Source organism: Bifidobacterium xylocopae, assembly GCF_003315615.1.
Classification (GTDB): Bacteria; Actinomycetota; Actinomycetes; order Actinomycetales; family Bifidobacteriaceae; genus Bombiscardovia; species Bombiscardovia xylocopae.
In genome coordinates, this window is record NZ_PDCH01000004.1 from 1 (window position 1) to 109,948 (window position 109,948).

Genomic DNA, 109,948 nt, shown 5'->3' on the forward strand with positions numbered 1-109,948 from the left:
CCCACACGAAGGCGCGCCAGGTACTCGCAGACAGCACGCCATCCCCCGCGACACGCCCAAGCCAACCCGACAACCGCACCCCCACAGCCCGCCCACCAACCGACGACTAAGGGAGGAAACAAGACAGGAGCGGGGGGGGGGAGGGGGGGGGGGGAAGGAGGGGGGGGGAGGGGGGGGGGGGGGGGGGGGGGGGGGGGAGGGAGGGGGGGGGGGGGGGGGGGGGGGGGGGGGGGGAAGAGAGAGGGTAGATATCGCTTGGGGACCATGCCCGACCGGAGCATGGTCCCCAAGCGATACTGATGAAAGAATCAGAAGCTGCGTATATCCTACGCTCAGCTGTCCAATCCAATCAGCCCATTCACTCAGCCTTCGGCGCAGCCTCTTCTGCTGAATCCTCAGCCGTATCGCCGTCGGCCGCCGCCTCGCCTTCTTCGGCTTCAGCCGAAACCGGGGTCTCGACGGACTCCTCCTTGGGCACTTCAACGGTCACCACGGAATCCTCCAGGTCATCGATGACCAGCTCAGCGCCCTCCGGCAGTTTGAGATCCTTGGCAAGCACCTTATCGCCATCAGCCAGTCCTTCGACGCTGATGTCGATGCGCTCGGGCAGGTTGGCCACGTCCGCACGGACCTGCAGGTTCTGCATGTCGATGAAGGCAACAGCCGCACCCTTGGTCTCACCAGTGATGAAGACCGGCACATCAACGACGACCTTCTCTCCGGCACGGACCTCATAGAAATCGATGTGCTCGACCTGCCGCTTAACCGGATTGCGCTGCACATCCTTGACGACTGCCATCTTGGTGTCGCCACCGAAAGTGATGGTGAACAGGGCGTTGGCACGCCTTAAAGCCAGGGTCGTCTCCCGCATGGGCAGCTTCACGAAAGCCGGTTCTGCTCCCCCGGCGTAAATCGTGGCAGGAATCTGCTGGGCAACGCGCATGCGGCGCGCCGCACCCTTGCCGAACTGATCGCGTACTTCGCCCTTGAGGGTAATTGTATTGGCCATGTTGTCTCCTTCATCGTCACTAACGGGTGAGCTTGGCGCACCGACGCGCCGAATCCAACACCGCTCAGATGAGCAGGCAACAGATCACGCCTAGTCGATAACGGAGGAAACGTAAGTTTCTTCCCTCGCCAAAGCAACATTCCAACTATAGCACCTCCTCAAGCACCAGGGGGTGTCGGGAAAACCACCCATTTGTTATGGACCATCAGGCAAACGAATCGTCAACCGCTTCCACCTGCCAAAGCCCCTGGCTGAGGAAAGCCAACAGCGCCTCACAATCAGGGAATACAGTCCAGATTGCACGACGCTGTATGGACCTACAGCCTACTGTATGCGACTATGATCAGGCACTTTGGCCGCGTTGCCCCCCGTACTTGAGCTTGGCGAAGGTCCAGGCGTGGACTGTCCGCCGGTAGGAGAAGGAGTAGGAGATGCGGTCTGGGTTGGTTGGCCGGATTGACTGGGCTGCGGCGTCGGACTGGCATCGGTGTTCCCTCTGCCCGTCGACTCAGGCACCTGCGTCGGCCCCTCCGTCGGCGTCTCCTGATGCTGGGGAGTTACCGATGTTCTCGGGGACTGTCCGGTTTTGGGCTCTGGGTCGGTCGAATCAGGCGCCGGTGTCTGCACCGTTTGGCTTGGCCGGACGATGTCGCGCACCACATGGTCGGTACCCTCGCCCTTCGTCACTGCATTGATGACCAGTGCCGAGAGTATGACGGCCACCAAGGCACTGACAACCGAAACGATGATGACCATGCGCTTTTTACGTTGCTGCTGAGATTCACGCAGCAAGTGTCCTGTGGACCGTCCGCCTGTCCTGCCTGTGCTCTCGCCGACCCCTGCAGGGCCGGAACGGGCCGAACGGATCTTTCTCCCTATCCCGTCTGATGCCCCACCCTTCACCGCTGGCATGGTCCTGGTCTTGTCGCCCATATCAAGAGCCGGGATGGCTGCGGTCTCACTCAGCTCCGCGCCGTTGGCATGGCCGGCCCCCACTGCGGTGTGCCCGGAGGCGACAGTTTGGCCCCCGGTTCCTCCGACAAGCATCTTCTGACCATCAGGGGGCGGCAGTACCGTAGTGCCCCCGTCCCCCTCGGCGGCGTCATCGAGATCCGCATCGTCGGTACCGATGGTCTCCTCACGTCCATCCGGCCCGATGACGGTCTTCTGAATCTGGTGGGTCGAAGCATCAAGCACATTCTTGTAGATCTGCGAGGCTACCGCGGATACTATCGAGCCCACGGCCACCCCGATGGCCGATCCCGCTATGCCGATCTTGGCCGAAAGGAAGAAGGAAGTGACAGCCGCCAACGCCCCAGCGAACACCTGCGCCCAGGACAAATCATGGAAGAACTTCTTCACCACCACTCCTTTCACAGTCAGCAGTGCGCAATATCGACCGGACCGTTTCCTGGAACCCGCACCGCACCACGTCAGTCCACCAACAGCGAACTTGGGGAGTTCCATCAAGCCCCCCCCCCCCCGGCCATGGGCGGACCACTCACATCTCAGGATCCGTCAGAGGAATCCTTCCCCGACGCGAAGCAACGACCATCAGTCAGAGAGCAGTTCCTCATCGGGTGTATCCCAATCAGCCTCCCGTGCCACGAGAGGCCCCCTGTTGTATTCCTGCATGCTCCAGCGCAACCCGTTGCCCGTCAAGGGACGCGGAATGAATCGGGCCCAGTGTGCGTTGCGCATGGAACCGAAACTTGCATGGTCCGGCCGGATGCGGCTGATTCCCATCAAGGCCTGCATGGTCTGTGCTATCCACGAGCCATGCGAGAAGATGTATAAATCGGTCTCATCACCTGCTGCGGCCGCCCACTCCTCCAATGCTGCCAGACCTCGCAAACCCACCGCCGACTTGGCTTCAGCACCATGCCTGAGTTCGCCTCCGCCGGCCAGCATCCAGGAACGAAAATCCTCCGGCCAGCGCTCCCTCACCTCGGCGATCGTCAGACCCTCCCATGAGCCGAAGCTGCGCTCCCTGAGCCTTTTGTCCGCATGGATTTTCAGACCTAGCGGCTGCGCGAAGGCCTTCGCTGTCGTATATGCCCTGGACAGATCAGAGGCAACGACCAATTGTCGGCGCTCCCGTCCATCTACATATTCCTCCCGTAAGGCGGCCCCAGTCTGTCTGATCTGCCAGAGGCCGACCCGGTCGAGGGGGATATCAATCTGCCCTTGCATCCGACCTTCGGCGTTATATGATGTCCTGCCATGACGAACCAGAGTGATACTGCCAACATGACGTACGGCATCGCCGTCCCGTCCATCCCCACTCATACCGCCGACTCACTTTCGCTTACGCCATCAGTACCAACCGGTTGCCTGTCTACGGACGAATCCCGCCCCAGACCCAGATCCACTTCCACACAGTCCTTCCATAAGCGTTCCAGGTCGTAGAATTGCCTGGCGCGCTGATGCATGATGTGGATGATGAAGTCAGCGTAATCCAGCAGAATCCACTGGGCTTCCTCCAAACCCTCACGCGACCGGGGTGACAGCCCCAGTTCAGTGTGGAGTCGCCGCTCGATGCCGTCGGCGATGGCGAGCACATGTCGCTCATTGTCCCCGGAAGCCACCATGAACACATCGGTGATGGCCAGTGGTTCGGAGACATCGAAAGCCACGATATCCGTTGCTTTACCCTCGTCGGCGGCCTTGGCCGCCACCCGTACGGCGTCAATCGATTTCTGCAATGCTGGCACTGATCTACCTCTTACCTAGTGCGCAACACCTGTTCGCTGCGCTGTCCAATCATCCTACCCTACCGCTTGCCGTTCACCGCTCCGAGGGCGACTCATCCCCACGTTCCCATGCCGGCCTCCAATGTTCGACCATGTGCTGGGAATTCTCCGAGTAGACCATTGCATCATCAGGCACCTCATGCCGAATCACCGAACCAGCGCCTGTGGTGACATTGTCACCGACACTGACGGGGGCGACGAACAGGTTGCCGGCACCCACGTGGACACCTCCGCCGATTTCGGTACGGTTCTTGTGGACACCATCATAATTTGCCGTAATCGTACCACCGCCGACATTGCTGCCCTGGCCTATGCAGGTATCGCCGATATAGCTCAGATGTGGCACCTTCGACTGTTCACCGATACTCGCCTTTTTCATCTCGACGAATGCCCCGGCCTTGCTGCCTGCAGCCAAATCATTGCCTGGCCGCAGGTATGTCCAAGGGCCGATGTTGACCTCAGCCCCGATCGTGCTTTCTTGCACGCGGGAGCGCTCCACCCTGGCGGCACGGCCGATCCGCGCATCGATCAGCGTCGTATTGGGCCCGATGACTGCCTCCTCGGCGATGCTGGTAGCCCCATGCAGGAAACAGCCCGGCAATATCGTGGCATCCCTCCCGATCATCACGTCATCCTCAATCCAGGTGCTCTCAGGATCCAGGATCGTGACCCCTTGCCGCATCCATCGCTCGCAGACACGACGGTTATGGGCCTTTGCAAGGTGCGCCAGCTGCACCCGATCGTTCACTCCCTCGACGCTGAGCGGGTCAGGCGCCGCATAGGCCCCCACCCGTCCGGCCGAACGTGCGGCTTCCAGGGCATCGGTCAGGTAGAACTCGCCTTGCACATTTCGGTCATTGAGCCCCGCGATCGCACCGTTCAGCACTTCAAGGTCGAATACATAGACGGAGGTATTGACCTCCTTTACCGCCAGCTCGGTGCCGGTAGCATCCTTTTGCTCGACGATGCGCAGGACCTGCCCGTCCTGGTCGCGGATGATGCGCCCATAGCCGGTGGGATCCTTGAGCATGGTGGTCAGGACCGTGGCCCCATCCGCCTGGCTCCTGTGGAAATCCATCAGACCTTTCAGAGTCCGTTCGTCCAGCAATGGCATGTCCGATGCCGTGATGAGGACGGTTCCATGGTGCCCAAGCTTGTCCTTCAACGCATTCAGAGCGCACTGAACAGCGCGCCCGGTTCCTGGTATATCATCCTGGTCGACAATGGTGACCCGCTGGTTGTAGCTACGGGCAGCTTCGGCCACGCGTTCACCCTGGTAACGTACGACCAAGGACAGAATGTCGGGCCCCAGCTTGTCGACCGCGTCCATCACCCGGTTGAGGAAGGTCCTGCCGGCCAGTTCGTGGAGGACCTTCGGCTTGGCCGAGCGCATGCGGGTGCCTTCACCCGCCGCCAGGATGATGGCCGCGGACAGTGCCTCCGCCTTGCTCACAGTTCCACTTCCCCGGTCTCAGCAATCGGAATCAGATCCTGGATGGAGTCCACCACCTGGTCGGGGCGGAAAGGGAAGGTCTCCACCTCCTTGCGATGGGTGATGCCCGTCAGGACAAGGAAGGTGTTGAGACCCGCCTCGACACCGGCGACCACATCGGTGTCCATTCTGTCGCCGATCATCGCCGTGGTCTCGGAGTGGCCCCCTACACGGTTCAAGGCCGTGCGGAACATGATGGGATTGGGCTTACCGACGAAATAGGGTTCGCGATTGGTCGCCCGGGTCACCAGGGCGGCCACGGAACCGGCCGCGGGAAGGATACCGGAATCACTGGGCCCTGTGGCATCCGGGTTCGTGCAGATGAAACGGGCGCCGCCAAGGATCAAGCGGATGGCCGTGGTGATGGATTCAAAGGAGTAGGTACGTGTCTCCCCCAGGATCACGTAATCGGGATCCTGGTCGGAGAGGATGTAACCCGCCTCATGCAGGGCCGTGGTCAGACCGGCCTCCCCAATCACGTAGGCCGAGCCTCCGGGGATGGTCCGGGCGCAGAAATCCGCGGTAGCGAGGGCTGAGGTCCAGATGTTCTCCTCCGGCACGTCGATTCCGGAGCGTCCCAATCGTGCCGACAGGTCACGGGGGGTGTATATGGGGTTGTTGGTGAGCACCAGGAAGCGCCGGTTGTTCTGCTTGAGCGTTTCGATGAATTCGGCCGCCCCCGGCAGGGCCGTGTTCTCGTGGACGAGGACCCCGTCCATGTCGGTGAGCCAGGTTTCGATGGTCTTGACTGCCAAACTGCTTCCTTTCGGTTGGCCGCCGACCTGCCGGGGCCTGCCCCGAGGGGATCGGCGAGCTGCAAGCTCCCCCACCTGGATTCGAACCAAGACTAAGGGTTCCAAAGACCCGTGTGCTGCCATTACACCATGGGGGAAGGGCGGGTGGACCCCGCCGCTGTTCAATTATGCCACATCCCCCCGATGCGCCACGCCCCGAAACGGATGACGCATCGGATGCCTGCGATCAGGCGAACAGGAAACCCTGTCCATGATGGGCGGGATAGGTGTCGAAGAGCCTTGCCACGGACCCGTCCTCGAACACGGCCTTGACGGCGGAAGCGAGCAAGGGGGCAATCGACAGGACGGTCATGCCGTCCCAGCGCTTCTCCTCGGGTATCGGCACGGTGTCGGTCAGAACGATCTCACGGGCGTCGCAGGCCTTGAGCCGCTCCACCGCCGGTCCGGACAGTACGCCATGGGTGGCTACGACCGTGATGGACTTGGCGCCGGCCTCCCTCAGGACCGAGCAGGCCTGCGCAATGGTGCCGCCCGTGTCGATCAGATCGTCGACCAGCACGCAGTCCAGCCCGCGCACATCGCCGACCACCCGGTTGGCCACAGCCTTGTTCGGCTGGGTGATATCGCGGGTCTTGTGGATGAAGGCCAGGGGGACCCCGCCCAGGCGCTGAGCCCACTGCTCGGCCACACGGATACGGCCGGCATCCGGTGAGACGACAGCCGCATTGCCCAGGTCCAACCGGTCACGCACATAGTCAACCAGGACCGGCATGGCGATCAGGTGGTCCACGGGGCCATCGAAGAAGCCTTGGGACTGAGCGGCATGCAGGTCGACGGACATGATGCGGTCCGCGCCAGCGGATTTGAGCAGGTCGAACATGAGCCTGCAGGAGATGGGTTCGCGGCCCAGGTGCTTCTTGTCCTGCCGCGAGTAACCGAGCAGCGGGCAGACCGCTGTGATCGAACGTGCGGAGGCCCTCTTCAGGGCATCAATCATGATCAGCTGTTCCATGATGGACTTGTTGATCGGGTCGGCATGGCTTTGGAGGACGAATACGTCCGCTCCGCGCACCGACTCGGTGTACCGCACGTACATCTCACCGTTGGCGAAATCGTAGGCCGTGGTCTCCAGGACCTCTATACCCAGCTGGTCGGCCACATCGGCGGCCAACTTGGGGTGGGTCCTGCCCGTCACCAGGATGAGGTTCTTACCGGGCCTGCCTTTGAGGATTGTGCTCACCATATCTCCAAACGTTGGTGTCGTTGAAGCAACGCCTCCATCGTAGCCAGCCGCGATGACAGCCGGACGCCGCCGTGTCAGTCGCCGGGGGACGCCTGGGACCTGGGGGCCTGCCCACGGTACAGCCCGTGTTTGTTGATGTATTGGACCACTCCGTCCGGCACCAGGTACCAAACCGGCATGGATCGGGCGGCTCGCCGGCGCACATCGGTCGATGAAATGGACAGGGCGGGGATCTCGATCATGTCGACACGGTGCGCAGGTAGTTCCAGCCCCTTCAGGCTGGAGGAGTAGCCCGGGCGGGAGACCGCCACGAAATGCGCGAGGTCCCACATATGTCCTGCGTCCTTCCAGCGCATGATCTCGGCCACCGCGTCAGCGCCGGAGATGAAGTAGAGTTCGCAGTCCGGACGCATGGCATGGATGTCGCGCAGGGTGTCGATCGTGTAGGTCACACCCGGCCGGTCGATGTCCACCCGCGAGACCGTGAACTTGGGATTCGAAGCAGTGGCGATCACCGTCATCAGGTAGCGGTCCTCAGCGTTGGTTACCTGCTGGTCGAGCTTGAAGACCGGACGGCCGGTGGGCACGAAGACCACTTCATCCAGGTCATAGACCCAGGCAACCTCGGAGGCAGCCACCAAGTGCCCGTTGTGGATGGGGTCGAATGTGCCACCCATGATGCCCAGACGGCGGCTGCGACCGCGACGGTGGCCATGGACGGGGGAAGGTCGGCGGACAGGCCCGCCATATCCGTCCGCGCCCCTGGGCAGGTCGAGGCTGGACATGCTGCGTCCGTGAGGCGGCGGTGCGGCCCCGGCTCCGGATTTCGTATGGTTCATGCCTCGGCCCGCCTCGAATCCCCTCGGTCATCCGGCTCGGCCCCCGGCACATCCTGCTCCCGCAGGTCCCCTGCCAGCCCGGTGCCCACATGCTCACCCACACTCTCCTCGGGATGCTCCTGCATCTGCCTGACCTCCTGGGGCGAGGTCACCTGGTCCGGGTCTATCCTGCTCATGTCCTCGTTCCATTCCTGCTGGACCACCTGGTGGATCTCCTGGTAGGTCGGCAGCGGAAAGTCAGGCTGATAGTGGCGACGCACCTGGGCCACACACTCGGTGAGCGTGACCAGGCATCCCGAGAGCCTGTCGATCTCCCCCTCCCGTTCCAGCCTGCAAAAGCTCGGAATCCGCCCTTCCATCTCGATGATGATCTCCCGAACCTGGTCGAGAGCACCCTCCTCCAGGTCGACTACCTGTTCGTCCGTCTCGTCGGGCCATCCGATCAGAACCGCGTCCGCGTATTCCAGGCAGGCACGCTGATCGGCGGTGGGAATTCCGTCCTCGATCTGCACCAGGTAGACATACCGCAGCTGGCTGAGCCGCTCGGAGGCCACCCGCAGCCAGATTTTCGGGTTGCCGGCCTCCTTTGCCTTCAGATCCTTTATATTCGAATTCACACGCGCACCTGCCCTGTCCCGTAGCCTATCCACTTGGTCGTCGTCAGTTCCCGCAGACCCATCGGGCCCCGGGCATGGAGCTTCTGCGTGGAAATGCCCAATTCGGCTCCCATACCGAATTCGCCACCGTCTGTGAAGCGGGTGGAGGCGTTGACCATGACCACCGCCGAATCGATGCGCGAACTGAAACTAGTGACAGCCGCATAGTCCTGGGCCAGGATGGCTTCTGTATGCCCGGTCGAGTGCGCGTTGATGTGGTCGATGGCCTCCTCAATCGAGTCAACGACCTTGACCCCCATGCGAAGGGCCAGATATTCCCGATCCCAGTCATCAGGGCCGGCGGGCCTCAACAGCTGTTGCGGGAGTACGGAGGCTCCTGGCACCCGTTCCAGCAAATCCCTGGATACCGCGTCCATCCTCAGCTCGACACCGGCCTGGGTCAAGGCCCTGGCGATACGGGGCAGGAAGTCACGGGCCACATCCCGGTGAATGATCAGCTTCTCGGCGGCGTTGCATACGCCCACCCGCTGTGTCTTGGCGTTCATTATGATCGGCACGGCCTGATCCAGGTCCGCCGAGCGGTCGACATAAATGTGAACATTGCCTGCACCGGTCTCGATCGTAGGAACCTTGGCATGTTCGACGATACTGGCAATCAGGGCCCGCCCTCCCCTCGGAACCAGAAGGTCGATATGGCCACGGGCCGACATCAGGGCACGGGCGCCGGCCCGCCCGAAGCGGTCCACGCTGGACACCAGATCGGGCCGGAACCCCTGGCTTTCCAAGCCCCTTCCGAGCAGCTCCACAATGGCCCGGTTGGTGCGCGCCGCCGCATGCCCGCCCCGCAGGAGCACAGCATTGCCTGATTTGATGCACAGGGCGGCCACATCCACACTCACATTGGGCCGGGCCTCGTAAATCACGGCCACCACACCGAGGGGGACCCGAATTTGTTCCAACCGCATGCCGTTGGGCATCTGATGTCCACGGACCACCTGCCCCAGGGGGTCTGGCTGGGCGGCCACCTGCCGAATGGCTTGTGCGGAGGCGGCAACCCGCTCCTGGTCATAACGCAGACGGTCCAAAAGCCCCTGGTCCATGCCCGAGGCAAAAGCCTCGTCGATATCGGCTGCATTGGCCTGCGTGATTTCAACCGCCCCGGCCACAAGGGTGTCGGCCAACACCTCCAGCAGCTCCCTACGGGTCTCGCCATCGGTCTGGGCCAGTTCGGCCTGGGCGGCCGCCGCGCGGTCCGCCAGGGCGCAGACCTGGCCCAGGACAGCTTGGCCTGCCTGTGCGTCCCATCCGGCATCAGTCGAGGATTCCTCAGGATCCATGACCCTCCTTCACCTGCCGTCAGCCCATGCTTGAGGCTGGTTCGTCTATGATTGTAGACCAGCGCCGCCCCGGTCGTCTCGGCTCACGCCCACCTGCCACGGTCTCTGCTATAAGGAAAGGGTCCCCCAAGTGCCGATCCGGATCCATCGGGCTTGGATACATGCTGCTTGCCCGGATCCACGTTGGCTCCCATGACCTCGATACGCGTCCGTACTGAAGTCCCACCAGATCATGTGCATTCAGTCCGACGGCCGAACACGGACCATCGCGAATGGTGACGCTTGGCAGTCGAGCGCATTGCAGGCCCATGCCTGCTGCCTGTCCTCCCCTGTTTGCGCCTATCACACCTCCCTTGGAGAGCCCAGGACACCTGCCGCCTTGGGAAATAGGCAGCCTGCGTCATTGCGTGCCACCTCAAGGACCGGTAAGCGCCCGGTCCTGGAGGGCTTTCAGCCTCCAGCGGAGTCCCCGACCTTGGATACGTCCACCCTGCCAGGCATCCGTCAGCGTCACCCACCCGCCAGCCCATACGTTCCCGCCGTACCCCAGGCCCTATCCAACATCGGCACCGAACTATGACTGGGCACCGTCCTGTCTGCTGGGCCCATATACTTTAGATATACGTATGTGAATCGCTGCCTGGCGGAGATCCGCGAGTACATCGCAGCGGCCGTTCCCCTACCCGCATGAAGGCCCGCGGCGGCCAACTGCACCCGGTTCGGCATACTGCTTTGGACCGATCCAGACGGATGGCCCCGCTTACAGCGATCGATGGCAAGCCCAAGCGGGACAGAAAGAGGAGGGGTTGTGAACGAAGCCACACAGGGCGGAACCAAGACCGTCATCCGTCAGGAACGGCCCAAGCATTTGGTGCGCACCCTGTTGAGGTCCTTGCGAGAGTATAGGAAAGCCAGCTGGCTGGCACCCGGATATGTGTTCGTCGAAAGCGTCCTCGAAATCGTGATACCCACGATCATGGCCGGGCTGATCGACCACGGTGTCTCGGGTCGTTCCATGCCGAACATCACCAAGTTCGGACTGATCCTGGTGGCCTGCTCAGCGCTCTCGCTGTTCTGCGGCTTCATGTCCGGCAAATACGCGGCGATCGCCTCCTCCGGTTTCGCCAAGAACCTGAGGCACGACCTGTTCGACAAGGTGCAGTCCTTTTCGTTCACCAACATCGATCGCTTTTCCACCGGTTCCATCATCACCAGGCTCACCACTGACGTGACCAACCTCCAGTACGCCTACCAGATGGTGATCCGCGTTGGGGTGCGCGCGCCCATCATGGTCATCGTGGCCTGGCTCTTCTCCTTCCGTATATCGCCCTCCATTTCCATGATTTTCCTGGCCGCCATCCCGATTCTGGGGGTCGGGCTGATCGGACTGTCGGTCTGGGTCCACCCCATCTTCGAGCGGATCTTCCACACATACGACCACCTCAACGGTGTGGTCGAGGAGAACCTGCAAGGCATCCGCGTCGTCAAGTCCTACAACAGGGAGGACCACGAGGAAGGCAAGTTCGGCCGCATCTCCATGGCCATCTACCGGGGCTTCATGCGCGCCGAACACATCATGTCATTCACGGTGCCCCTGCTGAACTTCTGCATTTACGCCGCCCTGGTCCTCATCTCCTGGCTGGGCGCCCGGCAGATCGTCGCCTCGGGCAACAACGCCGCCATGGGACTCACGACCGGCGACCTGACCGCCCTGGTCACATACACCATGCAGATCCTGATGGCTATGAACATGGTGGCCATGATCGTAGTGATGGTCATCATCTCGCAGGCCTCGGCCGAGCGCATCTGCCAGGTGCTGGTCGAACGCTCCACGGTGGTGGACCCGGTCCATCCCTTGGACGAAGTGCCCGATGGTTCGATCGAGTTCGACCATGTGGGCTTCCGCTACTCAGACACATCCGAACGGCCTGTCCTGGACGACATCGACCTCGCGATTCCCTCCGGCCAGACCATCGGCATCGTAGGGGGCACCGGTTCCGCCAAGTCCAGTCTTGTCCAACTCATCCCCCGTCTTTACGACGTGACCGAGGGGTCGCTCAAGGTGGGCGGCCACGATGTGCGCGAATACGATCTGGAAGTCCTGCGCGACCAGGTGGCCATGGTCCTTCAGAAAAACGTCCTGTTCTCCGGCACCATCGCCGAGAATCTGCGTTGGGGAAATCCGGAAGCCACGGATGAGCAGCTTCGCCACGCATGCCGGCTGGCACAGGCCGACGGTTTCATCCAGGAGTTACCGGATAAGTACGACACCATGCTCGATGAAGGAGGCTCCAACCTTTCTGGCGGCCAACGCCAGCGCCTGTGCATCGCCCGCGCCCTGCTCAAGTCTCCGAGGATCCTGATCCTGGACGACTCGACCTCCGCCGTGGACACCAAGACCGACCAGTTGATCCGCACGGCTTTCCGGGATGAGATCCCCGACACCACGAAGATCATCATCGCACAGCGGGTCGCCTCCGTTGAGGAGTCCGACCTAATCATCGTGATGGAGGAGGGGCGGATCATCGACCGGGGAACCCATACCGAGCTGCTCGCAAGCTGCCCCGAATACCGATCCATCTACGAATCACAGACCCGCCAGCCGGGCCAGGAGGAGGAGAAGGCATGAGCCAGCCAGCCAACAGCGACCAACGTCCAGGCCGTCCGGCCATGCAGAAAGCCGCGCCTGGCACCACCAAGCGCATCTTCTCCTATATACTGCACTACCAATGGCAGGTGGCGGTCATCGTCGTATGCATCCTCGCCTCAGCTGCGGCCCAGGCCGCTTCGGCACTCTTCCTGCAGACCCTCATCGACCACTACATCCTGCCCCTCGTCGGTGCCCCGAACCCGGACTGGGGGCCTTTGATCCGCATCCTGACGCTGATGGCCTGCCTGTACGCGGTCGGGACCTTCTCCTCCTGGCTCTGGTCCTGGCTGATCATCAAGGTGGAGCAGGGCACGCTCAAGAACATCCGCGACGAGATGTTCGCCCACCAGCAGCACCTGCCCATCGGCTACTTCGATTCCCACGGACACGGCGATACCATGAGCCGCTACACCAACGACACCGACACCCTGCGCCAGGCCATCTCCCAGTCCTTCCCGCAGATGTTCTCATCGGCCGTCGCGGCCCTTGCCGCCCTGGTCTCCATGTTCTGGCTCTCAATCCCCTTCACACTCTTCACCCTGGCCTTCACGGCCCTGCTCATCCTGGTGGTCCGCCGGATCGTGACCCATTCCGGCCTCTACTTCGTCAAGCAGCAGCAGGCGATAGGCCAGGTCAACGCCTTTGTTGAGGAGGCCGTCAATGGGCAGAAGGTCATCAAGGTCTTCAACCATGAGGAGGTCACGGCCGAACAGTTCCGCTCCCGTAACGAGGAGCTTTTCGAAGCCGCGGCCGAGGCCAACACCTATGGCAACATCACCATGCCCGTGGTGGGTAACATGGGCTATTTGCTCTATGTGATTCTTGCCATCCTCGGCGGACTTGCCGGCGTCATGGGCTGGGGCAACGTCGGACTGTCCGGCAGCGGCCCCCTGACCCTGGGCACGATCATATCCCTGCTCACCCTGTCACGCTCCTTCGTTAACCCTATCGGCCAGGTGTCCATGCAGTTCAACATGGTCATGATGGCCCTGGCAGGTGCCTCCCGCATCTTCGCGCTGATGGATGAACCGGTGGAAACGGACGGTGGCAGTGTCCGTTTGGTCTCGGTCGAGCTTGGATCCGACGGACACACCATGAGCGAGGTGGACCATGAGACCGGCCACTGGGCCTGGAAGCGAGCCGAGGACGACGACGGCACACGCTCCATGGCGGCCGCCGCCAAACTTGAAGGTGACGCACGGAAAGTGGCCGAAAAGGCCAGAGAGGTGGCAGTCACATCCCCCGACGGACGATACACCCTGCTCAAGGGAGACGTGCGTTTCACCGATGTCACCTTCGGATACGATCCGGCCGAACCCGTCCTGCACGACATCACCTGGTTCGCCAAGCCCGGGCAGAAGATGGCCCTGGTAGGCGCGACCGGCGCCGGTAAGACCACGATCACCAACCTGATCAACCGTTTCTATGACATCCAGGAAGGACAAATCCTCTACGACGGCATTGATGTCAAGAACATCCGCAAACCCGACCTGCGCCGCTCCCTGGGTATCGTCCTGCAGGATGTGAACCTCTTCACCGGCACGGTGTTAGACAACATCCGTTACGGCCGCCTGGACGCCACGGACGAGGAATGCATGGAGGCCGCCAAACTGACCAACGCCGACTCCTTCATCCGCATGTTGCCCGACGGCTACCGGACAGTGCTGGAAGGCGATGGCTCCGGTCTGTCCCAGGGCCAACGGCAACTGATCTCCATCGCCCGCGCCGCGGTCGCCGACCCGCCGGCCATGATCCTGGACGAGGCGACCTCCTCAATAGATACCCGCACCGAGGAAGTGGTCCAACAGGGTATGGACAACCTGATGAAGGGCCGCACCACCTTCGTGATCGCCCACCGCCTGTCCACGGTGCGCAACGCCGATGTGATCATGGTCCTGGACCACGGCCGCATCATCGAGCGCGGCAACCACGACCAGCTGATCGCCGAAAAGGGAGAATACTACCAGCTCTACACCGGAGCCCTCGAACTGGAGTAACCACCCACGCACGCGTGCTGATTGCACGCGCGGCCCGCCGGGAATGTTCCCGACGGGCCGCGCGCTATGCGATTCGTGCGAATGCTCTGATGAGGTGCCCTGCCGGGCTAAGCCGGCCGACAGACGAATATCCGCCTTGACCACAGTGAGACGAATCAGGCTTGGAAATCTGCCCCCCCCCCCACCTGCCGAACGTCTGCGCCCAACAGCCTGCAGACCAAGACCCGGAGGTCCAACGGAGTTCATAAGCGCCGTTTCAGAGTTCTTTGCTCCCATACATGCGGTCGGAAGCCAGTATAGACAGCGCCACGCAGGCGACGGCGATGGGAACTGCCAACAATACCGTCCGCACTGCGGATGCTGACAGGAAAGCCGTTATCGTGCTCAGCATATGCATCCAATCCACAGGAAGCCTGGAGAGCAATAGGTACAAGACGGCGATACCTACAATCGCGATCGCCATGCCTTTCATCATGGTCATGGTGCTGTACCGGTAGAAGAAAGGCATGGCGATCAGGACCAGCAGCGACACGACCAGCAGTAGCAATCCGTCGAACTGCCACAACCTAGGAGGCACCGGAGAGCCTATCATTTTCAGCACGGGAACCGCCAAGGCCAGCCCCACAGCATCAGCGAGTATGGTGCATCCCGCCATGATATAGCGTCCCACCACCTGCTGCATGCGGGAGATCGGAATCATTCCATCGATACGGCTGTCGCCGTATTGCTCGGTCAGCATGAACGGCCAGACGCAGTAGATGATGGTCAGAGGAGAGAGGCCGCCGCATATGCCACCGAGGATACCGGAAGCGGTTTCCTCGGTTTTGTCGCCGATCAGCCCCATGACCAGGGCCATGAGTGGAGCCAGGTAGACCAGCAACAGATTGCCCCTGAAACGCCCATAGGACATCATTCGCGCATTGTCAAGTCTGACTTGCGAAACCACTCCGTTCATGCTTCCACCTCCGTATCATAATCGGCGGCCGCTGTGACGACTCCCGTGTTGCCCTGGGGGGCCTTGCTCCGTCTGGCCGTCAGCCGCAAAATGTCATCGAATCCAGGGCGCTCCTGGCTGTATCGGTCCGGGTCGGCGAGGGCAGTGGTCGGCCCGTCCTGTCCGGCGGCGAGGAAAGCCCCTACATGCTCAACGGCCACCAGGGCATCGAAACCGGTGGAGAATTCACGCAGCCCGAGAGCCAAAGAGCGTTGCGCCTGGCTTACATCGCCCGGCGCTCCGTGGAGCAGGACGAAGGCGTCCTCGAATTCATCGCGTGGGCCCGTGTAGTAGAGTGAACCGTCATTGATGTAGGTGATGAAGTCTGCGGAGCGTTCCAAGTCTGTGGTTATATGGGTGGAGAACAGCACCGAGTGCCGCCCGTCCGCGATATAATCGGCCAGAAGATTCATCAGTTCATCGCGGGCCAGCACATCCAGCCCCGATGTAGGTTCATCCAGGACCAGCAGCCGGGCATCGTGGCTCAAAGCCACAGCTAGCATCAACTTCATCTGCATTCCCCGGGAGAGTTCCTTGACCTTCTTAGCCGGGTCGAGTCCGAACCGTTGCAGGTAGTCCAGGAAAACCGTCTGGCTCCAATTGGGATAGAGAGGCGCCATGGCCTTGCCGCACCTGTCCACTGTCCACAGGTTGATGAAATAGGAAGTATCGAACACCACGCCCAGCTGGGTCTTGACCGCTTCCTCCTGAAGAAGGTTGTCCATGCCCAGTATCTTGATCGAACCCTGGTCGCGCTTGACCATATTGAGAAGCAGACGGATCAGGGTGGACTTCCCCGCCCCGTTGGGACCAATCAGGCCCATGATATAACCCATGGGCAGGTCGAAGGTCACCCCGTCCAGGCTGAACGTTCGCCCCTGTGATCCGCCCTTGTCCGACGGATAGTGCTTGCCTACGTCGTTGACCCTCAGGGCGTACTGGATACCGCCCCCGCTGTTGTCATTCATGCTTGCTCCTTGCGTGTGGGACCCACCGCTCAGCCGGTGGCGGTCGGATTCGCACCCGCCGCCTGGTCGAGCATGTCATGCAGGGCATCCATGCCGACATCCGCCTGCATGGCTGCGTTCACCGCTCGATCCAGATTGGTTCGCACCTGCTCAAGCAGCTGCTCGTGCATGCGTTCGCTCCCCTGGCTCATCACGAACGTACCCTTGCCCTGGATGTTCTCCAGAAGCCCTTCCTGGGCAAGTTCGTTGTAAGCGCGGGTGACGGTCAGCACGGATATGCGCAGCTCCTTGGCTAGGCTCCTCAGGGAAGGCAGGGCCTGCCCTGCAACGAGCTCACCGGACAGGACCGCGTCGCGAATCTGTTGCTCTATCTGCTGATAGATGGGTTGACCGGAGATGGATGAGATGATCAGTTTCATCCGAACCCCTTTCTTGACTGTTGTGGCAGTCCGTTCGTCACCGGGCGAACCAGGCCAGGCCGGCGAACTGTATATCTGTCATACAGAACTATATAACAGTGCGAGTGACTGTGCAAGTCGGAACCATAACAGTTCACTTACAACCACATCTTGCCCGGCGGTTGTCACGCGGTTCAGAGCACTGCGGGCGCCTGCGCGAAATCGCGGATCGCGCCATCGGCCTGCTCGGCGATGCGTTCCCAGTCGCTCGCGGAGGAATCATCATACATGGCCCAGACCTTCATGCCTGCCCGGCGCGCCGAGCCGACCGCCACCAGCAGATCTTCGAATACCGTGCACCGTCGAGGCTCAACACCCAGCATGCGTGCAGCGTGCAGATAGACAGCCGGCTCCCCTTTGCCCACACTGTCGGCATCATCCACACTGCACACATGGTCGAAGCACTCCGTCATGCCGGCATGCTCCAAGGCCACCTTGCGCAGTCGGGGCGGCAGGCTCGTGGCCACAGCGAGTCGGGCACCACTGGCCCGCAATGCTTCAAGATAGTCCAAGGCATGAGGCTTCGGCTTCACCACCGTCGCATACAGGAGCTGAGCATCGTCGTCCCACTCGTCCACCAGGTCGCCGGGCTCCTCGTCCAGACCGAATCGCTCGATCGTATAACGGGCGATGGCAGCGGTCTGCATAGAGGAAACGGTGTGCGCATAGTCGGCCGGCATCTCGATCCGCCGTCGGTCGAAGAATCGCCGGTCTATCTCCGTCCACACCCCCATCGAATCCAACAGTGTCCCATCCAGGTCGAAGATCGCCCCCTTACCGGCGTTCACACCGCCTGCTGCAGGCTTCTTGGCCGCGTGACCTTTGTAAGACACACACCACTCCCTTCGAAAAACCGACACCGGCACCCACTGGCGCTCCAAGAGCACTACAGACGACTCGCATCCAGGAGTTCACGGGCATGCCGCAGCGAAGTCTCGGATTCACTGCCCGCCAGCATGCGGGCGATCTCCCGTTCGCGCCCCTCACCTGCGACCTCGGACACACTGGTGGTTGTCGACCCGCTGCCGCTCTCCTTGGCTACCACGAACTGGCGGTCGGCCCAGGAGGCCACCTGAGCCAGGTGGGTGACGACGATGACCTGGGCGCTATGAGCCAGACGGGCCAGACGTTTGCCAAGCTCCACCGCAGCCTTGCCACCCACACCCGCATCGACTTCGTCAAAGATGAAGGTGGCCCGCTCTGCCTCTGCACCTGATTGGCTACCAATGCCCCGGCCTTCGGCGGCGACCAGTTCCATGGCCAGCATGAGCCTGCTCAGCTCACCACCCGACGCACTCGACCCCATGGGCAGCTGAGGCGACCCCGGGAATGGTGTGAAGAGGAATGCCACATCGTCCAGGCCGTGGGCATCGAGACCGCCATCTTCGCGCTCGCGCACACGTACCTCCAGTCCGGCGCCACCCATGGCCAGGGCCCCGAGTTCATCGCCGACCCTCCGGCCCAGAGCCTTCCCGGCCGCCTTGCGTTTCTTTGAAAGCGCCTGCGCCGCTTCAAAGGCCGCTGCTTTTGCGCTTTCACACTCCTTTTGCAAGGCCTCGACCTTCTCAGGTGAAGCGTCCATGTCCTCCAGTTGGAATGCCGCCTTCTCCTTCCAGGCAATCACATCCTCTATCGAGGGGCCCCAGCGCCCCTTCAGCTCATCCAGTTCATGGATGCGGGCGTTCAATTTGTCCAGATCACCGTCTTTACCCTCGCCATCCAATTGCCGGCTCAGGGTGAAGACCACATCTGCCAGATCTGCGCTCATCGCCTTGAGACGGGCCACGCTTTCGTCGAAAAGCCCGTCCACACCGGATGAGTTCAAGGCCTGGATGGCCTGGTCGATCAATCCGGCCGCACTTGGCGCCTCAGCCTCCAGATCCAGCTGCGAAGAGTCCAGGGCTGCCAGGGCGCCGGTCACCCCTTCCAAAATCTGTGCGGCATGCTCGATACGGTCCCTCTGCTCCTTGAGCCGGGCATCCTCACCCGGCTGAGGGTCCGCGCGCTCGATGCGGGCGATTGACTCCCGCAGATAATCGGCCTGCTGGATGGCTTCATTCTGTTGGTCCTGAAGCTTTGCAAGCTTCGTCTCCAAGGCTTGCAAACGCTCCCACGCCTGCCTGTAGGACCCACGCTCCTCCTGATCCGCCGCATAGGTATCCAGAAAATCGCGCTGCCGGGCCGGGGAGGCCATCCGCATCTGATCGGACTGCCCGTGAATGGTGACCAGTCGCCCGCTCAGATCAGCAAGGAGGGAGCGCGGCACTGTCCTTCCGTTCGCCAGGGAGCGGGACCGACCATTGGCCGGGACGGATCTAGCCAGGTAGAGTAGTCCGTCCTCCGGCTGCAGTCCTGCCTCTTCCAAGGCAGGCAGCAGATGGGAATCAGCGGACAGGCCAAAGACGCCTTGCGCCCAAGCGGCATCCTGACCCGGTGCCACCCGGGTCGTCTGCGCTTGGGCGCCCGATATGAGGCCTATCGCATTCAATAGCATCGACTTGCCGGCGCCTGTCTCTCCGGTGATGGCGGTCATCCCGGGGGCCGGTTCCAAAATGGCATGACGGATGGGTCCCAGGTCGCGTACTTCAAGTTCCTCCAGCATCAGGGCCGCTCCTTCCTAGCCGGTACTGCGCTTGCGCGACCTTGCTCGCGCCAGCCGACGACAGGCAGGTCGAACTTGCTCACCAAACGTTCGGTGAACGACACACCTGAAAGACGTGCCAAACGCAGCACATCGGACGACTGCCTCACCCGCACCCTGGACCCCCGGGGAACAAGCAGCTGCCGCCTTCCATCACAGCAGATCCAACCGTCGGAAGGCGAGTCGGCCAGCAGGTCGATCGAGAATTCGGAACGTGGGCCAATGATCAGCGGACGCGCGAACAGGGCGTGGGCAGCTATCGGTATCATTTGCAAGGATTGGGCATCCGGCCATACTACAGGACCACCGACCGAGAAGGCATAGGCCGTCGATCCGGTAGGCGTGGCCACAATCTCACCATCGCAGCCGTAGGAGGACATCTCCACGTTGTCCACCCGTACACTGACTTCAATCATCTTGCCCCGGTCGTTGCGTTCCAGGGTCATGTCGTTCAGGGCCCGGTCCTGCAAGGGTTCATCGGCGCCTGGCAACCACAGGTCGACATGCTCGACCATCCGCTCGTCCAAAGAGTAATCATGGTCGGCCACCCGACGCATGGCCTCGCCTATCTGGAAGCTCTCGAATTCCGCCAGGAATCCGACGTGCCCCAGGTTGACGCCCAGCACCGGCACCCCGGAAGCCTTGACAAGCTCGGCGGCGCGCAGGATGGTGCCGTCACCCCCCAGGACGATGACGATCTCGGTATCATCCTCCACCACTTGGTAGGGTTCGCCGAAGGCCGGCGCCTCACTGTTGTCGACAATCGAGACGCTGAAACCCGCCTTGCCCAGCTGTCCCAGGGCCTCAGCCACAATGGGGCTGGAACGCACCCGTTGGTGGGTCACCACCACGGCCTTCCGCCTGCCCATGAATCCTCCTTTCGACCGTACGCTCGCCAATGGTCCACATGATTCCCGACCGCTCAGGCTGCCCTGCGCCCTCCGGACACTTCCATATCCTCCAACGGCAGGAAGCGCGGGGGCCGACGTCCCTGGACGGCATCGACATCCACCAGCACGCATGCCACATCGTCACGCTCCGGAATCTCAAACATCGTCCCCTCCAGGATGCGCTCGATGATCGCGCGCAGACCCCTCGCCCCCACACCGGCCTCACTGGCGCTGGCGGCGATGGCATCCAATGCCCCGTCGGTGAAGGTCAACTCCACACCGTCGTCCATGAACATACGCTGGTACTGCCTGACCACAGCGTTGTCAGGTTCGGTCAGCACACGCCGTAGCTGCGCCGTGTCCAACTGCTCAAGGGTGGAGATGACCGGCAGACGACCGACGAATTCAGGCAGAAGACCAAACGTCTCCAGGTCATCCGCGTTCACCCGTCGCAGCATCTCCTCACGAGTCACCTCGCTGTCCCGGGAGGAAGCGGCGAAACCGGACTCATGTAAGCCTAATCGGCGTTGGACTATGTCCTCCAGCCCCACGAATGCCCCACCGCAGATGAACAGCACGCCGTGCGTATCCAGTTGCACAGTCTCGCGCTCCCGGTGCTTGCGCAATCCGTCAAGCGGCACCGAAGCCACTGTTCCCTCGATGATTTTCAGAAGCGCCTGCTGGACCCCCTCGCCTGAAACGTCCCTGGTGATGGAGGTGCTCTGCCCTGATTTGCGGGCGATCTTGTCTATCTCGTCGATGTAGATGATACCCTGCTGCGCGGCATCCACATCCCCGTCAGCAGCCTGAATCAGCCGTTGCAGAACGGTCTCCACGTCATCGCCGACATAGCCGGCTTCCGTCAGGGTCGTAGCGTCGGTGATGACGAAAGGTACATGCAGCATCCTCGCCAAGGACCGTGCCAGGTAGGTCTTGCCCACACCGGTGGGCCCGAGCAGGAGGATGTTGGACTTGTCGATCTCAACCTGATCGAGGTCGACTCCGTCATCCGCTCCGATCTCGGCCATGGCGTCCTCATCCTGCTGCCCATGCCGCCCTAGGCTCATGCTCGCCAATGACCGTTCCCGCTCCATCCTTACGCGCTTGTAATGGTTGTACACCGCGACCGCGAGCGTACGTTTGGCGGCGTCCTGCCCCACCACATATCGATTCAGGTAGTCGAAAATGCGGCTGGGAACAGGCGGGGCGAGCTCTTCCCTCCCATGCTCGCGGGACCTATCCTCTGAAAGCATCTGGACGCACAGGGCCACGCACTCGTCGCAGATGGCGGAAGAGGGCCCCTTGATCAGCTTACTGACCTGCTGCTCGCTCTTACCGCAGAAATCGCAACGGGAAATCCCCTCGTTGTAGTTGACGACGCGCCCCATCGGCATCCTTCCTCTGAACCGGCACACCCATCTTACGCGACGGTCACCTCGCCCGGCCAGCCACCAGGAGAATGTGGTCGAAGGTCGATAAGGGAAATGATGCCCGTGACGACGAAGCCTTCGGGCCGGGGATGCATCACCCCGGTCCGAAGGCCACCGCCGTGATCAGTACGTCCTTTACTTACGGCTCTCCAGGACCTCGTCGACCATTCCGTACTCCTTGGCCTCCTTGGCCGTGAGAATCGTGTCCACCTCTATGTCCTTGCGGATCTTCTCCACATCCTGCCCGGTGTGCTTGGCCAGTGTGTTCTCCAGCCACTCACGCATGCGGAGCATCTCCTTCGCCTGGATTTCAATCTCCGTGGCTTTACCGAAGTCCTGCTGCATGGCCGGCTGATGAATCAGCACCCGGGCGTTCGGCAGAATCAACCGCTTGCCCTTCGTGCCAGCAGCCAACAGCACCGCCGCAGCGGAAGCGGCTTGGCCCAGGCAGACGGTCTGCACATCCGGCTTGATGTACTGCATGGTGTCGTAAATGGCGGTCATGGCCGTCATCGAACCGCCCGGCGAGTTCACGTAGATAATAACGTCGCGGTTGGGATCCTGGCTCTCCAGGACCAGCAGCTGTGCCATGATGTCATCGGCCGAGGTGTCATCCACCTGCACACCCATGAAGATGATCCGATCGTCGAACAGCCTGGTGTAAGGATCCTGCCTCTTGAAGCCGTAGGGTGTCTTCTCCTCGAACTGGGGGAGCACATAACGGCTCTGCGGGCTCATCGCCGCCATGCCAGCCGGACCCGCCAGGCGTTGGGCCCGGGCTACGAATTGTGCTTCTTCAGATGCCATGTTCACTCCCCCTTGTCGGCGCGCATCGTGCCGTGCGTGGTCACGATCCTGTCGACGAAGCCATACTCCAACGCCTCCTGGGCGTTGAACCAGTGGTCGTATTCGTTGTCCCGGTAGATCTCCTCGAGCGTGTGCCCGGTCTGGTCCGCCGTCAGTTGCGAAAGGGTCCGCTTCATGTCCATGATCAGTTCGGCGTTGATACGCACGTCGGTGGCCGTGCCGCCCACACCGCCCGAAGGCTGGTGCATAAGCACCCGGGCATGGGAGGTGATAAAGCGCTTGCCTTTGGTCCCGGATGTCAGCAGGAACTGGCCCATCGATGCGGCCATACCCACCGCCACGGTCGCCACGTCGGGCTCGATCAGCTGCATGGTGTCATAGATGGCCATGCCGGCGGTGATGGAACCGCCAGGCGAGTTGATATAGAGCCAGATGTCCTTCTTCGGGTCCTCGGCGGCCAGCATCAGCATCTGGGCGCAGATCACGTTCGCGTTCGCGTCCTTGACCTCATCCCCCAGCCAGATGATGCGGTCCTTGAGCAGGCGGTTGAAGATCGGATCTGTCGGCGAAGGCGCCTCCCCCTCCTCCATGACCGGCAGTGTTGCGAGTGTATTGCTCACCGTGTCTCCTTTGATATGCATTCCATGTCTTCGAGATTACCGCCCCGCTGCGACGCATACCATCCGTTGCGCTCCGTGCGCAAAAAGCCGCGCCCTACGCCCAATCGGATCTCCACCCGGTTCGAGCGCAGGACGCGGCATCGGCGAATGCGCCCTACTGCGGCGCCCGCTTCTACTACTTGGCTTCGGCCTCGTCATCCTCGGCATCGGTCTGGTTGATGTGGTCAGCCACGGCCGCAGCGGCAGATGCGGCCTGCACGCTTTCTTCCTCGTCCTCTTCAGCCACCGACTCCTCCTCGCCCAGGAAGCGGGACAGGTCGAGCTCCTTGCCGTCGGAGTCCTTGAATGTCACAGCGCGCATGCCGGCGAGCATGCCCTTGGAACGTCCCACCTCCTGCACGGCGGAGGACAGCTGACCGTTCTGCACGATGGCGTTGATGAAGGCGGAAGGGTCCATACCGTACTGCTGGGCGATGGAGGCCAGGAAGTTGGTCACATCCACCTGGGTGACGGAGACCTGCATCTTCTCGGCCAGGGCATCAAGCACCATCTGGTCGCGCAGCTCCTTCTCCACTTTCTTTTCGGCCTCGGCCTTCTCCTCCTTCGAGGCGGACTTCCCATCCTTGCCGGCGTTCTTGAGCTGGTCGGCGACCATGGACTCCTTGACGCCCTTGGGGACGGGAATCTCCAAACCATCCTCCAGCTTGGCGATGAAGGCATCGCGGGCATCGGTCGCCTGGCGGCCTTCGGCGTCCTGCTCGCTCTGCTTGCGCACGTCGGCCTTAAGCTCATCCAGGGTCTCGAACTCGGAGGCCTCCTTGGCGAACTCATCATCCAGCTCAGGCAGTTCCTCCGCCTTGACCGAATTCACCTTGACCTTGACCTGGGCCTTCTCACCCTGGTGGTCCCCCGCCTCCAGGGTCCCCTCGAAGGTCGTCTCCTCACCGGCCGACAGGCCGTCAAGGGCCTCATCCAGTCCATCGAGCATGGTATTCGAACCCAGCTCGTAGGAGACACCCTGCTGGGAATCCACCGAATCGCCGTCGATGACTGCTTCCAGGTCGATTGACGCGAAGTCGCCCTGCTTGGCCGGCCGGTCAACGGAGACCAGGGTGCCGAAGCGCTGACGCAGCGCGTCAAGACGCTTGGAGACATCCTCATCGGTGACTTCTGGCTTGGCGACCTCGATCTGCATCCCCTCCAGGTCGGGAAGCTCGAACTTGGGGCGAACCTCCACCTCGGCGGTGAACTTGAGCTTGGTGTCGTCCTTGGCGGACTCGGGCAGCTCTTTCACGTCGATCTGGGGCTGCGCCATCGCATGCAGCTCCTTCTCGGCCAAAGCCTTGGAATAAAGCTCCGGAACACCCTGGTTGACGGCTTCACCTGCGACGGTCGCGAAACCGATACGCTGGTCGATGATCGGGCCAGGCACATGCCCCTTGCGGAAGCCAGGCACATTCACCTGCTTGCCGATCTCCTTGCGGGCCTCGTCCAAATAGGGCTTGAACTCGTCCCCATCGACGGTAATGGTGAGCCTGACCTTGGTGGGCTCAAGATTCCTCACGCTGATTTTCACGCTGCGCTCCAATTCATCACAACCGTTTGGTCTGCCGGTAACTGCCAGTTTTCTGCCAATTCAGCAACCTTTACATGATAGCTCGACTTACGGACTCGCCCACCAGTGCAACCTGCCAGGGACGGGCCCCCTCCAGGGACAGGAACTCTGACACATCCCTGCGCTCCGGCTCATCGGTCCAGCACAAGTCTCGCAAATACTGCGGCTTGAGGATGATATCCGAGGGGGTGCGGGTGTCCTGCGCGATCATCGCCACCGCCTTACGTGCCGCACTCAGGCATTGGTAACGGGCGGGATGGCGCTTCCAGACCTTCATCGATCGCGGCCCCTTCCCCTCCTCGCCCTCTTGCCGGGGCTTGGGTGGCCTTGGTAGCTGGTCCTCCCCCTCCTGCAAGGCCTCAAGAATCGTCCTGCTCCACACACTGGGCTTGACCGAACGCTGGATGGGGGCATACCGCTCGAACATCTTGTCCTGCTCCCCCCCGGTGTGCATGCGCACCCGTTCGTTCAGGGATCGGATGGAACGGAATTGCCGGCCGTTGCGTGGCTTGACCATAGCCGCCTCGATGATGGCCGCATCCGACAGGAGGAGGGAAGGTGAGATGTCAAGCTCCCGGGCCAGCTGGTCCCGCCTCGTCCACAGGGCGCGTGCTATGGCCAGCCCCCTGCGGTCCTTGCGCAGGACGTTGATCCGGGAAATGTGCCGCCAGGGCTGTTCGCCATGCTTCTTGCGCTTGGACCCGTCGACCAGGAGCCAGTCGAACTCCTGCCTGGCCCACTCGTCCTTGCCCTGCTCCTTGAGGTCCTTGGCCATGGCCTCCTCGAGCTCGATCAGAAGTTCGACATCCAGCGCTGCATAGTTCCGCCAGTCCCTGGGTAAGGGACGGTAGGACCAGTCCGCGGCGGAATGCTCCTTGGCCAGAGACAGTCCCAGATAGTGTTCGGTGACTGCGGCCAGGCCTACATGCTGCAAACCCAGCATGCGCGCTGCGAGCTCGGTGTCGAACAGGCCCCGTGGCGTCATGCCCAATTCCACGAAACCAGGCAGGTCCTGCCGGCTGTCATGAATGATCCACGGAGCCTGCCCCACGGCATCATCGAAATCCCGCCAGGATCCGCCTGCCTTGGCCAGTGCCACGGGATCGACCAGCGCTATGCCGGCCCCCTGCCGCTTGAACTGGACCAGATAGTCCTCCTGGCCGTAACGGAAGCCTGACGCGCGTTCAGCGTCGGCTGCGAGCGGCCCGTCCGCCTGGGCATATGCCCGGCACATGCGCTTGTAGTTTTCCAAGTCGTCGATGACATCCGGAACCCCTCCGCGGGGCTCGGGCAATAGCTTGGGTTCGCGCTCTGCTGCCAACTTGGGTTCGTGCCTCTCTCCTGTGGGCCTTGGTGTACGCCCAACAAGCTTAGCGCGAAGCCTGAAGTGAGGTGCTTTTACGGGCCTGTGGGTTGGGGGGGGGGGGGTCAGTAGACCACGAAGCCGTGCGCCTCCAGTTGGGCCTTGGCCCGGTCCTGCAAGGCATGCGAAGGTCCCTTCTTATCCTCCAAAGGATATGGGATGCGCAACTCATGCCACTTGGGTCTGCCCAGCTGGTGGAAGGGCAGGATATCGATATGTTCGATCGCGCCTTTGAACTGCTCGCAGACCTTGGCCACGTTTTCGACGTTCTCCTCGGAATCCGTCAGACCCGGGACCAGGACGAAGCGGACCCAGATCTTGGCTCCGGCCGCCTCCAGACGTTTGCCGAACTCGATGGTTGGGGCCAGGGTGCCTCCGGTGACCTCCTTATAGGTCTTCTCATCACCCGATTTGACGTCGAGCAGGCATAGGTCGATGTCCTTGATCATCTCGTCGGTGTAATTGCGGTTCAGAAAACCGGACGTGTCAAGGCAGGTATGGACGCCCATCTCCTTGGCGGCGCGGAAGACACGGGAAACGAACGCCGCCTGCATCATTGACTCGCCGCCGGAAAAGGTGATGCCGCCGCCAGTGGCCTTGAAAAGGTCCTCATAACGGGCCACCTTGTCGATCATCGCCTGCAGGTATACAGGCTGGCCGTCGCGCATCTTCCATGTATCCGGATTCTGGCAGTATTGGCAGCGAAGGGGGCATCCGGACATGAAGACCGTCATCCGGGTGCCGGGCCCATCCACGGAGGTGTTGATGTCCCAGGAGTGGACGAAACCTATGTCACCGGTGCGCAAGGCGTTGATCCTGTCCCTACGGTCAAGTCCGACCGGTGATTCAAAACCCGAAAGGCCTCCCATCAGCGTCTGGGTCTGATAGACTTTCGACTCTTTGAGCATGTGCGGCCTTGTCGTACGAAACTGCGTGCCTTGAGCCATCGGGGGCCTCCTGCTTCTTTACATCCGGCTACCACCGGGATAACTATACAAGATTGGTGACACCTATAAAAGAGGGGTGGGGCTCAAGGCCCCACCCCTGACTGCTTATTGAGCCACAGGCCCAACGCGACGCCGGTTCAACCGGCGCACGACCGGATGTCAGTCGGTCACAGCACCCTGATGGAAGGTGCGCGAGATGACATCCAGCTGCTGCTCACGGGTCAGCTTCACGAAGTTGACCGCATAGCCGGAGACGCGCACTGTCAGATGCGGGTACTTCTCAGGATGCTCAACGGCGTCCTCGAGCTGCTCCTTACGCAGGACATTGATGTTCGCGTGGTACAGACCGTGTCCGTTGCCGGAATCCAGAATGCCGACGAGGTTCTTGATCCGCTCATCCTCGTCGCGGCCCAGACCGTCCGGGGTGATCGTGTTGGTCAGCGAGATGCCGTCCAGCGCGTCGTCATAGTCGATCTTGCCGACCGAGAACATGGAGGGCAGCATACCATGCGAATCCATGCCGTTCTCGGGGTTGGCGCCCGGGGCGTACGGAGTGCCCTTCTTGTGTCCGGAGGGGAAGGACCCGGTGTTCTTGCCATACTCCACATTGGAAGTGATGGTCAGGATGGACTGGGTCGGGACGGCACCGCGGTAGACGGGGAGACGCTTGATCTGGCCCATGACCGTGGAGACCGCCCAGGTGGCCAGGTCGTCGGCGCGATCGTCGTCGTTGCCGTACACCGGGAACTCCCCGACGGTCTTGTAGTTGACGATCAGGTCGTCGTCAGCGCCCTCGACATACTCCGGGGTGCCCTTGGCATCCTTGTTGTAGATCGGGTACACCTTGGCGTACTTGATGGCCGACAGGGAGTCGGCAGCGATTGACAGGCCGGACATGCCACAACCGAGGGTGCGGTAGACCTCCTTGTCGTGCAGGGCCATCTCGATGGACTCATATGCATACTTATCGTGCATGTAGTGGATGATGTTCAGGGCCTCGACATAGGTCTCTGACAACCATTCAAGGGCCTTCTCATAGTTGGCCTTGACCTTCTCGAAGTTGAGAGTGCCGTCAGCCTCGGGCTGGATCGGGTCGATGATGCCCTTGTCGATGACCTGCATGCCGGTCATCTCGTCACGCCCGCCGTTGATCGCGTACAGGAGGGCCTTGGCCGAGTTGACACGGGCACCGAAGAACTGCATCTGCTTGCCGACGCGCATGGGAGACACGCAGCAGGCGATGGCCGCGTCATCGCCCCAGTGGGCACGGATATCCTTGTCGGACTCGTACTGGATGGCCGAGGTGTCGATGGATATGCGGGCGCAGAAGCGCTTGTAGCCTTCGGGCAGCTTCGGATCCCAGAAGATCGTGATGTTCGGCTCGGGACCGGGGCCCAGGTGATCCAGGGTCAGGGTGGCGAGCAGACGGAAGGAGGTCTTGGTGACCATCGGACGGCCGTCGTCGCCGAAGCCAGCGTCTGACCAGGTGGCCCAGTATGGATCACCGGAGAAGATCTGGTCGTAATCGAGCGTACGCAGGAAGCGAACGATGCGCAGCTTCATCACGATGTTGTCGATGATCTCCTGAGCATCGGACTCATCAATCAGGCCTGCGGCCAGGTCGCGCTCGAAGTAGACATCGAAGAAAGCGGACAGGCGGCCAATCGACATGGCGGCGCCGTCCTGGCTCTTGACGGAGGCCAGATAGCCCATGTAGGTCCACTGCACGGCTTCCTTGGCGGTCTGGGCCGGACGGGACAGATCCAAACCGTACTCCTGGCCCAGCTTCAGCAGCTGCTTGAGGGCCTTGATCTGCTCGGAGTGCTCCTCGCGGAAGCGAATCCAATGCTCAATCTCGTCCTCGGTGAAGTCATTGCGGTAAGGAATGGAGTCCTTGTCCGCCTTCTTGCGGGCGATCAACTCGTTCACACCGTACAGGGCGACACGGCGGTAGTCACCGATGATGCGGCCACGGCCGTATGCGTCGGGCAGGCCTGTGAGAATCTTGTTGTGGCGCGCGACCTTGATGCGGCGGGTGTAGACGTCGAACACGCCGTCGTTGTGGGTCTTGCGGTAACGGGTGAAGATCTTCTTGACCTCAGGATCGGGCTCCTTCCCCGCTTCCTTGATGGCCTGCTCGACCATGCGCCAGCCGCCGTTCGGCATCATGGCACGCTTGGTCGGCACGTCGGTCTGCAGGCCGACGATCACGTCGTCCTGGGTCTCACCGGCGGGCTTGCCGTCGATATAGCCAGCGGGGAACGCGTCGATGCCGGCCGGTGTATGGGTGTCCACATCGTAGACGCGCTGCTTGCGCTCCACAGCGAGATAGTTCTCGTCCAGGAACTTCCACAGGGCCTTCGTCTTCTCCGTGGCGGGCTTCAGGAAGGACTCATCACCGGTGTAAGGCGTGTAGTTCTTCTGAATGAAGTCGCGAACGTCGATGTTCTTCTTCCAGTCTTCGCCTTTGAAACCTGCCCAGGCCTTTGCCTGGAGCTCCTCGGGAGAGACGGCCGTCTTTGTATCAACTGCTGTCATTGCAACTCCTTGTTGACGTACCAGCGCGCATCTTCACGCTGCTGCCTTCAATCACCATTATAAGATGACGCCCTGCGTAAGGTCGTCGCCACAGACGTGAGCTTAGTCACACTAAGGCATTTGGCACATCGGCGGTGTTGACAATCTCCTTCGGTCCACCTTCAATCCCTGTGGCCCTCATCCCATCCCGCTTTCCAGCGGCGCTCGTCCTCATCCCATTGCTCATTACGCTTTTTGGCTATTTTCCAAGCCTCCTGAGCCTGTTCACGGCTAGCGTACGGCCCCATACGCTGCTCTAGGGGTGAGACCTTGCCCAGTTCGGCTTCACCGGTTTCGGTATTGAAATACCACTTCTCCTCTTCGTTCATCTTCCCCACTTTTATGCTCCTTTTACGCTCCCGGTCATATTTCCTACGGCGGTCACAACCCGCGGCACTACAGGTCATGCGGTGCTGACCCTACTCGCGGAAGGCGTTGGTCACCGGCAGCCTCCGGTCACGGCCGAAAGCCAGGGCCGTCACCTTGGGCCCCAAGGGGTATTGTCGACGTTTCCACTCAGCCCGGTCCACCAGCCGCATGACCGTATCCACGGTTTCGCGGTCGAACCCGTCCGACATAAGGTCGGCGCGTCCGTGCGCCTTCTCAATATAAGCCTCCAACACCTGGTCCAGTACGGCGTAATCAGGCAATGAGTCCGAATCCTTCTGCCCCTCCCGAAGCTCTGCAGATGGGGCCTTGGTGATGGAAGACACCGGGATGGGCTCGCTCTCACCGGCAGCCTGCGCCTGGGCGTTGCGCCAACGGGCCAACTTCCATACGCGCGTCTTAAGGAGGTCCTTGATCGGCGCGTATCCACCGACAGCATCACCATAGATGGTGGAGTACCCGCATGCAAGTTCGGACTTGTTTCCGGTGGCCAGGGCCAGCAGACCGAGACGGTTGGAGTAAGCCATCACGATCACGCCACGAATGCGTGCCTGCAGGTTCTCGGCCGCGACCCCCTCCAACGCCAGCTGCCCCTGGAAGGCGGCGAAAAGGCCTTCTATGGGCTGCACTTCATAGTGGGCACCCAGGTTTCGAGCCAATTCAGCAGCGTCGTCCTTTGAACCATCCGAGGAGTACATGCTTGGCATGGAAATGCCCCACACATTGCCGCCTCCACAGGCATCGGCTGCCATGGTGGCAACCAGCGCCGAGTCGATTCCGCCCGAAAGCCCCAGGCAGACCCCCCTGAAACCGTTCTTGCGCATATAGTCCCTAAGCCCAAGCACACAGGCCCTATATACCTCTTCATCGGCTTCCAGGTCGGAGGCCAGATGCGAACCCGGCCGAGGCTCCTCCCCCGCCGCCGGTAGCGTCCAATAGCCTAGCTCCTCCTTGAACTGCGGCAAATGCTGCAGTAGCCGCCCATCCGCCCCCATCACGAAGGAGCCGCCGTCGAATATGAGGTCGTCCTGACCGCCCACCTGGTTCACGTATACCACGGGCGCACCGACCTCCCGGGCCCGACGGGCGGCCAACCCCCGGCGCACATGCCCCTTGCCCTCTTCGTAGGGAGAGCCGTTGATGGTCAGCAGGAGGTCCACCTTCCGACTGGCGAGCGCCTCCACCGGTCCACCGTCCTGCCAGATGTCCTCACAAATCGCCAGGCCTATCCGCTGACCGTCAATCGTAAGCACCACCGACCGATCACCTGCCGAGAAGATGCGGAATTCATCGAAGACCCCGTAGTTGGGAAGGAAATGTTTGTCGTAGGCCCCCCAGACCGCGCCTGCATGAAGCACGACCATGCGGTTGCGGGGCAACCCGTTTTCCCGGTCCGTGCCGACGGTGCCGACCACTACGTACAGCCCACCCAGTGCTTCCTGGCTCAGCCGGCCAGCAAGTTCGTTGGCTTTGTCCCATGCGGCCCGACGGAAGGTGGCGCGCAGGGCGAGATCCTCGATCGGATACCCGGTCAGGGTCATTTCGGGGAACACCACCAGCAGCGCCCCGCCCTTGGCCGCCATCCGGCTGAAGTCCATCACCTTGTCGGCATTCCCGTCCAGGTCGCCCACACAGGTGTCAATCTGCGCCAGTGCGATCTTCAGGGGCCGCCGTTCACGCTGAACCCCATACTCCACCTGTTCGAATCCATCAGCTTGTGTCATACCCCCAACCCTACCCGTCAGCCTTCCGGCATTGACTCCCCAAGGGTTTCCTTATCCACCACAAACGACAGGCAAGACCGAAGCCCACGGACCGCTGAGGTCCTCAACTGGTGGGTTGTCCCTCGAGGCATCGCCATTGCGCTACTGTCCCCCGCTGCCGGAAGGCGGCCACTCGCCCGAAGCATGCCACCGCTTTGCGCAATCCCCCTACTTGGCGGAGTCGAACCTTGCGGCTTCGGCGGCGCGGCGAACAGCCACGGATGCCAGGAGGCCGGCCAGGAGGAGAACACAAGCGAAGGCCAGGGCCAATTGGCCGCCCTGGACGAAACCAGAGGTCAGGGCATCGACTACCTGGGGGCCCAGGGGGCCGAGCTTACCGTGGGCACCCTGTGCTCGCATGCCGGAGATCATGTTGCCGGCTGAAGACTTCACGCCAGCCACCAAACCGTCAGACAAGCCCCGTGGCAGACCGGGGATGGCGGAAAGCTTGCCAGGAGTGGTGTAACCGACCGCCACCGAGAGGGCTGTGCCGGCCACTGCCGCGCCGAGGGCTGTGCCCACTTGGCGAATGGTGGACTGGGTGGCCGAGCCTTCGCCCGACTGTGCCACAGGCACGCCGGAGAGGACCAGGCTGGTGAGCTGTGCTGATGCGAAACCGAGACCGAGTCCGTAGATCACAAGGGCGGCCATGAGCAGCCAGATGGGCTTGTTCGGCCCCATGAGGGCTATTGCGGCGACGACACCCACCATTTCCAGGACCAGGCCCAGCTGGACGGTTCCCCCGGGGCCGAGCTTGGCGGAGACGATGCGGGCCAGCCCGCCGGAGACGATGGATCCCAAGGCCAGGACCGCGATGATGGCCCCGGCCTGCATGGTGTCAAGCGAGCGGGCGTTTATCAGATAGAGGGGCAGTATGAAGATGACGACGAACTCGCCGGCGTTGATAATGGCGGCTGTGAAGTTGCCCCAGCCGAAAGTACGTATCCTGAACAGGGTCACATCAAGCATGACCAGACGCCCCGACTGCTTGCGCTTGATTTCCACGAGCGCAAAACAGCCTAGGAGCAACAGGCCAAGGAGCAGACACACAGGGACAAGTGATACAGGCGCGGACGCGGACCATGTGAACGGGCCTGCCTTGAAATCCTTGGATGCGTGCCACCAGCCGTATGTCTCGCCCTCGATCAGCGCGAAGACAACCAGCGCGGAGCCGAAGGCCGACAGGAATATGCCACCTGTGTCGGAGAGCAGCCCCAGTCCGGAGCCTTTACCTGCCTGACTCTTGGTTTCAGGCACGAAGGGGATGGAGGCCAGCAGGACGACGGCGCCCAGGGGCAGGTTGACCAGGAAGATCCAACGCCAGCCTATGGTCTGTGTAAACAGCCCCCCCAGGAGCGGACCGATGGCTGCGGCCGAGGACATGACGGCACCCCAGACGCCGAAGGCCGCGGCCCGGTACCTGCCACGGAAATTGGCGGACACGGACGAGAGGGTGGAAGGCATGACCAGCGCCCCACCGACACCCTGCACCACCCGTGCGCACAGCAGCAGGGCACCCGACTGTGAGGCGGCCGCGAGAAGTGAGCCGAGCATGAAGACGACGGTCCCGACCTGGAGGAGCTTCTTGCGCCCGTACATGTCCCCTAGACGACCGGATGGAAGGAGCAGGGCGGCCAGGATGATGGAATACAGGGCGGTGATCCACTGGGCGTCGGTCAAGTTAATCCCGATGGCATCGATGATGGCCGGAATCGAGACATTGACGATGGATCCGTCCAGGACGATCATGGCCAGGCCCAAGGCGAGCACCCACAGGGCCTTCCACGGCGGCTTGGGGCCCGACGTGGCGTCCGTCGACGGTTCTACCGACGTCTCCGTCCGTTCCGTCTGTTGCAGCCTCATGATGCGCACACCTTTCGTTGCTGTCGTTCCACCCGCTCACCTCGAGCGGCTCAGGACACCCCAGGAACTTTCGCGACAATGCGTCGCGAACTGAGTAGATCATACGCCCGCGTCCCTTCAATAGGCAAATCAACGGCGGCCATACCGGGGTCATCCTAGACTTGAACACGAAAGGATCGGAGCAGGACCCAGGGAAGGGGGCTGCAATGCCCAAGATCGAGGAAGCCACTCTGAGTGAGCACCGCCAACGTCTCCTGGCCCACATCCTGGACGCCGCCGAAGCCATTCTCAAGACAGGCGGGCGGCAGGCACTGACCATGGGTGCGGTCAGCAAACGCGCCGGTATCGCCCGCAACTCGCTCTACCGTTATGCGGCGAACGCGGACCGTCTGGCGGACATGGTGATGGAGCGACGTCTGCCATCCTGGGAGGGTGCGCTGAACAGCGCCCTGGATGGCCTGGTCGATCCCAGGGCCATCATCCTCGCCTGGTCCCGGACCAATATGAACCAGGCCCGTGAGCATGGGCACGGCTGGCTGATGGACCTGTTCGCCGATTCCGGTGATACGCATATGCGCAAACGGTTTTTATACGGTCGCGGCCCGGAGGCCGGAGCGGCCCCAGACCAATCCACCGGCAGCACTTATTCCAGCGCCGAACCCGGAGGCGCCGGAATAGCCAAACTCCACTTCTACCATATGGTCAACGACCCTCTGATCCAGGCTTGGCAGCGGCTGCTGCCCGGGCGGGTGCAGACCGGTGTGGAGCTTACACGCGGCCTCGTGCAGTCGGGTATGCGACTCATCGACGCCCAGGAGGCCTCGGTATCCGCGAAAGCCCCGGACACAAGAGAACGCGACCAGACCATCGAGGAAATCGCGCAGGACGTGCAGGCCTGTGTTCAGGCCGTCGTGCTTGCCCTGACCGAACCCAGGTCCGGCAATATAACGCAAGCCGGGTATGGCCAGGTGGAATAAGCTGCACGCATCCACGGTTGTGCAACAGGCAACAGAGGATAGGAACAACTAATTGAACGGGGCATCTGCATGCGCGTGATCGGCAACATCATCTGGTGGATTCTGGGCGGCCTCCTGCTCGCGGCGGCATGGGCCTTGATCGCAGTCCTGCTTTGCCTGACGGTCATCGGGATACCCTTGGGCATGCAGGCCTTCAAGCTGGCCGGCCTGACACTGGCGCCCTTCGGTAAGACCGTGGCCTACGGAGGCGGTCTTGGCTCCACATTCGCCAACATTATCTGGATACTTCTGGTCGGCTGGTGGATGGCCGTGGGCTATCTGGCGGCAGGCTTGGCGAACATGGTTACGATTATCGGCATTCCCTTCGGCATCCAGTCCATCAAGATGGCCCAGCTGGCCCTGATGCCCTTCGGTTCCCGGGTGGTCAGGCGCCTGCGCTGACCGCCGCTGCCGCCCAGGGCGCCAAAGCCTTGACCAGGGTCTGGCGGAGGTGGGAGAATGGGCGCATGACTACAGTTATCATGCACACATCCGCAGGCGACATCCGCCTTGACCTGTTCGACGACAAGGCCCCGCAGACCGTCCGGAACTTCCTGGACCTGGCCTCCGGCTCGAAGGAATGGAAGGACCCGATCACCGCCGAAAGCCGCAAGGACCCCTTCTACGACGGACTGACCTTCCACCGGATCATCAAGGATTTCATGATCCAAGGAGGCTGCCCGTTGGGCGACGGGACCGGTGGACCCGGGTACGAGTTCGACGACGAGATTGACCCCACTTTGGCATTCGACCAGCCCTATAGGCTGGCCATGGCGAACGCGGGTCTGCGCCGCGACCCGCGGACGGGCAGCACGCATGGCACGAACGGCTCCCAGTTCTTCATCACCACGGTACCCACCCCCTGGCTGGACGGCCATCACACGATCTTCGGACAGGTGTCCGATGATGCCTCCAAGAAGGTCGTGGACGCCTTGGGCGCGACACCCACCGACGGCTCCGACCAGCCTCTGGATCCAGTCATGATCGAGACCGTCGAGATTCTCTAGGCGAGGCACATGGCCAAGGGCGTCCAGAGGGAGAGCCGCTTCGAGAGGGGCACACGTTCCTACACCATGTCCCGGATACGGGGCAAGGACACCTCTATCGAAAGGATAGTGCGCTCCTACCTGTTCGCCCGTGGCTTACGCTTTCGCAAGAACGACAAGCGCTATCCGGGCCACCCGGACCTGGTACTGCCCAAGTGGCGGACGATGGTGTTCGTCAATGGGTGCTTCTGGCATATGCATGAAGACTGCGGGACTTTCTCCATGCCCAAATCGAATCTTGAATTCTGGTCCGCAAAGCTCATGCGCAACCGTGAGCGCGACCAACGTCAGCGCGCCGTGCTGACCGGCCAGGGTTGGAGGGTGCTCACCATATGGGAGTGCGAGCTCAAGCCGGACCGACGGCAGGCCAGCCTGGAAGCGCTGTACGAAACAATCACAGCCGACGGCGGACAGCCGCCGCAGCGTGCATGAGAGCATACGCGGAAAGGAAGATACGATGAGCAGGTTGAACGGCATGGGCGACGAGGCCCACAAGCGCGGACTGAAAGTCAAAGTGGCCATCCTGGGTGCCGGAAGGATCGCACGGCATATGGCGGAAACCCTGGCACGGATGGCCTCCGACGACCGGTACAGGGACCTGGTGGAACCCTGGGCGGTGGCCTCCCGCTCCCAAGGACGTGCCGAAGACTTCGCAAGGAGGCATGGCATTCCCCATGCCTATGGTTCCTACAGGGAGCTTCTGGTAGACCCTGAAGTGGATTTGGTCTATATCGCCACACCCCACTCCCTGCACGCCGAGCAAGCCCAGGCCTGCCTGCAGGCTGGTAAGAACATCCTGGTGGAGAAGTCCTTCACCGCGAATGCCGCCCAGGCCCGTCCAGTGCTGGAACAGGCACAAGCCCTGGACCTGCTGTGTGCCGAGGCCATCTGGACCCGGTACATGCCCTCCCGGGTCATGGTTGACGACATCATCGCCTCGGGAGCCATCGGACAGGTCAAGGCGGCGGCCGCCAACCTGTGCTACCCCACGACCGGCAAACCGCGCATGACGGACCCGGCCCTGGCCGGTGGCGCCCTGCTGGACGTTGGCGTCTACCCCCTGAACTTCCTGGACATGGTCTTCGGCCCGAAACCCTTGGAGCGTGTGGAATCCACAGCCGTCATGTACCACACCGGCGTGGACGAGCACAATGCGACCACCCTGGTCTACACGGACGGCGCAATGGGCCTTGCCTCCTCCTCCATGACCGTCTCCTCCGACCGCTCGGGCACGGTATGGGGCACCGAAGGCTACATGGTCTGCCGTAACATCAACAACATCGAGGCCATTGACGTATATGACAGTGACCACCGACTGAGCGGCCACCACGAAGTACCCTCCCAACTGACCGGCTACGAGTACGAAGTCGCTGCGGCCGCCCAAGCGATTCTGTCCGGCGCCAGAGAATGCGCCGAAATGCCTCACCAGGACACGCTGCGAATCATGGAGCTGATGGACAGGATCCGCCGAATCTGGAATCTGCGCTTCCCCTTCGAGGACTGACCTGCCGACCGAACAACAGGCGCAGGTATGCGCTAACACAGCCCTGGCCCATGCCGGACCAGACCCATCCGGCCAGGTCATAGGCTATTATGGCTGACTACGTCATTCAAACTGACTCGCATCCGCTGGGGAAACGGCGCTGTACGGTTCTGGGGATACCGGACACACCGATTGCGGAGTTGACGAGTACAACGTGTTGGGGAAGGACGCCATATCCATGGCACAGCATCAGCAGTACCACTTGCTCAGCGGTTACATCGCCAGTATCTACCGCCAGTCGAAATCCGAATTCAAGAGAAGGATCGCCATCCCGACATGCTCGGGCACCCAAAGCGACCTGCTCGTATTCCTCTACGATCATCCTGGCCTATGCCAGCGCCAGATAGCCGAATTCATGGGCGTGGACCCGTCCCTGCTGGCGCGGGACATCAAAGCCCTGGTCGGGCAGGGGTTGGTCGATTGCAGGCCGAACCCGGCCGACAGACGGGCGAAGATAGTCGCCCTGACCGGCCAGGGTGCCAAACTGGCCAAGGACCGAATCAGGGACATCAATGCCTGGTGGGCGGATTTCTTCCAGCACGAGCCCGGCCTGGATCCAAAGTCGCTCTACCAGGGGTTGGTATCAGTCAGCCGTCATCTGCAGACCGAGGCTTCCTGAGCCGGGCGCCCGGTGTTGCCTGGTGTACCCACATTCACTGGCTCAGGGACGGCGCAAGTATTCCACTGGCGTGCGCTTGCTGACAGGCGTCTGAATCCGATGACAACAGTGCGGTCCCGGCTCCCCGGATTCTAGTCATCGTCATCGTCCGAATGGGATGGGGCCCTCCGCTTGTCTTCCGAATCCAGGATGGCGCGAATCCGTTCCAGCCTGGGACCGACCTCACGTTCATATCCGCGGTCCTTGGGATGGTAGTAGATGCGCCCCGCCAGCTCATCCGGCATGTACTGCTGTGGGGCCACTCCCCCGGGCCAGTCGTGGGCATAACGGTACCCTTCGTGGTTGCCCCATTGCTTCATGAGTTTGGTGGGCGCGTTGCGAAGATGGAGGGGGACCTGGCCGATTCGTCCGGCATCCACATCCGCCAAGGCGTCGTTGATGGCCATGTAGGACGCGTTCGACTTGGGTGCTGTCGCCACAGCTATGACCGCTTCGGACAGGATGATCCGGGCCTCCGGCATACCCACCATCGCAACGGCCTGGGCTGCGGCCACCGTGGTCTGCAGAATCTGCGGTGCCGCCATACCTACTTCCTCGGCTGCGGCAATCATGATGCGACGGGCGATGAAACGCGGATCCTCACCCGCGCGCAGCATTCGAGCCAGATAATGCACGGCCGCATCCGGGTCCGAACCCCGCATGGATTTAATGAAGGCGGATGCCACGTCGTAATGGTCGTCCCCCTGCTTGTCGTACCGCACCGCTGCCGCATCCATGACCGATTCCACCACCTGTTCGGTGATGACCGGCTTACGGGCACCCTTCCTGCGGGGCTTGTCGCCGGTCATTGCTCCAGCGGCCGCTTCCAGTATCGTCAAGGCCTTGCGGGCATCTCCACCAGCCAGTGAGACCATGCGCTCCCGGGCCGCATCGTCTGCTTTTACCTCACCCTTAAGCCCACGCGCATCTGATAGCGCGCGATCAATGAGTGCCCGTATGTCATCGGGTTCCAAAGCCTCCAGCTTGACCACCACCGAGCGGGAAAGCAGGGGGGCGATGACAGAGAACGACGGGTTTTCAGTGGTTGCGGCCACCAGAGTCACATCCCGGTTCTCCACAGCCGGCAGCAAGGCGTCCTGCTGGGACTTTGAAAAACGATGGACCTCATCCACGAACAGGACGGTCTCCTGACCCGTGGAGACCAGCCGTTCCCTGGCCTGCGCCAGCAGGGCACGAAGCTCCTTGACCCCGGAAGTGACCGCAGAAAGCTCCTGGAAGTCCCTGCCGGACTGCCGGGCCACGATGTAGGCCAAGGTCGTCTTTCCCACCCCAGGGGGGCCGAAGAGGATGACGGAAGCCGGCGCCGTCAGTCGCTGCCGGGCCGAAGCGCCCGGCCTGGCCAACCGTTCGAGGGGGGTGCCGGGAGCAACGGCCTTGGTCTGTCCGACCACCTCCTCCAGATTCACAGGTCGCATACGCACCGCCAGCGGCAGGGTGTGCTCATCAGGCGCATCCGCTGCGGCGAACAGGTCATCCGCCATCCGCTACCACCTCCATAGATTCCCAGGACCCAACTGTAATCGGCGCAGCTCCGCACAACCACCCGGACCGTGAGGATCCCCTGCTCACAGCGTGAGCAGGTCCTCGATCGGACCGACCCGGTAGTCGGTGAAAACGACCTGTCCGCCCTGCTGGCTGGCATCCAGATCGACCACCCCGGCCATGCCCCAGTCGTGATCCCCCTCAACATCATCAAAGATCTGCCTGACCAGCCACACATGCTCAGTGCGCTCCTTGGACTCATCAAGCGTGAAGAAGTCGGACGAACGCGCCTCTTCATCCGTGGATATCGCCTCATGGACCTCATAGAGGTCATCCAGGGTGTCCTGCCATACGCGCAGACCATACCCCCATTCAGCGTCCAGGGCAGCCAGCTCCTGCGGCCTGTCGAAGGCGACCAGCTCGACCCGATGAAACATGGCGTTGCGCACCAGCAGACGCATGGCGCGCCGGTCCCGGACCACCTGGTCATTGGCCCTGGGAGGTGCGGCATCCAAATCCTTCGATGGACGTTGTCCATCGCTTCCTGCCGACTCCCACTCGTCCACCAGCGATGAGTCGACCGAGCGAACCACCAATCCCAACCAGGCGATCACGTCGTCCAACCGCTCATCAAGCTTGTCGTCCGGTACAGTGCGCGACAGGGCCCGATAGGCATCGGACAGGTAGCGCAGAAGCGTCCCCTCGGAACGCGAGATACCGTAACGGGAAGTGTAGGAATTGAAGTCCGAGGCTGTTTCAAGCATGTCTCGCAGGACGGATTTTGGTTTCAGTTCGTAGTCATTGGCCCAAGGCACATCTAGCCTGTACCGATCGAAGGCCTGCCCCAGCAGCTCCTCCAGGGGCTTTGGATAGGTGACCTCCTGGAGCTTGTCCATACGCTCCTCGTACTCCATGCCCTCAGCCTTCATCTCCTGTATCGCCGCATCCCGGGCTTGCCGCTGCTGGGCTTTCAGAACCTGCCTGGGATCTTCCAAGGTTGCTTCGACCATGGAAATCAGATCCATGTCATAGCTGGGCGAATCCGGGTCAAGCAGTTCCAGGGCGGCCAGCAGGAAGGGCGAGAGCGGCTGATCCAAGGCGAAATCGTCCGGCAGGTCCACGGTTGTGTCATAGTCGGGAGAACCTCCAGGACCGTCCAGGATCTCAATTACCCCGGTGTCCTCAAGGGTCCGGAAGATCTCTGCGGCACGGGCATGCAGTCCCTCCTTCTCATTCTCGCTCAGCAGGGATTCGTCGATCAGGGCATCCACGCGTGCGCGTGCATCCCCACCTTGGGCGACTTCGTTCAGGACCATGGAGTGGGTGATCTTCAGCCGGGCCTTCAAGGTTTCGGGCCGTGAATCCACCAAGTGGTCGAAGGTGGTCCGGCCCCAGGTGACGAAACCGTCGGGAGCCTTCTTCCGCTTGACCTTCTTCAGTTTCCTGGGGTCATCGCCCGCCTTGGCCAGGGCCCGCGCATTCTCTATCTCGTATTCGGGCGCCTCGGCCACCACCAGCCCCTGCGAATCGAAACCCATGCGCCCGGCACGCCCTGCGATCTGGTGGAACTCGCGCGAGCGCAGCCGGCGCATCCTGACTCCGTCATACTTGGTCAGGGCGGTCAGCACCACTGTGTGAATAGGTACATTGATGCCAACACCGAGGGTGTCGGTACCGCAGATGACCGGCAACAGCCCGGCCTGCGCCAGCTGCTCCACCATCCGCCGGTATCGCGGCAGCATGCCTGCATGGTGGATGCCGACCCCCGTACGCAGGAGCCGGGAAAGGATCCGGCCAAAGCCTGTCGTGAATCTGGCACCGGCCAGCGCCTCCTTGATCCTCTCGCGATCCTCCTTGCTGGACACACCGGAGCTGGAGAGGGCCTGGGCTGTCTGGAGGGCCGCATCCTGGGAGAAATGGACGACATAGATCGGCGTGTCGCCCTGCCCTATGAGCCCTTCGACCGTGGAGGCAAGCGGCGTATCAACGTACCGGTAGGTCAGAGGCACAGGCCTGGGTGCATCGTCTATGACGTCCACCTGGGCTCCGGTGCGTTCCCGGAGCGAGTCGGCAATGGCCGTCACATCGCCCAGAGTGGCGGACATAAGCAGAAACTGGGTGTCGAGCAGGGTAAGCAGGGGCACCTGCCAGGCCCAGCCACGCTCGGGATCGCCATAGAAATGGAATTCATCCATGGCCACACATCCGATATCGGCACCCTCGCCCTCACGCAAGGCCTGGTTGGCCAGGATTTCCGCCGTGCAACAGATGACGGGTGCGTCGGCGTTGATACGGCTGTCGCCAGTGATCATGCCGACGTTCTCGCGACCCAAGTCGTGGACCAGGTCGAAGAACTTCTCCGAGACAAGTGCCTTGATGGGGGCGGTGTAATAGGAGCGGCGGCCGGTGCATAGGGCGATGAAGTGCATGGCCAATGCCACCATGGACTTGCCAGATCCGGTGGGCGTGCTCAGAATCACGTGGTCCCCGGAGAGCAGATCCATTACCGCCTCCTCCTGATGGGGCCAGGGCTCGATTCCCCGGGCCTCGACCCAGCCGAAGAAACGCTCATACATATCGTCGTCGCTGAGCGTCCGCTCCTCCCCCAGTCCCGGCCCCAGGGCTCCCAAAGCCCCATAGCCTTTTGGATCGGTCGGGTCGATGGACAGTGACACAGGATGCGGTTCGCTTAAGGACATACCCTTCACTCTAGCGGTGGCCCGGGGCAGGCTCCCGGGCCATCAGGCCGTATCTTGAGACGGCGGACCAACGAGCCGCTCCGCCCTGCTTCATCCACACGGCCCCCCCTACGTTCGCCTTCATCCTGGGCCAGGAAGCCACGACCCTGGGCAGCGTCAGCGTCTGCGTCAGACTTCGGGCATGCCGCGACGTCCGCCGCCGGCACACGACAACAACATATGATATAGCGTACAGCCGCCGTGGCTTGATGCCACGGCGAAACACAGGAGGGTGCGTCATGAAGGAACGACTGGAGTCGGTGGGCCGCATACAGCAGGATTTGGCATTGATTCCCCGTCCCCGGAGCATGCGCCTGACCGGCGGCGGCCTTCTTTTGCCCAACCACGGGCGGGTCAGCTACCAGGGTCCAGACGACGCGGCATCCAACCGGGCGGGCGCCTTCCTGGCCAGCCAACTTACCAAGGACATCCAGACCGTCTGCGGGGCGTTCTGGGATAGGGCACAGGGCTCCCACTGGCCAGCGGATATACGGCTCTCCCTGTCGGAGGAGATGGACGGCCAGTCCTACAGGCTGGAGATCCATCATGACCGCGACGATGAAAACGCCTGCCCGCCGCTGGTCAGCGTGGTCGGCGGGGACTTGGACGGTCTGCGCTATGGCGTCCAGACCCTGCGTCAGATAATCTTCCAGTGCGGTGCGCTTCTGCCCTGCCTGCACATCGAGGACAGCCCGGCCTTCCCGGTACGCTCCTACAGCCTGGATGTGACGCGCGGCCGAGTTCCCACCATGGACTGGCTCAAAGCCTGGGCCGAGAAGCTGGCCTACTACAAATACAACCAGATACAGCTGTATGTGGAGCACTCCTTCGCCTTCGACGAATTGAGCGAATCCTGGAGGGGCACCTCCCCTCTACGCCCCCAGGACATCATCGACTTCGACCGGCACTGCCGGGAGCTGGGCATCGAGCTGGTGCCCTCCCTGTCCACCTTCGGCCACCATTACGTGAACCTGCGCACCAGGACCCTGCGTCGCCTGGGAGAGTTCCCTGAGGACGCCGACCGCCCCTACTCCTTCATCGAGCGCCAGGAACACCACACCCTCAACGTCGCCGAGCCCGACTCCTATGCATTCTCCACCGCCATCATCGACGACTATGCCCAGCTTTTCTCCAGCCACAGGTTCAACATCGGCGGTGACGAGACCTTCGACCTGGGCCGTGGACGGTCCAAACCCCTGGCCGACAGGATGGGTGCCGCAACGATCTACGCCGACTACCTGGTGCGTCTGTGCGACCACCTGGCTGAGCAGGGGCGCGAGCCCATGTTCTGGGGCGACATCGCGATCGCCCTGCCTGGCGTGATGGACCGGCTTCCCAAGGACAACCCCTTGCTCAACTGGCTTTACAATCCACATGTGGATGGCAGCAAGGTAAAGATGGTGGCGGACATGGGACTGCCCCAGTATGTCTGCTCGGCCGTCCATGCCTGGAACAACCTGCTGCCGGCGATAGGCGACGCATGGTCCAACATCTCCCGCCTGGCCGCTTACGGCTTGGAATACAGGGCCGTCGGCCACATGGTGACCGATTGGGGGGATTACGGACATATCAACGATCCGGTCATGAGCCTACCGGGCATGGCCTATGGCGCCCAGTGCTCCTGGAATCCCCTTGATGCGGACCGGGGCAACTGCGACCATGCCATCGCCCTGCTGGAATACGGAGACGCCAGTGGGGGCGTCATCCCCGCCCTTGACAAGGCTTCCTGCAGCCAGGCGTTCTCGTGGAGCGACCTGGTGACCTACCTGGAACTCGACGACGGCGTCGGCCGCGTCAACCAGGATGTCTCACGTGTGGTGGCCTTGACTCACAAGGGGCAAGGGTGGGACACGGACGTACACGATCTGCGTGCCGCCCGCCACGAATATCTGGGTCTGTTGGCAAACAGACTGAGCGACCAGCGGGCCCTCCAGGAACGACTGGACGAAGCCGCACGACAGCTGGCCGTTTCACTGTCCGGCACCCAGCCCCAAGCCGCACGGGCCGGCGGCGCACAATTGCTCGCCATCGAGGGACAGGGGCTCTTCAACCTGCTGGGTTGGCGATTGGCGCGGAGGGAGGGCCTGGTCAGGCACGATGCCGAACTGGAGAAAATCGGGGAAGAGGCATTGGCGGCCCGCATCGAGGATTGGTTCGAGGCCTACCAGGAACGCTGGCGGCGGGTCAGCCGAGAGTCCGAGCTCACAAGGGTCGCGGCTGTGGTCTGGGCCTATGCTGACCTCCTTCGCCGCGGCTGAAATTCGGCAACTTCCGATCAAACACAGTGGGCCGGGCAGGAGGGTTCCCCACCCTCCTTGCCCGGCCCATGTGACGGTCAGCCAGTCCTGGTCGCCTCAGGCTGTTCGGCCTGTCTTGTTCCCGTGGTCTTCTGGGATTCCGTCCGTTGTACCTGTGCCCTCATCCTCGCCCTTCACGCTGTTGTCGGCATTCTCACCGAAACCGAGCCGGTTCCTGAGGAAGCCCGGCATTTCGTGCGGGTGCGGCGCCGCCTGCGACTCCGGGTGCGTATCGTCGTAGCCCTGCATGTAGCGGGTCTGACGCCAATGACGGATTGATGCGTTGGAACCGCGGTGATGCACATGGTGCTGGAGCGGAGCGCCACCGAAACGGTCCTTGTCGACTTCCTGCGCGACCGCGATCTGGTTGACGTTCGAGGCGTCCATGATCGCCAGCGGAGGCACCGGCTCCATATCGACCGGGGCGGCTGGAGCGGCGGTCCGCTCCTGCATGCGCTTCGGAAGCTGACGCGCCAGCTTCGACAGGAGGGAACAGACCACGAAGTAGATGACACCTGCCACGACCAGGGTCTGCAGGATGTTGAAGTACATGGACCCCAGCCTCCTCGACTCCTGGAGCAGATCCGTGTACATGATGATTGACCCCAGGGCCGTGTCTTTGAGGACCACGACCAACTGGGTGACCGCTGCTGGCAGCATGGCATATACGGCTTGGGGCACCTCTATCTGCATGAGGGACTGGGTCTGGGTCAGCCCCAAGGCCAAGCTGGCCTCACGCTGCCCACCGGGCAGGTTGCCGACGCCGGAACGGACCAGCTCGGCCACCACGGAGCCGTTGTACAGGATCAGGGAGATGACGACCGCCCAGTAGGATGCTTGTGATACGCCCGAGAAGGCCAGCCAGCGCCAGAAGAATATCATCAGCATCAGAACCGGCACGGCCCTGCAGAACTCCACGATCACGCCGGAGATGGTCCGCAGGATGGCACTGGGCAGCAAGCGACCGATGCCGAACACGAACCCGTAGACGACCGAGCCGATCACAGCCAGGATCGAAGCCTTGAGCGTCAGCCAAAGACCGGGCAGGTAGAAGTCGGACCATGCCTCGCTGTCCAGGGCCGGTTTCCAAAGCTCCCAGGAAAGCTGGTTCTCCCCGTCCGGTGGGTTGTGCAGGCGCATGAGCACCAGCAGCACGATGATGGCGAAGATGATGGCTGCGATCCAGTTGGTCGTCCGGATCTTCCGCTGGCCCTTGGGGCCTGGTTGATCGAAGAGGAGGGAGCTTTCGTTGTTTGTCTTAGCCATGGCGCTACCTTCTGACGGCCAGCTTGTTGGACAGGAAGGTGGTCAGGGCCCCGATGGGCAGGACCAGGATCACATATCCCAAAGCGAAGATGAGGAAGATGGCGACGATCGAATTCGCGTGGAATTCGATCATCTCACTCATCAGGGAGGATGACTCAGTGGCCACCGATGCGGCGGCCGCTACAGTCGAGTTCTTCAGCAGGGCGATGAACGTGTTGCCCAAGGGTGCGACCGAGCCGCGGAAGGCCTGAGGCAGTATGATCTGACCGGCTGATTGCGTGAAGCTCAGCCCCAGGGCACGTGCCGCCTCAGCCTGGCCCAGGGGCACGGTGTTGATGCCGGAACGCAGTGACTCGCACACGAACGCAGCCGTATACAGGGACAGGCCAATCACGGCCAGCCAGAAGAAATTGGCGGCGAAGACATCGGAGAAGCTCAGCTTGAGCTGTGCGAAAGCTCCCAGGACCATGAAGACCATGATGATGGTCAACGGCATGTTCTGGAAGAACTCAACATAGACCGAGGCCACCAATCGCATGGAGGAGACCGGTGCTATGCGCATCACCACCAGGATGACACCAAGAACCAACGAAAAGAGGGCAGCCCACAAGGTCAGTTCGATGTTGACCAGGAAGGCTCCGGGGATGTCGTATTCACGGAAGAGCTGCAAAACGGCGGACATCACTCACCTTCCTTAGGGACGGGCGGATTGTATCGTGCATCCGGCTTGAAGTGGACGCCCCTGGTATTCTGCTCCAGGGCCCGTTGCCAGGAGCCATTGGACTCCATGTCATTGATGGCGTCGTTGATCCTGCGCGCCAACTCCTTGTCGCCCTTTTTTATACCCACACCGTAGCGTTCCTGGGTGAATGGCCTGCCGACCAGGCTCAGCCGCCCCCGGGATTGTGCCGCTAGACCCGCCAGAATGATGTCGTCGGTGGTCACCGCGTCCACGATGCCCGAGAAGAGTGCCGTGGCGCACTCGGCATAGCCAGGCTGTTCCATCAACTGCACTTCGGAGGCGAAGCGTTTCTTGACCGTGACAGCGGACGTGGACCCCGTCACCGAGCACAACCGCTTGCCGTTCAGGTCCTGGGGCCCCTTGATTGCGGTCTCGCCTTTGCGCACCATCAGGTCCTGTCCGGCCACGAAGTAGGGGCCGGCGAAGGAGACGGCCTTCTCGCGCTCGTCCGTTATTGAATAGGAGGCCAGGATCATATCGACATCGCCGTTCTGGAGCATGGCCTCCCTCTGCTTGGAGGGGGCCTCCTTCCAGATGATCTGGTCCTCTTCATACCCGAGCTTGCCGGCGATGTACTGGGCGACATCCACGTCGAAGCCCACGTAGGTGCCGGCCTTCTTGAAGCCCAGGCCAGGCTGGTCGAATTTGATGCCTATGCGAATCTTGCCCTCTTCCTTGTCCGACCCGCAGGCCGCCAGGGAAAAGACGCATGCAAGGGCGCATAAGGCGGCGAGCAGGGCCCGAAGACAGGTCCCCGCTCCCCTGCCCTGTGTGGGCCGGCGCCATGTCGATGTACTCATACGTCCATCCTTCTGTCCTGAATACACCCAGCTCAGTGGGTCAGAATCTTCGAGAGGAACTCCTTGGCACGCCCGCTCTTGGGGTGGTCGAAGAACTCGTCGGGCCTGCCCTCCTCCAGGATCTGCCCATCGGCCATGAATACGATACGGTCGGCAGCCTTGCGGGCGAAGCCCATCTCATGGGTCACACAGATCATGGTCATACCCTCCTGGGCCAGTTCGACCATGACATCGAGCACCTCATTGACCATCTCCGGGTCAAGGGCGGAGGTCGGCTCATCGAACAGCATGATCTTGGGCTTCATGGCCAGCGCTCGCGCTATGGCCACACGCTGCTGCTGCCCGCCCGACAGCTGGGACGGCATCTTCTGCGCCTGCGACTCGACCCCGACCCTCGCCAGCAAGTCCATGGCCAGGTCCTCGGCATCCTTGCGTGGCATGTGCCGCACCTTGATCGGCGCCAGCGTCACGTTGTCCAGAATCGTCTTGTTGGCGAAAAGGTTGAAGGACTGGAAGACCATGCCGACCTCGGCCCGCAGCCGGGCCAGATCCTTGCCTTCCTGGGGCAGTAGCTCGCCGTCGATACGAATCACTCCGGAGTCTATGGACTCAAGGCGGTTGATAGTGCGGCACATGGTCGATTTGCCCGAACCGGACGGGCCCACCACAACCAGCACCTCGCCCTGGCAGACCTGTAGGTTGATGTCCTTCAGGACATGAAGCCTGCCATAGTGCTTGTCCACATGTGCCAGCTCGACCAACGGTCGCGGATTCGCCGGGTCGGCCCGTCCGCCCGACACGATCGGGGCGGACGCCTTCTGCGTTTCGTTCGTTTCGTTCATACCCCGCATTCTAGCCCGGGGCAGGTAACAAGCGACTGGGCGCAGTATTACCGGGCTGTAAACGCCTGGCCTGCGCTCACGCATCCTCCTCTGGGTCGTAATCCACACCCGTTTCGGCCCGCTGCTCGGGAGGAATCGGCGCGGGCGCGCCGGTCATCGGATCCTGACCGCCGCCGGACTTGGGGAAGGCGATGACGTCGCGGATGGAACCCGCACCCGTCAGGATCTGCGCCACTCGGTCCCAACCGAAGGCGATGCCGGCGTGAGGGGGCGCACCGTACTTGAAAGCCTCCAGAAGGAAACCGAATTTCTCCTGGGCCTCCTCGGGGCCTATGCCCAGGACCTTGAGCACGCGATCCTGGATGTCGTCGCGGTGGATACGCACTGAACCACCGCCGATCTCCTCACCATTGCAAACGATATCGTAGGAGTCGCTCATGGCGTGCGCCGGATCCTGGTCGAATCGATCGATCCAGTCGACCGAAGGCATGGTGAAGGGGTGGTGCATTGAGGTCCACTTGGAATGCCCCACGGCCACATCATCGTCATCGGGGTCATCAGTATGCTTGAACAAGGGGAAGTCCACCACCCAGGTCAATGCGAATTCATCGGGCTTGAGCAGGCCCTGACGCCGTGCGATCTCAACTCTGACGGCTCCCAGGAGCAGCTGGGAGGACTCACGCGCACCAGCCGCGAAGAAGACCGCGTCCCCATCCTCGGCACCCACTGCCTTCTTCAGTCCCTCGCGTTCCACATCGGACAGGTTCTTGGCCACCGGGCCCTTGAGCTCACCCTCGCCGGAGAACTGCACGTAAGCCAAACCCCTGGCGCCACGCTGGCGGGCCCAATCCTGCCAGGCATCGAACTGGCGACGCGGCGTGTCCGCCCCGCCCTTGAAGACCACTGCACCCACATAGGGGGCTTGGAAGACCCTGAACGGTGTGTCCCTGAAGTAGTCGGTCATCTCGACAATGGGATTGCCGAAACGCAGATCGGGCTTATCGGAGCCGTACTTGTCCATGGCCTCCTGCCAGGAGATGCGACCGATGGGCAGCCTGACCTCGTATCCGGCGGCCTTCCAGATGGCGGCGATGACCTGTTCGGCCATGGCCATCACATCCTCCTGGGAGGCGAAGGACATCTCAATGTCCAGCTGGGTGAACTCCGGTTGCCGGTCTGCACGGAAGTCCTCATCCCGGTAGCAGCGAGCGATCTGATAGTAGCGCTCGAAGCCCGCCACCATGAGCAGCTGTTTGAGAAGCTGGGGCGATTGGGGCAACGCATACCAGGAGCCGGGCACCAGACGGGCCGGCACCAGGAAGTCGCGGGCACCCTCGGGCGTGGACTTGATCAGCGTCGGCGTCTCGATTTCACAGAAGTCCATCCTGTCCAAGGCCGCACGGGCTGCGGCGTTCATCCGTGAACGCAGACGGATGTTGGACTGCATGGAGGGCCGGCGCAGATCCAGGTAGCGGTATTTCAGACGTATGTCCTCACCGGGCAGTTGATTCTCGGCCTCGTTCTCCAGGGCCGTTGACACCTGGAAGGGCAGTGCCTCCGACTTGGCGAGAACCGTGATGTCCTCGGCAACGATCTCGATGTGTCCGGTGGACAGATGGACGTTGTCGTTGCCTTCGGGACGGGCACGGACCTCGCCCTTGACTTCAATCACATACTCCGAGCGCAGGGGACGGGCTATTTCCTCGTCATAGACGACGACCTGGACCAGACCGGTGCGGTCGCGCAAGTCAATGAAGGCCACACCACCATGGTCACGGCGGCGGTCCACCCAACCGGCGACCGTGACCTTGCTGCCGATCTCGGACTCGGTCACTTGGGTGGCATAGTGCGTTCTGTAAGCCGACTGGCTCATGCTTCTCTCTTCCTCCATGCGGGCTCGGCCCGCCCTTGCTTCAGGCCTAGAATTCCACGCCCTGCTGGGCAATAAGGGTATCCGGCAACCACGACACGGCATCTGCAGCTTCCTGGTCGCCCGTCTCGATGTTCTTCACCTCGTCATGGCCCGCTGCATCCCCCTCCTGGGCGGGGAACCAAACGTATGGTATGCCCAGGTGGTCGGCGTACTTGATCTGCTTGCCTATCTTGGCGGCACTCGGTGCCACGTCAGCCGCTATCCCCCGCTGACGCAGGAGATCTGCGACATGGTTGCTGGCCGTCCGCCCGGCTTCGTTCCACACCGCCACCAGGACGGCCGCCGGGGAGACCCTGGAGGCGTGGGCCCCCACCCGACCGAGCATATAGGAGAGCAGGCGGGACAGCCCTATCGAAAGACCGACCCCCGGATAGGTGCGTGAACCCTGTGAGGCCAGATTGTCGTAACGGCCGCCCGAGCATATGGACCCCAGTGTCTCGGCACCGTCCAAGAACGTCTCATAGACCGAACCGGTGTAGTAGTCCAAACCGCGGGCGATCTTCAGGTCGGCGACGACGGCACCGGGCCGTATCCTCGCGGCCTCATCCACTATCATCGCCAGGGTCTCCAGCCCTTCCTGGGCCAGTTCGTAAGCCTGCCCGCCAACCTCGATGCCGTGGGCCTCGCAGAGGTCCCGGAAGCCTTGGCGCAGCCCGGCGCCGTCCGTGGCCGTCAGCTCTGCCAACTCAAGGCAGGCCGAGGCTTGGGCCTGGCTGGCGCCGCACTCACTAACCAGCAGCTTCCCCACTTCCTCGGCGCCGATTTTGTCAAGCTTGTCGATCTCGCGGAGGACCCCCTCGATGTCGCTCAGCCCCAGACCCCGGTAAAAGCCTTCGGAAAGCTTACGATTGTTGGCATGTACCGTCGCCTTGGGACAGCCATAGGGGCGCAAGGCCTCCAAGGCTGAAAGCATGACCAGTGGCAGTTCCACCTCGTAGTGGTCCGGCAGCTCACCATTGCCGATCACGTCGATGTCGGCCTGGACGAACTCTCGGAAGCGGCCATCCTGTGGGCGCTCCCCCCGCCAGACCTTCTGGATCTGCCATCGTTTGAACGGGAAGGTCAGTTGACCGGAATGCTCGACCACATACCTGGAAAGCGGCACGGTCAGATCGAAATGCAGCCCGAGCCTGTCCTCGACCGGCTTGCCGTCCTCGTGACCGACTTCCTGCAGGCGGCTCAGCAGGTAGATTTCCTTGCTGGTCTCCCCCTTCTTGAGCAGCGAGGAGCCGGGCTCCACAGCCCTGGTCTCGATGCCGATGAACCCGTTGAGCTCGAAGACATGCCGCAACGTGTCGATCATGGTCTGCTCCACCACTCTTTGGGAGGGGAGCCACTCCGGGAATCCTGATAATGATGCGCCTTTAGCCATACCTCCCTATAATAGGAGATAGAGAGGAGAAGTGGCGCCTGTGTGCGGCGCTTCCCCCCGTCTCCACCCCACAAGCTTGAAGGAGCTGGCAATGGCCGACGATTCAGTCACCACACCCGAGAAAACCCCTGCACCCGACGGACAGACGCAGGAGCAAAGCCAACAGGCGGTCCAGGCGGGTGTCCATGACCCCAAGCCCGCACCCAGCCCCGCCGCACCCACCGACCAGCCCGATAAGCCGAAGGCAGCAGCGAGGCCTGCGGCACCCTCCCCCGCGGCGCTTGCCAGGAAGCCGCCGGTGATGCCGGCTGCCCCTGCCGCGGCAAGCTATAAGGAAGAGGATGTGAAGGCCGCGGAGACATTCGGCCGCGTGGACGACAATGGCGGCGTCTTCGTGCGCGAGGGCGCAGGTGAGCGCGAGGTCGGACAGTTCCCTGACGCCGGCAGCAAGGACGAAGCCCTGTCCCTGTACGCCCGTCGCTACCTTGACCTCAAAGAGAAGCTGGATCTGTTCGCCACCCGCCTGAAGGCCGCCAACATCAAGCCCCGCGAAATCGACGAATCCCTGAAGACACTGGATGAGGAGACCAAGGAGCCTGCGGTCGTCGGCGATATCGCAGCCCTGCGCGCGCATCTGTTGGAGCTGCGCACCGAAGGCGAAGCCAAGAAGACCAAGCTTGCGGAAGAGCGCAAGGCCGCCCTCGCCAAGGCCATCGACGAGCGCACCGCCATCGTCGAGGAGGCCGAAGGCATCGTGGCCGGTCTCGGTGATCAAACCAACTGGCGGCAGACAGCCGACAAGTTCCGCGGCTTGTTCGAACGCTGGCAGAACCATCAGCGCACCACCATCCGCATCGACAAGAAGCACGCCGATGCCTTGTGGAAGAGGTTCTCCTCCGCCCGCTCAGCCTTCAACCAGCAACGGCGCAAGTGGGCCCAGGAACGCGATGCCAGCCGCGCCGAGACCAAGCGGATCAAGGAAGAGATCATAGCCAAGGCCAATGAGATCAAGGATTCCACGGACTGGGGCGGCACCTCCCGCGACTTCAACGCCCTGATGGACCGTTGGAAGGCCGCCGGGCGGGCGGGCCGCAATGAAGACGATGCCCTGTGGGCCCGCTTCCGCGAGGCGGCGGATGTCTTCTTCAACGCCCGCCAGGCCGATAGGGACAAGATCTCCGGCGACGAACAGGAAAATCTGAAAGCCAAGGAAGCTCTGCTCGTCAAAGCCGAGTCCCTGCTGCCCGTCAAGGACGAGGCCGCAGCCAAACGTGCCCGTCAGGCCTTGGCCAAGATCCAGGAGGAATGGGACGGGATCGGTTACGTGCCCCGTGCCGACATGCACCGGATTGAGAGCCGTCTCGATGCCGTGGACAGACAGATCAAGACGGTCGAGGACGCGGCATGGAAACGATCTGATCCCGAGGCCGACGCCAGAAAGTCCTCCTTCGAGACCCAACTGGAGTCCCAGCTGGACGAGCTGGACCAGCGGATCGAGGCCGAGTCGGACCCTGCGGCCAAGCAGGCCCTGCAGGCGGAGAAAGCCACTAAAGAACAATGGCTCAAGGCGATTAAATAGATCCAACGTGGCCGCCGCCGATCTGCAGCGGTGGGGACGCAATCAGGCCCGGCAGCCTCCAATGGGTGCCGGGCCTGATTGCGTTGTGAAAGCCATGGCAGCTCTGCGGCAGATTGTCACCTCAGACCTTGCGCATTCGTGAGGATGAGGAATCCTTGGCACCCGTCAGCCTATAGGCGTCGAAGACCCCATCAATCTTGCGGACCCCCGAAAGCAGCGTGTTCAAATGCTGCGGGTCGGCCATCTCGAAGACGAACTGGTTGACGGCCACCCGGTCGCGCCCTGTCGTCTGTGCCCCCGAAAGGATATTGACGCCATGGTCGGAGAGAACCTGGGTGATGTCGGAAAGCAGGTGGGGCCTATCCAGTGCTTCCACCTGGATCTTGACCATGAACGTGCCTTGGTTGCTGGACCAGGACACTTCCACGATCCGTTCCGGATGCTGCTTGCGCAGGTCCAGCAGGTTCTGGCAATCCGCCCTGTGGACCGAGACGCCCTGGTTGCGGGTGATGAAGCCTACGATCTGGTCGCCCGGTACCGGTGTGCAGCAGCGGGCCAGTTTGACCCACACGTCATCCACACCCTTGACCGAGATGCCTTCCGAGGAGGAGACGGCGTGGCTCCGCCCCACCTGGCTCAGCGGGAGAGCCTCCTGCTCCACTTCATCTTCGACGGTCGCCCGCCCTACATCGTGGACAAGTCTTGATATGACATTCTGCGTGGAGACCTGGCCGTCACCGATGGCTGCATAGACTGCGTTCTCACTGGGCAGGTTGAGCTCGTCAGCCACACCCACCATGGACTCGGGTGTCACCAGCGTAGCCATCGGCAGGTTCCGCTTGCGCATGGCCCGTGCCAGATCGTCCCTGCCCTCCTCGATCGTCTCGGAACGGCGCTCCTTGCTGAACCACTGCCTTATCTTGTTGCGTGCACGCGGCGAACGTACGAAGGATAGCCAGTCGCGCGAAGGCCCATTGGTGTCGGACTTTGAGGTCAGAATCTCAACGGTGTCGCCGTTTTCGAGCTTCGTGTCCAGGGGGACCAAACGGCCGTTGACCCTGGCACCCATGGTCCGATGCCCCACTTCCGTGTGGACCGTGTAGGCGAAATCCACCGGCGTCGAACCGGCGGGCAGGGACATGATCTTGCCTTTCGGAGTGAAGACGAAGACCTCAGCCGATCCCAGGTCGTCCTTGAGCGTGCCCAGGAACTCGTTCGAGTCCGGCGTCTCGCTGGTCCAATCCGCCAACTGCTGGATCCATTTGAGGTTGTCGGCCTCGCTCAGCTCGGCCTGCTCCTTCTGCTCGCGCTTGACGTCCGTGGTGTCCGGGGCCGACAGCTCCCGCCCCGCCTGCCCGTTCTCCTTGTACTTCCAGTGGGCGGCGATGCCGAACTCCGCCCGACGGTGCATCTGCCATGTCCGGATCTGAATCTCGACGGGTTTGCCTCCAGGACCCACGACTGTGGTGTGCAAGGACTGGTACATGTTCATCTTAGGCATGGCGATGTAGTCCTTGAACCGCCCGGGGACAGGACTCCAACGGGCGTGCACCGCACCGAGGGCCGCGTAGCAGTCGCGGATGGAATCCACGATGATGCGCACACCCACCAGGTCGTAAATATTCTCGAAATCGTGGCCGCGCACAATCATCTTCTGGTAGATGGAGAAATAATCCTTAGGGCGCCCGGTCACATAGGCATCGATCCCCTGGCCGTCCAGGTCCTCGTGAATCTCGTCCAGGATCTGCTTGAGATAGACATCCCTCTGTCCGGCCCGTTGGGCCACCAGCACCACGATCTCGTTGTATATCTTCGGGTACAGCGCCTTGAAGCTGAGCTCCTCCAGCTCCGTCTTGATGGCATTCATACCCAGGCGATTGGCAAGCGGCGCGTAGACATCCAAGGTCTCCCGCGCCTTGCGCTGGGCGGAGGAGGGCTTGACATAACGCCAGGTGCGGGCATTATGGACCCTATCGGCCAATTTGACGACCAGGACACGCACGTCACGGCTCATGGCGACCACCATCTTGCGGATGGTCTCGGCCTGGGCCAGGTCCCCATAGTCCATCTTTGAGATCTTCGTCACTCCGTCAACCAGTCCGGCCACCGTATCGCCGAAATCCTTGCGGCATTCCTCGAGCGTGTAGTCGGTGTCCTCCACCGTGTCGTGCAGAAGACCAGCGGACACGACCGTCGGGCCCATACCCAGGTCGGCCAGGATCTGGGCCACAGCCAGGGGGTGGATGATGTATGGCTCACCTGACTTGCGCCGCTGGCTGGCGTGTTGCCTGACGGCACGATCGTACGCCTTTGGCAGCATGGACAGGTCCACGCTGGGATGGTGGGATCGACAGGCCTTCGCGATGGGCTGCAGGGGATTCAAGGGGTCATCGGAGATCTCGCATCCGAGCGCACGGGAGGCACCGCCGGCGTCGCCCCGGTTGACATCATTGTCGCATACCCTGCCCTCCATAGCGACCATGTCACTCCTCCCGCCCTGATGATTCACCTATCCTACACGCCATTCACGAGTCGAAGACCCGGGTCGGCAGGGTTCCGGGCCGTCCGCGCTCACAATCCCGTGGAGCCGAAACCACCATCCCCGCGCTCGGATCCCGGCAGCCTGTCGGCCGACAGGAACTCAGCCTGTACATACCGCTGGATGACCAGTTGTGCGATTCGGTCTCCGGCCTGGAAGGAGACCTCATGATGGGGGTCGAGATTGATCAATGGCACCTTCACCTCCCCGCGATAGCCGGCGTCGATCGTACCGGGGGCGTTGAGGACCGTAACCCCCTGCCTGACCGCCAAACCCGAACGGGGGTGGACAAGGCCCACATATCCCGCAGGCAGGGCGATCGCGATCCCCGTCGGTGCCAGGATCCGCTCGAAGGGCCGCAGTGTCAGTGGAACCCTTGTGCGCAGGTCCGCACCGGCATCACCGGCCATCGCATATTCCAGGTAGACGCCCAAACCCGCGCCATCCCCGTCTTCCACAGACTTGACCAGCACCTCAACGTCCTCGGGTCCGTTGTAGGTCTCGTCCACGGCCATCAGGCGGCGCACTCCTTGCAGACAGGCTGCCCGTCCTTGGTCATGTGGTCGAGCTGTGAACGATGCTTGACCAGGAAACAGACCGAGCATATGAACTCATCACCCTGCATGGGAATCACTGTGACCGATGCGTCCTCATTGCTCAGATCAGCACCGGGCAGCTCATAGTCCTCGGCGATGGCGTTCTCATCATCGTCGATATCGGCCGGAGCAGCCTGGCTCTTCTTGCCCAGTTCCTCGATGGAGGCCTCATCCTCGTCCTTGTCACGCGGGGAATCATAGTCTTGTGCCACCGTATGTCCTTTCCATCACGAATCACTTCCGCATCCATACGTCGGGAACGTCCTCGACGGCCCCTTTTCGCCGCTCATAGGATACACGACCGTACTGCGGATAGGATACACGAAGTACGATGCTCGTAAAATACCACCTATAGGGCACAATAGTGTATGGGTTTCACTCAATGGGAAGAGAAGGTGGCGGCATGCCTCAGGAAGAGATCGCGAAGGCTCGCTTCGATCATGTCAGCGAACATGGCGAATTGGTGTTCGCCCACAAGCGTGGACTCTTCGCCGTGACGGTTGACAATGCCTTGGATCGCGCCATCCTCGAGGCCAAGCAGATATTGGAGGAGGAGCACGGGACCCCGGTTCCGCACGCGTCCGCCACCCTGCCCATCTCCGCCATCCAGACCGCTATACGTGCCGGGTTCAGCACGGAGCAAGTGGCACAGGAATTCGCTGTGAATGAAGCGCTGGTACGGCGTTTCGCGAATCCCATAGAGACCGAGAAGAAATACGCGGTCGAACAGTTCCTGTCCATGACCGCCCCCAAGCGTGGATCAGCCGGCTCGAACCAGGAGGCGATCAACCGTGCCCTCGGGGCCGCGGAAGTGCCTCTGGGCAGCATCACCTGGAGCGCGACACGCGAAAACCAAGGGCCCTGGAAGATACGGGCCTCCTTCCGTGTGGCGGACCGGGCGATCCAGGCCGACTGGACGTGGAACATGCGCGAGAACACCATCACCTGCCTGAACATGCCGGCCAAGCAACTGCTGGAGGGGTCAGGGGACTTCCTGATTTCACCGACGCCCGCACCAGCCCCCCAATCGGTAACGGAACAGGCGACACAGGCGGAAGCGGGAATGGCCGAGTTTCCATCGGAGCCAGACCAATCGCGACTGAGGGAAGCCGAGCCTGCTGCAACTGGTCCGGCCACTGCCGATGGCGACCAGTCACGGATACGCACCATAGAGATGGCCACGGTGCCGGTCCCCGTGAACGAACCGGCGCGGGAGGCTGTTGCAGTCAGTGAAAAGACTGAATCGACCCGGGACTCCAAGACCACCGAGGCAGATGCCGGAACAAATACAGCGAACCCTTCGGCCGGACATCCTGTTGCCCCCGCAATCCGGCCGGAGCTCCCGACTCCCTCCGCTGTCCGAGCCGAAGATCACTCCCCGGTCCAGCCAGAACGGCACCTACCCGTCCCGCCGCCGGCCGATACCAGCACAGCGGACGGGGAGGAAACCCCTGCCACACCGCCCTCATCTGAGCCCAGCGCACTGACAGCATGGATGTACGGCGGAACCAAACGTATGAAGGAAACTGCTGCCAAGGCCCGCAAGGAAAAGACCTCGAACGCAGACAACAACGAGCGCCGGCGGACCCCGCCCCAGCAACAGGCGACCGGCAGGCCGAAGCCACAGGCAGGACCGCAGGGTGGCAGCGGGGACACTCCAAAACCGACGGGCTTCGAACAGTCCGACGACAAAAAGTCCTCGAACCAACCCAACGCCCACAAAAAGGCGGGCAGGTCAGCCGTGCCTTCCTGGGATGAAATACTCTTCGGCGACTAACCGCCGTTGCGCTCAGACCAGGTCCGACAGGCAGGGGATGTCCGTCTCCAAGTAGGTCTGGGAGCCGTGTACACCCGGCATCCGTGTGGCTGGCTCGGACTGAGAGCGGGTGTCGACCAATGTGGCTCCGCCTTGGCAGGAAATCAATATATCGCCGAAGATCGGCGCCACCCTGTCATCCACCGGACCGAACAGCCCCGACCTGATGGCCTGCGCCTTGGTACGCACCAACGCATTCCCGCCAAGCTCCTCCTGCCACTTCCCGGCCGCCGCCTGCGGATCCACACCCTCGTCCAGATAGAGCATCACCTGTCTTGGCTCTCCGCCCACCAGGCCTATTCCTGTCTGAAGCTCCCGATGCCCGGCCAGGTCGAAACGCCGGTCCGGGTCCGCGGCCACCATGCCGTGGTCGGCAACGATGAGAATCAAGGTGCCTTTGGGGACACTGCGATGCAGGAGAGCCAGCTGCCCATCGACCTTTTCCAAGGAGGCTACCCACTGCTCCCCCTCCCAGCCGTCGGCATGCCCCGTCTTGTCGACATCTCGGATGTACAGGTAGGTCAGGCCTGGCTCCCTGGCGGCTTCGGCCGCCGCTGCAATTCGCTGGGCAGGCGTCAGCCCGCCAATGTAGTCGCTGCCACGCAACGCGGCCCTGGTCAGACCAGAGTCCGCGAAGTTGGGCAAGCCCGACGATGTGACGCGCACCTCCTGGGCTTGCAGGAGCTCGAATACGGTCGGCTGGCGCTGGAGGTCCTCGGGCTCGGGGGCATCGCGGAATTGAATCAGCTGGCTGAGACCGCCGGTGTACGGGTTCAGCTGGGTGTAGCCCGCCATGCCTGTCAGACCAGGGCAGCCACCAGTGCCGAAGACGGCCATGGCCGCAGTCGTCGTAGATGGAAGGCAGGTGCAGATCGGGCGATCGTTCGATGACTCGGAGAGGAGTGAACGCAAGTATGGGGTATGGCCCAACCGCCGTTTGAGATTCCAGTATCCCAGACCATCGACCACGACCACGACCGCCGACCGGACGTCCGGCAGGCCCAGGGCCGCCTGCAGCCCGTCAGGATCCGGGTGCACGGCCGTCGGGGTCGGATGGCCGAGGGCCGCGGACAGAGCCGGTAGCACGGCGGAAAGATGAAGGGCCTGGCCTCGTCCGGCATCGGGACCCACCCGGTCTCCGTAGGTGATGTCCGGCGCCAGCCGTGTCAGCTCGTCCATACTTGGTAAATCAGCCATACCCCCATTCAAGCACTAAGGCGCAATGTCGGGTGACGGTCGCTTCCAAGGGATTGCTTGGGCCCCGCTCCCGCTATCATGGTCCAGCGGACGCAAGAGGCAGGAGCGAGTAATTCATGGCATCGCATCGCAAGAGCAACCCAGGTTACGACATGCGGCAGGTCAAGGAGCACATCGTCGAGACGCCCCTGGGCGAGGAGATGAGCAAGTCCTTCCTGGAATACGCCTATTCCGTCATCTACGCCAGGGCCCTGCCCGATGCCCGGGACGGACTCAAGCCGGTTCAGCGCCGTATCATCTACCAGATGGGTCAGATGGGGTTGACGCCCGACAAGCCCTATATGAAGTCCGCCCGTGCCGTCGGCGAGGTGATGGGCAAGCTCCACCCCCATGGTGACTCCTCGATATACGAGGCCATGGTCCGCCTGGCCCAGCCCTTCGCCATGCGGTTGCCGTTGGTGGACGGCCACGGTAACTTCGGCTCCCTGGACGACGGACCGGCGGCCTCACGTTACACCGAAGCGCGCCTGGCCCCCGCAGCCCTGGGAATGAACGCCGACATCGACCAGGATACCGTCGACTTCTCGCCCAACTACGACAACAAGCTCCAGGAGCCGGCCGTCCTGCCCTCAGCGATCCCCAACCTGCTGGTCAACGGGTCGTCAGGCATCGCGGTAGGTATGGCCACCAACATGATCACCCACAACCTGGGCGAGGTCGTCGCTGCCGCCAAGCACCTGATGGGACACCCTGACGCGGACCTGGACGAACTGATGACCTTCCTGCCCGGCCCCGACCTGCCCGGCGGCGGCGTCATCGTAGGGCGCGAGGGTATCCGCAAGGCCTACGAATCCGGCCGCGGGGCCTTCGTCACCCGATCCGTGACGCACCTCGAGAACGTGACCGCCCGGAAAAAAGCCATCGTGGTCACGGAACTGCCCTTCATGGTCGGGCCTGAGCGGGTACTGGAGCGCATCTCCGAAGGCGTGAAAAACCACAGGATCGAAGGGGTGTCGGGCGCCATAGACCTGACTGACCGTCACAACGGCACCCGCTTGGTCATTGAGCTCAAGTCGGGTTTCGATCCGGCCAAGGTGCTGGCCCAGCTCTTCAAGTACACGCCCCTTGAGGATTCGTTCACAATCAACAATGTGGCCTTGGTCAACGGTCGGCCCCACACGATGGGGGTCAGGGAGCTCCTGGACGTATGGATCAGGCACCGCCGGCAGGTCATCCACCGGCGCAGCGAATACCGCAGGGCCAGGGCCCTGGAACGCCTGCATCTGGTCGAAGGGCTTCTGCTGGCCATGCTCGACATCGACGAGGTCATCCAGGTCATCCGCACCTCGGATGATGCAGCGAGCGCCAAGACCCGGCTGATGGCGGTCTTCGACCTGGACGATGTGCAAGCCGGATACATCCTGGAGCTGCGTCTGCGCCGGCTGACCAAGATGAGCCGGATAGAGCTGGAAGGCGAACGCGACGAACTCAAGCGGCAACTGGAGGCCTTGGAGCTGATCCTGAGCTCCGCCGCAGAACTGGACAAGGTCGTGATCCAGGAAATGGATCAGGCGGTCGCAGAATACGACACGCCACGCCGTACCGTGATCCTGGATGCGGAACCATCCGGGGACCTGGCACCGGTGGCCCTGCAGGGCGATGGAGCGGTGAACGGCGAAGGGGGGCTGGACGCGGTCAAGAAGCTGGGACTGGCCGCATCGGCCGCTTCAGCCAAGGCCTCCCCAGGTGCTGATGCCGCCGGCCTGCAGATGAAGGATGAGCCCTGCACGGTGCTTCTGAGCGCCTCCGGTCTGATCGCCCGATGCGGCGAGGGGGCCATGGACATGTGGCGCAGTCGTTCGGCTGCCGACGGGCGAGCGGCTGACGACCAGATCGTCTCCATCTTCACCGGCCACACGCTGGGCTCCTACGCGCTGATTACCTCGGCTGGCCGCCTGGTCACGGCTCCCGTTGCCGACTTGCCACAGCTGCCGCTGACGTCCTCCCTGAGCCTTGCCGGCGGAGTCGGGGCCGCCGAGCTGCTGGGCTTGACCCAGTCGACCGAACCTGTGGAAGGTGAGCGGGTGGTTGCGGCCATAGACCCGGATGACCAGACGCCACTGGGTCTGGGCACTCGAAGCGGTGTCGTCAAACGCTGGAACCGGCAGTCGCCCACAACCATGGACTCGTGGAGCGTGATTGACCTGGCAGCAGGCGATGAGCTCCTGTTCGCGGCGCCTGCCGGAGACGAGGACCACCTGGTCTTCATCTCATCCGATTCAAGTCTGCTCACCTACGAAGCCGGAAAGGTCAGGCCCCAGGGACGGGGCTCCGCTGGAATGAACGGTATCCGCCTGGCCGAAGGCGAACATGTCATGGCTTTCGCTGTGGTACCGCTGGCTCAGGTTGCCTGGACCTACACCGAGGGAGAGAACGGGCTGACCAGTCAGGCCGGCGCCGTGGTGCTGACCGTGGCCGGGGACCGAGAGGCCCTGCCCGGCACTGAGAACGGGTCTGCGAAGCTCACGCCCTTGCAGATGTACCCGGTCAAGGGGCGCGGCACCGGCGGTGTGCGTTCCCAGCGCTTCCTCAAAGGGCAGAACACGCTGATCACCGCCTGCGTGGGTCCTTGGCCTCTTCACGCCTCCACTGCCTCGGGCCACCCGGTCGACCTTCCCGAGGTGGACATGCGGCGCGATGCCTCCGGGCAGGACCTGTCCGCACCCATCGCCTTCATCGCCTGACCAATCCGGGCCCAAGCTGTTCCGGCCCATGGCCGTGACCCTCTCATATCAGGAAAGGTCAAAGCCAGCGCCTTTGAACCTATGTCAGTAGAGCTTCATCCCTTGCGGACCGAAGGTGAAGCCGGCATGGCGCAGGGCCTGTGCGACCGGGGAATCGGCTTGGAAGGGCCGCCCATTCAGGTCCTTGAAGAAGACCGCACCACTGCGCCGCGCCCGTAACCAGGCTTCCAGCTGACGGCATGCAACATCCAAGACCGGCCTGTCCGCCCCCGTAAAGACAAGCAGGTGGTGTCCCTGAGGAGCTGCGTAGAGGACCAGGGAACCCCTATACAAAACGACCAGGGCTCCGGCTCGGCGGCTGGGCCTGGGCGCTGGTCCGGAACCGTGACCCTCCAGGGGTGGCCAGGGAAGGGCCTTCCCATAGAGATTGGCCGGATCCCGGGCATCAAGGACCACGACCGAATCGTCATCCTGACCAACCTGCCGCTCCTGCCCCTGTCTAAGTTCCGCGACCGTCTCCCGCTGAGCGAACTGGGCACCCCCGAACCCCGAAACAAAGGAACCCCGCATGAGTCGGTCGGCATCCTCCAGGCGCTTGAAGACCGGATACAGCTGGGAGAATGAAAAGGGCGCCTCAAGCTGATCGGCCATCAGCGGAGAGGCCACGCCATCCCGTTCCAAGACCTGTTGGGCCGCCTCCAGTGCCAATTGCGTGTGGTCCGCGAAAGAAGGACCATCGACACGCATGTCCGGCTGCGGGGGAAGCGACCATAAACCAAGTCCGGCGGCCAGCATGGCCGTGGACTCTGTGGGCACGGCTGGATGTCTGCCTGCGGCGGAGATCAAGACCGGCCGGACCGCACGACGCGTGCGGTAGGGGGTGCGAGGCCGACGGTCCCCGGCAGCGGCAGTCAACCGACGGATAGGGGCCAGCGTTGAGGCCGTCAACCGACCCTGCCATACCAAGCGCCAAAGAGCCTCGACCAGCCATTGGCTCACACGGTTCGTGTCATCTTGTTCTCTCAGGCAAGCGGACAGGAGCTGCTTGAAATGATAGGATCCGCCTGAAGCCAGCGCTGCATGCAGCCGTAAGCCCAGTCCCGCCGGCCCATCGTCGTCCTCCGCCTCATCAGTCGTCACTGTAGGCCGTGTCCCATCGCAAGCCGTCACGGGAAGGGCCAGCAAAGGCGAATCGGCCGCGTAGAACGCCAGCTGCCCACCGGACTCGCCACCTGTCCTACGACCCAGCCAGATCAATTCGCCGGCCGACAGGAGCTCATCAAGCATGGCCGGTCGGAAATCCGCCATCCGCGCTGGCAGGAAACCCCCTTCCCACAGGTCGATTGGGAGATATACACCCTCATAGGACTGCAACAGGCCCAACAGACCGTCGGGCCCACGGAAGCGGCCGCGCCCCACCGCCGCCACCCCTTGCCTGTTCAACAGGAAGCGGCTGTATACAGCGGGTTCCACCGGCCGTGCGGCCTTGCGGGCCCGGGCCAGGGACCGCGAGCGCAGACGACGGAAGACCTGCGGGTCGATCCACTGGCCGTCCGCTGTTGACGCTTCACGCCCTTGGCCGGGCGGCATACTACCGCCAGCCTGCTCCAGACCATCCTCCTCCGCCGTGGTAAGTCCCTCTGGAGGCACGAACAACCCGCCCAAAAGCCGGCCGTCCCGACTCAGTGCTTCCAATCCGTCCTTGGCCAGGGCCGGGTTCATGTCGAAGCGATCGGCGATGCGTCCGGTGGTGAATGGTCCGTGTGTGGCGGCATAGGTCGCCACCAGGCCGGCAAAGGCCTTTCGGGAGTCCCGATCATCCACCTTGTAAGCTTGCAAGGCTTTCAAACGTTCCGCATCGGCCAGGCCGGACCACAGGAACCGTCCCCCCACCCGCGTCCGGGCAACGCGTCCTTGGGCCTCGAGAGCGCCGAGATATGCGGAGAGGATCGAATCTTCCGGGTACCGGCGTCCGTCCACCTCCCCCACCGGCTTGAGCCGGACCCGTATTTCAGCTGCCGTGAGAGGTCCCAACAGGCGCAGCAAATCGGCGACACCCTCGGCGCCATGACGGCGCCTGTCGGAGGGGAGGCATTGGAGCTCGGCCTCCAGTCCGGCCGCCAGTTCCGGATCCATGAGCGCCGCGCCTCCAGGTCTGCCTACCAGTTTGGCCAGCAGGTCCGGGTCAATGGAGAGCATGGCGGCCTGGCGTTCGGCCTGAGGCATGTCGTACAGGTACATATATGCGCCCACGTAGCCGAAGAGCAGGCCCGACGCGAAAGGCGACGGCGTGGGGGTATCGACCTGGGTCAGGCGGACTTGGCCCCCGGCGATGGAACGCATGAGGCCTTGCAGGGCCGGCAGGTCGTATACATCCTCCAGGCACTCGCGCATGGTCTCGGCCAGGAGCGGGAAGTTGCCCTGCTCCTGGGCCGCCTGCTGGAGCTGGGAAGCGCGTAGGCGCTGCTGCCATAGGGGCACCCGCCGGCCCGGCTGCGCCCTGGGCATGAATAGGGAACGGGCGGCCACCTGCCTGAATCGGCCGGCGAAGAGCGCCGAAGCAGTCACTTCGGCCCGGATTTCATGCAGTATGGCGGTTGGGTCGAAGACAAACAGCCGGGCCACCGGCAGGTTGATGTCCTCCTGTGGCAGACGCAGGACGATGCCGTCGTCGGCCGCATATACCGATCCGTCGTAACCTCGCTCGCGCTTGAGCCGGGCGGACACGGCCAGAGCCCAAGGCTCGTGCACCCGCCTGCCGTATGGCGAGTGGAGGATGATCCGGCAATCGCCTTCCTCATCCGGACATCGTTCGACGACCAGGTCACGGTCGGAGGGAACCAGACCGGTTGAGGCCCGCTGCTCGGCCAGGAGGGCCGCCAGGTTGTCCAGGCTGTTGGAATCAAGCCCAGCATCGGAAAGCCGTCGCGTCGCCGCATGGTCGAATCGGGCGCTAGGCTTCCCCCCTTCGCCTGCCGCCTGCGATGCGGAGGTCAATCCGTCGGCCAGTTGCCTGGTCATCCGTCCCAGGTTGCGGCCGAAGCCGGCATCGCGCCCAACCCCCTCCCCATGCCAGAAAGGCAGACGGGCCGAGCGACCTGGGGCCGGCTGTACGATGACACGGTCATTGGTGATCTGCCGGATGCGCCAGGAGGTGGTGCCCAAGGTTATGATGTCGCCAACGCGCGATTCGTAGACCATCTCCTCGTCCAGCTCTCCAACACGTCGGGGCGCGCGACTGGACTCCTCCTGCGGCAGGACGACACTGTATGAACCCCGGTCGGGTATGGTGCCGCCGGAGGTGACAGCCAGCCTTTGGGCACCAGGTCTCGCCGCGAGTGTCCCGCCCTTCCTGTCCCATACCAGGATCGGACGGACGAGGCGGAAACGCTCTGAGGAGTATTCGCCAGAGAGCATGGCGATCACACTGTCGAACACCCCCCGGTCCAGCCTGTGATAGGGGGCAGCCCGCCGTACGAGCTCATACCAGTCATCGACCTTGAGTTCGTCCATGGCTGCGGCCGCGACGGTCTGCTGGGCCAGTACATCCAGAGGGTTGGCCAGCACATGGGTCGGTTCGATGGCGCCGGAGAGCATGGCTTCGGCACTGGCCGCCGCCTGCAGTATCTCCCTACGGCTGACCGGGTAAATCAGGGCATGGGACTCGGCTCCGACCTGGTGGTCGGCCCGACCGACCCTTTGCAGGCCTGAGGCGACCGAAAGCGGCGGCGCCACCTGGATGACCAGGTCGATCGAACCCATGTCGATACCCAATTCCAGGCTTGAGGTCGCCACGACGCAGCGCAGTTCGCCGGCTTTCAATGCCTGTTCGATCTGCCGTCGACGTTCCTTGGACACCGATCCGTGGTGGGCCATGGCAATCGTATCCGAACCGGCGCAGACACGTTGGGAGGTGGATCCGTTGACGGAAGAATAGTGCGTCGGTCCGTCCGGCTCTGCCTCTTTGTCAGCGGCCTGCTTCCGGTGGGGTTTCCGACTGTCTCCGGCAAGCTCATTGAGGCGGGCCGTCAGCTTCTCCGCCAGTCCACGCGAATTGACGAAAACCAGCGTCGTATGGTGAGCGAGCACCTGCTGGAGTATCGATTCCTCTATGGCCGGCCAGACCGACCGTGTCCCGGCCGACCGGTCGTCATCTTGGCCTGTCCCGCTTTCCTTGCCGGTTCCCAGGTCACTCATATCCGGCACAGGCTCGACCACTTTCAGATCCAGGCGCGCAGGTCCGGCCGGATTGACGATGGTGACCGGCCGGTCACCTCCCAGGAAGGCCGCGACTTGGTCCAGAGGCCTGACCGTGGCCGACAGGCCGATGCGCTGGGCCGGTGAACCTGTCAGCACATCCAGTCGTTCCAGACTGAGTGCCAGGTGGGCGCCGCGTTTCGAGCCGGCCAGGGCGTGTATTTCGTCGATGATGACCGTATGCACACTGCTCAGGGCCTTACGTGCTTTGGAGGTGAGCATCAGGTAGAGCGACTCGGGTGTGGTCACCAGTATGTCCGGCGGGTGGGTTGCAATGGCCCGGCGGCCCTTCGCATCGGTGTCGCCTGAACGGACCGCCACACTGACGGATGGTGCCGATAAGCCTTGGGCCTCATAGACATCCGCGACCCCCTCCAAGGGCGTCTCCAGGTTACGTGCCACGTCTGCACCCAGGGCCTTGAGCGGCGAGACATAGAGCACTTTCACTCCGGCGGCGGCACCGGTGTCGGCTTTCCTCCGCCTGCCCGGCCCTTCCCCGGCGCCCGCCAAAAGCGTATCGATGGCCCAGAGGAAAGCGGCAAGCGTCTTGCCCGAGCCGGTCGGGGCCACGACCAGGGCATCGTCGCCGGAACGTATGGCAGGCCATGCAGCGGCCTGCACCTGGGTGGGCCGTCCGAATGTTTCAGCGAACCAAGCCCGGGTCTGAGCGGAAAAGCCTTCAAGTACCCCGTCATTACCCGTCATGTCTGGTCACCATCCGAACATGGACCACCCGGGACCCATGCCCGTTCACGCTGCAGTGCAAGCATGCCCCCACCTGCGAATCAGGTATCGATCTTGGAACGGTCGAAGTCGTCGGCGTTCTCCACGATGAACCGCTTGCGAGGGGGAACTTCGTCGCCCATGAGCAGAGGGAAGATTCGAGAGGCCTGTTCGGCATCCTCCATGCGAATCCTGCGCAGCATGCGGGTCCTGGGATCCATGGTGGTATCGGCCAGCTGGTCGGCGTCCATTTCACCCAGGCCCTTGTAGCGCTGGATGTCCTCCTTGTAGGCGATGCCCTCTCGCTTGAGTTCGGCCAGCTTGCCTTCCAGCTCGTCGTCGGAATAGGTGTACAGGTACTCACCTTTGTGCTTTCCGGCCAGGGAGATCCGGTGCAGGGGCGGGACGGCGGCGTAGACGTGCCCCTCCTCGATCAGGGGACGCATGTAGCGGTAGAAGAGGGTCAGCAGGAGAATGCGGATGTGGGCGCCGTCGACGTCCGCGTCGGTCATCATGATCACCTTGTTGTAGCGGGCCTGGGAGATGTCGAAGTTGGCACCTGAACCAGCCCCCACAACCTGGATGATCGAGGCGCACTCCTTGTTCCCCAGGATCTGCGAGATCGAGGCCTTCTGCACGTTCAGGATCTTGCCACGGATGGGCAGGAGCGCCTGGAAGGCTGAGTTGCGGGCGGCCTTGGCCGTTCCCAGGGCGGAGTCCCCCTCCACGATGAACAGCTCGGCGATATCATCATTGCCGGGCATGCAGTCGGAAAGCTTCGACGGCATGGAGGCGGATTCCAGCGCGTTCTTGCGGCGAGTCACCTCCTTGGTCTTGCGCGCCTGGATCCTCGCGTGCATCTCTCCGACGATCTTTTCCAGGACCCTCCCGGCCTGCTCCTTGAAACCACGCTTGGAGCCGGTGATCATCTGGCCGAATTGGTCGTCGGTCATTCGGGTGACGATCGGCTTGACCTGCGCGGTGCCCAACACGTCCTTGGTCTGCCCCTGGAACTGGGGCTCGGCGATGCGGACGGTTATGACGGCGACGAGGCCCGCCAGCACATCGTCCCGCTCGATCTTGGTGTGTGGATCCTTGAGATTCACCTTGAGCTTGCGGGCGTTGGCCTCCACGACCTTACGGACCTCGCGGGTCATGGCGTTCATGAACCCGTCCACGTGCATGCCCCCGCCCGGGGTGGCCACCACATTGACGAAAGAACGGATCGTGGAATCGTAGTCGTTCACCCAGCGCAGTGCTATGTCCACCCCGCAATCGCGCTCCACCTGCTCGGCGTGCAACTCCCCGTCGGGGCCGACTCTCTGCGTCTCCTCCTGATAGGTGGCTTCACCGGAGATGTGCCAGATGTCACAGACCGGTTCCCCCTTGGACAGATAATCGACGAAGTCAACCACTCCGCCTGTGTGCAGGAACTCTTCGATACGTTTATGGCCCTGTGAATCGTCAGGCGCCATCGGAAGTGCCCGGCCATCATCCCGGGAAGGCGAAGCCGCATCCCCGTCTTCGCCGGCATCCTCCCCCGCTGCCGCGGATAATGATTCTGCCCCGCCGACAACCGGCCGGGTCCCGTCGGTTTCCTCCTGCTGGGGCGCAGGTGCCTGCGCCGAACTGGCCTGTCCGGCATCATCCATCTCCAGAAGCCGGTCGCGACCAAGGTCACCGGTGGATTCGATGCGTTCGTCGACCACAGTGATCTTGAGGCCGGGCACCAGGAAGCTGGTTTGCCTCACCCGGTCGATCAGCTGCTGATAGCTGAACTCGGCGGTGTTGTTGAAGATCTCAGGATCGGTCCAATAACGGATGCGGGTGCCGGTGTGCTTCCTGGGGGCGGAGCCTACCACACGCAACGGTGTGGGACGTCCCTTGCGCGTGCGCTTGAAGGGTGAGTCCGGCGAGGGATGATCAGGGTCCGCATCCGAATAGGCACCCGGATGACCCTGGTGAAACTCCATCCGGTATGTCTTGCCGTCACGGTCCACCTCCACGTCGAGTCGTGAGCTCAGGGCGTTGACGACCGAGGATCCTACACCATGCAGGCCACCCACCGCCGTATACGAGGCATTGCCGAACTTGGCGCCCGCATGCAGCTTCGTCAGCACCACTTCCACACCAGACAGTCCGGTCTTGTGCTCGACATCCACCGGTATGCCGCGACCGTTGTCCTCGACCTCGATCGAACCGTCCGTATGGAGCGTCACCTTGATATCGTCACAAGCACCGGCCAGTGCCTCGTCCACCGAATTGTCGATGATCTCCCACAGGCAATGCATCAGCCCCTGGCTGTCGGTCGTGCCGATGTACATGCCAGGACGCTTGCGCACAGCATCCAAACCCTCCAGCACGGTCAACGAATCCGCACTGTATGATTCCTGCCTGCCGCCTGCAGTCCGCTTTCCAGTAGTCGCCATATCCCTTACCGCTTCAGTCGCTCGTCCTCTCGCCCGCAGATCCCACTCACTGGTCCAGGAAGTCCCGTAGCGTCTGGGACCGCGAGGGATGGCGCAGCTTGGACATGGTCTTGGACTCGATCTGGCGAATGCGTTCCCGGGTCACGCCATAGACGCGGCCGATGTCATCCAGGGTCTTGGGCTGACCGTCCTCCAGTCCATACCGCATTTTAATCACACCAGCCTCGCGCGGGCTCAGAGTCTCCAGGACTTGCTTGAACTGCTCCTGGAGCAGGGAGAAGGCAACGGCGTCCGAGGGGGCGATCGCGTCGGTGTCCTCGATCAGGTCCCCGAACTCGGAGTCGCCGTCCTCGCCCAGAGGGGTGTGCAGGGAAATCGGCTCGCGGCCGTACTTCTGAACCTCCTGGACCTTCTCGACGGGCATGTCCAACTCCCTGGCCAGCTCGTCCGGTGTGGGCTCACGGCCCAGATCCTGGAGCATCTGCCGCTGCACACGCGACAGTTTGTTGATGACCTCGACCATGTGGACTGGCACTCGTATGGTACGCGCCTGGTCGGCCATGGCGCGCGTGATCGCCTGACGAATCCACCATGTGGCATATGTCGAGAACTTGTAGCCCTTGGTGTAATCGAACTTCTCGACCGCGCGTATGAGCCCCAGGTTGCCCTCCTGGATCAGGTCAAGGAAGAGCATGCCGCGGCCGGTGTAGCGTTTGGCCAGGGAGACGACCAGTCGCAGGTTGGCCTCCAGTAGGTGGTCCTTGGCCTTCTTGCCATCGTTGGCGGCCCACTTGAGCTCGCGCTTGCGTTTGAAAGGCATCCCCTCGCCCTCCGTTAACAGCAGGTGCCGGGCATACAGGCCGGCCTCTATCCGCTCGGAGAGGTCAACCTCCTGCTCGGCGTTCAGCAGGGCCACGCGGCCGATCTGCTTCAAGTAGTCCTTGACAGGGTCGGCGGTGGCACCCGCTGTGACCACACGCCGCTTGGGATTGCCCGATGGGGCCACACTCTCGTCTTCGTCAGCGTCCGAGACGACGAACGCGCCCTTGACCTTGGGTGGAGTCACCGGCTCTTTGGAGCCACTCCCCTTCTCACCGGCCTCATCAGCGCTGTCCGCTGTTTCATCGGCGGCATCCTCGTCAGGCTCGTCAAGCTCTATCTTTTCGTCCTCCGGCTTTTCCTGTTCCTTGCTGGGCTTGCCGCCCTTGGTCGCCCGCTTATGGGCCGTGGCTGGCTTGGACTTGGACGTGTGCGTGCTCTTCCGACCACTGGCCTTGGTGCTCTTCGAAGACGCCCCAGTGGAGCCGGCCTTCGTACCGGCACGCGTTCCCGATGCAGCCTTCTTCTTTGCCGACGCCGCCTGCTTACCGGTTTTTGCGCCCCTGCCCATTTTGGCCCCGCTACGGCTGGGGTGCTCCTGCCCGCTGAGCTCGCTCTCGCCGGATGTCGTGTCCTTCGTGGCCAACTTTTTCCTCCTGAACAGTTCCGCCCCGACTGCCATGGGCGCCGAGGCGCACTTCTGGCAAGGGCAAATCGTCAACTACTACAGTGAACCATTCCAGTCGGACGATTATTCCCGCGTTGACGCCATCACGGCGCGCCCCATGCCCATCCGGCCGGTCACGAGGCCCAAGCCGGCCGCACCTGATGCCGGAATGCAGCCAGGATGATCGATGCCAGTGTGCACCCACCATCAAGCCCGAGAGCCCGCAGTGCGTAGTCCATGGCATCCCCCTCCCCCGTCCACCACATGATATAGGCGGTTATAGCAAGTGGCTGTACCTGATAGTCGCTGGGCAGGGTCCGCACCATCCGCTCCAACATGGCCAGTCCCGCCCGGCAGCGTGGAAGGTCCGGCCGCGTGGACGGGTCGGTGAAAGCCGCATCAAGGGAGCTGCACAACAGACGCATGCTGCTGTCGAGGTCCGGCCTGGAGCACAGGTCCAACAAGGCCGTACCCTCCAGACGGGATCTGGGACAGATCATCGATACGACCAGTGCGTCACGGATGGGCATGGTCTCCCCGACCGCCACCCCAATCGCCGCCATCGAGCCCACTGAGAGCAGGGCACGGTCCGGTTCCTCCTGCAAACCCATTATCCACTCGCGAAGCGGTTCCCGCATCCAGCCCCTGTCCGCCTCCTGGGCGCCGTATTCATGCCGGCGGCGGCGGTATTCCTCCAACCGTCTTCGCATCTGTCCCTTCATACGATCCATGGCCGGAATCCGGCCTTCCGGCTCCGCATCCCCACCACCTACCGGTCTGACCCCCGGTCCGTCCTGCATCATCCGTCCCATCGTCCGCTCCTCACTACCGTATGACCCGCCGGTCGGTCCGAAGGCCCTGTCGCAAGACTGGCATGGCCCGTCCAGATGCCATAGCGGCGCTGGGCAATGTGGTCGAATGTGCCGGGAGGGGTCTGGGCCACCCTTGTCGATAGGCTCGAGGCATGGCACGAGAGCAGTTCGCGAACTCCCTTGAACAGCGGATGGAGGGCCTGGTCACCAGGGATCTGAAAGACTGGGCAGGCAGGCAAACAGAGTTGCCTGACCGCGCCCTGACGCTGGTCAGGGCCCAGGCCATTCGCTCCGGCAGAGACGGAAAGCGACTGCGTGCCCGCCTCCTCGTCGACACCTACCAGGCTTGCAGGGTCGAAGCCCGAAACGCCGAACAGGACAAGGCGGTGCTGGATCTGGCCAGCGCCATCGAAATCTTCCAGACCTCGGCCCTGGTCCACGACGACCTGATCGATCAGGCCGATCTGAGACGGGGCCATCCATCAGCCCATCGAGCCCTGGAACGGGACTGGGCCGAACTCACCGAACGAAGGGCCAATCCTGTCCACCAAGGGCAAACAGGCCTCTCCCTGGCCCTTCTCTTGGGCGACCTTCTGGCCGCCTCGGCGGTACGAACCGTCGATACAGCCGCGGACACGCTGCCTCATCCGGCCGCCATCCGCAGGGCATTCGTCGATATGGTCGGACAGGTCAACCAAGGGCAGGTCATGGACCTGGCCATGGAATCCATGGAATTGGATGACCCCGAGGCACTACGCCGCGCGGCCATGGGCGCAATAGAAGCCAAGACAGCCTCCTATACCACAATCGCCCCAATCCAGCTGGGCATGCTGGCGGCCGGCCGGGACCCAGGCCCGAGCGCAGAACTCTCCCATCGTCTCGGCTCCGGTCTCGGCGCGGCCTTCCAGCTAGCCGACGATCTGATTGACGCTACCGCCACCCCCCTCAGCTCAGGCAAGGCGGCAGGCGGCGACGTACGGGAAGGCAAGCGAACCGTCCTTCTTGCCGACTCTCTGGAATTAAGCAACCCAGCCGACCGTGCCCGTCTGATTACTGTCTACCTTTCGCCCGAGCGCGACGAAGGGCAGGTGGCACTGGTGCTGCGCATCTTCCGGGAGTCCGGAGCGGTGGGTCGCTCCCGACGGCGTATAAACGACTTGCGGTTGCGCAACAGGAACACCCTGGATGAATTGCGGACCCAGCTGTCCCTCGACCAGGAACAGGTCGCAATCATGAAGCGCGCCTGCGCCCGCTTTCTGACCTGAACTCGCTCGGCCACACCACCACATCTGCCAGGACCAGGGGCTAGCATTATGGATGGCGGGGCCCCTCTCCCATACGGGCACCGAACCGTCCCCGTGGTGGATTTTTCGCCAAGAAGCCACCTCCGTAGGCATTACACTCACAGGAAGGCCGTACGATACGACTATGAGTCAAGCGGCAGAGGCATACAAGGGTCAGATCATCGAAGGCCGATACCGCGTCATAGGCAGGATCGCAGACGGCGGCATGGCCACGGTGTACGAGGCGCTCGACCAGCGGCTGGACCGGCATGTCGCCATCAAGATCATGCACACCCAACTGGCTCAGGGCCCACACCGCGCGCAGTTCGAGGAACGCTTCCGCCGGGAAGCCACATCCGCCGCGGCCATCGCCAACCCACACATCGTCCAGGTCTACGACACGGGGCAGGTTGACGGACTGGACTATCTGGTCATGGAATACGTGCACGGGGTCAACCTGCGCCATGAGATGGGCACCAAAGGGACCTTCTCGGTCAGGGAGACCATCCGCGTGGTCTCAGAGGTCCTGGACGGCCTTGCTTCCGCCCACGAGGCCGGTGTGGTCCACCGGGACATCAAACCGGAAAACATCCTGATCAACGACCGTGGGCATGTGGAAATCACCGACTTCGGCCTGGCCCGCGCCATCTCCCAAGCCACACTTTCCTCCACAGGCATGCTGCTGGGGACCGCCGCCTACCTGCCCCCGGAGACTATCGAGGAGAATCTGGCAACCCCCCAAGGAGACCTGTACGCAGTGGGTATCGTGGCCTGGGAGATGCTGACGGGTTCGGTTCCGTTCGTCAGTGAGAACCCGGTCACTGTGGTCTTCAAGCACGTGCATGAGGATGTGCCGCCGTTGGACCAGCCCTGCCCTGGCATCGATCCGGCCGTCTCCGCCATGATCGCCCGCCTTCTGGCCCGGCGTCAGGAGGACCGGCCAGCGGACGCGTCAGTCGCGCTCAAGGAACTCAAGACCGGGCTGTCTGATTTGAGCATGGAGGCCTGGCGTTACCGGCTGGACAACCCGTCTGACGGCCAGACCACCGGCAAGCCCGCACTGGTCGCGGCTTCGACGGCCAAGCCCGACAGCTCCAACGAGTCAGAGGTCGAAGACCATGGCGATGTCGGTGCCGGCGACCTCTTTCCGACCGATGCGCAGGACGGAAGGACCGTGGAAGGCACCGACGGGGAAGGAACCCAGCCCCTGAGTGCCACCCGGCGATTCACGACGGCCGCACCCAGGACCGGCCGTCCGACCGAACCCATGGTCAATGTCCCGGAAACTTCTGCGACAGAGCAAAAACCACACCGCAGGCGCTTGATCCTGATCGCGGCCCTGACCGTCCTGGCGCTATTGGCGGCTGGCGGCGGCAGCGCCTGGTGGTACTTCCTCGGACCCGGCTCCTACTGGAAACTCCCCCGGGCCGCAGATATCTCCTGCCCGTCCGACCGACCCTGCCCGCTTTCCGGCGCCGATGCCAAGCGCTACGAGCAGACCCTGAAGCTGGCGGGGATCCCCTACACGATCCGTAAGGATTTCTCCGACACGGTGGCGGCCGGCAAGATCATAGATGCCAGACCCGGCCAGGCCGAGGCCCGGGTAAGAAAACGTGGCGGCTCGGTCAGCCTTACGGTCTCAAGGGGCGTGCGCATGGCGACGATCCCGCAGGACATCATGGACCCGGCCACACAGGCCGGCTCCCACCCGCTGGAGGCACTTGGTTCTGCCGGTTTTAGCAAGGTGGTCCATCAGGCGGACAAAGACCAGTATTCCCTGGATGTTCCCGAAGGTGCCGCCCTGTCCGTCGATCCACAGCCAGGCACCAAGCTCAGGCACAACGAGACCGTCACGATTGTCCTGTCCAAAGGGAAAATGCCGGTGACGATGCCGGATCTGACGGGCAGGAGCCGCGACGAAGCCGCCAGGACCCTGGGCGGGCTGAAGCTCAAGGCCGACTACTCCGAGCAGTGGTCGGACACCGTGCCCGCCGGGCAGGTCATCTCCTCCTCCCGCAAAGCCGGCGAACAACTCCACTGGGGAGATCAGGTTGACCTGGTCGTATCCAAGGGGCCACAGATGGTGACCCTGCCCGACGTGCGCGGCAAGAACGAGGACGAGGCCAGCAAGACCCTGAAAGATCTGGGGCTGGATGTCAAAATTTCCGCCCCGCTCGGCGATCTGTCCCACACGGTCCGTCTGCAGAGTCCAGGGCCGGGCGAACAGGTCCGCCTGCATGGCGAGGACAGAAAGGCCACGGTCATCACACTGACGGTAGTCTGAGCAGTCAGAAGCCTTGTTCCTGCAATGCATTACCCGAACCCGGCAAGCACGCATGATATATACGTGTATACAAATGCAAGAGCCGATGCCAGACCTAGCCCGGCCCTGCATGCTCCGAACTAAGGGGTACTTCAGATGGCTTGCCGCTGCTCCCGCTTCTTGACCACCTGCGCATAGATGTCCACGTATTCCTGCCCGCTCATCCGACTGATTTCGCGCATAACCCGGTCGGTCAGATCCCTGATCTCCTCGTGGGTCAACTGGGTGACCACCTCCCGACGCACCTGGATCGGCTCGCCGAAGACCACTGTCGTCCTGCCACGACTGGGCAGGGTTTTGCCTGGCCTTTGCAACTCCCTGGTGCCGATCAGGGCCGCCGGTACGATCGGCGTTCCCGTTTCGAAGGCAAGGCGGGCCATGCCGGTGTGTCCCCGGTACAGACGCCCGTCAGGACTCCGCGTTCCTTCAGGGTGGATGCCGAAGACATGCCCCTGCTCCAGTATCTCACGTGCGGTCTCCAAGGCCCCCAGGGATTTGGACCCGCCCGAGCGATCCACTGGGAACACACCAACCGAGCTGAACCACCACTTCTTGAAACGTCCCTTGATGCCCTTGCCGGTGAAGTACTCCGCCTTGGCCATGAAGTGGATCATCCGTGGACATGCCAGGGGCAACAGACCATCGTCTATGACGGCCAGGTGATTCGACGCGATGATGACCGAACCCGTGGTTGGGATGTGTTCCCCGCCGTGCACGTCCGGGTGGAACCAGGCTCGGGCGAGTGGCCCCAACAGCTTGACGAAGAACCAGTAGAGCACGGAGCCTCCCCCTGTCGGCCTGGAAGAGTGGCAGATCTGTTCCGCCACGGTTATTCTTGGGTCTATGACCCAGCACAAGGATAGCAATGCCGATGACAAGCCCCAAAACCCGAAGGGTCCCATACGGCGCGACGGCAAAGACGATGGGGACTATTGGGGGGAGTTCCTGGCTGCTCATCAGGACGACCTGGGCGATGTGGCATCGTCCTCCACGGCACGCAAATTCGAACGCAAGGTGCAAAGGGACGAAAAGCATGCAGCCCTGAAAGCCTCCGATCTGGACAGGTCCACCTTCGTTGGGGGCGGCCAAGGCCCTGGCAGGGGCCCCCGTAACTTCTCCTCCAGTTGGCTGGATACGGACGAAATCATGGACCGGTCCTCCGATTTCACGCCGCCCGATCCCGCCCTGGGCCCGATGAGAGGATTGACCCTCCTCTATAGCATCCTCACCGTGGTTGGTATCCTTGGGCTGGTCCTGACGCTCTTCATTCCCCATCCGCCGTCGGTACTGGGGCCGGTCTTCGGCTTATGCTCCATGATCGGCATCGCCGGGCTGATAGCCGGGCGTGGGGATTTCCATCAGCGCCGGGCACCGGACGACGACGGCGCCCGTGTGTGAGCATATGCATGTTCGAACATATCTCTGTTTCCCGAACGGACTGAGACCCTAGCACCTGTGAATAGGACGGCCCCCTCACCGGATATCTCAGGTGAGGGGGCCGTCCGTTACCGTTCCGGGTGCCTGGCGGATCTCTTACCGCTCGTTCTGCCCGTGGCACATCTTGTACTTGCGGCCGGAACCACAGGGGCAGGGCGCATTCTTCGGAGTACCCGGGAAGGTGCGACCATCCGCCCAAGGCGTATGCTCCTCCTCAGCCTTCGGTCGCTTGCTGACCGGCACCTCCTGCTCAGCATGGCTCAGGGGCTCGGGCCCTACGACACCATCTACCGCCTCGTCCGAACTTCCGGTCCGGGCGACAGCCGTTTCCTGCGCCGCTGCCGCTACATCCGAGTCCTCATCGACAGCATCCGGATCGGAGGGAGCCTGGTAGTCGATGTCTTCGTCCTCGTCCGCGCCGTTCTCCTGCTCCTGCTTAGCCTGAGCCCTTGCCCGCGTCGATTCCGCCACCTGCTCCAGGTCGACGTTGTATAGGAGCTGGACGGATTCCTCCTTGATTGCATCGATCATGGAGTTGTACATCTGGAAGCCCTCCCGCTGGTACTCGACCAGGGGGTCGCGCTGCCCCATGCCGCGCAGACCGATGCCGTCCTTCAGATAATCCATCTCATAGAGGTGTTCACGCCATTTCTGGTCCAGGACGGACAGGACCACCTGACGCTCCAGCTGGCGCATGGGGTCCGCACCCAGCTCCTGCTCACGCTTCCCATACAGGACCTTGGCCTGGGCGACCAGGTGTTTGGACAGGGCGTTGACTGCTTTCTCGCCCTTGAGCTTGTCCACCGACGCCTTCGACTCGACTTCATCCACATCATCGCCGCACAGGCTCTCGAAGGCCTTGGACAGCCCTTCCCAATCCCAATCTGCCGGCTTGTCGGAACCCTTCTGGGCGCCACGGACGTAGGAGGTTATGGTGTCCTTGATGAAACGCTCGATATCGGAGTGAATGTCCTCGCCCTGAAGCACGGCTTGGCGTTCGGCGTAGATGACCTTGCGCTGCTTGTTCATCACGTCGTCATATTTGAGCACATTCTTGCGGATTTCGTAGTTGCGCGACTCCACCGACTTCTGCGCGTTGCGCACGCCCTTGGAGACGGACTTCGATTCGATCGGCTCGCCCTCGGGCATGCCCTTGGACATGACACGCGCCACCAACTGGGTGTTGAACAGGCGCATCAGGTCGTCTTCCAGCGAGAGGTAGAACCGGGTCTCACCAGGGTCCCCCTGGCGGCCGGAACGGCCACGCAGCTGGTTGTCGATACGCCTGGACTCGTGCCGTTCAGTACCAAGCACATACAGGCCGCCGAGTTCAACGACCTCCTCGTGCTCGTCCTTGACCTGCTCCTTGACACGCTCAAGCGTCCCGGGCCAGAGCTTCTCGTACTCTTCCGGCGTGTCGTCCGGAGAGTACCCCTGATCCTTGAGTTGCTGGTCGGCCAGGAACTCGACGTTGCCACCGAGCATGATGTCCGTGCCTCGCCCGGCCATGTTCGTGGCGACGGTCACCGCACCCTTACGGCCGGCGACGGCGACGACGCCAGCCTCTTTTGCATGCTGCTTGGCATTCAGGACCTGATGGTCGATGCCTGCCACATCCAGCAGGGAGGAGACGACCTCGGACGACTCCACCGATGCGGTGCCCAACAGAATCGGCTGCCCCTTGGCATGGCGCTTGGCGACATCCTTGACGATGGCCGCCAGCTTCTCCTTCTTGGTCCGGTAGATCAGGTCCTCCTGGTCCTTGCGGATCATCGGCTTGTTGGTCGGAATCGGCAGCACCCCGAGCTTGTAGGTGTTCATGAACTCTGCGGCTTCGGTCTCGGCGGTGCCGGTCATACCCGCGAGCTTGTCGTACATGCGGAAGTAGTTCTGCAGGGTGATGGTGGCGAAGGTCTGGTTCTCGGCCTTGACTTCCACACCTTCCTTGGCCTCGATGGCCTGGTGGAGGCCTTCGTTGTAGCGGCGCCCATGCAGGAGACGGCCGGTGTGCTCGTCGACGATCAGGACCTCGCCCCCCTGGACCACGTAGTCACGGTCCTTGAGGAAAAGCTCCTTGGCCTTGATGGCGTTGTTCAGATAACCGATCAGAGCGGTGTTGCCCGGCTCATATAGGTTGTCGATGCCCAAAAAGTCCTCTACCTTGGTGATGCCCGGATCCAGGATGCCGACGACCTTCTTCTTCTCGTCGACCTCATAGTCCTCGTCACGCGTCAGTTTTGGCGCCAGCTTGGCGAACTGCCGGTACCAGCGGGTCACGTCTCCCTCGGCCGGCCCCGATATGATCAGGGGGGTCCTGGCCTCGTCGATCAGGATGGAATCGACCTCGTCGACGATGGCGTAGTGGTGCCCGCGTTGGACCAGTTCTTCCTTGTCCCAGGCCATGTTGTCACGCAGGTAGTCGAAACCGAACTCGTTGTTGGTGCCGTAGGTGATGTCAGCTTCATACTGCCTGCGGCGTTCGGCCGGCTTCTGGTCGGTGATGATGCATCCGACCTTCATACCCAGGAAGCGGAAGATGCGCCCCATGAGCTCGGACTGGTAGGAGGCCAGGTAGTCGTTCACGGTGACGATATGGACTCCCTCCCCCGACAGTGCGTTCAGGTAGGCGGGGAGGGTGGCGACCAAAGTCTTGCCTTCACCGGTCTTCATCTCGGCGATGTTGCCCCAATGCAGGGCGGCGCCGCCCATAAGCTGCACGTCGAAGTGCCGTTGGCCCAGTGTACGCTTTGAGACTTCACGCACAGTGGCGAACGCCTCGGGCATCAGATCATCCAGCTTCTCGCCCTTGTCCAGCCGTTCCCTGAACTTGGCGGTCTGGCCTTTGAGCTCCTCGTCGCTCATGGCGGAGATCTCATCCTCCAAGGCGTTGGTCGCCTTCGCCACGTTCTCAAGTTTACGAAGCTGGCGCCCCTCGCCCATGCGAAGGATCCTGTCCAAGACTGCTACCACGTTGCGCTCCCTATATTCTTCCCGACAAATACTCAAATCCAGACCGGTGAGTTCGGCCAGGCCCAAGCCTTCCCCATGGTACGCGGCCTGCCGGATTTTCCCTAAATTAGCATCCCATGCCAACATCGATGCGCGGCCCGACCTCTGCTGTCGCCACGCGTTCATGGGGATGGGAGAAAGGAAGCAAGCCCGCGGGCAGTATCCTTGCGTGGCAACAGTGTTTCCGGGGGACGGAAGACCTATTGCGCTGCCTCGTAGCGGGATGCGACCCGCTATGGATAATCGTGCGTGCCGATGATCCATTCCTTGACGAAGGACGGGCGGACCCGAAGACCAGGGAGCGTCCGTCCTGTTGCCCCGCACCCTCCCCCTCGGGAATCGCAGCGCGGCTGGTATGTCTGTTACTTGCCGGCTTGTTTGGCGTGATCGGCGGTGTCGATCTCGAAGACGCCGTAGGACCAGCCATGCCGGTGGTAGACCACGGAGGGACGACCGGTCTCCTTATTGACGAAGAGGAAGAAGTCGTGCCCGATCAGCTCCATCTCGTACAGGGCTTCGTCGATGGACATGGGATCGGCGATGTGGAGCTTGCGACGGATCACGATGGGCGTATCCCCCACCTGGACCTCGACCGACTCGCCGGGACCCAGATCCGACGCCATGGCATCCAGCTGGGCGGAGTTGTCCGGGTTCGGTGCCTGGACCCGCTCAGGGAGCTGTTCGGGCTCGACGTCCATAGGCATCGGGACGTGTTCAAGACCACGGCGGTGGTTCTTACGGCGGTCTCGCGCACGACGCAAACGGAGGGTCAGCTTGTCCAGGGCCAGATCGAGTGCGGAGAATTCGTCGGCCGATGATGCCTCCGCCCTTATGACGGTCTTGCCGGCGATGACCGTCAGCTCGACTCGCTTGGCCGAATCCGCCTGCCGTGGGTTGCCCTCGTGGGTAAGTACGATCTGCACCCGCTGGGCGTCGGGGGCTATGGCGGTCACACGATTCATCTTGCTTTCTGCGACGTCACGGAACTTCTGCCTGATCTGCGTATGGCGCCCGGTAATGACGATGTCCATGTGGACCTCCTTGTATGAAAACGGGCTGGACCCGTTACCGTGGGCCTGGGGGCTGCATTACCCTCCCGCCTAGCTATGATTGTAGCCGACGACCGATCAGCTTGCGCCACCAGACACGCGGTCCGACCCCATCGGCTATGCTGATTGAGCGTGAGACCTCTCGATGGCCGCGGCGGCCTTCGGACCGCTGAGGAACTTCCGGGCTCCATAGAGCACGATGGCGGATAACGTCCGCCCAGGGTGACCTGAGAGAGAGCGCAACAGAGAGCAGACCGCCCACCTGATGGTGGGTAAGGGTGAAAGGGCGGTGTAAGAGACCACCGGGCCGCTGGTGACAGAGGTCGCATGGCAAGCCTCATCGGGAGCAAGGCCAAGCAGAAGGCATTCAGGGGTTGCTCGCCCCGCCTTCGGGTAGGCCGCTAGAGCCTGGCGGCGACGTCAGGTCGAGATGGATGGCCATCCGTTCCCTTCGGGGACGACAGAACCCGGGGTATGAGGGGCCTCACGCATCATATGTTATGTTTCGTCGTGCGAATCGGCGAACAGGTCTCCGGCCACCTGCCGAATCAATGATGGATTATGGCCTTTCCTGCCACCTGCCGACCACAGGCGGCGCTTGCGCACCTGGGGGTCCATGCCTCGTGTCCTACGGGCCAGCTTGCGCCCCAGCTCATAGGCTGAATCCACGAACAGTCCACGCTCTGCGGCCTGGGCCACAACCCGTTCGGCGAGACTTGTCTCGAGCCCCTTACGGGTCATCTCACGCAAGGCACCCCGCTCGCCAAGGTTACGACCCAGGCAATAACGCAGGTAGGAGCGTGCATAGGACTCGTCGTCCACCAGACCGAGTTCCTCCATACGTTTGACTGTACCTTCGACGGTCTCAGGAGCATAACCTTTGCCGGTCAACCGTTCATACAAGGCCTTGCGGGGGCGAGCCGCCGCGTCGAGCAGGGTCAGGGCCGCCTCCCGACAGGCCTCCTCATCGTTGGGGTCTTCCAATCCACCATCGTTTATGGCGCGGCCCCTTGAACCGAACCCGCCTTGTTTGGGAGGCCGCTGCCTCCTACGGCGGCGCCTGACTCCCCCATGCGACCCGCGACAGGCGCCGTCCCCGTCTTCTTCGTCACTGGTATGGCCGAAAGCTCCTCCGGATGGCAACCTCCGGTCGGTTTCATCAGGGCCTTTCGGGGCAGTATCCTGCCCCAGCACTTCGTACTTCCGGCCTCCCAGGGGTTTGGTGGGGTCAATCGTCGACCCGGGGCCGTCGACCCGGGGCCGCTTGCGCGGCCCGTGACCCTTTGGTCCGCACTCTTGATCCGACTCAATCAGGACGGGATGTGACCTGAGGAAGGATGAAGCCTCGATCACGTCTGTCCTCAGGCTGCCTGAGCCGCGAGCACCGGAGCACCCTTGGCAGTTGTCTTTGTCTTGGCACCGTCGGCCGATGACCTGTCACCTGGGGCCTGTCCCGCGGATGTCTCACCGGCTGGATCCGCGGCCCCTTGTGCACCCCCTCCGGCTTCATCGGGAGCAGGAGTAAGTCCGAAGGCGACCTTGACCTTGTCCTCGATCTCATGGGTGAGCCCGGGATTATCCTTCAGGAACTGCCGGACGTTCTCCCTGCCCTGGCCCAGTTGATCGCCCTCGTAGGTGAACCAGGATCCGGATTTCTTGATCACGTTGGACTGAAGGGCCATGTCGATGACCGAACCCTCCTTTGAGATGCCTTCACCGTAGAGGATGTCAAATTCAGCGATCTTGAAAGGCGGGGCCATCTTGTTCTTGACGACCTTGACCTTGGTGCGGTTGCCCACCGCCTCATCCCCGTTCTTGAGGGTCTGGATGCGCCGGATGTCCAAGCGGACCGAAGCGTAGAACTTCAGGGCCTTGCCGCCAGTCGTGGTCTCGGGGGAGCCGAAGAAGACACCGATCTTCTCACGGAGCTGATTGATGAAGATGGCGGTCGTGTTCGCCTGGGAGAGGGCGCCGGTCATCTTGCGCAAGGCCTGGCTCATCAACCGGGCCTGAAGGCCGACGTGGCTGTCACCCATGTCGCCTTCGATCTCGGCCTTGGGCACGAGGGCGGCCACCGAGTCGACCACAATCACGTCAAGGGCACCCGAACGGATCAGCATGTCCGCGATCTCCAAGGCCTGCTCGCCGTTGTCCGGCTGCGAGACAATCAGCGAATCCGTATCCACCCCCAACTTACGGGCGTATTCGGGGTCGAGGGCGTGCTCGGCATCGATAAACGCCGCCACTCCGCCATTGCGCTGGGCATTGGCCACCGCATGCAAGGCCAGGGTGGTCTTACCCGAGGACTCCGGGCCGTAGATCTCCACAATCCTGCCCCGTGGCAGCCCCCCGATGCCCAGGGCCATGTCCAAGGCCAGGGAACCGGTGGGAATCACCTCGACGTCCTGGACCGGCTTGTCGCCCAGGCGCATGGCCGATCCTTTGCCGAAGTTCTTCTCCACCTGGGCCAGGGCTGTGTCCAGGGCCGCCTTGCGACGTGGATCCATCCCGTCAAGGTCTTCCACCTTGCCCTTGGACTTGCTGTTGGTCTGATGTGCCATCTGGCTCTCCTATCGATGCTTCGTGTGCAGCCCACCCTAAGCGCCGGTGCACCACCGCTCCAACCCAACCGCACGTTGTGGTCGAATGTGGCTCCGCCCCCACCTCCGACAAGACGCAGGGTTCTGCCGATGATTAGATTATAACCCATGATACGAACATATGTTCGAATAGCGTCGGGGCGCTCAGGCGGCGGGCAGAGGCGGCGCGTTGTGGTCCCTGCCCCAGCGCCTGGAATCAGGCACCTCCATCTGATCGCATAAAAGGTTCCAGACCACCCGTGGCTCCATTCCAGCATCCAAAGCCTCAAGGACGGTCATCGAATCAAGTCGGGCCAACCGCTGATCCTTGGCCAGGCTACGCCCGTAGACACGGCCGAAGACTTCCTCCAGAAGGGCCCAGAATTCACGTTCTTTCACAACACACCACCTTATGGCATGAAGCCCATACGCGAAACGCCCGGCCCTGACGGACCGGGCGCCACGCTGAGCCAGATGACCTCTCAGCCCTGGTTGCTGGTCTCCAGATAATCAGCCACCAGACGCAGGGTCTGAGGCACACCGAGACCGAGGGCCACCGCGATCGAACTCAGAAGTTCCGAACTGGCCTCCTTCTGCCCGCGCTCCACCTCGGAGAGGTAACCGAGCGACACCCCGGCCTTCTCGCTGACCTCCCGCAGGGTCTTGTGATCATTGGTGCGCAGCTCACGCAAGACATGGCCCAAAGCCTCCCGCAGGGAGACCTCCTGCCCTTCCCGCTGAACCGGCCTATCAGTCGTTTCGTCATTCTTGCCGGCGCTAACGCCGTCCTCTTGCATCCACATCTTGTTCAGGCTGGCCTGACGCTCTTCCTTCGCCTTCTTGGCAGCCCGGGCCCGCATCACCTGCTGCTGGGCGAAGGCGACAGCGCGCCGCTGAGCCGGCGTCAAATCCCGTACGCGGGCGTTCCTGTCCTGGGTGGGAGCCGTTGGTGTCAGTTCGAACCTGTCCTTGGACCTGGTCAACACGGTCTCTGCCTTGTTCATCGCAGCCCCTTTCGCCTTTCGTGTGTTCACCGTCACCATGCCCAAACACCATAGGGGGTCGATTATTCCCAGCACGAAACCGCACACGGTTCCCTGTGACCTATCTCACGCCTTGAGTTTCCTGGGAGCAAGGAGCTGATCAAGCCTGACCAGCAGCTGCCGGACTGTGCCCCGACGGACACGTTCACGCGAACCCGGGAGGTGCAGTTCATAGGAGAGCAGGTGGTAACCGTCAAGCGCCAGCCCCCCCAGAGCGTCACCAGGCAGGACCCCGTCCGGAACAGCGATGGCGACATATACCAGCCCTGCCGGCCGGCCGTTGTCCGGCCCCGGCCCGGCCACGCCAGTCGTGGACAACCCCAACACCCGTCCTTCATGCCCAGGTTGGGTATAAAGCCTGGCGGCCCCCAGGGCCATTTCCTGGGCCACACGCGGGTGGACGGCCCCATGCTCGGCCAGTAGCCCCGGGGTGACCCCCAGGACGGAGGCTTTGGCTTCGATGTCATAGGTGACCGCCGAACCCAGGAAGACATCGGAGGCACCGGGAACCCGCACGAAGGCATCGGCCATGAGGCCACCCGTCAGGGATTCGGAAGCAGCCAGCAAGAGATCGAGGTCCCTGCAACGGTCCAGAATCCGCCTTGCCAGCCGATCATCCCCGGATGCAGTGGCAGTTTCGCCGCGCCTGCCCTTCATTCCTTCCATATCACCAATACCTTCCGCCCATGCATCCCATCCGCCATGACCTCCGCGGTCACCGGTGGCCGAGAGCGCCGCGCATGTACTCGAAGCCCGAATACAGGCACAGGACCAGGGCCAGGAGGATGACCCCCCGAGCCACCGACACATACCAGGTACCCAGCCGCTCAAGGGGCGCCAGCAGCAGGGCCAGACCGACACACTCGAACAGGGTCTTGTATTTGCCTGCCTGGGAGGCTGCTATGACTTTGCCTCCATTATCTATAACGAAGAAGCGCATGACCGTGATGCCCAGTTCGCGGATCAGGAAGAGGACCGTCACCAGCCACCAGATCTCACCGAACATAGAGGCAATCACCAGAGCGGAGCAGATCAGGAGCTTGTCGGCGATAGGGTCCATCAGCTTGCCCAGTTCGGTGACCTGATCGTACTTGCGGGCCAGGTAGCCGTCGAGCTTGTCGGTCGAGGCGGCCACGACGAACAGGACAGTGGCAGCCCACCGCAGCCCCAGGCCACCCGACCCCCAGGCGCCCGATCTCGCGTATAGGCCGATGAAGACCATGACCAGCACAATGCGGACGTACGTGACGATGTTCGGCGGGCTGTTCCACCCTTCAAGCAGGGAGCGTCCTCCGCCACCCGTCCTGGTCTGAGAATCGTCCTGCATTACCTCTCCTTGGTATCTGTGCCTGCTTCCTATCCTAGGCGCCCGCCCGACCGCCGGTCCGGATCAGCCAGCAGCCGGGCCATCCCCGGCCGGCGCCTGGCCGATTGACTCGGTCTCGCCGCGAATGAAGGCCAGGGCCTCCTGAAGCTGTGGCGGCTGGACCAGCACTTCCCGGGCCTTGGACCCCTCCGATGGTCCGACCACACCGCGCGACTCCAGCAGGTCCATGAGCCGTCCGGCCCGGGCGAAGCCCACCCGCAACTTGCGCTGGAGCATGGAGGTGGAGCCAAACTGGGTGGTGATGACCAGCTCGGCGGCCTGGAGCAGTTCGTCCATGTCGTCGCCGATGTCCTCGGCGATCTCCTTCTTGCGGTCCGCACCCTGGGCCATCTGCTCGATGTCCTGCCTGTAATGCGGCTTGCGCTGGGTGCGCACGAAGTCCACGGCCTTGCGGATCTCCGATTCAGACACCCAGGCTCCCTGGACCCTGGTTGGCTTGGCCTGCCCCATGGGCAGGAATAGGGCATCGCCCTGCCCGATCAGGGTCTCCGCACCGGTGGCGTCCAGGATCACGCGCGAGTCGGTCGAGGAGGAGGTCGCGAAAGCCAACCGGGAGGGAATATTCGCCTTGATCAGGCCTGTGACCACGTCCACGGAAGGACGCTGGGTGGCAAGGATCAGATGCACACCGGCTGCGCGGGCGAGCTGGGTGATGCGCTGGATGGATGATTCCACATCGTTCTTGGCCACCATCATCAGATCGGCCATCTCGTCCACCACGACCAGCAGGTATGGATATGGGGCCACCTTGCGGTTGGAACCAGCCGGTGCGTGAACCTTGCCTTCGCGTACGGCCTTGTTGAAGTCCTTTACGTGCCGGAAGCCGAAGAACTGGAGGTCGTCGTAGCGTGCGTCCATCTCCTTGACCACCCATTCGAGGGCCTGGGCCGCCTTCTTGGGATCAGTGATGATGGGGGTGAGCAGATGCGGGATGCCCGCGTAGGCCGACAGCTCCACCCTCTTCGGGTCGACCAGGATGAGCCGCACCTGTTCCGGGGTGGCTCTCATGATGACCGAGGTGAGCATGGAGTTGACGAAGGAGGATTTGCCCGAGCCGGTGGCGCCGGCGACCAGCAGGTGGGGCATCTTGGTCAGGTCAGCGGTGATGAAATGGCCTTCCACATCCTTGCCCACTGCCGTGAGCATGGGATTGTCGTCGGCCTGCGCCTGCCGGGAGCGCAGGACGTCGCCCAGGTGGACGATCTCGCGGTCCACGTTCGGTATTTCGATGCCGATCGCGGACTTGCCAGGTATCGGCGAAAGGATGCGCACGTCGGAAGAGGCCACAGCATAGGCAATGTTGCGCCTCAGATTGGTGACTTTCTCCACTTTTACACCCGGCCCCAGCTCCACCTCATATTGGGTGACCGAGGGGCCGCGCAGGAAGCCGACGACCTTCGCGTCGATCTCGAACTGGCGGAAGGTCGATTGCAGGGCCGTGATGACGGTGTCGTTGGCCTGGGTGCGGGCCGCATGGGGCTTGCCCTTGACCAGCAGCTCGGTGGACGGCAGCTGGTATGGACCCTCGGATTCCGGTTCCTCCGGGCCGTCCCCGGCAGCCTGAGCGCCGGTGGCATCGGATCCGGCACCCGGCTTCGTATCCTGGAGCCCGCGAACCGCGGCGGCCGCGGCGGCCGCGGCGGCCCAGGGATCTTCGGCTCCCTCCCCGGAAAGTTCGGCGGGAGTGACGGCGGATCGTACGGCCACCTCAGGCTGGGCAGCCTGTATTGCCGGCATGTCATCCTTGGCGCCCCCCGCCGAGGCCCCATGATCCGGACCCTGATAGGTCGGTCCCCCCAACGCCCGATCCACATCCACCGCATCCGCGGACGGCCCGCCGGATATGCCGGCAACCGCATCGTCGGTCTGCGGGTCCAGCCTGGTCACAGGGGTCTGGCCATGAATCCTGGCGGCACGGTCGAAGGGGTCGTCCGCCTCATAATGCTCAAGAGCGTCCTGGTCCTTGTCCGCTCGCCCCCTGTGGAGCAGGCGCGACAGCCAGCCGGTGTGCCTTCGGCCGGTGCCCGAATCACCATCCGCCGAGCCGTCAACCGCGGAATCATCCTGCGCATGCGTGGGCACCCCAGGGGCGAAGGCAAGCGTGTCTTCCCCCACCCGTACCTCGTTCGGGAAACGGGCCTCCCGCTCGCCCCCCTGAGCCCCGGCCCTCCGGCCCACACCGAAGTACGCGGTGAGCGGCCGGACGAGGGCATCTATATGGACCTGGAAAATCAGCTGCAGGGCAAAGACCGCCAGCAGGACGAAGATGATGGTCGCGAACACCGGGGAAAGGCCCCAGGCCAGCGGCGAACCGAGCGCAAAGCCCAACAGGCCTCCGGAACGACGCACCGCGCCGATATCGAAACGGCGTATGGAGGAGATCATGACAATATCCAGAATCGAGCAGATCGACCACAGGAGCAGGGTCAGTCCTCCCAGAGAATGGGCGTTGCCCGACCCTTTGCCCGCATGCGCGACGAGGCGCCAGAAGAACCAGACCAACACCACCGGCAGAATGACCGAGGGCAGGCCCAGCGCCGCTGAGGCAAGGAAGTGCAGGGCCCGTCCCAGGACCCCGTCCACACGGAACCACTCCGAAGCGCAGAAGAGGATGGCCGCGACCAGAATCAGGAAGCTCAGCCCATCCTTGCCGTATGCAGGGTCGTACCTCTCATCCCCGGCCACGGCGCGTACAGCCTTGCCCAAGGTCCTGGGAAGCCAGAGCATGGCCTTGGTCCAGCCGGATTCGCCGGAATCCCCTTCGGATGCACGACGGTCACGACCGCCCTTGCCTGCGGCGGACCCCGCCGAGGCGGAACGGGCGCGGGATCGACTGGAGCGCTGGTCTGAGGGATTCAATCTAGTCATAGCCTTACCAGACTACCCGCGCCTGCGGTCTTCACGCCCGCCGAAACCATCGCGTCCACAAACAATCCCAAAGCGACCTGCCGGTCAGTCCCCCGATTCCCCTGACTTCAGCCGATTGCGGCTGCGCGCTAAGGAACGGAGCGCCTCGATCACCCCTGCACCCTGGTCAAGCACAGCTTGGGCCGCCTGGGTGTCATCGCGGCCCACGGCCTGCCAATAGCGGGTTTTGACATCCACATATCGCCGTCTGAGCCGCAATTCCTCCATCTGCCGGTCCAGACTTCGCCCCTGTGCGGCCATGAGTTCCACCTGCCGTCCGGCACCCTGGGGGCCGCTGGAGCGGTTGGACAGATACTCGCGCATATGGCTCAGGGGCATGCCCGTCGCGTTCAGACAGGCTATGTTCATCAGGACATCCAGGTCGTCATCGCTGTACATGCGGTGGCCTGAGCTGGGGTCACGGGATATCGGCCCCAGTATGCCGATGGATTCGTAGTATCGGAGCGTGGATTCAGGAAGGCCCGATACCAGGGAGGCCTCGCGGATCGTATGCCATGACGGTGCGGTTTGAGCATCCGCATCCCCAGGGCGGGATCGTGAAATGGAAGCTGTCATGCATCCAGTCTATGAACTTCAAGTACTTGAAGTCAATCCGGGCTCCGACCCTCCTCCGTCATTTCCCGACACGGCCCCAAGGCGATGTCTGGCCAGACTCCCATCCGCCTGCCGGTCCGCCTCGTCGAAATCACCGCGGTCGGCGCGATCGACCAGGACCAAAGCGACCTGCAGCAGGTCCGGGTCCAGCGCATCCAACCAGTGGATACGTGGATCCCTTCCGAACCAGCCCATCTGTCTGCGGGCCAGGCGACGGGTTCTCCGGGCGATCAGAGCGAAAGCCTCCTCCTCACCGATGCAGCCATCGAGGTAGTCTTCCATCTCCCGGTAGCCCAGGGCACGACTGGCTGTGGGACCAAGCCGTGGACGCAGCATGCGCACCTCCTCGGCCAACCCCTGCCGCCGCATCCTGTCGGTGCGTTCACCCACCCGCCGATCCAGCTCGGCACGGTCCAGGTCCAACCCCAGTTGAAGGGCGGGAATCAGATAGCGGTAACGGGGCAGTGTAGACGAGTAGGGACGCCCTGTGATGGTCATGACCTCCAGGGCACGAATCGTCCGACGCACATTGCGGGGGTCCATACGCTCGGCGGCCTGCGGGTCGCGCTCCTCCAAGTCGTGGAAGAGCATGCCCGGGCCTTCTCGCTCCGCTCTCTCCTCCAACCGTGCTCGCACGGCCGAATCGGTCCCGGGAAAGCTCAGGTCATCGATCGCCGCCCGGGAGTACAGGCCCGATCCCCCGACCAGTATCGGCCGGACGCCGCGGGTTCGGCAGTCACTGATCGCCTGGCGGGCCAGCGCCTGGAAGCGGGCCACGCTCATGGTCTCCTCGGGTTCCACAATGTCAATCAAATGGTGGGGCACGGCCGCTCGCTCGACCGGGCCGGGTTTCGCGGTCCCCACGTCCATGCCCCGGTACATCTGGTAGGCGTCGGCGTTGATGATCTCTGCCGCCTCCCCCCGCTCCCCCAAGGCCTGGGCAAGGGCCACACCGAGCGCCGTCTTGCCCGATGCCGTAGGCCCCACGATGGAGATGACCCGGCCCGGATTTACCCCTCCTTCAGCCACGGATGTCATAGGCCTGCCCCCGCATGGGGTCCGGATCTGCGGTCAGGTAATGCTTGCCCACCCCGGTGACCGTACAGGTCACCAGATCACCGACAGCCGGGACCGGCAGCCCCTGGGGCACTCCGACATGAACCAGGACCCCGCCGCGCTCGCGTCCGGTCACCCGATGGGTCCGTTCGTCATGCCGACCCTGCCTAGCGGTGATCATGACCTCCACATCTCTGCCAACAAAGGCGTCAAGCTCCTCTTGGGTGATCCGTTCCTGAAGCGCCAGGAGGCGTTCGAACCGCTCCTGGACCACCTGCTTGGGCACCTGGTCCATGGCGGCCGCAGGAGTGCCTGGACGTGGCGAGTACTCAAAAGTAAAGGCGGAGGAGAAGCGGGAGCGTTCCACGACATCCAAGGTCTCCTGGAAATCCTCTTCGCTCTCACCAGGGAAACCAACGATGATATCAGTGGTGATCCGGGCATCGGGCATGGCCGAGCGCACCTTGTCCAGGATGGACAGGAAGCGCTTGGACCGGTAGGAACGGCGCATGGCGCGCAGTATCCGGTCGGAACCGGACTGCAGGGGCATGTGCAATTGATGCATGACGTTCGGTGTCTCGGCCATGGCTGCGATGACCTCGTCAGTGAAGGCGGCGGGGTGCGGTGAGGTGAACCGCACCCGGTCAAGTCCCTCAATGTCCCCACACGCGCGCAGAAGCTTGGGAAAGGCCTGTCGGTCCCCCATCGAATAGCCGTATGAATTGACGTTCTGCCCCAGCAAGGTCACTTCTCTGGCCCCGGCGGCGACGCAGGACTCGACCTCGGCCAGCACATCTGCGATCGGGCGATCCCGTTCCCTTCCACGGACCTGGGGCACGATGCAGAAGGTGCAGGTGTTGTTGCAGCCCACCGAAACCGAGACCCAGGCCGAGCTGCGGGAAGCCCGCACCGTGGGCAGGTCGGAGGGGAACGCCTCCAGCCTGTCCGAGACCTGCACCTGCGAGCGCCGGTCCCGTCTTGCCCGTTCCAGCAGCACGGGCAGGTCACCTATGTTCTTGGTGCCGAAGACAGCATCCACCCAGGGTGCCTGCCTGGCTATGCGGTCGCGGTCCTTTTGCGCCATGCAACCACCGACCGCTATCTGCGCCGTGGGGTTCTCCTGCTTGAGCCGGGCCCACCTGCCGATTGTGCCGTACATGCGCTTGCTGGCGTTCTCGCGCACCGCGCATGTGTTGAGCACCATCAAGTCAACATTCCTGGCACGTACCTGCTCGGGACTGGCTGGCCGGTAACCCTGGGCCTGGAGGACACCGGCGATGCGCTCCGAATCGTGGACGTTCATCTGACAGCCTAAAGTATGCACGTAGTACAGGCCCTTGCCCCGCTGGGTGCCCTCCTCGGGTCCGAAGCCCATCCGGCGTTCATCCTGCGTCATCATGCCTTCGTCCATAGATGCCGATTCTACAGCCAGCACCTGCCTGGCGCGTATCGGAGCCAGGCGGGGGTCCGTAGCATAATGGTGTAAGCCGCTCACTGGCCGCAAGTCGGGGAGGGACTCAGCAAAAGCGTACGAGCTGGGAGGCTTCACGTGATACTGGAACGCGGTAGTGCGATCAACACGTCCGAGCTGCGACAGCGTCTGACCTCGCTTGATTCACAGCACAGAGCCAGACTCTCCGCCGACGACATCGTCGAATTCGTGGACCTTATGCAGGTGTATGAAGGGGCCATGCGCGAGATTTCGACCAAGCTCGAGGTGCTTGACTCGGAGTTCCAGGTCCAGTTCTCCCACAACCCCATTCACCACATGGAACGACGCCTCAAGTCGCCGAACTCGCTGATCGGCAAGTTGGAACGCCGTGAGTTGCCCATTTCGGTCGCGTCGGTACGTGACCATATCTTCGACGTCGCCGGCGTACGCGTCATCTGCAACTACCGCGACGATGTCTACTCGGTTTCACGATACCTGTCGGACCAATCCGACATCCAGGTCCTGCGGGTCAAGGATTACATCCACAACCCCAAGCAGAACGGCTATCGAAGCCTGCATATCATCTACGCGGTTCCCGTCTTCCTGACCTCCGGCCCCCACTACACCCCTGTAGAGGTACAGTTCCGTACCATCGCCATGGACTATTGGGCCAGCCTGGAACACCAGCTGCGCTACAAGTCCGACCTGCCTGACGCACGCCTTGCCGAGCATTCACAGACCCTGTTGGACTGTGCGCGCTCGCTGCAGAACATAGAGGTGCAGATGCAGTCCATCCACCGCGACATCTCGGGATCCCCCCAGGAGCAGGAGGGCGACGACGAACGTCTGGAGCATTTGCGTTCGACCGGACGGGGGCGGCATGAGGACGAAGCCGAATAGACCAACGTATAAGCAGCCGGCCCGGTCATCCACAGATGGATGACCGGGCCGGCTGCTTGCCTGCGCGGACTGGCCTTACCCGGGATCAGAAGTCGAAATCGTCGGGGTCCGCACCCACACGCCTGCCGGTGTCCATGGCCGAGATGGCCGCCATATCCTCCTGGGACAGTTGGAAGTCGAACACATCGAAGTTCTGTTCGATCCGCTCCTTGTGAACGGACTTGGGAATGACGATCATTCCGCGCTGCAAGTGCCAGCGGATGACGACCTGGGCCGCGGACTTACCGTACCTGGCGCCGATTTCGGCCAGTTTCGGGTCGCTCAGCAGATGCGTACCGGTCCCACCCAAGGGACTCCACGCCTCGACGTCCACGCGCAGTTCGCCATGGGCGTAGTCAATGAGGGGCTGGTTGGTGAAAATCGGAGAGGACTCGACCTGGTCCACAACCGGCTTGAGCGAGGAAATGGAATGCAGCTCCTCGAGATGGTGCCGCTGGAAGTTGCACACACCGATGGCCCTCACCCGGCGCTGTGTGTAGAGTTCCTCCATGGCTTCCCAGGCCTTCTGCCAGCCCTCGACCGGCCAATGGATCAGGTAGAGGTCGATGTAATCGGTGCCCAGGCGGTCCATGCTCTCCTCGAATGCCTGCCTGGTCCGCCCGGCACGGATGTCGTCGTTCCACAGCTTGGTGGTCAGGAATATCTGACGCCGCTTGAGACCGGATTCCCGCATACCCTGCCCGACCGACTCCTCGTTGCCGTAGATCCGGGCGGTGTCGATGTGCCGATACCCTGCCTGGAGGGCCCAGCGAACCGCATTCACGGTCTGCTCCCCCTCCGGGGTCTGGAAGACCCCCAGACCAAGCTGCGGTATCGGTACCCCGTTGTTCAGGGTGGTCATCGGTTGTTCGCTGTTCTCGCTCATGCTTGCTCTCCTCACATCCGCTGATCGTCGCCAGTTGCGGCGGCCTACCCTGCCATCGTATGCCATGAGGGTCAGGCCCCGCCAGGGGGCCGGCCCCCACACGAATCCATGCCTCTCAACCTTCCATATCCATTGATGGAGGCTCTCCGATGCCGATGTGGGGACATCCGGGCCTTCCACAATCTCGACTTCAAAGACCCGGTGCACCGCTCCACCCGCCGTCCCTATTCAGCCCACCCCCGCACAAGCCACAAGCTGACAGCGGGAATCCTTTACGGGACCGAAGCCCAAAGACGTTCGGCAGGAGCACATTTCCAGGCGAAGCCCAGTTCGCACGGGTAAGCTCTATACCAGTAGGCGCGCAATACGTCTGACATTGATCGCAAGCCGCGAGGAGGAGCTTATGACATTCGGTCGCCAGCCCCAGCAAAACAATCAGGGCTACCAGGGATACCAGGCCTACCAGACCCCTGACCCCTACCAGGCGCAGGGCCAGCGGATGTACGGTCAGGGCACGGGGCAGGAGCCCTACGGTTCGCCATACGTCCGGCAGCCGGACGGGACCGCCGCCATCCCCACCCACAGCCCATACTCCTATGAGCGCGCCGAGCGCACCTCCATGACCCGCGCCTATGCGGAGATGGGATTGGGGCTCCTTGTCACGGCCGCCGTGGCCTACCTGGCCTACGCCTCCGGCCTGCTGTACTCATTCGTCTCAGCGACCGGCAGTCTCGGCTGGGTGGCCCTGTGCATCGCCCAGATCGCCTTCGCCTGGACCCTGTCGGCCCGGGTCATGCGGATGAAGACCTCGACCGGCAGAATCATGTTCTACGCCTACGCGGCGCTGATGGGCTTCACTCTGAGTTCCCTGTTCGCCGCCTACTCGGTCGCCACCCTGCTGGTCACCCTGGTCACCTGCTCGGCGTTCTTCTTCGTGCTGACCATGCTGGGGTTGACCACCCGCAAGAACATGCTGGGTTGGGGGCCGGTCCTGTTCGCGGGACTGATCTCCCTCCTGCTGGTGCAGGTCGTACTCATGTTCATCGCTCCATCGGCAAGCGCCCTCAAGGTCATCGCGACCATCGGCATCGCCCTGTTCGCGGGAATCACCATGCATGACGCCCAGCAGACCCGCGCGATCTTCGCCGCCTATGAATCCCAGGGGGCCGCAGCCATCGAACGTGTCTCCATCCTGTGCGCCCTCAACCTCTACCTGGACTTCGTCAATCTCTTCCTGTACATCATCCAGCTCTTCGGATCACGGAACTGAGCTACGATAACAGGAAACGCCCGTCTACAGCCCACGAGTGGGCCGACGGGCGTTTCCTTTGCCGGTGCAACACCGCCTAATCGAGGACTCTGCCGATCAGCCTGGGCAGGAATCCCACGGCCAAGCCCATGACAGCCAGCCCGACGACCAGACCTCCGGCCGTGGCGGCGGCCGAACTTCCATGCGGAAGCACAATCGCGAAGAAGCGGGCGACAGGCGGGATGAAGGCACCTACGACACCTGCGGCAGCGAAGCACAGGACCAGTGCTCCCCTCCACGACCTGAGCGGACGGGCCACCCTGGCCAGCACCAGGATGCCCATGGCGAACAGGACGATGGCACAGACCGTTCGCTCCTGGGCCAGATCAGCGGGGTCACGCGGATTCCAGCCCAACAGGGACGGCAGGGACCACGCCATGGCCAACACCACCAGGGCCGTAGCCACTCCACCGGGGATGGCGAAAGCGACCACCCTTTTGAGGAAGCCGGGCTTATATCGCCGCGTGTTGGGAGCCAAGGCCAGAAAGAAAGCAGGCGTGCCGATGGTCAAAGCGCCGATATAGGTGATATGCCGTGGCAGGTATGGGTAAGGAATCGCGGTGAGGACCACACCCAGTGATATCAAGGCCGAGTATACGGTCTTGACCAGGAAAAGCCCTGCCACACGTTCCATATTGGCCATTACCTGCCGGCCGCGTGCCACCACATCCGGCAAATGGGAAAAGCGGGAGTCCACCAGGACGACCTGTGCCACTGCCTTGGTAGCCGGTGCCGCATTGCCCATGGCGATACCCAGGTCAGCCTCTTTGAGCGCAAGGGAGTCATTGACACCATCCCCTGTCATTGCCACGGTGTGCCCACCCGAATGCAAGGCCTGCACGATGGCCTTTTTCTGCTCGGGCAGAACCCGGCCAAGCACATCCACGTCCTCCAGGACACGGGCCAGTTCGGCCGTATCGGTGGGAAGCCTGCGGGCATCCATGGCTCGGGGCTTGTCATCACCTGTCAGCCCCACCTTGCCGGCGATCGCGGCCACCGTGGAAGGGTTATCCCCGGAGATGATCCGACAGCGCACGCCTTGCTCACGGAACCATGCCAGGGTAGGTAACGCATCTTCGCGGATACGCTCCGAACAAGTGACCAGGGCCGCAGGCTGCAAATCGGTCGGCAGTACCGGTTCCGCATCCACGGCCGGCGCCGCCGGCGAGGCCGCCAACATCAGCACCCTGTATCCCTGGTCGGCCAGTGCACGGACCTGTTTCAGCGGCTCGGGCCACTCATCTTCCTGCCCGGCCAGCAGCACTTCGGGTGCCCCGAAATACCAGTTGGAACCGTCAGCCTGGCTCACGGCGCTCCATTTCCTCACCGAGGAGAAAGGCACCCGGGCCCTCACCCGCCCGGAAGGCCTGACCCGGGACAACCCTCTGAGAATGGCTGAACCCGTCGCGTTGGGCTCCTCTTCATGGCTGACATCCACCAAGGCGCGCTCCAGCCGTTCCTTGGACTCGTCGGAAACGGGAACCAGCGAGTCGAATACGATGCCACCGTCGGTGATGGTGCCTGTCTTGTCCAGATTGAGTGCATCGACCCGGGCAAGGGTCTCGACCGATTCCAGCTCCTGTACCAAGGTGTTCTTGCGGGCCAGGCGGATCGCGGCCAGGGCGAAGTTGAGGGAGGTAAGCAGGACAAGGCCCTCGGGGATCATACCCACCACGCCCGCCACTGCCGAGACCACTGCCCCCCGCCAGGCCCCCGTCTGGAACGCCTCCTGGAAGCCTCCGACCGCGCGCAGCTGTGTCCAGATCAGAAGCACACACAGGGGAACGACCACGAATGTCATCGCCTTGAGAATCGTATTGATGCCCTCGTTGAGGTCGGAATGGACCTTCTTGTAGACCTTGGCCTGCGCCGTGAGCTTAGCCGCGTAGGAGGCCGACCCCACCGCGCTCACCCTGGCCAGAGCCAGGCCGGAGACCGCGTTGGAACCAGAATATGCCTCGTCGCCGCCACTCTTGCGCACAGTACGCGATTCGCCAGTGAGCATTGACTCGTCCAGCTCCAGGCCCCAGCTGCGTTCTATCCGCACATCAGCAGGCAATTGATCACCTGAGCGAATCCAAAGGAGGTCGTCGGCAACGATGGCGTCATGGGACACGCGCTCGTTCCGCCCCCCACGCCGCACATAGAAATCGGAGGCCACCAGTATCGAGAGCCTATCAAGGGTACGCTTCGCCTTGAGCTCGGTCGCCACCCCGATGCCGGTGTTGATGATGATGATCAGGCCGAAGACCGCATCCTTCCACTGGCCGGTGGCGAGCACGACGATCATGGCTGCGAAGATGATGCCATTGAAGAGGGTGAAGACGTTGGCACGGATGATCTGCGCCAAAGACCGCGATGCCCCATCCTCAGTGTGGTTGACTTGTCCTGCCGCGACCCGTTCCGCTACCTGCTTGCATGTCAGGCCGTCGGGTTCGACTGCCGGAAAGGAAGGCCTCTGGTCGGCATCCTTGCTCATTGCATCTCCTCGATCCGATCCGGCGGTCTGCGCTGGGTCAAGTCATCCTGCAGATTGACCCGTATCAGGCGCGGGTGCCGGCGGTCATCCGCTATGGTCTGCAAGGCTCTGCCCAGGGGCACCGCGTCCCTGGCACCGTCGTCCACCCGCAGACTCGCCGCATATAGGGTCTGGTCGGACGGCCTGTAGCCACCGCCGATCAGGACGACCGGCAGACCGGCCCGCCTTGCCCTGCCCAGCACCCCCGACCAATCGCAGACTGCAGGCTCCTCGACCGCTATGACCGTGGTCCTACGGGCTACCGCTTCCCTGACTGCGTGCCGCTGCCCGTCCGCATCGCTGGCCGACGTAAAGTAGGCCTCCATCCCATTGCGTTCCAGCAAGTCGAAAATCCTGCGATTCAGGTCCGCCCAGCCTCCTCCCCCATCAGTATGCTCAGTATGCGCCGGGCCGACGATTGCGACGGTGACCGCGGAACGGTCCGGTCCGTCGTGTTCGGCCGTAAGGCCTTCCTGCCAGCTGTCGCCCACAGCCCTGCCGTGGGGTGCGCAGCCGGACAGGCAGGACAGCATGATTGCCAGGACAAGCATGGCCGGCAGCAGCCGGGCCCATCCCCCGCTGCCGCCCATCCGCTCATGCATGCTCATGGGGCGCCATTGTAACCAGCGCATGTGTCATCGGTGCATTCACCGGCCGAAGACGGCCAGGGTCTCCACATGATGGGTCATCGGGTAGAGGTCATAGGCATGGATGCCGCGCAGGCGGTACCCCTCCCCGATCAGGGTCGCGGTATCCCGGGCCAGACTGGTCGGATCGCACGCCACGTATACGATTAGCGGCGCGCCGGCCGCCGCCATCAGCCGGCAGACGGCAGCTTTGGCCCCGGCCCTCGGCGGATCCAGAACCACGGCATCGGGCTTGTCCAACCCCTTGGGCAGTTTGCCTTTCAGCCGAGTGCCCACATCTCCGGCCAGGGATTCAATCGTGTCGCCCGAACCGGCGCGTTGGGCGTTGTATCGCGCCTGGGCCACCGCGATCCGCGATCCCTCGACCGCCAGGATGCGCGAGCGCTTCCCCGCAAGGGCAGCCAGCGGAAGACTGAAGAGCCCGGATCCTGAGTACAGGTCCCAGATGATGGGCGCCGGTTTGCCTCCCACCCCATCCTGGACCGCTTTCAGAACCGCGTTGGCAAGCATGCCAGGCGCCCTCCGGTGGATCTGCCAAAAGCCGGCCGCGTCCACCTCATAGGTGAAATCGCGCCCCTGGACACTGACCTGCTCCTCCAGCTTGCGGCGACCGGACTTGACCCTGTCACACACCAGAAGAGCATGATTGCCGTCAGAGCCGTCACCGGCACCTTGGGGCAGCGCTAAACGTATGGTCGCACCGGGTTCAAAGCCCCCCTGCCACACGCCGAGGCGCCCGGCCAGTGCATTCAGCTCCTGCGTAGCCAGAGGCATGGAGTCGATCGCCACTCGTTCGTGGGACTCCCGTCGGCGCATGGAGGGCAAGCCCTGTTCGTCCGCGACCAGGTCCAGACGGGTGCGCCACCCCAGGCCACCAACTTCGTCATCACCAGGTGCGGAGTCAATGGGAACTTCGACGTCCACATGCCCCATCCGGCTCATCTGCTGCTCAATCAGATTCCGTTTCCATGCCAGTTGAGCCCGCCGACTGGCATGCACCAGATCCGCCCCGCCGACGCCACCTCCCTGAGCCAGCGGTCCGGCCAGAGGCCAGGCCGGCAGCACCCTTTCGGGGCTGGGTTCGATCACCCTGGTCACCTCACCGGTCAGGAAACGCGCCTGAGGCCGCACCGGCTGGTCGATGCTCGCCTCGACCAGCTCGCCGGGCAAGGCGAACCGCAGGAAGATCACGCGGCCGTCCACATGGCCCACGCACCGCCCTTGGTCCGCATACCGTTCGACTCGTACGGTCACTGGCATGGAAGCACTCCCCCACTGCAGCCTGCTGGCTGCCTCTCGCGGGTCGGTATGACCCATTCACTTACTCTCGTATATCCCTTGCACCGCTTGTGCCGTGCCGGTCCGCATGGCTCTCGTCCGCACCGGCCGGAGGTTCGGTCTCAGTCCTATGACCCAGTGTCCGCCGGTGGAAGGGGCCGGCCAGCAGCAGCCAGCTCACCCATATTCCAAGCGCGAACAACGGCAGGCCCATCACCAACCGCGCCGTACCCAACCAGACTATTCGATGGGACAGATACAGGGGCAGCTGGATGGCCAGGCGCAAGGAGAACAACCCCATCCACAGGATGCTGGCCAGCTTGTAGGCCCGGTACAGCCCCTTCTCGCCACGCCAAGCATCCAGCCACTCCCTGAAACCGGAAAAGACCGGATGACGCACGTACTCAACGACCAGGCCTATTCCCGGCGCCCGGCACAGCAGCGTGGCACCCAAGGCAAGAATCCATGCCACATTGGTGATGAAACCTGGTAGATAGTAGCTGCGGGCATCCCGGCTCAGCCAGGCCCAGAGCAGGCAGATGCCAACCGCCAGAAGGCCGGTCAGCGCACCCAGCCATGACTGCTTACCTAACAGGCGCACAGCCAGCTGGACCAGGGCCAGAAGGCCGGCTGCCAGCACAGTCAGCTTCAGGTCCGCAGTCGTGATGAACAGGAACAGGAAGACAAGACCGGGCAGGAGGGATTCGACCATTCCCCGCCAGCCTCCGATCGCCTCAAGGACGTTGAAATCCTCGGAGGCCAGGGCAGCCAGACCACGATCAGGGGGCCGCTTCACCGCGTCAGCGCACCTCGGAGAACATGGGACCGCGCGATAGTGTCGTCTTCACTTCGGTCTGCTGGTCGGAGTCGAAGGGGCCGGTCGGTTTTTCGGGGATCTTCGAGTCCTTCTCGCCACCTTCACCCTCCTCGGCAGCGGCGGCCGCACGCTCGGCCGGGGAGACCGGGGCATGCATGGGAATCAGGTCGCGCGGCGCCAGAGGCTCCTCGCCCCGGTCCACCACCACATCCTGGAAGTAACGGTATAGGGTCTCCTGCTCTTCTCCGCCTTCGGCCGCGGGGCCCGACATGATGCCGCGAAGCATCCAACGGGGGCCATCCACACCGATGAAACGGGTGAGGAACTCCTTGCCCTTGACGGAGACGGGCAGTTCAAGTTCACCGCCGAACCGTCCTTCCACCTCCCTGGCCTTGGGGTTGGCCTTGAGCAGGTCCGAACGCACCATGTCCCACAGCCCCAATGTCTTCGGCGCGGCGAAGGCCTCAAGCTCCAAACTGGACTGGCCATAGGTGATGGTGACGCCCAGCACCTCGCCGGACTGGCTCTTGGCTTTGATTCTCAGCTGTATGCCCTGAAGGAAGGGAAGGTAGAGTGCACCCACATCCAGGTAATCGTCATAATCGACGACATCCTCGTCATTGACATCCCAAGGACCGCGACCCACACCACGCTCCGGGCCGGAAGCGGCCGACTGGTTCTCGCGGTCGCCGTCTTCGTCCTGCCCGGCCGTCTCATTGGCCCTCTCCTCAACCTTTTCGGTCGGCTCAGTTTCCTCGCCCATCCTGGCTTCGTCGCCTGCGCCCTTGCGCTTCCTGCCAAAACCGAACAATCCCATGTCTCCTCATTTCTCCGCTGGCTCAACCGCTACCAGACTAGCAAACAAGCAGGCCGACCCCATGGAGGGTCGGCCTGCTGCACCCGTATACCGGTTATTAATCCAGGCCCAGGCTGAGCTTGCCGCCAGGGATGGCATCGAGCAGGTCCCGGGTGTACTGACGCTGCGGGTGGTCGAAGACCTCATCGGTCGTCGCATGCTCCACCAGCCTGCCGTGCTGCATGACCACCACTTCGTCGGCGATCTGCCGGACCACGGCCAGATCGTGAGTGATGAACAGGTAGCTCAGACCACGCTCCGCCTGAAGGTCATTCAGTAGGCGGAGGACCTGGTCCTGGACCAACACGTCAAGGGCGGATACCGCCTCGTCGCAGATGATCACATCCGGGTTCAAAGCCATGGCCCGGGCTATTGCGATGCGCTGCCGCTGTCCGCCCGACAGCTCATTGGGATAGCGGCCCATGACGGATGAGGGCATCTCGACCATCTCAAGGAGCTCCTTGACCCTGTCCCGCCGGCTGCGATTGTCGCCGATACCGTGGATGCGCAGTGGCTCCTCAATCGAGCGGTAGATGGAGTACATCGGATCCAGGGACCCATAGGGGTTCTGGAAGACCGGCTGTACATGACGACGGAAGTCCAGCATCTCACGTGAACCGAAGCCCGAGGTGTCCTTGCCTTCATACAGGACCTTGCCCGCCGTGGGCTTGAGTAGGTGGAGGACCATGTTCGCCACGGTCGACTTGCCCGAACCTGATTCTCCGACGATGGCGAGGGTGGTTCCCCTCTTGACCGAGAAGGAGACATCGTCCACGGCCTTGAACATCTCCTGCTTCCGCGGCAGTTTAAACTCCCGCGTAAGGTGTTCGACGGCGATGATGTGCTCGCTCTTCTCCAAAGCCTGTTCGCCCTTGGTGTGATGCTCCATCAGGCTCCGTGTGTCCTGGCCGCGTTCCTTGGCGGAGATAATCCGCTGCGAGGCCAGCGAGGGGGCCGCTTCGACCAGCCGCTTGGTATAGGGATGCTGGGGATGCTGGAGCACTTCCAGGCTGGGACCGGACTCGACCACCTGTCCCTTGTACATGACCACGATATGCTGGGCTCGCTCAGCGGCCAGACCAAGGTCGTGGGTGATGAAGAGCACGGCGGTGCCCAGTGAGTCCGTGAGCCCCTGCAGGTGGTCCAGTATCTTCTTCTGGACGGTCACATCCAAGGCGGACGTAGGCTCATCGGCGATCAGCAGGTCCGGCCGTGAAGCCAGACCCATGGCGATCAGGGCCCGCTGGCGCATGCCGCCCGAAAACTCGTGCGGGTACTGCCGGGCGCGTGTCACCGCCCCGGGCAGGCCGGCCTCGGACAGTAGGCCAGCGATCCGGTCGTTCATGTCCGAGCCCTTGACATACTTCTTGGCAATGGCCCAGGCCTCATCGTCGTCCACTCCGGCCGCGATAAGGTCCCTGGCCACACCCCACCTGGTCTCGGAGCCCGGGTCCCACTCGGACCGGAAGTGCTCGATGGCCTGGTCGACGTCGGCCTTGCCCGCCTTGGTCACGGCATCGCGCGCTTCATCCATCAATCCCGGCAGGTCGGCCGAGGCTATGAACAGCTCGTCATCCTGCCCCTTCAAGGTCACATCCTCCGAGGATGCCAACATCTTAGCCAGTTGGGAACGCTTCTCCCGACTGACGTCCATGTTGTTGGCGACCAAGGCCTCCTTGACCTGGGTCCCGATTCGCCAGACCGGGTTCAGGTTGCTCATGGGGTCCTGGGGAACCAGGCCCATCTGCCGGCCGCGGATATCCTCATAGTCCTTGCGGGTCAGTCCGACAAGCTCCCTGCCATGGAGCTTGATCGACCCGCCGATGACCTTGCCGGTGCCGGGCAGCAGTCCCAGGACAGCCATGGCGGACGTGGACTTGCCTGATCCGGACTCTCCAACGATCGCCACCCACTGCCCGGGGTAGACGTTGAAGGAGGCATCGCGTACCGCATGCACGGAGTGCCCGTCTGCCGTGAAATCGACCTGGAGGTCCTTGACATCCAGAAGGGGGCCGTTGGCAACCTGCTGGCGGGCCAGTTCGCTCTTCATGCTCTCTGCTTGTGTTTGCTCACTCATGCTGTTCTCCCACTCAGGCCGTTCGACTCTTCGGATCCAAGGCGTCCTTGACCGCGTCGCCCATCATGATGAAAGCCAGGACGGTGATGGCCAGGGCGGCTGACGGGTAGAAGAGCACCGATGGGTTGGTCCTCAGCAGGTTCTGCGCCGTCGAGATGTCCCCGCCCCAGGAGACCACCGAAGAAGGCAGACCGATGCCCAGGAAGGACAGTGTCGCCTCGGAGACGATGTAGGACCCCAGGGACATGGTCGCCATGACGATGACCGGAGCCAACGAGTTGGGGATGATATGACGGAAGAGGTTGCGCATGGGCGATGACCCCAAGGCCGTCGAAGCCGTGTTGAACTCCAGGTTCTTGGCCTCCAGCACGGCGCTTCGGGTTATGCGGGCCATGTTCACCCAGCCGAAGAGGGTAAGGGTGAATACGATCTTCCATATTGAAGTGGAGGTCCGGAACATCTGCAGGAGGACGATGGCGCCCAGGAGCATGGGAATCGCGAAGAAGATGTCCGTCACACGGCTCAGGACCGCATCGATCCAGCCGCCGCAGAAACCGGCGATGGCACCGACCAAACCACCTAGGAGGGTGACCAGGATGGTCGTCATGATACCGATGGAGACCGAGGTGCGGGCTCCATAGACCACGCGCGCGTACACGTCGCAACCCTGCAGATCATAACCGAAGGGATGCCCGCCTCCGCCACCTTCCAGGGAGTTCTCCAGATTGCAGGAGACCGGGTTCTGCTTGGTGAAGAGGGAGGGGAAGAGCGCAACCAGAACCACGAAGACCACCAGGATTGCGGAGATGATGAAAATCGGGTTCTTGCGCAGGGTCTTCCAAGCGTCGGCCCACATGCTCGTGGCCGGCGCCTCCTCGTCAATCGAATCGACCTCCTTCAGCGGGGTCTGGTCCAGGGACGCCACGAAGCGCTCCTGGCCCGGCAAAGGGTCCGGGAAAAACACCTCGGCGTTCGAGTCGCGGCTGTTGCTGTTCATTGTCGTATCTGTCATCAAACCTTCACCCCTCACGCGTACCGGATGCGCGGATCAAGCACCGCATAGAGCAAGTCGACCAAAAGGCTGCATACCACAAAGATCATGACCATGATCGTCACGATGGAGACCACCAAGGTCCCCTCGCCTCGCAGAATAGCCTGGTAGAGCGTATTGCCCACGCCCTGGATGTTGAAGATGCGCTCGGTGATCATGGCGCCACCCATCAGACCCCCGATGTCGGCGCCCAGGTAGGTGACGACCGGGATTAGCGAGTTGCGAAGGATGTGGCGGACCGTGACCTGGAAGTTGCTCAGGCCCTTGGCCCTGGCCGTACGCACATAGTCCTCGGAGAGGTTGGTGGAGATCTCCGTTCGTGTCAGGCGGATGATCGAAGCCATGGAGACCGAACCGAGCACGATGGCTGGCATCAGCAGGTCAATGAAGCCCGGGGATGCCCCTGCCGTAGCTGGCAGGATATGCCATTTGACACCAAAGAGATACTGCAGGATGAAGCCCGTGACGAAGGTGGGCACAGAAATCAGCAGAAGGGATATGACCAGGATGATCTGATCGGACCACTTGCCCTTGGTCAGGCCGGAGACGATGCCGAAGAGGATGCCGAACACGCCCTCGAACACGAACGCCATGAGGGCCAGCCTGATGGTGACCGGGAACGCGCGGCCGATCACGGATATGACCGGTTGTCCGGCGAAGGTCTTGCCGAAGTTCAGGGTAAGCGCATTCTTCAGGAAGAGCAGGTACTGGACGAAGAAGGGTTTGTCCAGATTGTATTCCGATCGTATCTGCGCGGCTACGGCCTGGTTGACCGGCTTGTCTCCGAACATCGCGGCGACTGGGTCACCGGGCAACGCGAAAACCAGCGCGTAAATCAACAGAGTCGTACCGAGAACAACGGGAATCATCTGCAGGACTCGACGCAGAAGATATTTGCCCATCGGCTTTTCTCCTTTGCAGTTCGCGGGGGGTGCTATACACACGTAATCATCCGCCCGCATGAAAATTCTGTTAGCAGTGTATCAGTAAGACGTAACCGGTGACGTTACGGATTGGCTTCGTTCCAACCCCGTGGGCTGCTGGTCCCTGGACGCCCCTGTGCTCATAGCCCCTGATCCAAGTGCATGGTCGTGCACAGCCGGATACGGGTTTCTGCCGAAACGCTGATGGATGCCGATGGCCATGCGAATGCTTTTGGCTGCATAGCCTGTCTGGTCCATGGTTAACCAGGCCATGGACTACTGGGAGGAGCTTGTCCTCGCTGAGGTACGGCAGCGCCGCCGATGGCCATCCGGGAATCGGACCCCGGGGGCCGAATCGACGGCGCTGCGGATGACCCCAGTCCCTTTGCCGGGCTGGGCCTGTTCCTTACTTGCTCAGGGCCGCATAATCAGGCGTGCTCTTCCAAGTGAATGCGAAACCATGCACGTTCTTGGCTGCCACACCCTTGGAGTTGGCATTGTAGAGCGGCACGACCGGCAGGTCCTGCATCAGGACCTCCTCGGCCTGCTGGAAGAACTTGTTGGCTTCCGTGCTTGATTTGGCCTCGGTTCCCTTCTTCAGCAGCTCGTCGAACTTGGGGTTCTTGTAGTCGCCGTCGTTGGAGCCGTTGCCGTCGGCTGCAGCCGTGGAATAGATGGGCTGCAGGTAGTTCTCCAAGGACGGGTAGTCGGGCTGCCAACCGGAGCGGAAGGCCGAATCCGTGAATTTACGGCCGGAGACGTTGTTGCGGAACTCGTTGAAGGTCGGCTGCGGGTTGCCCTCCGCCTTGATCCCCAGGGAGTTCTTGATCGAATTCGCCAGCGCGTCATAGATCTCCTTGTGGCCCCCATCCGAGTTGTAGGCCATCTTAAAGACGTCGTCAGCACCCCAGGGAGCGATCCTGTCGGCCTGCGCCCACAGCTCCTTGGCCTTCTTCGGATTGTACTTCAGAACATCCGAACCCTTCAGATCCCTCGAATAACCGGGAATGGTCGGAGCCGAGAAGTCGGTGGGCACGGTTCCGGTCTTTCCCAGAACCTTGTCAAGCACCTGCTGGCGGTCGATCGCCATGGAGATGGCCTGCCTGCGCAGCTTGCCCTCCTGGTCCTGCCCGAAGTGCTTCATGTAAGAGGGGATCGTGAAATTCTGGAAGACAGGGCCGGACACGTTCAACGCCTGGACCTGGTCATCGGATCGGAAGGTCTTGATCGCCGACGAAGGGATGGTGTCGAGTACGTCCAGGTTGCCGGACTGTACATCTGCATAGGCCGCCGTCGGGTCGGTGTAGGCGCGGAACTCGATGCCGCCGTTCCTCACCTTCGTGATGCCTTGGTAATCGGGGTTCCTGACCAGCTTGACCGACTTGTTGTGCTCCCAGGACTTGAACTTGTATGGGCCGTCCGAGACGGGCTTCTCACCGAAGGCTTTGGGGTCCTTGAAGAAGGACTCTGGCAGTGGGGCGAAATAGTCCATTCCGAGCTGTGTGGTGAAGGTGGAGGAAGGTGCGGCCAGATCCACGGTGAAGGTCTTGTCATCGACGACCTTGAGCCCCTCCAGCTGGGCATCCGCTGGAGCATCCTTCTGCTGGAGCGCGTCGAAGCCCTTGATGACGCCATAGAAGCTTGATCCCAGCTGTCCGTTGTTCACATTGGCGCCCCAGGACCACGCCTTGGTGAAGGACGAGGCGGTCACCGGCGAACCGTCGGTGAACTTCCAACCCGGCTTCAGGGTCACGGTGAACTGGGTCATGTCGGCGTTGGGCTTGATCTCCTTGGCGACCTCGTTATGGACCTTGCCCTTGGAATCGAAGCGGACCAGTCCGGAGAACATCATGTCCAGCGGGTTGCCGCCACCCACCTCGGTGGTGTCCGAAGGGATCAAAGGCTTTGCCGGCTCGGAGCCGAAGACGCTGATGACGGCATCCGAAGAGGTTCCCGAAGCGCCAGAGGACTTGTCGCTACCGGATGCGCCGTCTGATCCGCCGCAGGCGCTCAGAGCCAGCGCCAGTGAGCAGGCCGACGCCACGATGAGCGTCAATCTGGATTTCTTGTTCATATTCTTACCTTTCCATTATTTGGAATCTTGTGGCCATGGGCCGTATCACTTGGTCAGGCTGGCGTAGTCAGGCACGTCCTGCCAGTTGAAGGCAAAGCCGTGGATGTCCTTGACGGCCACACCCTTCGCGTTCTCGTTGAACAGAGGGACCGCCGGCATATCCTCCAACAGGATCTCCTCGGCCTGCCTGAAGAGCCGGTCCGCCTGGTCGGTGCTCGTGGCCGCCGCAGCGCGTTTCAGCGCATCGTCGAAGGCTGGGTTCTTGTAGTCGCCGTCGTTGGAGCCGTTGCCGTCGGCCGCCGTTGAGCTGAAGTTCGGCTGCAGGTAGTTCTCCAGGGACGGATAGTCGGGCTGCCAACCGGAACGGAAGGCGGAATCGGTGAACTTGCGCGCCGAGATGTTGTTGCGGAACTCGTTGAAGGTCGGCTGCGGGTTGCCCTCCGCCTTGATCCCCAGCGTGTTCTTGATGGAATTCGCCACGGCGTCGTATGTCTCTTTCTGACCACTGTCCGAGTTGTAGGCGATCTTGAAGGTGTCGTCAGCGGCCCAAGGCGAGATCCGATTGGCCTGCGCCCACAGTTCCTTGGCTTTCTTCGGGTTGTAGTTCAGGACATCCGAGCCTTTGAGCGACGTCGGATGCCCGGGGATGGTCGGAGCTGCGAAATCAGTGGGGACGGCACCTGCGTTGTTCAGCACTTTGCGCAGGATCTGCTTGCGGTCTATGGCCATGGAAATGGCCCTCCGACGCAGCTTGCCCTCCTGGTCCTGCCCGAAACGCTTCATGTAGGAGGGAATTGTGAAGTCTGAAATTCCGGCGCCCGGGGTGCTGACCGCCTGGACTTGGTCGTCGGTCCGGAAGGTCTTGAGGGCGGAGGCCGGCAGGGTGCTGAGCACGTCCAGGTTGCCGGATTGCACATCCGCATAGGCCGCAGTCGGGTCGGTGTACACCCGGAACTCGATGCCGCCGTTCCTGACTTTCACCCCGCCCTTGTAGTCGGGGTTCCTGACCAGCTTGACCGACTTGTTGTGCTCCCAGGACTTGAACCGGTAAGGCCCGTTCGTGATTGGGTGCTCGCCGAAACCGGTTGGGTCGCTGAAGCGTTCCTCCGGCATAGGCGCAAAGGCGGATTCACCGACCTGGATCGGGAATGTCGATGAGGGTGATGACAGCTCCACACTGAAGGTGAGGTCGTCGATCACCTTCAAGCCCGACATCTGGGCCTTGGGGTCGACGCCCTTGGCCTGCAGCTCATCGAACCCCTTGATGATGGAGTAGAAGCTGGAAGCCAACTGGCCGTTGGCAGCGTTAGCCCCGTATGACCAGGCCTTGGTGAACGATGAGGCGGTCACCGGAGAACCATCGCTGAACTTCCAACCCGGTTGAAGCGTCACCCGGTATTCGGTCATGTCGGCGTTGGGCTTGATCTCCTTGGCCACCTCATTATGAACGTGCCCCTTGGCGTCGAAACGCACCAGTTTGGAGTACATCAGATCAAGCGGGTGCCCTCCTCCGACCTCCATGGTGTTTGAGGGGATCAAAGGCTTGGCTGGTTCCGTTCCGGACACGCTTATTGTAGTGTCGGAGGTCGCGGGAGCCTTTGTCGACCTGCTGTCGCCCCCTCCCCCGCACGCGCTCAGAGCCAGGGCGAGCGAGCAGATCGCAGCGGCGGATACGGCGAATCGTGAATTCCTGTGCATGGGAATGTCTTTTCTATGATGTCTGCAATGACGACGATTTCTGTTGATTGGTGTTTGCCCGAACGGTACCGGTCAAGGGACTGTCCGGTCCATGTATGAAAAGTGCTCAGCCCTTCCAGGGTACGGGGGGTCACGGGCCCTGGCACAGATTAAGCCGGGCCCGGAACCCCCTGGGTCGCTGTATCAGCGAACGGTCACTTGGTCATGCTGGCGTAGTCGGGGATTCCCTGCCAATTGAAGGAGAAGCCATGGATGCCTTTGGCGGCTATACCCTTCGAATTGGCATAATAGAGCGGCACCGCCGGCAGATCCTCGAGGAGGACCTCCTCGGCCTGCTGGAAGAGCTTGTTGGCGGCATCGACGCTCTTGGCGGAAGACGCGCGCGCCAGCAGCTCGTCGAACTTGGGATTCTTGTAGTCACCGTCGTTGGAGCCGTTGCCGTCGGCGGCAGCCGTGGTGTAATTCGGTTTCAGGTAATCCTCGGGCGACGGGTAGTCGGGCTGCCAACCGGAACGGAAGGCCGAATCCGTAAACTTACGCTGGACCACGTTGTTGCGGAACTCGTTGAAGGTCGGCTGCGGGTTGCCCTCCGCCTTGATCCCCAGGGAGTTCTTGATCGAATTCGCCAGCGCGTCATAGATCTCCTTGTGGCCCCCATCCGAGTTGTAGGCCATCTTGAAGACGTCGTCAGCACCCCAGGGAGCGATCCTGTCGGCCTGCGCCCACAGCTCCTTGGCCTTCTTCGGATTGTACTTCAGAACATCCGAACCCTTCAGATCCCTCGAATAACCGGGAATGGTCGGAGC

At 62.6% G+C, this 109,948-nt stretch carries 83 protein-coding genes, 1 tRNA gene, 1 other RNA gene and 2 pseudogenes; 18 read left to right on the forward strand and 69 right to left on the reverse strand.

Going from position 1 to position 109,948, the window contains the following annotated elements; genetic code table 11:
- Positions 1 to 358: 358 nt before the first annotated feature.
- From CRD59_RS02975 to CRD59_RS03025, 11 genes are all read right to left on the reverse strand, one after another.
- Positions 359 to 1,009, reverse strand: coding sequence for a 50S ribosomal protein L25/general stress protein Ctc (locus tag CRD59_RS02975; protein WP_113853120.1), 651 nt, complete (start codon positions 1,007 to 1,009; stop codon positions 359 to 361).
- A gap of 324 nt (positions 1,010 to 1,333) precedes the next feature.
- A complete protein-coding gene (locus tag CRD59_RS02980; protein WP_113853121.1) occupies positions 1,334 to 2,371 on the reverse strand; it encodes a hypothetical protein in 1,038 nt (345 codons plus the stop codon).
- A gap of 192 nt (positions 2,372 to 2,563) precedes the next feature.
- The gene (locus tag CRD59_RS02985) at positions 2,564 to 3,298 is read right to left on the reverse strand and encodes a histidine phosphatase family protein (protein WP_113853122.1); all 735 of its coding nucleotides are present in this window, start codon (positions 3,296 to 3,298) and stop codon (positions 2,564 to 2,566) included.
- On the reverse strand, positions 3,295 to 3,723 hold the full coding sequence (gene rsfS / locus CRD59_RS02990; RefSeq protein WP_113853123.1) for a ribosome silencing factor: 429 nt from the start codon (positions 3,721 to 3,723) through the stop codon (positions 3,295 to 3,297). The genes CRD59_RS02985 and rsfS overlap by 4 nt, the downstream gene beginning before the upstream one ends.
- Positions 3,724 to 3,796: 73 nt before the next feature.
- Positions 3,797 to 5,215 (reverse strand): bifunctional UDP-N-acetylglucosamine diphosphorylase/glucosamine-1-phosphate N-acetyltransferase GlmU, encoded by a 1,419-nt coding sequence (gene glmU / locus CRD59_RS02995; protein ID WP_113853124.1) that lies wholly within the window; start codon positions 5,213 to 5,215, stop codon positions 3,797 to 3,799.
- The gene (locus CRD59_RS03000) at positions 5,212 to 6,009 is read right to left on the reverse strand and encodes an HAD-IIA family hydrolase (protein ID WP_113853125.1); all 798 of its coding nucleotides are present in this window, start codon (positions 6,007 to 6,009) and stop codon (positions 5,212 to 5,214) included. Before CRD59_RS03000 ends, glmU begins: the two co-directional genes overlap by 4 nt.
- Before the next feature lie 66 nt (positions 6,010 to 6,075).
- Positions 6,076 to 6,146: transfer RNA gene (locus CRD59_RS03005), tRNA-Gln, on the reverse strand.
- An 89-nt stretch (positions 6,147 to 6,235) separates the two neighbouring features.
- Entirely contained in the window at positions 6,236 to 7,252 is a 1,017-nt protein-coding gene (locus CRD59_RS03010; RefSeq protein ID WP_113853126.1) for a ribose-phosphate diphosphokinase, read from the reverse strand.
- A 74-nt stretch (positions 7,253 to 7,326) separates the two neighbouring features.
- Positions 7,327 to 8,091: a nicotinate-nucleotide adenylyltransferase gene (gene nadD, locus CRD59_RS03015; protein ID WP_113853127.1), complete on the reverse strand. Its 765-nt coding sequence runs from the start codon at positions 8,089 to 8,091 to the stop codon at positions 7,327 to 7,329.
- Positions 8,088 to 8,708: a phosphoribosylglycinamide synthetase gene (locus CRD59_RS03020; protein ID WP_201736534.1), complete on the reverse strand. Its 621-nt coding sequence runs from the start codon at positions 8,706 to 8,708 to the stop codon at positions 8,088 to 8,090. The genes nadD and CRD59_RS03020 overlap by 4 nt, the downstream gene beginning before the upstream one ends.
- Positions 8,705 to 10,045, reverse strand: a complete 1,341-nt coding sequence (locus CRD59_RS03025; RefSeq protein WP_113853128.1) for a glutamate-5-semialdehyde dehydrogenase — start codon at positions 10,043 to 10,045, stop codon at positions 8,705 to 8,707. Before CRD59_RS03025 ends, CRD59_RS03020 begins: the two co-directional genes overlap by 4 nt.
- A gap of 808 nt (positions 10,046 to 10,853) precedes the next feature.
- On the opposite strand from CRD59_RS03025, the gene CRD59_RS03030 reads away from it, so the two are divergent.
- Both CRD59_RS03030 and CRD59_RS03035 read left to right on the forward strand, forming a co-directional pair.
- Positions 10,854 to 12,674 (forward strand): ABC transporter ATP-binding protein, encoded by a 1,821-nt coding sequence (locus CRD59_RS03030; RefSeq protein WP_236632687.1) that lies wholly within the window; start codon positions 10,854 to 10,856, stop codon positions 12,672 to 12,674.
- A complete protein-coding gene (locus CRD59_RS03035; RefSeq protein ID WP_113853130.1) occupies positions 12,671 to 14,692 on the forward strand; it encodes an ABC transporter ATP-binding protein in 2,022 nt (673 codons plus the stop codon). Before CRD59_RS03030 ends, CRD59_RS03035 begins: the two co-directional genes overlap by 4 nt.
- A 256-nt stretch (positions 14,693 to 14,948) precedes the next feature.
- On the opposite strand, the gene CRD59_RS03040 is transcribed toward CRD59_RS03035, so the two are convergent.
- The 16 genes from CRD59_RS03040 to CRD59_RS03115 form a co-directional block, all read right to left on the reverse strand.
- On the reverse strand, positions 14,949 to 15,647 hold the full coding sequence (locus CRD59_RS03040) for an ABC-2 transporter permease (RefSeq protein WP_113853131.1): 699 nt from the start codon (positions 15,645 to 15,647) through the stop codon (positions 14,949 to 14,951).
- Complete coding sequence (locus CRD59_RS03045) at positions 15,644 to 16,654, reverse strand: ABC transporter ATP-binding protein (protein WP_113853132.1); 1,011 nt, start codon at positions 16,652 to 16,654, stop codon at positions 15,644 to 15,646. The genes CRD59_RS03040 and CRD59_RS03045 overlap by 4 nt, the downstream gene beginning before the upstream one ends.
- Before the next feature lie 29 nt (positions 16,655 to 16,683).
- Positions 16,684 to 17,073 carry a GntR family transcriptional regulator gene (locus CRD59_RS03050; RefSeq protein WP_113853133.1) on the reverse strand — a complete coding sequence of 130 codons (390 nt, stop codon included), beginning with the start codon at positions 17,071 to 17,073 and terminating at the stop codon, positions 16,684 to 16,686.
- A 173-nt stretch (positions 17,074 to 17,246) separates the two neighbouring features.
- Entirely contained in the window at positions 17,247 to 17,945 is a 699-nt protein-coding gene (locus CRD59_RS03055) for an HAD family hydrolase (RefSeq protein ID WP_269088368.1), read from the reverse strand.
- A 53-nt stretch (positions 17,946 to 17,998) separates the two neighbouring features.
- Positions 17,999 to 19,714, reverse strand: a complete 1,716-nt coding sequence (recN, locus tag CRD59_RS03060; RefSeq protein ID WP_113853134.1) for a DNA repair protein RecN — start codon at positions 19,712 to 19,714, stop codon at positions 17,999 to 18,001.
- Positions 19,714 to 20,622 (reverse strand): NAD kinase, encoded by a 909-nt coding sequence (locus tag CRD59_RS03065; protein ID WP_113853135.1) that lies wholly within the window; start codon positions 20,620 to 20,622, stop codon positions 19,714 to 19,716. Before CRD59_RS03065 ends, recN begins: the two co-directional genes overlap by 1 nt.
- 53 nt (positions 20,623 to 20,675) lie before the next feature.
- Positions 20,676 to 22,031, reverse strand: coding sequence for an ATP-dependent Clp protease ATP-binding subunit ClpX (gene clpX, locus CRD59_RS03070; protein WP_113853136.1), 1,356 nt, complete (start codon positions 22,029 to 22,031; stop codon positions 20,676 to 20,678).
- Between the two features lie 177 nt (positions 22,032 to 22,208).
- Complete coding sequence (locus CRD59_RS03075) at positions 22,209 to 22,880, reverse strand: ATP-dependent Clp protease proteolytic subunit (protein ID WP_113853137.1); 672 nt, start codon at positions 22,878 to 22,880, stop codon at positions 22,209 to 22,211.
- A gap of 2 nt (positions 22,881 to 22,882) precedes the next feature.
- Entirely contained in the window at positions 22,883 to 23,470 is a 588-nt protein-coding gene (locus CRD59_RS03080) for an ATP-dependent Clp protease proteolytic subunit (RefSeq protein WP_201736539.1), read from the reverse strand.
- 205 nt (positions 23,471 to 23,675) lie between these two features.
- On the reverse strand, positions 23,676 to 25,076 hold the full coding sequence (tig, locus tag CRD59_RS03085) for a trigger factor (RefSeq protein ID WP_113853139.1): 1,401 nt from the start codon (positions 25,074 to 25,076) through the stop codon (positions 23,676 to 23,678).
- Between the two features lie 70 nt (positions 25,077 to 25,146).
- Positions 25,147 to 26,436 carry an HRDC domain-containing protein gene (locus tag CRD59_RS03090; protein ID WP_113853140.1) on the reverse strand — a complete coding sequence of 430 codons (1,290 nt, stop codon included), beginning with the start codon at positions 26,434 to 26,436 and terminating at the stop codon, positions 25,147 to 25,149.
- Between the two features lie 107 nt (positions 26,437 to 26,543).
- Positions 26,544 to 27,425, reverse strand: coding sequence for a pyruvate formate-lyase-activating protein (gene pflA, locus CRD59_RS03095; protein ID WP_113853141.1), 882 nt, complete (start codon positions 27,423 to 27,425; stop codon positions 26,544 to 26,546).
- A 159-nt stretch (positions 27,426 to 27,584) separates the two neighbouring features.
- Positions 27,585 to 29,963, reverse strand: coding sequence for a formate C-acetyltransferase (gene pflB, locus CRD59_RS03100; RefSeq protein WP_113853142.1), 2,379 nt, complete (start codon positions 29,961 to 29,963; stop codon positions 27,585 to 27,587).
- 161 nt (positions 29,964 to 30,124) lie between these two features.
- The gene (locus tag CRD59_RS03105) at positions 30,125 to 30,331 is read right to left on the reverse strand and encodes a hypothetical protein (protein ID WP_113853195.1); all 207 of its coding nucleotides are present in this window, start codon (positions 30,329 to 30,331) and stop codon (positions 30,125 to 30,127) included.
- Positions 30,332 to 30,421: 90 nt separating this feature from the next.
- Positions 30,422 to 32,113: an NAD+ synthase gene (locus CRD59_RS03110; protein ID WP_113853143.1), complete on the reverse strand. Its 1,692-nt coding sequence runs from the start codon at positions 32,111 to 32,113 to the stop codon at positions 30,422 to 30,424.
- A gap of 207 nt (positions 32,114 to 32,320) precedes the next feature.
- Entirely contained in the window at positions 32,321 to 34,015 is a 1,695-nt protein-coding gene (locus CRD59_RS03115; RefSeq protein ID WP_113853144.1) for an MFS transporter, read from the reverse strand.
- 206 nt (positions 34,016 to 34,221) lie between these two features.
- Here CRD59_RS03115 and CRD59_RS03120 point away from each other — a divergent pair, with 206 nt between their 5' ends.
- From CRD59_RS03120 to CRD59_RS03145, 6 genes are all read left to right on the forward strand, one after another.
- Entirely contained in the window at positions 34,222 to 34,992 is a 771-nt protein-coding gene (locus tag CRD59_RS03120; RefSeq protein ID WP_113853145.1) for a TetR/AcrR family transcriptional regulator, read from the forward strand.
- Between the two features lie 69 nt (positions 34,993 to 35,061).
- Positions 35,062 to 35,433, forward strand: coding sequence for a YccF domain-containing protein (locus CRD59_RS03125; protein WP_113853146.1), 372 nt, complete (start codon positions 35,062 to 35,064; stop codon positions 35,431 to 35,433).
- A gap of 65 nt (positions 35,434 to 35,498) precedes the next feature.
- Entirely contained in the window at positions 35,499 to 36,038 is a 540-nt protein-coding gene (locus tag CRD59_RS03130; RefSeq protein WP_113853147.1) for a peptidylprolyl isomerase, read from the forward strand.
- 9 nt (positions 36,039 to 36,047) lie between these two features.
- Entirely contained in the window at positions 36,048 to 36,509 is a 462-nt protein-coding gene (locus CRD59_RS03135) for a very short patch repair endonuclease (protein WP_113853148.1), read from the forward strand.
- 25 nt (positions 36,510 to 36,534) lie between these two features.
- Positions 36,535 to 37,581, forward strand: coding sequence for a Gfo/Idh/MocA family protein (locus CRD59_RS03140; RefSeq protein ID WP_113853149.1), 1,047 nt, complete (start codon positions 36,535 to 36,537; stop codon positions 37,579 to 37,581).
- A gap of 217 nt (positions 37,582 to 37,798) precedes the next feature.
- Positions 37,799 to 38,239, forward strand: coding sequence for a MarR family winged helix-turn-helix transcriptional regulator (locus CRD59_RS03145; RefSeq protein WP_113853150.1), 441 nt, complete (start codon positions 37,799 to 37,801; stop codon positions 38,237 to 38,239).
- A 131-nt stretch (positions 38,240 to 38,370) separates the two neighbouring features.
- On the opposite strand, the gene CRD59_RS03150 is transcribed toward CRD59_RS03145, so the two are convergent.
- Both CRD59_RS03150 and CRD59_RS03155 read right to left on the reverse strand, forming a co-directional pair.
- The gene (locus CRD59_RS03150; RefSeq protein WP_113853151.1) at positions 38,371 to 39,780 is read right to left on the reverse strand and encodes a replication-associated recombination protein A; all 1,410 of its coding nucleotides are present in this window, start codon (positions 39,778 to 39,780) and stop codon (positions 38,371 to 38,373) included.
- 84 nt (positions 39,781 to 39,864) lie between these two features.
- A complete protein-coding gene (locus tag CRD59_RS03155; RefSeq protein WP_113853152.1) occupies positions 39,865 to 42,480 on the reverse strand; it encodes a DEAD/DEAH box helicase in 2,616 nt (871 codons plus the stop codon).
- Between the two features lie 278 nt (positions 42,481 to 42,758).
- On the opposite strand from CRD59_RS03155, the gene CRD59_RS03160 reads away from it, so the two are divergent.
- Positions 42,759 to 44,777 carry a glycoside hydrolase family 20 zincin-like fold domain-containing protein gene (locus tag CRD59_RS03160; RefSeq protein WP_161522267.1) on the forward strand — a complete coding sequence of 673 codons (2,019 nt, stop codon included), beginning with the start codon at positions 42,759 to 42,761 and terminating at the stop codon, positions 44,775 to 44,777.
- Between the two features lie 96 nt (positions 44,778 to 44,873).
- Here the strand turns inward: CRD59_RS03160 and CRD59_RS03165 are convergent, their stop codons facing one another.
- The 6 genes from CRD59_RS03165 to hisS all read right to left on the reverse strand — a co-directional run bounded on the left by CRD59_RS03165 (position 44,874) and on the right by hisS (position 51,771).
- A complete protein-coding gene (locus tag CRD59_RS03165) occupies positions 44,874 to 46,082 on the reverse strand; it encodes an amino acid ABC transporter permease (RefSeq protein WP_113853154.1) in 1,209 nt (402 codons plus the stop codon).
- A gap of 4 nt (positions 46,083 to 46,086) precedes the next feature.
- Positions 46,087 to 46,764: an amino acid ABC transporter permease gene (locus CRD59_RS03170; RefSeq protein WP_113853155.1), complete on the reverse strand. Its 678-nt coding sequence runs from the start codon at positions 46,762 to 46,764 to the stop codon at positions 46,087 to 46,089.
- Entirely contained in the window at positions 46,764 to 47,561 is a 798-nt protein-coding gene (locus tag CRD59_RS03175) for a glutamate ABC transporter substrate-binding protein (RefSeq protein WP_113853196.1), read from the reverse strand. The genes CRD59_RS03170 and CRD59_RS03175 overlap by 1 nt, the downstream gene beginning before the upstream one ends.
- A 95-nt stretch (positions 47,562 to 47,656) precedes the next feature.
- Positions 47,657 to 48,466 carry an amino acid ABC transporter ATP-binding protein gene (locus CRD59_RS03180; protein WP_113853156.1) on the reverse strand — a complete coding sequence of 270 codons (810 nt, stop codon included), beginning with the start codon at positions 48,464 to 48,466 and terminating at the stop codon, positions 47,657 to 47,659.
- A 76-nt stretch (positions 48,467 to 48,542) separates the two neighbouring features.
- Positions 48,543 to 50,339, reverse strand: coding sequence for an aspartate--tRNA ligase (gene aspS / locus CRD59_RS03185; protein ID WP_113853157.1), 1,797 nt, complete (start codon positions 50,337 to 50,339; stop codon positions 48,543 to 48,545).
- 46 nt (positions 50,340 to 50,385) lie between these two features.
- Complete coding sequence (gene hisS, locus CRD59_RS03190; protein WP_113853158.1) at positions 50,386 to 51,771, reverse strand: histidine--tRNA ligase; 1,386 nt, start codon at positions 51,769 to 51,771, stop codon at positions 50,386 to 50,388.
- Positions 51,772 to 51,862: 91 nt separating this feature from the next.
- Between hisS and CRD59_RS03195 the strand changes: the two genes are divergently transcribed.
- On the forward strand, positions 51,863 to 53,350 hold the full coding sequence (locus tag CRD59_RS03195) for a DUF349 domain-containing protein (protein ID WP_113853159.1): 1,488 nt from the start codon (positions 51,863 to 51,865) through the stop codon (positions 53,348 to 53,350).
- A gap of 121 nt (positions 53,351 to 53,471) precedes the next feature.
- On the opposite strand, the gene CRD59_RS03200 is transcribed toward CRD59_RS03195, so the two are convergent.
- The 3 genes from CRD59_RS03200 to CRD59_RS03210 form a co-directional block, all read right to left on the reverse strand.
- Positions 53,472 to 55,823, reverse strand: a complete 2,352-nt coding sequence (locus CRD59_RS03200; protein WP_113853197.1) for a RelA/SpoT family protein — start codon at positions 55,821 to 55,823, stop codon at positions 53,472 to 53,474.
- A 98-nt stretch (positions 55,824 to 55,921) separates the two neighbouring features.
- Positions 55,922 to 56,404 (reverse strand): dUTP diphosphatase, encoded by a 483-nt coding sequence (gene dut / locus CRD59_RS03205; RefSeq protein ID WP_113853160.1) that lies wholly within the window; start codon positions 56,402 to 56,404, stop codon positions 55,922 to 55,924.
- Positions 56,404 to 56,697 carry a DUF4193 domain-containing protein gene (locus CRD59_RS03210; RefSeq protein ID WP_113853161.1) on the reverse strand — a complete coding sequence of 98 codons (294 nt, stop codon included), beginning with the start codon at positions 56,695 to 56,697 and terminating at the stop codon, positions 56,404 to 56,406. Before CRD59_RS03210 ends, dut begins: the two co-directional genes overlap by 1 nt.
- A gap of 191 nt (positions 56,698 to 56,888) precedes the next feature.
- Here CRD59_RS03210 and sepH point away from each other — a divergent pair, with 191 nt between their 5' ends.
- On the forward strand, positions 56,889 to 58,262 hold the full coding sequence (sepH, locus tag CRD59_RS03215; RefSeq protein WP_161522268.1) for a septation protein SepH: 1,374 nt from the start codon (positions 56,889 to 56,891) through the stop codon (positions 58,260 to 58,262).
- Positions 58,263 to 58,274: 12 nt separating this feature from the next.
- Here sepH and CRD59_RS03220 read toward each other — a convergent pair whose 3' ends face one another.
- Complete coding sequence (locus CRD59_RS03220; RefSeq protein WP_113853163.1) at positions 58,275 to 59,498, reverse strand: alkaline phosphatase family protein; 1,224 nt, start codon at positions 59,496 to 59,498, stop codon at positions 58,275 to 58,277.
- Between the two features lie 116 nt (positions 59,499 to 59,614).
- Between CRD59_RS03220 and CRD59_RS03225 the strand changes: the two genes are divergently transcribed.
- Positions 59,615 to 62,242, forward strand: coding sequence for a DNA gyrase/topoisomerase IV subunit A (locus CRD59_RS03225; RefSeq protein WP_113853164.1), 2,628 nt, complete (start codon positions 59,615 to 59,617; stop codon positions 62,240 to 62,242).
- Positions 62,243 to 62,326: 84 nt separating this feature from the next.
- Here CRD59_RS03225 and CRD59_RS03230 read toward each other — a convergent pair whose 3' ends face one another.
- The 4 genes from CRD59_RS03230 to CRD59_RS03245 all read right to left on the reverse strand — a co-directional run bounded on the left by CRD59_RS03230 (position 62,327) and on the right by CRD59_RS03245 (position 71,949).
- Entirely contained in the window at positions 62,327 to 67,204 is a 4,878-nt protein-coding gene (locus CRD59_RS03230; RefSeq protein WP_113853165.1) for an ATP-dependent helicase, read from the reverse strand.
- Between the two features lie 80 nt (positions 67,205 to 67,284).
- Positions 67,285 to 69,651 (reverse strand): DNA gyrase/topoisomerase IV subunit B, encoded by a 2,367-nt coding sequence (locus CRD59_RS03235; RefSeq protein ID WP_113853166.1) that lies wholly within the window; start codon positions 69,649 to 69,651, stop codon positions 67,285 to 67,287.
- Between the two features lie 46 nt (positions 69,652 to 69,697).
- Entirely contained in the window at positions 69,698 to 71,116 is a 1,419-nt protein-coding gene (locus CRD59_RS03240) for an RNA polymerase sigma factor (protein ID WP_407923102.1), read from the reverse strand.
- A gap of 155 nt (positions 71,117 to 71,271) precedes the next feature.
- The gene (locus CRD59_RS03245; RefSeq protein ID WP_113853168.1) at positions 71,272 to 71,949 is read right to left on the reverse strand and encodes a DUF4192 family protein; all 678 of its coding nucleotides are present in this window, start codon (positions 71,947 to 71,949) and stop codon (positions 71,272 to 71,274) included.
- 152 nt (positions 71,950 to 72,101) lie between these two features.
- Here CRD59_RS03245 and CRD59_RS03250 point away from each other — a divergent pair, with 152 nt between their 5' ends.
- A complete protein-coding gene (locus CRD59_RS03250; protein WP_113853169.1) occupies positions 72,102 to 73,214 on the forward strand; it encodes a polyprenyl synthetase family protein in 1,113 nt (370 codons plus the stop codon).
- 163 nt (positions 73,215 to 73,377) lie between these two features.
- Positions 73,378 to 75,516, forward strand: a complete 2,139-nt coding sequence (locus CRD59_RS03255; protein WP_113853170.1) for a Stk1 family PASTA domain-containing Ser/Thr kinase — start codon at positions 73,378 to 73,380, stop codon at positions 75,514 to 75,516.
- Between the two features lie 131 nt (positions 75,517 to 75,647).
- Here the strand turns inward: CRD59_RS03255 and CRD59_RS03260 are convergent, their stop codons facing one another.
- Positions 75,648 to 76,334, reverse strand: coding sequence for a lysophospholipid acyltransferase family protein (locus CRD59_RS03260; protein ID WP_113853171.1), 687 nt, complete (start codon positions 76,332 to 76,334; stop codon positions 75,648 to 75,650).
- Positions 76,335 to 76,398: 64 nt separating this feature from the next.
- Here CRD59_RS03260 and CRD59_RS03265 point away from each other — a divergent pair, with 64 nt between their 5' ends.
- Entirely contained in the window at positions 76,399 to 76,953 is a 555-nt protein-coding gene (locus CRD59_RS03265; RefSeq protein ID WP_113853172.1) for a hypothetical protein, read from the forward strand.
- Positions 76,954 to 77,088: 135 nt separating this feature from the next.
- Here the strand turns inward: CRD59_RS03265 and CRD59_RS08405 are convergent.
- The 3 genes and pseudogenes from CRD59_RS08405 to hpf form a co-directional block, all read right to left on the reverse strand.
- Positions 77,089 to 77,274, reverse strand: a pseudogene (locus CRD59_RS08405) (SEC-C metal-binding domain-containing protein); the annotation flags it as partial.
- Between the two features lie 176 nt (positions 77,275 to 77,450).
- Positions 77,451 to 79,932 (reverse strand): annotated as a pseudogene (secA, locus tag CRD59_RS03270) (preprotein translocase subunit SecA); the annotation flags it as partial.
- 431 nt (positions 79,933 to 80,363) lie between these two features.
- The gene (gene hpf, locus CRD59_RS03275; protein WP_113853173.1) at positions 80,364 to 81,032 is read right to left on the reverse strand and encodes a ribosome hibernation-promoting factor, HPF/YfiA family; all 669 of its coding nucleotides are present in this window, start codon (positions 81,030 to 81,032) and stop codon (positions 80,364 to 80,366) included.
- A 151-nt stretch (positions 81,033 to 81,183) separates the two neighbouring features.
- On the opposite strand from hpf, the gene rnpB reads away from it, so the two are divergent.
- Positions 81,184 to 81,541: RNase P RNA component class A (gene rnpB / locus CRD59_RS03280), an RNA gene on the forward strand.
- Positions 81,542 to 81,548: 7 nt separating this feature from the next.
- Here the strand turns inward: rnpB and CRD59_RS03285 are convergent.
- The 10 genes from CRD59_RS03285 to miaB all read right to left on the reverse strand — a co-directional run bounded on the left by CRD59_RS03285 (position 81,549) and on the right by miaB (position 92,048).
- The gene (locus tag CRD59_RS03285) at positions 81,549 to 82,034 is read right to left on the reverse strand and encodes a regulatory protein RecX (RefSeq protein ID WP_236632688.1); all 486 of its coding nucleotides are present in this window, start codon (positions 82,032 to 82,034) and stop codon (positions 81,549 to 81,551) included.
- Positions 82,035 to 82,411: 377 nt separating this feature from the next.
- Positions 82,412 to 83,611 (reverse strand): recombinase RecA, encoded by a 1,200-nt coding sequence (gene recA / locus CRD59_RS03290; protein WP_113853174.1) that lies wholly within the window; start codon positions 83,609 to 83,611, stop codon positions 82,412 to 82,414.
- Between the two features lie 183 nt (positions 83,612 to 83,794).
- On the reverse strand, positions 83,795 to 84,028 hold the full coding sequence (locus CRD59_RS03295; RefSeq protein WP_113853175.1) for a DUF3046 domain-containing protein: 234 nt from the start codon (positions 84,026 to 84,028) through the stop codon (positions 83,795 to 83,797).
- Between the two features lie 83 nt (positions 84,029 to 84,111).
- Positions 84,112 to 84,633 (reverse strand): helix-turn-helix domain-containing protein, encoded by a 522-nt coding sequence (locus CRD59_RS03300; RefSeq protein ID WP_113853176.1) that lies wholly within the window; start codon positions 84,631 to 84,633, stop codon positions 84,112 to 84,114.
- 105 nt (positions 84,634 to 84,738) lie between these two features.
- Positions 84,739 to 85,338: a CinA family protein gene (locus tag CRD59_RS03305; protein ID WP_236632689.1), complete on the reverse strand. Its 600-nt coding sequence runs from the start codon at positions 85,336 to 85,338 to the stop codon at positions 84,739 to 84,741.
- A gap of 49 nt (positions 85,339 to 85,387) precedes the next feature.
- Positions 85,388 to 85,999, reverse strand: a complete 612-nt coding sequence (pgsA, locus tag CRD59_RS03310) for a CDP-diacylglycerol--glycerol-3-phosphate 3-phosphatidyltransferase (protein WP_113853178.1) — start codon at positions 85,997 to 85,999, stop codon at positions 85,388 to 85,390.
- A 63-nt stretch (positions 86,000 to 86,062) separates the two neighbouring features.
- Entirely contained in the window at positions 86,063 to 88,927 is a 2,865-nt protein-coding gene (locus tag CRD59_RS03315) for a DNA translocase FtsK (protein WP_113853179.1), read from the reverse strand.
- Between the two features lie 84 nt (positions 88,928 to 89,011).
- Positions 89,012 to 89,542, reverse strand: a complete 531-nt coding sequence (locus tag CRD59_RS03320) for a MerR family transcriptional regulator (protein WP_113853180.1) — start codon at positions 89,540 to 89,542, stop codon at positions 89,012 to 89,014.
- 18 nt (positions 89,543 to 89,560) lie between these two features.
- Positions 89,561 to 90,619, reverse strand: a complete 1,059-nt coding sequence (miaA, locus tag CRD59_RS03325; RefSeq protein ID WP_113853181.1) for a tRNA (adenosine(37)-N6)-dimethylallyltransferase MiaA — start codon at positions 90,617 to 90,619, stop codon at positions 89,561 to 89,563.
- On the reverse strand, positions 90,603 to 92,048 hold the full coding sequence (gene miaB, locus CRD59_RS03330; protein WP_113853182.1) for a tRNA (N6-isopentenyl adenosine(37)-C2)-methylthiotransferase MiaB: 1,446 nt from the start codon (positions 92,046 to 92,048) through the stop codon (positions 90,603 to 90,605). The genes miaA and miaB overlap by 17 nt, the downstream gene beginning before the upstream one ends.
- Positions 92,049 to 92,186: 138 nt before the next feature.
- Between miaB and CRD59_RS03335 the strand changes: the two genes are divergently transcribed.
- Complete coding sequence (locus tag CRD59_RS03335) at positions 92,187 to 92,969, forward strand: GTP pyrophosphokinase (RefSeq protein WP_113853183.1); 783 nt, start codon at positions 92,187 to 92,189, stop codon at positions 92,967 to 92,969.
- Positions 92,970 to 93,054: 85 nt separating this feature from the next.
- On the opposite strand, the gene CRD59_RS03340 is transcribed toward CRD59_RS03335, so the two are convergent.
- The gene (locus CRD59_RS03340; RefSeq protein ID WP_236632690.1) at positions 93,055 to 93,894 is read right to left on the reverse strand and encodes an aldo/keto reductase; all 840 of its coding nucleotides are present in this window, start codon (positions 93,892 to 93,894) and stop codon (positions 93,055 to 93,057) included.
- Positions 93,895 to 94,297: 403 nt separating this feature from the next.
- Here CRD59_RS03340 and CRD59_RS03345 point away from each other — a divergent pair, with 403 nt between their 5' ends.
- Entirely contained in the window at positions 94,298 to 95,164 is an 867-nt protein-coding gene (locus tag CRD59_RS03345; RefSeq protein ID WP_113853184.1) for a Bax inhibitor-1/YccA family protein, read from the forward strand.
- Between the two features lie 76 nt (positions 95,165 to 95,240).
- On the opposite strand, the gene CRD59_RS03350 is transcribed toward CRD59_RS03345, so the two are convergent.
- The 11 genes from CRD59_RS03350 to CRD59_RS03400 form a co-directional block, all read right to left on the reverse strand.
- On the reverse strand, positions 95,241 to 97,682 hold the full coding sequence (locus CRD59_RS03350; RefSeq protein WP_113853185.1) for an HAD-IC family P-type ATPase: 2,442 nt from the start codon (positions 97,680 to 97,682) through the stop codon (positions 95,241 to 95,243).
- Entirely contained in the window at positions 97,679 to 98,329 is a 651-nt protein-coding gene (locus CRD59_RS03355) for a type 1 periplasmic-binding domain-containing protein (RefSeq protein ID WP_113853186.1), read from the reverse strand. Before CRD59_RS03355 ends, CRD59_RS03350 begins: the two co-directional genes overlap by 4 nt.
- Positions 98,330 to 98,368: 39 nt before the next feature.
- Positions 98,369 to 99,628, reverse strand: coding sequence for a class I SAM-dependent RNA methyltransferase (locus CRD59_RS03360; protein WP_113853187.1), 1,260 nt, complete (start codon positions 99,626 to 99,628; stop codon positions 98,369 to 98,371).
- A 61-nt stretch (positions 99,629 to 99,689) separates the two neighbouring features.
- The gene (locus tag CRD59_RS03365) at positions 99,690 to 100,442 is read right to left on the reverse strand and encodes a DUF3159 domain-containing protein (protein WP_236632691.1); all 753 of its coding nucleotides are present in this window, start codon (positions 100,440 to 100,442) and stop codon (positions 99,690 to 99,692) included.
- Positions 100,443 to 100,446: 4 nt separating this feature from the next.
- Positions 100,447 to 101,280 (reverse strand): DUF3710 domain-containing protein, encoded by an 834-nt coding sequence (locus CRD59_RS03370; RefSeq protein WP_113853188.1) that lies wholly within the window; start codon positions 101,278 to 101,280, stop codon positions 100,447 to 100,449.
- Positions 101,281 to 101,377: 97 nt separating this feature from the next.
- Positions 101,378 to 103,369, reverse strand: coding sequence for a dipeptide ABC transporter ATP-binding protein (locus CRD59_RS03375; protein ID WP_407923104.1), 1,992 nt, complete (start codon positions 103,367 to 103,369; stop codon positions 101,378 to 101,380).
- 40 nt (positions 103,370 to 103,409) lie between these two features.
- Positions 103,410 to 104,393 carry an ABC transporter permease gene (locus tag CRD59_RS03380; protein WP_113853190.1) on the reverse strand — a complete coding sequence of 328 codons (984 nt, stop codon included), beginning with the start codon at positions 104,391 to 104,393 and terminating at the stop codon, positions 103,410 to 103,412.
- 29 nt (positions 104,394 to 104,422) lie between these two features.
- Positions 104,423 to 105,349 (reverse strand): ABC transporter permease, encoded by a 927-nt coding sequence (locus tag CRD59_RS03385; protein ID WP_113853191.1) that lies wholly within the window; start codon positions 105,347 to 105,349, stop codon positions 104,423 to 104,425.
- A gap of 427 nt (positions 105,350 to 105,776) precedes the next feature.
- Positions 105,777 to 107,444 carry a peptide ABC transporter substrate-binding protein gene (locus CRD59_RS03390; protein WP_113853192.1) on the reverse strand — a complete coding sequence of 556 codons (1,668 nt, stop codon included), beginning with the start codon at positions 107,442 to 107,444 and terminating at the stop codon, positions 105,777 to 105,779.
- Between the two features lie 45 nt (positions 107,445 to 107,489).
- Positions 107,490 to 109,142 carry a peptide ABC transporter substrate-binding protein gene (locus CRD59_RS03395; RefSeq protein WP_113853193.1) on the reverse strand — a complete coding sequence of 551 codons (1,653 nt, stop codon included), beginning with the start codon at positions 109,140 to 109,142 and terminating at the stop codon, positions 107,490 to 107,492.
- Positions 109,143 to 109,336: 194 nt separating this feature from the next.
- On the reverse strand, positions 109,337 to 109,948 hold a 612-nt coding region (locus CRD59_RS03400), incomplete at its 5' end, for an ABC transporter substrate-binding protein (protein ID WP_236632692.1).

Bases quoted from the DNA above. Each gene is read 5' to 3' on its own strand.
- pgsA (WP_113853178.1), bottom strand. From the start codon at position 85,999: ATGCAGGACGATTCTCAGACCAGGACGGGTGGCGGAGGACGCTCCCTG.
- CRD59_RS03130 (WP_113853147.1), top strand. From the start codon at position 35,499: ATGACTACAGTTATCATGCACACATCCGCAGGCGACATCCGCCTTGAC.
- CRD59_RS03225 (WP_113853164.1), top strand. From the start codon at position 59,615: ATGGCATCGCATCGCAAGAGCAACCCAGGTTACGACATGCGGCAGGTC.
- CRD59_RS03345 (WP_113853184.1), top strand. From the start codon at position 94,298: ATGACATTCGGTCGCCAGCCCCAGCAAAACAATCAGGGCTACCAGGGA.
- CRD59_RS03115 (WP_113853144.1), bottom strand. From the start codon at position 34,015: ATGAGGCTGCAACAGACGGAACGGACGGAGACGTCGGTAGAACCGTCG.
- CRD59_RS03040 (WP_113853131.1), bottom strand. From the start codon at position 15,647: ATGAACGGAGTGGTTTCGCAAGTCAGACTTGACAATGCGCGAATGATG.
- CRD59_RS03105 (WP_113853195.1), bottom strand. From the start codon at position 30,331: ATGAACGAAGAGGAGAAGTGGTATTTCAATACCGAAACCGGTGAAGCC.
- CRD59_RS03140 (WP_113853149.1), top strand. From the start codon at position 36,535: ATGAGCAGGTTGAACGGCATGGGCGACGAGGCCCACAAGCGCGGACTG.
- CRD59_RS03075 (WP_113853137.1), bottom strand. From the start codon at position 22,880: ATGGCATCTGAAGAAGCACAATTCGTAGCCCGGGCCCAACGCCTGGCG.
- CRD59_RS03045 (WP_113853132.1), bottom strand. From the start codon at position 16,654: ATGAATGACAACAGCGGGGGCGGTATCCAGTACGCCCTGAGGGTCAAC.
- CRD59_RS03315 (WP_113853179.1), bottom strand. From the start codon at position 88,927: ATGACTAGATTGAATCCCTCAGACCAGCGCTCCAGTCGATCCCGCGCC.
- CRD59_RS03230 (WP_113853165.1), bottom strand. From the start codon at position 67,204: ATGACGGGTAATGACGGGGTACTTGAAGGCTTTTCCGCTCAGACCCGG.
- CRD59_RS03235 (WP_113853166.1), bottom strand. From the start codon at position 69,651: ATGGCGACTACTGGAAAGCGGACTGCAGGCGGCAGGCAGGAATCATAC.
- CRD59_RS03370 (WP_113853188.1), bottom strand. From the start codon at position 101,280: ATGGGATTGTTCGGTTTTGGCAGGAAGCGCAAGGGCGCAGGCGACGAA.
- CRD59_RS03305 (WP_236632689.1), bottom strand. From the start codon at position 85,338: ATGGAAGGAATGAAGGGCAGGCGCGGCGAAACTGCCACTGCATCCGGG.
- CRD59_RS03155 (WP_113853152.1), bottom strand. From the start codon at position 42,480: ATGTCCTTAAGCGAACCGCATCCTGTGTCACTGTCCATCGACCCGACC.
- CRD59_RS02975 (WP_113853120.1), bottom strand. From the start codon at position 1,009: ATGGCCAATACAATTACCCTCAAGGGCGAAGTACGCGATCAGTTCGGC.
- CRD59_RS03035 (WP_113853130.1), top strand. From the start codon at position 12,671: ATGAGCCAGCCAGCCAACAGCGACCAACGTCCAGGCCGTCCGGCCATG.
- CRD59_RS03150 (WP_113853151.1), bottom strand. From the start codon at position 39,780: ATGGCGGATGACCTGTTCGCCGCAGCGGATGCGCCTGATGAGCACACC.
- CRD59_RS03360 (WP_113853187.1), bottom strand. From the start codon at position 99,628: ATGCCAGTGACCGTACGAGTCGAACGGTATGCGGACCAAGGGCGGTGC.
- CRD59_RS03195 (WP_113853159.1), top strand. From the start codon at position 51,863: ATGGCCGACGATTCAGTCACCACACCCGAGAAAACCCCTGCACCCGAC.
- CRD59_RS03350 (WP_113853185.1), bottom strand. From the start codon at position 97,682: ATGAGCAAGGATGCCGACCAGAGGCCTTCCTTTCCGGCAGTCGAACCC.
- CRD59_RS03390 (WP_113853192.1), bottom strand. From the start codon at position 107,444: ATGAACAAGAAATCCAGATTGACGCTCATCGTGGCGTCGGCCTGCTCA.
- CRD59_RS03080 (WP_201736539.1), bottom strand. From the start codon at position 23,470: ATGGAGGAGGGGGAGGCGCCTTCGCCGACAGATCCGATCTTCAACCGC.
- CRD59_RS03255 (WP_113853170.1), top strand. From the start codon at position 73,378: ATGAGTCAAGCGGCAGAGGCATACAAGGGTCAGATCATCGAAGGCCGA.
- CRD59_RS03380 (WP_113853190.1), bottom strand. From the start codon at position 104,393: ATGAACAGCAACAGCCGCGACTCGAACGCCGAGGTGTTTTTCCCGGAC.
- aspS (WP_113853157.1), bottom strand. From the start codon at position 50,339: ATGAGCCAGTCGGCTTACAGAACGCACTATGCCACCCAAGTGACCGAG.
- CRD59_RS03180 (WP_113853156.1), bottom strand. From the start codon at position 48,466: ATGAACGAAACGAACGAAACGCAGAAGGCGTCCGCCCCGATCGTGTCG.
- CRD59_RS02985 (WP_113853122.1), bottom strand. From the start codon at position 3,298: ATGAGTGGGGATGGACGGGACGGCGATGCCGTACGTCATGTTGGCAGT.
- CRD59_RS03355 (WP_113853186.1), bottom strand. From the start codon at position 98,329: ATGAGCATGCATGAGCGGATGGGCGGCAGCGGGGGATGGGCCCGGCTG.
- CRD59_RS03375 (WP_407923104.1), bottom strand. From the start codon at position 103,369: ATGAAGAGCGAACTGGCCCGCCAGCAGGTTGCCAACGGCCCCCTTCTG.
- CRD59_RS03165 (WP_113853154.1), bottom strand. From the start codon at position 46,082: ATGGCTAAGACAAACAACGAAAGCTCCCTCCTCTTCGATCAACCAGGC.
- miaA (WP_113853181.1), bottom strand. From the start codon at position 90,619: ATGACATCCGTGGCTGAAGGAGGGGTAAATCCGGGCCGGGTCATCTCC.
- hpf (WP_113853173.1), bottom strand. From the start codon at position 81,032: ATGGACATCGTCATTACCGGGCGCCATACGCAGATCAGGCAGAAGTTC.
- CRD59_RS03160 (WP_161522267.1), top strand. From the start codon at position 42,759: ATGAAGGAACGACTGGAGTCGGTGGGCCGCATACAGCAGGATTTGGCA.
- dut (WP_113853160.1), bottom strand. From the start codon at position 56,404: ATGGCCGTGGACGAGACCTACAACGGACCCGAGGACGTTGAGGTGCTG.
- CRD59_RS03025 (WP_113853128.1), bottom strand. From the start codon at position 10,045: ATGGATCCTGAGGAATCCTCGACTGATGCCGGATGGGACGCACAGGCA.
- pflA (WP_113853141.1), bottom strand. From the start codon at position 27,425: ATGGCTCAAGGCACGCAGTTTCGTACGACAAGGCCGCACATGCTCAAA.
- CRD59_RS03395 (WP_113853193.1), bottom strand. From the start codon at position 109,142: ATGCACAGGAATTCACGATTCGCCGTATCCGCCGCTGCGATCTGCTCG.
- recA (WP_113853174.1), bottom strand. From the start codon at position 83,611: ATGGCACATCAGACCAACAGCAAGTCCAAGGGCAAGGTGGAAGACCTT.
- CRD59_RS03385 (WP_113853191.1), bottom strand. From the start codon at position 105,349: ATGGGCAAATATCTTCTGCGTCGAGTCCTGCAGATGATTCCCGTTGTT.
- CRD59_RS03050 (WP_113853133.1), bottom strand. From the start codon at position 17,073: ATGAAACTGATCATCTCATCCATCTCCGGTCAACCCATCTATCAGCAG.
- CRD59_RS03065 (WP_113853135.1), bottom strand. From the start codon at position 20,622: ATGGGCAGGCGGAAGGCCGTGGTGGTGACCCACCAACGGGTGCGTTCC.
- CRD59_RS03300 (WP_113853176.1), bottom strand. From the start codon at position 84,633: ATGAACAAGGCAGAGACCGTGTTGACCAGGTCCAAGGACAGGTTCGAA.
- CRD59_RS03320 (WP_113853180.1), bottom strand. From the start codon at position 89,542: ATGACAGCTTCCATTTCACGATCCCGCCCTGGGGATGCGGATGCTCAA.
- CRD59_RS03265 (WP_113853172.1), top strand. From the start codon at position 76,399: ATGACCCAGCACAAGGATAGCAATGCCGATGACAAGCCCCAAAACCCG.
- CRD59_RS03110 (WP_113853143.1), bottom strand. From the start codon at position 32,113: ATGACACAAGCTGATGGATTCGAACAGGTGGAGTATGGGGTTCAGCGT.
- CRD59_RS03220 (WP_113853163.1), bottom strand. From the start codon at position 59,498: ATGGCTGATTTACCAAGTATGGACGAGCTGACACGGCTGGCGCCGGAC.
- CRD59_RS03120 (WP_113853145.1), top strand. From the start codon at position 34,222: ATGCCCAAGATCGAGGAAGCCACTCTGAGTGAGCACCGCCAACGTCTC.
- recN (WP_113853134.1), bottom strand. From the start codon at position 19,714: ATGCTGGAGGAACTTGAAGTACGCGACCTGGGACCCATCCGTCATGCC.
- nadD (WP_113853127.1), bottom strand. From the start codon at position 8,091: ATGAACCATACGAAATCCGGAGCCGGGGCCGCACCGCCGCCTCACGGA.
- CRD59_RS03145 (WP_113853150.1), top strand. From the start codon at position 37,799: ATGGCACAGCATCAGCAGTACCACTTGCTCAGCGGTTACATCGCCAGT.
- CRD59_RS03245 (WP_113853168.1), bottom strand. From the start codon at position 71,949: ATGGGACGGATGATGCAGGACGGACCGGGGGTCAGACCGGTAGGTGGT.
- CRD59_RS03340 (WP_236632690.1), bottom strand. From the start codon at position 93,894: ATGAGCGAGAACAGCGAACAACCGATGACCACCCTGAACAACGGGGTA.
- CRD59_RS03170 (WP_113853155.1), bottom strand. From the start codon at position 46,764: ATGTCCGCCGTTTTGCAGCTCTTCCGTGAATACGACATCCCCGGAGCC.
- sepH (WP_161522268.1), top strand. From the start codon at position 56,889: ATGCCTCAGGAAGAGATCGCGAAGGCTCGCTTCGATCATGTCAGCGAA.
- hisS (WP_113853158.1), bottom strand. From the start codon at position 51,771: ATGGCTAAAGGCGCATCATTATCAGGATTCCCGGAGTGGCTCCCCTCC.
- CRD59_RS03200 (WP_113853197.1), bottom strand. From the start codon at position 55,823: ATGGAGGGCAGGGTATGCGACAATGATGTCAACCGGGGCGACGCCGGC.
- CRD59_RS03010 (WP_113853126.1), bottom strand. From the start codon at position 7,252: ATGGTGAGCACAATCCTCAAAGGCAGGCCCGGTAAGAACCTCATCCTG.
- clpX (WP_113853136.1), bottom strand. From the start codon at position 22,031: ATGGGGCGCGTCGTCAACTACAACGAGGGGATTTCCCGTTGCGATTTC.
- CRD59_RS03250 (WP_113853169.1), top strand. From the start codon at position 72,102: ATGGCACGAGAGCAGTTCGCGAACTCCCTTGAACAGCGGATGGAGGGC.
- CRD59_RS03135 (WP_113853148.1), top strand. From the start codon at position 36,048: ATGGCCAAGGGCGTCCAGAGGGAGAGCCGCTTCGAGAGGGGCACACGT.
- miaB (WP_113853182.1), bottom strand. From the start codon at position 92,048: ATGGACGAAGGCATGATGACGCAGGATGAACGCCGGATGGGCTTCGGA.
- CRD59_RS03125 (WP_113853146.1), top strand. From the start codon at position 35,062: ATGCGCGTGATCGGCAACATCATCTGGTGGATTCTGGGCGGCCTCCTG.
- pflB (WP_113853142.1), bottom strand. From the start codon at position 29,963: ATGACAGCAGTTGATACAAAGACGGCCGTCTCTCCCGAGGAGCTCCAG.